Genomic DNA, 86779 nt, shown 5'->3' on the forward strand with positions numbered 1-86779 from the left:
TTTTGGGGGGGGGGGGGGGGGCCGGCCCCCCCCCCCCCCCGGGGGGGGGGGGCCCCCCCCCCCCCCCCCCCCGAACAGGGGGTTATGGCAGGGCGTAGGCGATCACGTAGTCGCCACGGTCGGTGGACTGGCGTGCGCCGCCGGCGGTGATGACGATGTATTGCTTGCCGGTTTTCGGCGACACGTAAGTCATCGGGCCACCTTGGCTGCCCACGGGCAGGCGGGCTTTCCAGACTTCATCACCGTTGCCGCTGTTGAAGGCGCGCAGGTAGAAGTCCTGGGTGCCGGCGATGAAGATCAGGCCGCCCTGGGTCGACAAGGTGCCGCCGAGGGTCGGCAGACCGATCTTGATCGGCAGGTGCATGCGGATTCCCAGCGGACCGGTGTCCTCAACAGTGCCGACCGGCACTTGCCAGGCGACCTTTTGCGTCTTCATGTCGATCGCGGTCAGGGTGCCGAACGGCGGCGCCTGGCACGGAATGCCGGCCACCGACAGGAAGCGGTTCTTGTTCACGGCATACGGCGTGCCCTTGAGCGGCACGGCGCCCATGCCGGTGTTCAGCGCTTCGCCACCGGACGCGGCCTGGGCCTTGTTCTGCGACGGCACCATCTGGATCCACAGGCCCAGGCGCATGTCATTGACGAAGATAAAACCGTGTACTGGGTCGGTGGAAATGCTGCCCCAGTTCATGCCACCCAGGGAGCCTGGGAAACTCAGGGATTTATCGGTGCCCGGCGCGGTGTACAGGCCGTCGTAGCGCATGCCCTTGAAGTCGATGCGGCACAGCAATTGGTCAAACGGCGTGGCGCCCCACATGTCCGATTCAGTCAGGGTTTGCGCGCCGATCTGCGGCATGCCGACTGATTTTGGCTGGGTCGGCGAGTAGGGTTCGTTAGGGATGTTGGCGGCCTTGACTGGGACTTCCTGCACGTCAGTCAGCGGTTTGCCGGTAGCGCGGTCGAGCACGTAGATCTGCCCGGCCTTGGTGCCGATCACTACCGCAGGCACGGCTTTGTCGCTGCCCGGTGGCGTGAAGTCGATCAGGCTTGGCTGCATCGGCAGGTCGAAGTCCCAGAGGTCATTGTGGACGGTCTGGTATACCCACTTCTCTGCGCCAGTGGAGGCGTCCAGCGCCAGCACCGAAGCGCCGTATTTGTGGTTGAGCTGGGTGCGTTCCACGCCATAGATATCGGTGGACGAGCTGCCCATCGGCAGGAAAACCGTGTTCATCAGCGGGTCGTAGGACATCGGCGCCCAGCTGTTCGGGGTGCTGCGCACATAGGTGCTGCCGTCGGCCGGGGCTTTTTTGTCTTCCGGGTTGCCCGGGTCGAACGCCCAGCGCATCTGGCCGGTGATCACGTCGAAGCCACGGATCACGCCGCCGGGCATGTCGGTTTGCACGTTGTCGGCCACGCGGCCGCCCACCACTACGGTGGTGCCGGCGATCAGCGGTGCCGAGGACAGTTGGTAGTAGCTGTCCGGCACGTTACCCAGGCCGGCTTTCAAATCCACTTGGCCGTGGGTGCCGAAGTCCTCGCAGAACTTGCCGGTGTCGGCGTCCACGGCGATCAGGCGTGCATCGATGGTATTGGTCAGCAAGCGACGCTGGCACTGCGCGCCGGCGGGAACGCTGGCGGCAATGATCGGCGAGCTGTTGGGCTGGGTCGGCTGGGCAATCGGCGCGGTGGCGTCGAAATACGCCATGCCACGGCAGCGCTGCCACACCGCCGATTTGGCGTTGACTTCATTCTTCCACAGCTCTTTGCCGGTGTCGGCGTCAAGGGCGATCAGGTTGTTGTGTGGTGTGCAGATGAACACCTTGTTACCGATCTGCAGGGGCGTCAGCTGGTCTTCGGCACCGTTGCCGTCGCTGATGGCCACGTCGCCGGTGTGATAGGTCCAGGCCACTTTGAGCTTATTGACCGTGTCACGGTTGATCTGGTCCAACGCGGCGAAACGGCTGCCGCCTTCGGTGTTGCCGTAGTGCGCCCAGTCTTTCTGTGCGTCGGCTGCAGCCACCGGGGTGATGCCAGGGCCGGCGCCGGTCGGCGCCACGCTTGGGTGGGCGACGAACATATTGCCTGCCGCGACTGCTACGCCCACCGCCAGTACGCCAGCCACCGCATAGGCGCCGCGTGCAGGCCGGTTGACGAGCAGCGGGTACACCAGCGCCACCACCATGCCAATGGCCGCAAACATGAATACGCGGGAGAACAATGGCCAGAATGCCAGGCCCACATCCGCCACGGCCCAAATGGCCGTGCCGATCAGGAAGGCTGCGAACAACCACGCACCGGCCGGCTTGCGGCCGGCGATCAACAGCCCGGCGATCGCCATGATTGCGCCGCCGATCAGGAAGTACCAGGAACCTCCCAGACTGACCAGTTTGACGCCGCCAATGGCCAGCGCGAGGCCGAGCAGGGCGATGATCACGCCCAGGCCCAGCAGTAAGAATCTAGAGGCGCCAGCGGCGCGCGTTGCTCGTTTCATGTCGAAAGGACTCGAATGTGAGAGGGCAAAGACGCGATTTTAGCAAGATAAGTAACTGGTTAGTACATTAGAGTCCTGCAATAGACTATTACAGGTGCTGCGATGATGGCGTGTGGCTAAATGTCGCCTAGGGTCTGATGTGATACTTAAAGGCGCACGCGACTTGTAGTGAGCGGGCTTGCCCCGCTCACCACAGCAAGCCCGCTCGCCATAAATTGTTGCTCTGCGCACTAGCGGGTTTGTTAGAACTTGAACCGGCCCACCAACCCCTTGAGCTGACCCGAAATATCCGTCAACCGACCTGACCCGGTCTGCGCCGAGTGGGCAAAGCCTTCGACCAGTTGCGCGTCGGCATGGATTTGCGCGATGTGGCGGTTGATCTCCTCGGCCACTTGGTGCTGTTCCTCGGCGGCGGTGGCGATCTGGGTGTTCTGGTCGCGGATCGAGTCCACCGAGCCGCGGATCTTGTCGAAGCTGTCGCGGGCCTGCTGGATACGTTCCACGCTGGTGTGGGACACCAGGAGACTGCCTTGCATCTGCTGCGTCACTTCCTGGGTGCGACGAGCGAGGTTGCCGAGCAGGCTGTCGATCTCGCCGGTGGAGTCTGCGGTACGGCGGGCGAGGGCGCGGACTTCGTCGGCGACCACGGCGAAACCTCGGCCTTGGTCCCCAGCGCGCGCCGCCTCGATCGCCGCGTTCAGCGCCAGCAGGTTGGTCTGTTCGGCAATCGAACGGATGGTGTCGAGGATGGTGTTGATGTTTTTGCTGTCCTGCTCCAGCAACTGCATGGTCTGGGTCGACTTCTGCAGGTCTTCGCTGAGCTTGAGCACGCTGCCGGTGGCTTCACTGATATGGTGCTGGCCGTCGTGCACGTCGCGGTAGCCTTCGTCGGCACTGGTGGCGGCGGCGCTGCAAGAACGGGCGACTTCGTTGGCGGTGGCCACCATTTCGTTGAACGCGGTGCTTACCAGCTCCACGGCTTCGCGTTGTCGGCCGGCGGCCTGGTTCATGTTGTTGGCGACTTGGCTGGTGTCGGCGGCGGCGGTCTGCAGGTCCGACGAGGCGTTGCCGATACGCTGCACCAACTGGGCGATCATGCTCAGGAACTGGTTGAACCAGCCGGCCAGGCTGGCGGTTTCGTCCTTGCCTTGTACCTTGAGCTGACGGGTCAGGTCGCCTTCACCTTCGGCGATCTCTTGCAGGCCGTCGGCCACGCCGCGAATCGGCCGTACGATGACGCTGGCAAAGCTGGCGCCGACCACCGCGAACACCAACGCCAATACGGCGGCAATGGCCGCGATCAACCAGGTCAGGCGGGTGGCGCCGGCCATGACTTCGTCACGCTTGATCAGGCCGATAAAACGCCAGCCCAGGTCTTTGGAGCTGACCATATTGGCCATGTAGGCCACGCCATCGATCTCGATCTGGGTCACGCCGTCGCCGCGCTTGGCCAGTTCGGCGTAGTTCGGGCCGAGGTCGGCCAGGGGTTTGAAGTTGTGCTTGGCATCGCTGGGGTCCACCAGCACGTTGCCGTTGGCTTCCACTAGCATCAGGTAGCCGCTGTCACCGAGCTTGATGTTGCGCACCAGTTCGGTGAGCTGCTTGAGCGACACGTCCAGGCCGACCACACCGAGGATATTGCCGGTGGCATCCGCGACGGTGTGCACGGTGCCGATCAGTGTCACGTCGTCCGGCGCCCAATAATAGGCACCGGTGCGCACGGTCTTGCCCGGCGCGGCGATGGCTGCCTGGTACCAGGGCCGTACGCGTGGGTCGTAATTGTTGAGTTTGGTGTCGTCGGGCCAACTGGCGTAGCCGCCGTCTTTCAAGCCCAGGGACAGGTAGGCGGTGCTCGGATGGCTCTTGGCGAACTGGTCGAAAATTTCCAGCAGTTCTTTATTGGTGGGAGTGAGGGGGATTTGGGCTGCGTCGGCGCCGGCGTAGCTCTTGAGGTCTTTGGCCGCGACAACGCGCGGGTCCTTGGCCACATAGTCGACGTTCTGGCTGATGCCCTCGAAGAACTGCTTCATGCCATTGTCGATCTGGCGGATCTCACGGCCGCTGCTGTCGAGGAAATTGGCCTGGGCCCCCTCGCGCAGATTCAGCACAACCAGTACTGCGACCAAAATAACCGGGACGCACGCGATGGCGGCAAACGCCCAGGTCAGCTTTTGCTTGATATTCATGACTTCACCCGCGGGTATTTATAATTTTTGGCAAGGAGAAAACAGTGGCGTCGAGCGTCGCATGTGTTGTTTTGAGGTGGGTGTGGCCCATGCGTACTCCCTGTGTATCGACTGCGGGAGCACGCACTTGAGGGCCAAAGGAGGGTTTAACCGATACGCTCGCCACCCAGCGCATCACGCTGCATCGACTGCAGGTTTTTTTCGATGGTTTCGCAGATGGTTTCCATCTGGATCTGGTGTTCGCTGGAGTTGAACGGGCTTTGCAAATCGGTGCCAATGCGCTCGATGGCCAGTAGCATGAAACCCACCACCGTCGAGGCCAGCGGGGTGAACCAGCCCAGGGACTCCACCAGGCCCACCGGCACGATCAGGCAAAACAGCGAGATAAACAGGCGCGGGAAATACACGTAGGGGTAGGGCAGTGGAGTGTTGGCGATCCTCTCCATGCCGCCCTGGGCGTTGGACAAGTCGACCAGGGTCGACTCCAGCCGCGCCAGGCGGATGCTGTCGAGGTGGCCGGCCTTGTATTCCTTGGCCAACAGCGCGGCAGAGCCGGTGAGGATGTCGTTGGCGAAGTTGTTGGTCGCGCCATTGCGCGCGAACTCTTCGCTGGGAATGAAGGCGCGGACTTCTTCAGGGCATGGCTCGCCCTTGAGGTGGGCGGCCAAGCAGTTCACGTACGCCACATGGCGGCGCAACAGGGTGGCCTTGACCGGGTTGACTTCGCCATCAGGGTCGTCCAGCAGCGTCAATACCTGACGGGCAAAACTGCGCGAGTTATTGACCATCGCACCCCACAGCGTGCGTGCTTCCCACCACCGATTGTAGGCGCTGCTGTTACGGAAACTGATCAGCACCACCAGCGCCGAACCCAGCAGGGTCAGGGGCATCAGCGGTAAATTGATCTTGGCGGTGAGAAACAGCATGAAGTCCACGGTAACGGCGACGTCCCACAGCAACAGCCAGAACAGCGCCCAGCCCACGTAGCCCATGGTCTTGATAATCAGGCGGTACTTTTTGAGGATGGCAGCTTTCAAACGAAGACCTCGAGGCGAGCGGTAAGCAACAGTGCCTTAGCTCGGACGCCGTTTGGTGGGTAAGGTTCGCCCCGCAGACTGAAACGTTTAAGTCAACTTGGCTGGATTTGGCTTGCACCGCCTGGCTTTCGAGTGCGCTGGCGATATGTAAGTAAATGTCACAAGAGTTTTGCTGGTCACCCAGTTGCTACGGGCCATTGGAACAATTTTGGTAGCGATGGGGTCCCGTACTCTAATCACGATAGATTGCGCTTCGAGGCAAAACGCCATTAGTGGCTTTTATTCTGACGTGAGTTGTTGTGAGACCTGGTTGCATAAAGAGTGCAATTGATATCAATGAATTCAGGTTGTTTGATCAGGGCTCTTTCTCATGTGTGGTCGTTCGTTGAAGTTGGCGCTGGAGCATTCGGCACGCGTAGCCGAATGCCATGTGGAATTTGAGGCGTGCATTCGCACGCATTACACACTGCTGCTGAAGCCCTATTCGAAAAGACCGTTTTTCTACAAGACGGCGTTGAAGTTCAATCGTTTGATGGTGTCTTTTGCACTATTAAGTGCCTATTTTTCCAGGCCGGTGCCGTTACTTTCCGAAGTGAAAGCACTGTGTGTGGCGCGCGGGTTTTGCTCGAGGAACGGCCTGGAGTCGATTTTCCTGCTGTTCAGGGCCTTGGGGTTCATGAAAGTGGCGGGACACCCGGAGGATAGCCGTTTCCGCGTTTTCAGCCCGTCGTCCCAGGCGTGCCAGGAAGTGCGGGCGATGCTCACTTCCGTCGTGGAGCCGCTGGGCACGCTCTATCCGGAAAATACGATGATTCGGCATTTGGATGGGGTGGATGATCGTGCTTTTCTGGCTGTTTATTTCAAAGGTTTTACGAAGATCCTTGAGGGTAACTCGACCCTGGATCAGTTGTTGCCGGATTGTTATTGGTTGGTCAATCGAGATGCCGGTCACTTGTTGATGTTGGCTATCTATAACGACGCGTGTGCGTTGGATAACACCGGCGCGAGTTTCCGGTCTTCTTCCTATCTTTCACTTGCCGAAAAATTATCGGTCTCCAAGACGCATGTTATTCGCTTGGTTCGGGAGGGGGTCGACAGGGGATATTTCAAAATTCATTCCAAGACACAGCTGGAAGTGCTGCCGCCGTTTGTCGTGTTGGTCAGACGCTTCATGGCCTATTCATTTGCGATCAGCCTGCACAGTCTCCAATCGGGTCATACCGACAGTCATTAGGCAACTCATGTACAGGGAATGAACGAATGCCGGCGAATTTGAAGCTTCGGCCACGGATGCAAAGGCTATTATCACCGGCGATCTTGCAGGCTGAAATCATCGGGATTATCGCCTGGTTGGGCGTGTTGCTGATGGATCCGTTGATGAAGTTTGGGCTGGACAAACTGATGGTCACGCTGGGCCTGCTGGTGGTCTGCCAGCTTCACCGCACGGTGACCCACTTCTACCTGTGGCGACTGCTTGGCGTGGCCTACATGGTGTTGCTGGCTGTTGGATTCGCCTATGTGTTGCACACCAACTTCGAACTGCAGGTATTTGCCTTGCCGCTGGCGTTGACGCTGGTGCTCAGCAGCGCAGTACTCTTTATCACGCCCCAGGATTTCCTGATATGTGCAGCGTTGGTCTGGTGGGTGATGTGGCCAAATATCCAGATAGGTATTTACGCTGACGTCGAGGTTTACCTGTTCATATTTTGCCTGTCTTCGGTGTCTATTGGCTTCATCCTGAATTTCTCTTACTTGAAGAACTTGCGCTCCGTGCTGCTGGTTGAAAGTGAGTTCCGCGAACTGGCACACACTGACCACCTGACGTCCCTATTGAACCGGCGCGCCTTTATGGAAAGTTTCGCCAAACTGATTGCAGCCGGTCATACCGGCTATTTCATGATGTTGGATATCGACAGTTTCAAGTTGAAGAATGACCAGTTCGGGCATGACGTTGGCGACAGGATTCTCTGCGCGATGGCCGCGTGCCTGAAATCCACCCGAGGCAGCCACAGTTTCGGCAGGATCGGCGGCGAGGAGTTCGGCGTATTACTGGTCTGTGATGACCCCCACACGGCGACCGATTATGCGCTACGCCTGCTGCATGCCATTCGCTGCAGTGTCGCGCCGCCCCATGACTACACCTGCAGTGCGGGCATGACGCGCTTTACGGCGGGTGCCGAGCTGTCTGCGGTACTCAAATGCGCCGATCGCAATCTCTATGAATCCAAGCGCAACGGCAAGGATTGCGTGCATCTGGATGGCAAACCTGTGCGGCCGCGCTTGCCTGCGGCGGTTGAATAAGCGAGGACGTATGAAGATCGAATTGGAAGACGTGGACTCACCCGAAGGTTGTCTGCTACGGCTGGGTGACTTGAGCATGATGTTCAACACGCGTCTGGAGGCGCAGCGATTTGTCGACCAACTGCAAGGGCGTATTGGTGCAATCAAATTGGGTGGTATGCCGAGCCGGCACGTCGAGCAAGGCGAAGGCGATCCGCTAGCCTGAACCTGGTTCAGTGCTGGGCGAGGATGCACCCGAGTAAACCGGGAAAGCGTTCCTCAAGCAATTCGCCGCGCAATGAATTCATATGCGTGGTGCCCACACTGCGGGTCTGCACCAACCCGGCATCGCGCAACACGCGAAAATGATGGGACATGCTCGACTTCGGCCGGCCGCCGTCCAACTCACCGCAGGTGGCTTCGGGCACGCCTGCCAGGCAACGCACGATTTCCAGGCGCACTGGATCACTCAGGGCGTACAGCAGGCGCTCGAGAGTCAGGTCTTGAAGAGGGGGGTGTTTGAAGGCTCGCATGAAACGAATCATAACAGGGGGCTATCGTTGAATACCATAGTTCGATTACCATCGAACTATCGAATCAACCACCCACTGGCTGGAGTCAACATGTCCGCATTGTTCGAACCGTTCACACTCAAAGACGTCACCCTGCGCAATCGCATCGCCATTCCGCCGATGTGTCAGTACATGGCCGAGGATGGCATCGTCAACGATTGGCACCTGGTGCACTTGGCCAGCATGGCCCGTGGCGGGGCTGGCCTGGTAGTGGTCGAAGCCACCGCCGTGGCGCCGGAAGGGCGTATCACTCCAGGCTGCGCCGGGCTCTGGAGCGATGCCCACGCCGAGGCGTTTGTGCCGATGGTCCAGGCGATCAAGGCTGCCGGTTCGGTGCCGGGCATCCAGATCGGCCACGCCGGCCGCAAGGCCAGCGCCAACCGTCCGTGGGAAGGTGACGACCATATGGCCCCGTCCGATGCACGCCGTTGGGAAACCATCGCACCGTCGGCCATCGCCTTCGGTGCCAACCTGCCGCAAGTACCGCGCGCCATGACCCTGGACGACATCGCACGTGTGCGCCAGGACTTCGTCGACGCTGCGCGCCGCGCGCGTGATGCCGGTTTCGAGTGGATCGAACTGCACTTCGCCCACGGCTACCTGGGCCAGAGCTTCTTTTCGGAGCACTCCAACCAGCGCACCGACGCCTACGGCGGCAGCTTCGACAACCGCAGCCGATTCCTCCTGGAAACCCTGGCCGCCGTGCGTGAAGTCTGGCCGGAAAACCTGCCGCTCACCGCGCGTTTCGGCGTGATCGAGTATGACGGCCGCGACGAGCAGACCCTCACCGAATCCATCGAACTGGCCCGTCGTTTCAAGGCCGGTGGCCTGGACCTGCTAAGCGTCAGCGTCGGCTTCACCATCCCAGAGACCACTATCCCATGGGGCCCGGCGTTCATGGGCCCGATCGCTGAGCGCGTGCGTCGTGAAGCCGGCATTCCGGTGACATCGGCCTGGGGTTTCGGCACGCCGCAACTGGCGGAAGGCGCCTTGCAAGCCGGGCATCTGGACCTGGTTTCGGTGGGGCGTGCGCACTTGGCTGACCCGCACTGGGCGTACTTCGCGGCCAAGGAGCTGGGCGTCGAGAAGTCGTCGTGGACCTTGCCTGCACCTTATGCGCATTGGTTGGAACGTTATCGCTAAGGCGGTCATGGCGTGACAAAAGCCACTCGTGAGAGTGGCTTTTTTTTTGCGCTGTTTTTGCTGTGCGTTGATACAACGCGGTCACTCGATAAGTGGTTAATGAGAATAGATGCCAAACGGTAATGATTTGACCTATCATGCGCGCCACAATAATTGGCAGTTATGCCGTCCTGTCTGGCTCTTTCACTAGGTTTATCCTTCATGCGTCGTACCCTGCTTTCCGTGTGTGTGCTTCAGGCGTTTTCCCCATTGAGCTGGGCGGAGGTCGAAACGGTTGAAAAAGCCGCGATCGAGCTGCAAACCACCAGCATCACTGGCGCAGCCGACTACGAAACCGCTCAGGGCCCGGTGCAGGGCTACCACGCCACCCGCTCGGCGAGTGCGACGCGTACCGATACCTCGATCCATGAAACTCCGCAGTCCATCAGCGTGGTGTCCAAGGCGGTGGTCGAGGATATCGGCGCCACCCGCTTGCAGGACGCGCTGGACTACGCCGGCGGCGTCGGCCGTGCCAACAACTTCGGCGGGCAAGGGCTCACCACCTTCACCGTGCGCGGCTTTACTACCGGCGAGTTCTACCGCAACGGTTTCCCGATCAACCGCGGCTACCCGAACATGCCCGATGCCAACACCATCGAGCGCCTGGAAGTGCTGCGCGGCCCGGCGACCATGCTCTACGGGCGGGGTGATCCGGGCGGCACTTTCAACGTGGTGACCAAGCAGCCGCTGGCCGAACGCACCGTGACTCTTGGCAGCCAGTTGAACGACCAAGGTATGAAACGCGGCACACTGGATGCTTCCGGCCCGTTGGATGAAGAAGGCCGTCTGGCCTACCGCTTGAACGTGGTAGGCGAGGGCGGCGAGACCTTCCGTGATCAGGTGGAAACCGAACGCTACGGCGTGACCCCGGTGATCACCTGGCAGGCCACCGACGACACCAAGGTGATCTTCGAAGGTGACTTCATGCGCAACAATCACCCGTTGGACCGTGGCTTGACGCGCTTCGCCACGCAGAAAGGCACGGCGTCCCGCGATACCTTCTGGGGTGATAAAGACGTTGGCAAATTGCACAACGACAACAGCATGGCTCAGTTGCGTTTCGAGCATCTGCTCAATGACAACTGGACCCTGGGCGGCGGTTTTCAATGGCTCGACGGTACGTTGCAGGGCAACGCGATTGAAGCCAACAGCCTGGCTGCCGACGGGCACACGCTCAACCGCAACTTCAACTACCGCAAGCTGGAGTGGACCGACAAGGACACCCAGCTCAACCTCACCGGGCATTTTTCCACGGGTGGGTTCGAGCACACCTTGCTCACAGGCGTCGAGTTTGAGGATTACGACTACAAGTCAATTATCCAGCGTTCGTCCGCTGCCTACACCAGTGATATTTTCAACCCGGTCTATGGCAAGCCACGGCCTGCACTCACCAGCACGCCTACTCATGACAAGGAAAACCTCAAGACCTACGCCGCCTTCGTTCAGGATCAGGTTGCCCTGACTGAACGTCTAAAAGTCCTGGCTGGCGCTCGTTTCGAGCGTTTTGAGCACCAGTATGAGAGCTACGTGCCGGGCACAAAAAACTGGGAAGCCAGCGATAACGCTGTAACACCACGGGTGGGTGTGATCTACGACCTTACCGACTCACTGGCCGTCTACGCCGATGCTGCGCGTTCATTCAAGCCCAATACGGGCGCCGCCCGCACGGGTGAAGGCTTTGAACCGGAGAAAGGCAAGTCTTATGAAATGGGCATCAAGTGGGAAGCGCTGGATCACCAGTTGAGTGTCGACGCTGCGATTTATCAGATCGACAAAAAGAACGTGCTGACCACTGATCCTGCGGACCCCACCGCCACCTTCAGGGTCGCAGCGGGGCAGGTGCGCAGCCGTGGTCTTGACTTGAACGTCGCCGGCAACCTTACGCCAGAGTGGCGCGTGATCGGTGGTTACGCCTACGTGGACGCCGAAGTGACCAAGGACAACACACTCCGTGTCGGTACGCACCTGGCCAACATCCCGCGCAACAGCTTCAGTCTGCTGAACGTCTACGAATTCCAGGACGGCAGCCTTAAAGGGCTTGGGCTGGGCGCGGGGGCGAAATATGTTGATGAGCGTGTCGGCCAGACCTCCAACACCCCGTTTACCATGGACGCCTACACCGTGGTCGACCTGCTTGGCTACTACAAGGTCAACGACAAAGTGCGGCTCAACCTGGATGTGAAGAACCTGTTCAATCGTGACTTTGAAGAGGGCGCGTTCGGCAACTTCTACGCCTACCCAGGCGCGCCACGCACAGTGCAGGTGGGCATCGCTTACACCCTGTGAATCAATAACACGATGGCCTGGCACACCGCATATCCCTGTGGGAGCGGGCAAGCCCGCTCCCACATTTGGATTGATTTAAACCTGATAGAGCGTGGTTGATGGCTTGCCCATTACAGCGGCGTCAACACATTCATCACCGTATCCAACGCCACCCGCGTGTCATCCAGCTGCACCAGTGACGCATGCCGCGCCCCAAGCGCATCACGGTTCTGGATCGCGGTAAGGATCGCCTTGTGCCGGGGCAGGCTCAGGCCCTGGATATCCGGGCGGCGGTTGGTGATGTTGATCGACTCGCGCAACGGCAGCGACAGCATGTTGCACATGTAGGCCAGCAGGTCGTTGCGGGTGGCGTCGGCAATCGCGCGGTGGAAGTCCAGGTCGGCTTGCAGCAACTGTTCGTGGGTCTGCGCGGTTTCCATGCCCAGGTAAGCTTGCTCGATGGTGGCGATGTCTTCGTCGGTGGCGGTGGTCGCAGCCATGGCGGCGATTTCCGGTTCGAGAATGCGCCGCACGCCGGCCAAGGTGTTGAAGAATTCGCTGTGCGGCGTGGACTGCATCAACCAGGACAACACGTCCGGGTCGAGCAGGTGCCATTTCAAGCGCGGCCGCACCACCGCGCCCACCCGGGGCTTGGAATACACCAGGCCCTTGGCGCTGAGCACGCGGGTAGCCTCACGCAACACCGAGCGGCTGACCTTGTACTCTTCGCAGAGCGTGGCCTCCATGGGCAACCGTTCTTCAGGCTTGAAGCGACCGGAAACGATGTGCATGCCCAAATCCTGAACGATCTGGGCATGCTGGCTCTTGCGCGGCTTGGGCGGCTGGTGATCCATGACGACAGGGAGGCTCTGGCTTAAAGACGCGGCATCATAGCATCCCAATTAGTGGGAATGCCTTGGGACTTCCGCCCCACGGCAACCCACCAGGAAGTCAAAATCACAGCCCTGATCGGCCTGCAGCACATGGTCGATATACAGCTGGCGATAGCCGCCGACGATCAGCTTCTCGGGTGGTGCCAGGTCGGCCATGCGTGCCGCCAGCTCTGCGTCGGGGATGTCCAGGTGCAGGCGGCCGTTGGCGCAGTCCAGTTCGATCCAGTCACCTTCCTTCACTGTGGCCAACGGACCGCCGGCCGCAGCCTCCGGCGCCACATGCAACACTACCGTGCCGTAGGCCGTGCCGCTCATGCGCGCGTCGGAGATCCGCACCATATCCGTTACGCCTTGGGCCAGCAGCTTGGCGGGCAAGCCCATGTTGCCGACTTCGGCCATGCCTGGGTAACCCTTGGGGCCGCAGTTTTTCATGACCAGGATCGAGTTGGCGTCGACGTCCAGTTCCGGGTCGTTGATGCGTGCCTTGTACATGTCGAAGTTCTCGAACACCACGGCGCGGCCTCGGTGCTGCATCAGTTCAGGGCTGGCGGCGGACGGCTTGAGGACTGCACCGAGCGGTGCCAGGTTGCCGCGCAGCACGCAGATGCCGCCGTCGGCGCGGATCGGGTTATCGAGGGTGCGGATCACCTCGTCCTGGCCGTAGATCGGCGAGTCCTGGGTGTTCTCGCCCAGGGATTTACCGTTGACGGTCAGTGCGTTCGGATGGGGGATCAGGTTGGCTTCACCGAGGCGGCGGAGTACGGCAGGCAGGCCGCCGGCATAGTAGAACTCTTCCATCAGGAAGCGCCCCGACGGTTGCAAATCAACGATGGTCGGCATGCCACGGCCGATGCGGGTCCAGTCATCCAGGTCGAGTTCGACGCCTATGCGTCCGGCGATGGCCTTCAAATGGATCACCGCGTTGGTCGAACCGCCAATGGCGGCATTCACGCGGATCGCGTTTTCAAACGCTTCTTTAGTGAGGATCTTCGACAGCTTCAAATCTTCGCGCACCATCTCCACCGCGCGCATGCCGGACATATGCGCCAGCACATAACGTCGTGCATCCACCGCCGGAATCGCTGCGTTGTGGGGCAGGGAAGTGCCCAGTGCCTCGGCCATGCAGGCCATGGTCGACGCAGTGCCCATGGTGTTGCAGGTGCCCGCCGAGCGCGACATGCCGCCCTCGGCCGCGAGGAAATCGTCCAGGGTAATGGTGCCGGCCTTGACCTGTTCGCTGAGCTGCCACACCACGGTGCCCGAGCCGATGTCCTGGCCTTTGTGCTTGCCGTTGAGCATCGGCCCGCCGGTGACCACGATAGCCGGCACGTCGCAACTGGCGGCGCCCATCAGCAGGGCCGGGGTGGTTTTGTCGCAGCCGGTCAACAGCACCACGCCGTCAATCGGGTTGCCGCGAATCGCTTCCTCCACGTCCATGCTCGCCAGGTTGCGCGTGAGCATGGCGGTGGGGCGCAGGTTCGATTCGCCATTGGAGAACACCGGAAATTCCACCGGGAAACCACCGGCCTCGATCACGCCGCGTTTGACGTGCTCGGCAATCTGGCGGAAATGCGCGTTGCACGGCGTCAGCTCCGACCAGGTGTTGCAGATGCCGATGATCGGTTTGCCATGGAACTGATGGTCGGCAATGCCCTGGTTCTTCATCCAGCTGCGGTACATAAAGCCGTTCTTGTCGGCAGTACCAAACCACTGGGCGGAGCGTAGGCCGGGCTTTTTATCAGACATGATCGATTCTCTTATTGTATGACTATATGTTCTATGCGTGCTTAAACATAAGCGCAAAAACGCTGCTTTGGAAGAGTTGTTTTGCAAATAGTCATACTATATAGTCGACTTCAACTGAGGCATGACCCTGGCGGATTTTCGCGAGAGGCGTCCCCCGAGCTTCTATAAAAACAACAATCGGAGATCGACCCCATGAGCCAGGAGCTGCGGCTTATTCGGCGCATCACGCTGAAACTGATTCCCTTCCTGATCCTGCTGTACCTGATCGCCTATGTGGACCGTTCCGCCGTGGGTTTCGCCAAGTTGCACATGGGCGCCGACGTCGGCATTGGCGACGCCGCCTACGGCTTGGGCGCAGGGTTGTTCTTCATTGGCTACTTTCTCTTCGAGATCCCTAGCAACCTGATGCTTGATCGCTTTGGCGCGCGGCGCTGGTTTGCGCGGATCATGATCACCTGGGGCACCATCACCATCGGCATGGCCTTCGTGCAGGGGCCGCACAGCTTCTACGTGATGCGCTTTTTGCTCGGCGCGGCGGAGGCGGGGTTCTTTCCGGGCGTTCTCTACTACATCACCCAGTGGTTCCCGGTGCGCCATCGCGGCAAGATCCTCGGGCTGTTCATCCTGTCCCAACCTATCGCGATGATGATCACTGGCCCGGTGTCCGGCGGTTTGCTGGGCATGGACGGCATTCTTGGCCTGCATGGCTGGCAGTGGCTGTTTATCGTGATCGGCACCCCGGCGATCCTGCTCACCTGGCCGGTGCTGCGCTACCTGCCGGACGGCCCCAAGCAGGTCAACTGGATGAGCGAGGACGAGAAAACCTGGCTGACCGGCGAGCTCGCCAAAGACCTGCAAGCCTACGGCCAGACCCGCCACGGCAACCCGCTGCATGCCTTGAAAGACAAGCGCGTGCTGCTACTGGCGCTGTTCTACCTGCCGGTGACCTTGAGCATCTACGGCCTGGGCCTGTGGCTGCCGACCCTGATCAAGCAATTCGGCGGCAGCGACCTTACCACTGGTTTCATCTCTGCCGTGCCGTACATCTTCGGCATCATCGGCCTGCTGATCATCCCACGCAGTTCCGACCGTTTGAATGACCGCTACGGCCATCTCGCCGTGCTCTACGTGCTGGGCGCCATCGGCCTGTTCTGCAGCGCCTGGCTCAGCGTGCCGGTGCTGCAAATGGCCGCGCTGTGCCTGGCGGCGTTCGCGATGTTTTCCTGCACGGCGGTGTTCTGGACTTTACCGGGACGGTTCTTTGCCGGTGCCAGTGCGGCGGCAGGTATCGCGTTGATCAACTCGGTGGGCAACCTCGGCGGCTATATCGGCCCGTTCGTGATCGGCGCACTCAAGGAATACACCGGCAACCTGGCGTCGGGCTTGTACTTTTTGTCCGCAGTGATGGTGTTTGGCTTGCTGCTGACGGGTGTGGTCTACCGCCAGCTGGAGCGCAAGCACGTGCTGCCTGCCGACCAATTTGCCGCCAGTGCCCGTGGCGCTACACGTACTTGATTCAGGAGAAATGGCATGCGTTTAGTTCAGTTTGAATTGCGTAACGGTGAGCGCCGCGTCGGCGTGGTAGAAGGCAGCAAAGTGCGTGAGGTCAACAGCGCCCGCACTGTGCGCGAACTTGCCCTGGCTGCGATAGAAGCCGGTGTCGGCCTGGCGCAACAGGTGGACAGCCTGGGCCTGGGCGACAGCTACGACTACGCCACCTTGCTGGCCGACCTGAAAATACTGCCGCCACTGGACCACCCGGACCCGGCTCACATGCTGATCAGCGGCACTGGCCTGACCCACCTGGGCAGCGCCTCGGCGCGGGACAAGATGCACCAGGCCGGGGATGACACTGCGTTGACCGACACCATGCGCATCTTCAAATGGGGCGTGGAGGGCGGCAAGCCAGAGTCCGGCCAGGCGGGCGTACAACCGGAGTGGTTCTACAAGGGCGACGGCAGCATTGTGGTGCGCCCCGGCGCTGCCTTCCCGTCGCCTCCCTTCGCGGAAGATGCCGGCGAAGAACCGGAAATCGGCGGCCTCTACGTCATCGGCCCGGACAGCAAGCCCTATCGCGTTGGTTTCGCGGTGGGCAACGAGTTCTCCGATCACGTCATGGAACGCAAGAACTACCTGTACCTGGCCCATTCCAAGTTGCGCAGTTGCAGCTATGGCCCTGAGTTGCGTGTGGGCGAGTTGCCCCAACACTTGGCGGGCACCAGCCGCATTCTGCGCGATGGCGAAGTGATCTGGCAGAACGAATTCCTCAGCGGCGAAGCCAACATGTGCCACAGCTTGGAAAACCTCGAATACCACCACTTCAAGTACCGCCAGTTCCTCACGCCGGGCGATGTGCACGTCCACTTCTTCGGCACCGCGACCCTGTCATTCGCTGACGGTATCCGCACCCAGCCGGGCGATGTGTTCGAGATCAGCCAGGCCGAGTTCGGCGCGCCGCTGGTCAACCGTGTCGGCAGCAGCGATGCGGCCTTCGAACCCGGCAACGTCATCACCCTATAAAGGAGAACCCTATGACCTCGTTCCTCGGCCACAACTACATCGGCGGCCAACGCAGCGCCAACGGCAGCATCACCTTGCAAAGCGTCGACGCCACCACTGGCGAAGCCTTGCCCCAGGTGTTCTACCAGGCCACGCCACAGGAAGTCGATGCCGCCGCCAAGGCTGCCGCGCAGGCTTATCCAGAGTACCGTGCGTTGAGTGCGGCACGTCGTGCGCAGTTCCTGGATGCGATAGCCGATGAACTGGACGCGTTGGGGGATGAGTTTGTCGAGCTGGTCTGCCGCGAAACCGCCTTGCCCGCCGCGCGTATCAAGGGTGAGCGCGGGCGTACCAGTGGCCAGATGCGCCTGTTCGCCAACGTGTTGCGTCGCGGTGATTTCTACGGCGCGCGCATCGACAAAGCGCTGCCTGATCGCCAGCCCCTGCCGCGCCCGGATTTGCGTCAATACCGCATCGGCCTGGGGCCGGTGGCCGTGTTTGGTGCGAGCAACTTTCCCTTGGCGTTCTCCACGGCGGGCGGCGACACCGCCGCCGCGCTGGCGGCAGGCTGCCCGGTGGTGTTCAAAGCCCACAGCGGGCACATGGCGACGGCCGAGTGTGTTGCCGATGCAATCATCCGGGCGGCCGAAACTACCGAGATGCCCGCCGGTGTGTTCAATATGATCTTCGGTGGCGGCGTCGGCGAAGCGCTGGTCAAGCATCCGGCGATCCAGGCGGTGGGCTTTACCGGTTCGCTCAAAGGCGGCCGTGCGTTGTGCGACATGGCGGCAGCGCGCCCGCAGCCGATCCCGGTGTTTGCCGAGATGTCGAGCATCAACCCGGTGATCGTGCTGCCTCAGGCATTAACTGCACGGGCCGAAAGCGTGGCACGCGACCTGACTGCCTCGGTAGTCCAAGGCTGCGGCCAGTTCTGCACCAACCCCGGCCTGGTGATTGGCATCGCCTCGCCTGAATTCACCGCGTTCACCCAACAAGTCGCACAACTGATCGGCGACCAACCGGCACAGACCATGCTCAACGCCGGCACCCTGGGCAGCTATGGCAAGGGCCTGGAAAAACTTCTGGCACATCCGGGCATCCAGCACCTGGCGGGCCGCCAACAGGCCGGCAACCAAGCGCAACCGCAGTTGTTCACGGCCGATGCAAATCTGTTGATCGACGGCGATGAAGTGCTGCAGGAAGAAGTCTTCGGTCCTACCACCGTGTTTGTCGAAGTCGCCGACCAGGCCCAGCTCAGCACGGCTTTGCAGGGGCTGCACGGTCAACTCACCGCCACGATCATTGGCGAGCCGGCTGACCTGCAACAGTTCGCCGAACTCACGCCGCTGCTGGAACAGAAGGTCGGCCGCATCCTGCTCAACGGATACCCGACCGGCGTGGAGGTCTGCGATTCGATGGTGCACGGGGGGCCGTACCCCGCGACGTCGGACGCCCGTGGCACCTCGGTCGGCACCTTGGCCATCGACCGTTTCCTGCGCCCCGTGTGCTTCCAGAATTACCCTGATAGCCTGCTGCCTGAAGCGTTGAAAAACGCCAACCCGTTGCGTATCCAGCGGCTGGTGGATGGCACGCCATCTCGCGACCCGCTGTAACGCGCACCTGAGAACAACAACAATCCAGGAGGCATCATGTCGTGTATCGCCGTTACCCCGCACCGTGCGCAGTTGGGCGAAGGTCCGTTCTGGGACGCGCCCACTCAGGCGCTGTACTGGGTCAATATCGCCGGTAAACAGGCGCTGCGCCTGATGGACGGGCAATTGCAGGTGTGGCAGTTGCCCGAGCATGTCTCGGCCTTCATCCCGTGTGAAAGCGGCGATGCGTTGGTGACCTTGAGCAGCGGCGTGTATCGCCTTGACCTGGCCACCGAAGCCCTGACCCTGCTGTGCGTCGCGGACCCGCAACCGGGCAACCGTGGCAATGAAGCGCGCTGCGATGCCCAGGGCCGCCTCTGGCTGGGGACCATGCAGAACAATATCGGCGAGCGGGGCGAAGACCTGCCCGTCACCCGGCGTTCCGGCGGCCTGTTCCGTATCGATGCCGATGCGCTGGTGACGCCGTTGCTCAGTGGCCTGGGCATTCCCAATACCTTGCTGTGGAGCGACGACGGCCGCCACGTGCAGTTTGGCGACAGCCTGGATGGCACGCTGTACCGGTATGGAATTCAAGCGGACGGCCAACTCGATCCCGCGCAACGCTGGTTCGGCCCCCACGAACGCGGCGGGCCGGATGGCTCGGCCATGGACGTCGACGGCTATCTCTGGAACGCCCGCTGGGACGGCAGTTGCCTGTTGCGCCTCACGCCCGACGGCGAAGTGGACCGCATCATCGAGCTGCCCGTCAGCCGTCCCACCAGTTGCGTGTTTGGTGGGCCGAACCTCACCACCCTCTATATCACCAGTGCCGCCAGCCCTTTGGATCACCCCCTGGATGGTGCGGTATTGGCCATCGAGGTCGACGTGCCAGGCAAGCCCTGTCACCGCTTTGCCGGATAAGTCCCCCTTTAAAAACAACAACAAGGAGTCACCCGTATGAATCGTCGTCGTGGTTTGCGTTCCCTGTGCTGCGCCGCTGTGGCGGTCTCGGCCATGAGCTTGAGCGGGCTGTTGCTGGCCGCTGAAGAAGTGAAGATCGGTTTCCTGGTCAAGCAGGCCGAGGAGCCGTGGTTCCAGACCGAGTGGGCCTTTGCCGAGAAAGCCGGCAAGGAACATGGCTTCACCGTGATCAAGATCGCCGTGCCCGACGGTGAGAAAACCCTCTCGGCCATCGACAGCCTGGCCGCCAACGGCGCCAAGGGCTTTGTGATCTGCCCGCCGGACGTGTCCCTCGGCCCGGCCATCGTCGCCAAAGCCAAGGCCAACGGTTTGAAAGTCATCGCGGTGGATGACCGTTTCGTCGATGCCAAAGGCAACTTCATGGAAGACGTACCGTACCTGGGCATGGCCGCCTTTGAAGTGGGCCAGAAGCAGGGCGCCGCCATGGCCGCTGAAGCGAAAAAACGCGGCTGGGACTGGAAGGACACCTATGCGGTGATCAATACCTTCAACGAGCTCGACACCGGTAAGAAACGTACCGATGGCTCGGTCAAATCCCTGGAAGAAGCCGGCATTCCCAAGGATCACATCTTGTTTACGGCGGCCAAGACCCTGGATGTCCCAGGCTCCATGGACGCGACGAACTCGGCCCTGGTGAAACTGCCCAGCGGCGCGAAAAACCTGATCATCGGCGGCATGAACGACAACACCGTGCTCGGCGGCGTGCGCGCGACTGAAAGCGCCGGCTTCAAGGCGGCCAACGTGATTGGCATCGGCATCAATGGCACCGACGCCATCGGCGAACTGAAAAAACCGAGCAGCGGCTTCTTCGGCTCGATGCTGCCGAGCCCGCACATTGAGGGCTACAACACCGCGCTGATGATGTACGAGTGGGTCACTAAAGGCACTGAACCGGCGAAGTACACGGCCATGGACGAGGTCACCCTGATCACCCGTGACAACTTCCAGGCTGAACTGACCAAGATCGGGCTGTGGCAATGACCGCTGCCGCCTTGCGATTTGACGGTATCGGCAAAACCTTTCCCGGGGTCAAAGCGCTGGATGGCATCAGCTTCAGCGCCCACCCAGGCCAGGTGCACGCGCTGATGGGCGAAAACGGCGCGGGCAAGTCGACGCTGCTGAAGATCCTCGGCGGCGCCTACATTCCCAACAGCGGCACGCTGCAGATCGGCGAGCAGGTCATGGCCTTCAAAAACGCTGCTGACAGCATTGCCAGCGGCGTGGCGGTGATCCATCAGGAATTGCACCTGGTGCCGGAAATGAGCGTGGCCGAAAACCTGTTCCTCGGGCACTTGCCGGCGCGTTTTGGCGTGGTCAACCGAGGGCTCCTGCGCAAGCAGGCCCTCGCTTGCCTCAAGGGGTTGGCGGATGAAATCGATCCGGCCGAAAAGCTCGGGCGCCTGTCCCTGGGCCAGCGCCAACTGGTGGAAATCGCCAAGGCGCTGTCCCGTGGCGCCCATGTGATTGCGTTTGATGAGCCCACCAGCAGCTTGTCGGCGCGGGAAATCGACCGCTTGATGGCGATCATCACGCGCCTGCGGGATGAGGGCAAAGTGGTGCTCTACGTGTCGCATCGTATGGAGGAAGTGTTCCGTATCTGCAACGCGGTGACGGTGTTCAAGGACGGCCGTTATGTGTGCACCTTCGACGACATGAGTGCGCTGACCCATGATCAATTGGTGACCTGCATGGTCGGTCGCGATATCCAGGACATCTACGACTACCGCCCGCGTGAGCACGGCGAGGTAGCGCTCAAGGTCGACAGCCTGCTGGGGCCCGGCCTGCGCGAGCCGATCAGCTTCAACGTGCGCAAGGGCGAGATTCTCGGCCTGTTCGGGCTGGTGGGGGCAGGGCGCACGGAGCTGTTCCGTCTGCTCAGCGGCCTGGAGCGTGCCAGCGCCGGGCAACTGCACCTTTGCGGCGAGCCGCTGCATCTGCAGTCACCACGGGATGCGATCGCCGCTGGCGTGCTGTTGTGCCCGGAAGACCGCAAGAAGGAGGGCATCATTCCGCTGTCCAGCGTCGCCGAGAACATCAATATCAGCGCGCGGGGCGCCCATTCCATGTTTGGGTGGCTGCTGCGCGACGGCTGGGAGAAGGGCAACGCCGACCAGCAGATCAAGGCCATGAAGGTCAAGACGCCCACCGCTGCGCAGAAAATCATGTACCTCTCCGGCGGCAACCAGCAAAAAGCCATTCTCGGCCGCTGGCTGTCGATGCCGATGAAAGTGTTGCTGTTGGACGAGCCCACCCGTGGCATCGATATCGGCGCCAAGGCCGAGATCTATCAGATCATCCATAACCTCGCTGCACAGGGCATTGCGGTGATCGTGGTGTCCAGCGACCTCATGGAAGTGATGGGCATCGCCGACCGCATCCTGGTGCTGTGCGAAGGCGCGCTGCGCGGCGAACAAACCCGCAAACACGCGACTGAATCCAACCTGCTGCAATTGGCCTTGCCGCGCAGCCTGGCGAACTGAGAGACGATTATGACCACTCAACACAACGTGCTGCCCACCGCGCGCAAGCCCCTGGACCTGCGCGCATTGCTGGACAACTGGGCGATGCTGCTGGCCGCCGTGAGTATCTTTTTGCTGTGCGCCTTGCTGATCGACAACTTCCTTTCACCGTTGAACATGCGCGGGCTTGGCCTGGCGATTTCGACCGTGGGCATTGCTGCGTGCACCATGCTGTTCTGCCTGGCGTCGGGGCACTTCGACCTGTCGGTGGGCTCGGTCATCGCCTGCGCCGGGGTGGTGGCGGCGATTGTGATGCGCGACACCGACAGCGTCATGCTCGGCATTGGCGCAGCGTTGCTGATGGGCCTGATGGTGGGGCTGATCAACGGCATCGTGATCGCCAAGCTGCGGGTCAATGCGCTGATTACCACGCTGGCGACCATGCAGATCGTGCGTGGCCTGGCGTACATCTTTGCCAACGGCAAGGCGGTGGGCGTGTCCCAGGATCAGTTCTTTGTCTTCGGTAACGGCCAGTTGTTTGGCGTGCCGGTGCCGATCCTGATCACCATTTTGTGCTTCCTGTTCTTCGGCTGGCTGCTCAACTACACCACCTACGGGCGCAACACCATGGCCATTGGCGGCAACCCGGAAGCGGCGTTGCTGGCGGGCGTGAATGTGGACCGCACCAAGATTCTGATCTTTGCCGTGCACGGGGTGATCGGGGCGTTGGCCGGGGTGATCTTGGCGTCGCGCATGACCTCCGGCCAGCCGATGATTGGCCAGGGCTTTGAGCTGACGGTGATTTCGGCGTGCGTGCTGGGCGGGGTTTCGTTGAGTGGCGGAGTAGGGATGATCCGCCATGTGATCGCCGGAGTGCTGATTTTGGCGATCATCGAGAATGCGATGAACCTGAAGAACATCGACACCTTCTATCAGTACGTGATCCGGGGGTCGATCCTGCTGCTGGCTGTAGTCATCGACCGCATGAAACAACGCTGAGCCCAAGCCTTGTGGAGATTCAAAAGTGGGAGGGGGCAAGCCCCCTCCCACATTTTCAGTCCGCGGAGAATTTGAAGACGGTGTTCTGGGTGTAGGTCTGCCCTGGATTCAGGCGGGTAGACGCGAACTTCGGCTGATTAGGCGCATCCGGAAAATGCTGGGTCTCCAGGGTGAAACCGCTCCAGTGCAGATAGGTCTTCCCAGCCTTGCCCTTCACCGACCCATCCAGGAAGTTGCTGGTATAAAACTGCACCCCAGGCTCCGTGGTAAACAGCTGCAAGCGCCGCCCCGATTCAGGATCATGCACCTCAGCCGCAAGCTGCTTCACATCACCTTTGTTATCCAGCGCCCAGTTGAAATCAAATCCACCTTGCTTCGGCTCGGCAAACTTGAGCTGCGGGTGATCGTCCTTGATGTGCTGGCCGATGGGCGTCGGTTTCAGGAAGTCCATCGGCGTGCCCTTGACGGGCGCCAGTTCCCCGGTAGGGATCAAGGTGGCATTCACCGGTGTGTAATGGCTGGCGTGCAACGTGGCAACCTGCTTGAGGATGTCGCCATTGCCCGCGCCGGCCAGGTTGAAGTAGCTGTGATTGGTGAGGTTGAGCACCGTGGGTTTGTCGGTGGTGGCCTTGTAGTCGATGTGCAGTTCATTGTTGTCGTTGAGGCGGTAGGTGACCTCGGTTTTCAGGTTGCCGGGGAAGCCCATTTCACCGTCCTTGGACAGGTAGGTGAGGGTCACGCCCACCGAGTCCTTGGCCTTGACGGGCGTGGCTTTCCACACGTGTTTGTCGAAGCCCTGGGCGCCGCCGTGCAGCGAATTGGGGCCGTCGTTGAGCGGCACCTGGTAGCGTTTGCCGTCGAGCTCAAAGGCGCCGCCGGCCAGGCGATTGCCGAAGCGCCCGATGGTCGCGCCGAAGAATGCAGTGCCGCTTTGATAGCCCTGCACGTCGTCGAAGCCCAGCACCACGTCTTCGACCTTGCCGTGTTTGTCCGGCACCTTGAGCGACTGCAGCACGCCGCCATAGGTGATTACCGTGGCTTGCATGCCGTGGCTGTTGCGCAGGATGTACTGTTCGACGGCAGTGCCGTCATTGGTTTTACCGAAGGGCTTGTGCTCACTGGTGAGGCCTGCGGCCTGGGTGCCGCCGCTGGCGATCAGCATGGACATCGCCAGGCCCGACAGCAGGTATCGAGGGTGCTTCATGATCGAACTTCCTTTTGTTGTTTTGAGTGGAATAGTTCTACTAATGTGCGATATTTTGTCGATATAGCAGCGAATTTATAGCCTTTAACGCCATTTTTGCAAAATAAAATAAGACTAATTAAATGAGGCAAGCTTTTATGACCAGTCAGCACGCTGTTTACCCCGACCTCGAAGGCAAGACGGTCCTGATCTCTGGAGGCGCCTCAGGCATTGGCGAATTCATGGTGCGCGCCTTCGCTGCGCAAGGTGCCAAGGTCGGCTTTGTCGACCGCGCGCAAAGCCAGGGCGAACGCCTGGCGGCGTTGCTGAGTTCGCGAGGGCACACGGTGGAATTCGTGAACTGCGACATCACCGACGAGATCGCCTACAAGGCCGCCATCACACGCTTCGAACACTCCCTGGGACCGATCACGGTGCTGGTGAACAACGCCGCCAATGACGTACGCCACAGCTTGGAAGAAGTCGACTCGGAAATGTTCGACCGGCTCATCTCCGTCAACCTCAAGCACGCCTTCTTCGCCGCCAAGGCCGTGGTGCCGATGATGAAAAACGCGGGCGGCGGGGCGATCATCAACCTCGGCTCCGTCGGCTGGATGATGGCTTCCGCCGGCTACCCGGTGTATGCCGCCAGCAAGGCCGCCGCCCACGGCATGACTCGCGCCCTGGCGCGGGAGCTGGGGCCGAGCCGGATCCGTGTGAATACGCTGGTGCCGGGTTGGGTGATGACGGAAAAACAACTGGCGATGTGGGTCGACGATGCGGCCAAGGAGCTGATCAGCCGCAGCCAGTGTTTGCCGGGCAGCGTGCTGCCGGAACACATCGCCAATATGGCGTTGTTTCTCGCCTCCGATGCCTCGGCGATGTGTTCGGCGCAGAACTTTATTGTGGATGGCGGTTGGGTTTAACCGCGTCGCACCCTCCATCCGAATGTCGACTTCAATGGACTGCTCTTGCGCAGGAGCAGTCTGTCAACACGCGTGTGCATAAACTCCTCCCCCTCCCGCCAATATGCGTTAGCCGACGAATGGTCAAGCGCGCCAGTGAGCATTCGGGTGCCCTTCGGACCGGTCAGTCGAGCTGTCGGCCAACAGCTTGAAATCAAGACAATTTTGCCGATGAAGGCGCTTCGATCTGGTAGTGGATGTTAACTGACAGTGTAGTTCTACTTAAATCTAAGCGTATTTTTAACGGTCTATATCGTTCGTATTGGTAGTTTAGGTTAACTATATGCGTTCTTGAACCTAGACATCGCCAAGGCGTCGGGCGTATGGTTTTGATCATTGGATCCGAAAGATCGCTGCTCCATACCTAAGCCGCATCAGGCCCCGTTTCATAAGGAGATGAACTATGCGCGAAAGGTATTCATCGGGCTCCAGCTGGGAGGAAGTGTTCGGGTTTTCCCGGGCGGTTCAAGTGGATGACACCCTATACATATCCAAGACGGGCGCACTCGGGCCCGACGGAATCATCGTCGCGTCCAATGTCGCCGGGCAGACTCGCGTCATCCTGGAAAAGATCAGCCGCATCCTGCAGGACGCCGGTTTCGCCCTCGCAGACGTGGTGCAAAGCCGCATGTACCTGACGCAATTGACGGAGTGGCGGCAGGCGGCCGAGGTCCATGGCGCCTTCTTTCGTGATATCCGGCCGGCGTTCACGCTGTTGCATGTGCTGCCTTTCCCCGAGCCGCAAATGCTGGTGGGCATTGAAGTGGTTGCCCAACGGAATCGTTGACGGAGAGCGTTGATATGAGCCTATCCGACACGCGATCCGTCACGGCTTTTGTGGCTGTCGCCGCAGGGCTGTCCATCGCCAACAATTACGTGTTGCAGCCTGTGCTGCCGGCCATCGCGGTCTCGTTGAACATCCCCGTGTCGGCCACCGGTTTGATCGCCGGCAGTACCCAGGTTGGATACATGCTTGGGATCATGCTGCTGGTGCCCCTTGGCGATTCGCGGAACAAGCGCAGCGTAGTCAGCCTTCAATTTCTGGTGTTGGGCTTGGCATTGTTGCTGGCGGCTTGCGGCACGCACCTGTTGTACATGATCGGCCTCGGTGCCGTGATTGGCGCCATGGCCACCAATGCGGTGCAGCTCAACGCCCTAGGCTTTCAGATTGACCCGAAGGGCAGCACGGTCGGGCTGGTGGGTGCCGGTATCGCCGCCGGTATTCTGCTGGCGCGGTTCATGGGCGGTGTTCTGGCTGATCAATTCGGCTGGCGCGGGATGCTCGTGGTGGTGGGGCTGCTGATGCTGTTGCTGGCCTTGGCCAGTCGAGCCGTGTTGCCCTATATCGAAACCCGGCGCAGTGCCAGTTATCGGCAATTGCTCCTCGGCCTTGCGCCTCTGTTCATGCGCCACGAGGCATTACGCCGGGCTACGTTATTGGGAGGCTGTTGGTTTTTGATTTTCAGCTTGTTGTGGGTCGCATTGATGCTCCACGTCAGTAGCGCACCGATGTCGTTGAGCCCTTCACAGGCAGGCATGCTCGGCCTGGCCGGGCTGGCAGGATTATTGATGGCACGGCCGGCCGGAAAATGGGCAGACAGGTGGGGAAGCCGACAGGTGATTGGCGCCGGCTTCGGCATGACCGGACTGGGCGCGCTTGTGTTGCTGGTGTTTCCCTATTCTCTGCTCGCGATTATCGCGGGAGTGGTGCTGTTTGACTTGGGTTGCTTCAGCGCCCAAGTCGCCAATCAAACGACCGTGCTGAAAATAGACCCACTCCAGCGCAATAGCCTGTTTGCACTTTATATGTTTTTTTATTATGGCTGCGGCGCCATAGGGTCGATAGCTGCGCCGGTCATTCATGCTTATTTTGGCTGGGCCGGTATTTGTTGGACGAGTCTTTTACTTGCGTTGACGGGCGGCGTTGCCAACTACTTGATGCGTTCGCCTGACGCGCGCGCAGTTGTCGAACTTTCGATTGCCGATAGTGTTGATAAGTAAACTGCGCACGCATCACTAAGTTTTATTGATGGATGGACTGCTGTACTGCCAATAACTGTGTGGCGGGTGGGTTTAAACCGTGCCTGGATGCCGAAGGCATGCCTGATGTTCGGCGTCTTGTGTGGCTCTTTCAATCGTTGTACTGCATGGGTACTTCACTATGTTTTTCATACAACTGGCCGTTATATTACTTGCTTGTCACCTATTTGGTTGGCTGGCTGAGCGCCTTGGACAATGTCGCGTGGTGGGCGAGATCACCGCGGGTATCGTGCTCGGGCCGACGGTGTTCGGGCGTCTGGAATCATCCCTTGGTCAGTCCGTGGGCCTGTTTGAAACCCAGCACATCGGGTGGTTGGCGCATGTTGCCGACCTGGGGCTGATCTTCCTGATGTTCCAAGTCGGTGTGCACATCAATCAACGGCACCCCGAAGCATCGGCACAGGGGCGTTTCGCCGCCTTGGCGATTGCCCTGCTCGGGCTGGTTTTGCCCTTTGCCCTGGGCGTAGGCGTGGCACTGGTTGCCCATGAACACTTGGCGCCGACCTATTCGAAATGGGGGTTCGCCTGGTTCTGCGGTGTTGCGTTGGCGGTGTCTGCGGTGCCGGTCATGACGCGGATCGTCCAGAGCCTCGCCTTGCAGGAAACGCTGGTGGCCCACGTCACATTGCGTGCGGCTGTGATCACCGACGTAGTGGGCTGGGTGATATTGGGCGCGATAGTGTTTTGCTCCCGAGTGGATGGCAATCCCCTCGATGCTCGCTATTTCGCTGCGCAACTGCTGGTGGCATTCGTCGGTTTCTATGGCCTGACACGCTACCTGGTCATCCCCTTTATCCGCCGCGCCCAGGCGCGGGACGAGCACGCGGCGATCATGCCCATGGTGATCAGCTACGTATTGCTGTGTGCCTGGGTCACTGACTGGTTGGGCCTGCACTGTGCAATCGGAGCGCTGCTCGCCGGCTTGATGATGAAGCAGGTGCCTGAATTCACTCACTATTGGCGCAACCAGGTGGAAGGGTTTCTGAACTTTGTCCTGTTGCCGGTATTTTTCGCCTACGCCGGGATCAAAACCTCGTTCGCCAGCCTTGGCAGTCAGGAAAACCTGATCTGGCTCGGCGTATTCCTGGTGTGTGCATTTGTTGGCAAGTTCGGTGGCGCCTATCTGGGGGCGCGTGTCAGCGGTCTGCAACGGACCGATTCGGCCATTGTCGGTGCCCTGATGAATACCCGTGGGTTGATGGAGCTGATCATCCTGGCGATTGGCCTGGAACTCAAACTGATCTCGATCGATGCCTACACCATCCTGGTGTTCATGGCGCTGATTATTACTGCAACGACGACACCCTTGGTCCGGCGTCTGTTACGTCCGGATCCCCATGTATTTCTTTCGAAAGAAATGCTGCAAACGCGAAGTTCTCACTGACCTGTAATACCCGTTGTTTCCTTTGATAAAAGCGAGGTTTCCATGAGCGTACATACCCGGCAAGAAGTTATCGCGATTCTGAAGAAAATTGTTTCCGAAAAGTTGGACCTGGATATCCCGGAGTCGCATATAAAAGAGGAGGCGGGGTTCTCCTCGGAAGTGGGCGTGGACTCGATTGGTTTTATCGAACTGCGTTTTCAATGCGAAGAAGAATTCAAGATTAAGATCAGTGAAGAAGAGTTCGGGCCCGACAACTTCTTTAATTGCAAGACACTGTCTGACTTTATTGTCAACAAGCTTGAGGCTCATTGAAATGAATAGCCTTGTGTCAATCGAACGAAGCAGGGAGTTCTTTCCTGCCGATAAACTGTTGAATATTTCGGCCACCTCATCCGTAGGCGATCATTGCACAGCGACTGACACTTACACGGACTATCTGAGGTTCTGGCAAACCAGTCCGCTGCAGCCTGGACACGTCGTGGTCATCGCCTTGCCGAACACGATCGATGTACTGCACATGTTTTTCGCTGTGCTCAACAGCGGCCTGGTACCGGCGTTGATTGCGCCGACTACCCCGGCTGAGCGGTTTGGGCAGATCATCGAGGATTTCCAGGCCGCGGCGTTGGTGAAGTCGAGTCTGCGCATTGATGGTATTCCCCATGGGCCAGGCGCACGGGCTGAACTCATCGGTCGCTGGAGTGTGCTGATTTTCGATGCGCCGCGTATGCCGTCGACGCGACCTGGTGAGGTCATCATCACCACATCAGGCACTTCAGCGTCGTTCAGCAGCGGTTGCGTGCACCGGTTCGAATCGTTGCAAGCCAATGGCCTGCGACATGCCCACAGCATCGGGCTGCGTAAAGAGGATCGGGTGCTGGTCAATCTGCCGTTGTATTACTCGACGGCACTGGTGGCCCAAGCCATTGCGACCCTGACGCTGGACGCCCAGTTGGTCATCAGCGGTCCGCCCTTTTTACTGCCGCAATACACCCGCGATATCGCCGCGCATCGCATCACGGTCAGTTCGCTGACACCGGTGCTGTTGCGTCAGATCAATGCCTGCGAACCGTCCGGGTTACCGCCTGGGTTGCGCGTATTGAGCGTGGGGGGCGACCACGTACCGGCGGAGCAGGTGCAGCGTTGCCTGCAAGCAAACCCGCAATTGGAGCTGTATCTGACGTACGGCATCACCGAAGCCGGGCCCCGCGTGTCGACGTTGGCCGCCCACCGCGTCGACCCTGCCCGGTATGCCTCGGTGGGGCTACCGTTGGCGGGCACCCAAGTGAGGCTCGACTGGCTGTCCGAGAGCCCTTGGCAAGGGGAGTTGCTGGTGTCATCCAATACGTTGCTGCTCAGCAAAATCGGGCGCAGCGCGAAGTCGCCTCTGGTCGATATCGACGGGACGACATGGTTGCGCACCGGCGATATTTTTACCCAGGACGCGCAGGGGTATCTGTTTTTCAAAGGGCGTAAATCGGACTTCCTGGTGATCAACGATGAGAAGGTCAACCTTGGGGCGATCAAGCACATCTGCCGCACGCTGCCAGGGGTCATCAGTTGCCGAACGCTGGTCAAGCCGACACATCAGGCGCTGGCGGGATTCGAGCTGGAAGTGACGCTCGATCAGTCCATCGTGCCGTCCTGCGACGGCCCTTCGTTCAAGCAACACATATTGAAACTGCTCAAGCGCTACGAGCGCCCCGGCCGCATTGACCTGGTCTTTCAGGACGCCGGCTCCATCGTCAATTACAAGTAGGTGACTGCTATGAATGAACAGCTTACGGCTGCGGCCCGCGAAGTGATCAGTCGCTACGCGTTGTCCTCACTGGAGGATGTCATGGCGTTGATTCCCCGGTACATGTGTCATGTGCTGCAGGAGTCCGACCAGTTCGAGACCTACCCGCCCAATGTGGTCAAGTTGAAGTTCGACCCGAGCCAATGGGAGGCCTGCATCCAGCGCTATGAGCACTATCGGGACGTGGTGATTCCCGCGATCAGCCCGCTGGACTACCTCAACGCCATGCTCGACGAGGGGCCGCGGTTGCCGTGTTTCTGCTCGGAAATGGCCAACGTGGCGGGCGTGCTCGTCAGCCAGTTGCTCGGCCAGAAGGTCTACGCGGTGAGGAACATCTTCGTCAACTATCTGTACCTGCCACAGCGCTGGCATTGCATCAACGCGCTGATACAGGACAACCGTATCCGCTACTTCGATGCCTCGGCCTATGCCCAGGTACTGGACAAGAAGCGCCGCAAGATCGTCGAACCATCGCAGTTGCCGGGATTCAATGCCGCCGATATCGACGAAACCTTCATCCACAGCGACCGCTGGCTGCAAAGCGAGCCGTTTGCCCGGCGCATCGAGCTGGTCTCGGGCGAGTTGCTTGATAACTACTATCCCTCGCCAGTGAACGACAAGCCGGTTGACGAATTTCAACGGGTCTACGGCTGAGGCGACTCCCGATTTTTCTGCTGGAGGCACTATGAACAAGGTTGTAGTGACAGGTCTCGGATGGACCACCGCGTTAGGGTCTCAATTGCAGACCGTATGGGAGCGGCTGGTAGAAGGTCAGACAGGCATACGTGATCTGCCCGTCGAATATCCGCTCAAGAACACACTGGCAGGCTTCCTGCCGGACAGCGACATCGCCGAGCCGAAGGCACGGCTGCTGGATCTGACGCAACGCACGGTCAAGGCGGCATTGGACGATGCCCGAGTGGCCGTCAGCGGGCAAAACCCCCGGCAGTTTCTAATTGCCGGCACCAGCCTTGGGTATCGCCTGGACAGCCTGGCGTTTCATGAAGATCCGCTGCATGAATGGGTGGTGACCACCGCGCAGCAACTCGGTTTGCAGCCGTTGGCGCTGTCCACCGCGTGCTCGTCGGGCTCGGATGCGCTGATGCTGGGGGCTTACCTGATCCGAGCCGGGTTGGCCGACACCTGTGTCTGTGGCGGTGCGGATATCCTCGGCCGCTCCAAACGCCTGGCTCATACCGCGTTAGGCACCATGTCGGCGACTCGACTGCGGGCGTTCGACCAGCGTCACGACGGCACGCTGCTGGGGGAGGGCGCGGGGTTCCTGGTGCTGGAGCGTCAAGGGCAGGAGGCGCGCAAGCCCTATGCCTATCTGCTGGGCTGTGGCTCGGCCAATGATGCCGCCGGGCTGACTGCGCCGGACGAGCAAGGCACGGGTATTCGCCTGGCCTTGGACCGGTCTCTGGAGGAGGCGGGGATTCACCGTAACCAGATCGGCCTGGTCAATGCCCATGGCTCCGCAACCCTGACCAATGACCGGGTGGAAAGCGCAGCCTATGCCGATTACTTCAGCGGCTACCAGCCCATCGTCTTTGCCACGAAAGGCGCCTTTGGCCACACATTGGGCGCAACCGGGGCGTTGGAGGCGATTGCCTTGGTCAAGAGCCTGCAGACCGGAGTCGTGCCGCCCATTCACGGGCTTGAGACGCCGATCGCGAACCTGGATTTCCGCTTGCCCGTCGGCACGGCATTGCAGGCCCAGGCGCAGATCGGCCTGAGCCTCACCATCGGCTTTGGCGGGTTCAATACCAGCCTTGTGTTCCAACGCTACAGCTAAGTCACTTCAAGGAGGGTCTCATGAAAATCCTGGATCGTGCTCATGCCAGCAACTTCACCTACAACGACCTTGATGAAGGCTTGCGCAAAGGCCTCAAAAGCGCTGACCCGTCGGTCTACAGCGTGCTGTCCAGCGTCAGCGAGTTGTACCTCAAATACCACGAACGCCTCGACCCGGTGCGTGCTCAGGTCGGGTTCATTTATTACGGCAACGCTTACCCCAAGACCACTACCGGCAGGATCGTCGAAGGCCTGGCCAGCAAGGACCGTGTTTCGCCCTCGGACTTTATCAACGCCAATGCCGGAGCGGCGACCTCCATCTGTTGCACACGCTATGGCTTCCAGGGACCGACGCTGGTCCTGACCATGCCTGGACGTGACGTTCAAGCCATTGCCCGAGGCTTGGCCGACTATTGGCTAGCCACGGGCCAGGCCGACTATCTGTTTCTGGTCGAGGCCCAGACCGACAGCGTCGAGGTGCTTCACGTCAGCACCGAACTCCTACAGCGCGCAAGTGCGCACTTTCACTGAATCAATACCCACCGATCGAGGTTGTCATGGAAAACACTTACGACGTAGCCATCATTGGCAGTGGCATTGCCGGAACCATGTTGGGCGCTATCCTGGCCAAGGAAGGTGTGAGCGTGGTCATCATCGACGCTGGCACCCATCCGCGTTTTGCAGTGGGCGAATCGATGGTGCCCGAGAGCGCTGTGCTGTTGAAAATCCTGGCCAACCGTTACGCCATACCGGAGTTGGCCTACCCCGGCGAACTCAATTCGCTGATCAAGCATGTGGGTTCCTCATCGGCCGGGATCAAGTTGGCGTTCAGTTTTGCCTGGAACGGCAAACACCAGGAACATAACCCGCTGGATGTGGTGTCCACTCCGGTTATCGCCCCCGAGGCCCATCTGTTCCGACAGGATGTGGACGCCTATTACCTGGCCCTGGCCGCCAGGCTCGGCGCGACCATCAAGCAACAAGCGCGGATTCAGGATATTGAAGAAACCGCCGACGGCATGATCCTGAACCTGGGCCGCGAACAGCTCAGCGCACGCTACGTGGTAGACGCGGCGGGTTACCGTTCGCCCATCGCCGACAAGTACCAGCTACGCCAGGGCGCCCGGGAAATGCAGGCGCGTACCCGGTCGATCTTCACGCACATGACCGGGGTAAAGCTCTACGAAGAGGTCATCGCGTCGACCCAGGCTTCCGGTTCGCCTACACCCCTGGCGCAAAGCACGTTGCACCATATGTTCAAGGGCGGGTGGCTGTGGATCATCCCGTTCAACAATCATCCTCACTCCACCAACCCGCTATGCAGTATCGGGCTGCAGTTGGATATCGACGAGCATGGTCCTGCGGGTGATCCAGAGGTGGAGTTCAAGCAGTTTCTTGACGATCACCCTTCCGTTGCCCGGCATTTCGAGGGCGCGGCCAGGGTGCGCGAATGGACCGTAGCCCCGCGACTCAACTACACCAGCCGCGAAAGCGTAGGGGACCGTTATTGCTTGCTTGGGCATGCAGTGGGTTTTGTCGACCCCTTGTTTTCTCGTGGCCTGGTCAATACCTTCGAGTCGATTGCGCGGGTGGCACCGAAGATCCTCAAGGCGGTCCAGACTGACGTCTGGCGCAAAGAAGACTTTCTCTCTTATCAGGATTACAGCCTGGAAGTGGTGAAAGTGAACGACCGCCTGGTGGCCAACTCCTTTACCGCGTTCGACAGCTTCCCACTCTGGAATGCGTGGTTCAGGGTGTGGATCAGTGGCAGTTACATTGGCGTGCTGCGGTTTCGCAAGATTCTCTCCGACTACCTCAAGACCGGCGATAACGAGGCGTTGGAACAGGCGTTCGAGACGGCAACCTATGCCGGGCACCTGTCGATCGAGAGCCCGTATTACGAAGCGCTGTTTGAGGCCGCTTGCACCGCCATGGAAGCCTACCGTGCCGGCCAGCAGAGCGAAGCGCAGACCATCGAGGTATTGCAGCGCTTGTTCGAAGAGCAGCGCGAGCATTTGCCGATCGATTTCGCCGATTTCTCCAACCGCTTCATCTCCCGCGCGAGCCAGGAGTTTGCCGATTCGTTGCTCAAGTGGGCCAATGACGCACCGGGCGGGCTCAAGGCACGGTTTGACCGCGGCAATGCACCGGTCAAGTTCGACTTCCTCGACAGCTACCGTTACGGCGACCGCCTGCAGCTGGCTGCCGAGGCCGATGCAGCGCTGCAAGCCTATCGGGCCCGCTGAGTTCCCCCACTGCGTGCGGCTCCGGTGAAGGCTGGAGTCGCTTTGACTGTCGTCTACGAGAGGGCAAGGGTATGCAAGATACAACCCAGGCATTGGCGCAGCGACGCACCCAGGCAGTCGCCCGGGGCGTCAACCAGGCCCATGCCGTGTACGTGGAGCGTGCCGACAATGCGCTGCTATGGGATGTCGAAGGGCGGCGCTACGTGGATTTCTGCGGCGGGATTGCAGCGCTCAATACCGGTCACCTGCACCCGCAGGTGGTTGACGCGGTGCAGGCGCAATTGCAGCAGTTTTCCCATACGTGTTTTGCGGCGGTGCCCTATGAGAGCTATATCGCGGTCTGTGAAGCGATCAACGCGAGGGTGCCGGGCGATTTTGCCAAGAAGACGCTGCTGCTGACCACGGGCTCTGAGGCGGTAGAAAGTGCATTGAAAATCGCCCGCGTACACACAGGTCGCACGGGTGTGATTGTGTTCACCGGCGCCTATCACGGCCGAACGCTGATGACCCTGGCGATGACCGCCAAGGTCAACCCCTATGCCCAGGGCATGGGACTGATGCCCGGTGGTGTCTATCGGGCGATGTTCCCGGATGCGGACGCCGGCGTTTCGGTGGTCGAGGCGATGAACAGCATTTACCGGATCTTCAGCAGCGACGCTGCACCGGAAGATATCGCTGCCATCGTTATTGAGCCGGTCCAGGGTGAAGGGGGGTTTGTCGCAGCTCCTGTGGCGTTCATGGTGGCGCTACGCGCCTTGTGCGACCAGCATGGCATTGTGCTGGTCGCGGATGAAATACAGTGTGGCGCGGGGCGTACCGGCAGTTTTTTCGCGATGGAGCAAATGGGCGTCCATGCCGACTTGATTGTGTTCGGCAAGTCGATTGCCGGCGGGCTGCCGTTATCCGGCGTGACCGGCAAGGCTGAAATCATGGACGCGCCCCTGCCCGGCGGCCTCGGTGGCACCTACGCCGGGAACCCGCTGGCCTGCTCGGCTGCATTGGCCGTCCTGCGGGTATTCGATGAGCAAGGGTTGCTCAACGTCGCCCGCGAACTGGGCGAGGATCTGCGCGACAACCTCAAGGAAATCACCGGCGCCCTTGGTATCCATTGCCGTATCCGCGGCCTGGGGGCGATGGTTGCCCTGGAGCTGTTTGACGATGCGGCGCACCGTGTACCTTCTGCGCGCCTGGCCCGGCAACTGATCCAATGTGCGCGCGAGCGAGGCTTGCTCCTGCTGGCGTGCGGGCAATACGGCAATGTCATCCGTTTTCTCATGCCACTGACCATTCCCCGGCCCGTGTTGCTCGAAGGTCTGGAGATACTGGCGGCATGCTTGACGACAATCGACAACCACACCGTGGTTGGCCAACTCTGAAAAGGTGGACAGGGACATGCAGACGCTTGAAAAACAGATGGACACGCGCGCGTTGCGTAACGCCTACGGCAAGTACGCCACGGGGGTCACCGTTGTCACAACCCTGGATGATCGAGGCGCGCCTGCCGGGCTGACGGTCAGCAGCTTCAATTCGGTGTCATTGGAGCCGGCCCTGGTCTTGTGGAGCCTGCGCAAGGAATCTTACACCGCCCGTGCATTCCAGGCGGCGGATGGCTTCGCGATCAATGTACTGGCCCATGAGCAACAACTGCTGAGCGACCGTTTTGCCACGCCGACCGCTGACAAGTTCAGCCAGGTGCCCTACGCAATCAGCGAAAACCAACTGCCGTTGATCGATGGCGCGATTGCTCAGTTCGAATGCATCAAGCGCAATGAGTTCGACGGTGGCGATCATTGGATTTTCATCGGTGAAGTCATCAGCTTCACACTCAATGAAGGCAACCCGCTGATCTTTCATGCAGGCAAGTACGCCACGGCGGTCTAGCCCGTCGCGCGGCGATCGGCAATGGCCATAAGCTTGTCGACGTCGCCGTGCGTGCGCTCATGATACGGCGCGCCTGCATCATAGGCGCGTCGAACATCGTCCCGCTGGGCCATGTGCTGCAGGTACTGCACGGTGTGAGGTAGCGCGTCCAGGCTGATGTGCAGCACCTTGTGCAGCCGCAGCCAGGGATAAATCGCCATGTCGGCGATGGAAAATTCGCCGCAGATAAACGCGCGCCCGGCGATGGCTTGCTCGAAGACCTGGAACAGCGTGCGGGTCTGGTTCAGATAGCGGTTGGCCGAGTATGCCTCGGGTTGGGAAGCCTGATGGTGGAAGTGATAATTCTGGCCGGCCATCGGTCCCAGGCTGCTGACTTGCCAGATCAGCCATTGCACCACCTGCCAGCGCTGCTCGGGCGACGTCCCGCGAAAACGGGCGTGCTTGTCCGCCAGGTAGAGCAGCACCGCCGCCGACTCCACCACCACTTGCTGGGTATCGTGGTCGAGCAGCACCGGAATCTTCGCGTGCGGGTTCAGCTGCAGATACGCGGGAAGGTGCTGCTCATCGCGGGCGAGGTTGATGTGGCAGATGTCGTAATTGACCGCCAGGGCCTCAAGCATCAGCAGGATTTTATAACCGTTGGCGGTAGGTGAAAAAAATACGGTGTACATAGGGGGGCGTTCATGTGGGCGCAGGGCGAGGAGCCGGTGGGGACCGGCTCGCGTGGCGTTTGAGCCGGTTTATTGGATGGGGTATCGCTTGAAGGCCGGGAGTTCCTCCAGGCGCTTGGCGTGACGCTGCAGATACGGGAAGGACTCGGCGTTGACCACTGAGGCGACCGTGAACTGGCTGAACGACCACGCCACCGCAGCGGTAATGGCGCCTTGAGTCAGCGTTTCGTCGGACGCGTGGGCCAGGCGTTTTTCCAGGGTCGAGTAGGCTGCCAGCAATTGGCCGGTTACCCGGTCAAGCCAGGGCTCGTGGAGCTTTTCGGCGGGGCGCAGATTATGCTCGTACACAATCTGTACGGTTTTTTCACAGGCGGCCAGTGCGAGCCCGATCAATTGCAGGTCCTGGGCGCGCTCGCTGGCGCGATCGGGCAAAAGCTTCCTGTCGGCCGGCGCCAGCGCTTCGAAGTATTCGAGGATCAGGCTTGAGTCCATCAACACGGTTGAATCGTCCAGCACCAGGGAGGGCGCCTTGACGACCGGATTGATTTGGGCAAATTGCTCGTAGGTGCTGAATACCGAGAGCGGCTGATGCTCAAAGTCGACGCCATACAGGTCCAGGGAGATTGCGACGCGGCGCACGTAGGGCGAGTCCAGCATGCCAACCAGTTTCATGAAGCCTCCATTTACGTCAGGGTAATTTTCAAAGTGCAGTGGGGATGCTTGAGGTATTTGTAGAGATCCAGAAGCAACCCGCGCACGCGAGGACTGGCCTCGTCGGCGGCCAGGAACAGCGCGATTTCCCCGTCGCCCTCCAGCAGAATCAGGCCCGGCGCAAGACAGGTGAAATCCCCGGGTTCCAGGCAGACATCGGTACCTTGGGACGTCATCCAATGACGCCCTTTCAGCGCGACGACATAGGCTTGCTGTTCCAACCAGAAAGAGAGTAGTTGATCCTTGGTCACCAGCCATTTCACGGAATGTCGGCCCAAGGCCATTTTCGCCAGCAACACCTGCGGAGCCTGAGTGATTCGGGCGGTCGAGACGCTCTGTTCCATGATCGTGGTTTTCATCGAAGACGCTCCGCGGTTCGCGAGGTGACGGTGGAACGAAAAGACGCCTGCATCTGGCAGGATTGTTAATTTGAGGTTACTTTATCCTGAGTATAGCCCTCAAAGTATCGATAATTTTTACCACAATAGGTTAGTTTAGCTTACATGAGTGCATTCCCCCCGTTGACCTGCCTGCGCAGTTTTGAAGCCACTTCCAGGTTGGGGAGCGTCACCCTGGCAGCCAAGGAATTGCACGTTACCCATTCAGCCATCAGCCAGCAGATCAAGGTGCTGGAAGAGATTGTCGGCTTGACCCTGTTCGTGCGTGAAGGGCGGGGCTTGCGTGTCAGCGAGGATGGGCGGCTGTACGCGTTGCAGATCCGCAAAGCCTTGGGCGATATCGCCGAGGCCACGCGATTGATCCAGGCACAGCCCAAGATGGGGGAGTTGGTGGTGGCGGTATTGCCGTCGTTTGGCCGGTCCTGGCTGTTACCGCGCCTACCACGTTTTCAGCAGCTTTACCCTCATATCAGCATTCGTCTGCAAGCCAGCCTGACCATCTCCAACTTGCATCAGGAATCGGTGGATATCGGTATCCGTATGGGCAAGGGGGATTGGGAAGGGGTCGAGCAGAAGCTGTTGTTCCACGATGAAGTCGTCGTCGTCGCCGCCCCCCACTTCAATAGCGGGCGCCTGCCGCAAACACCGCAAGAGGTCATCGACAGCGAGATCATCTACAACACTGAATCATGGTTGCCCTGGTGCGAGGCCGCGGGCGTTGAAATGGGCAAAGAACGCAAGGGGTTGTGCAGCAACGACTCCAATCTGGTCTTGGAGGCGGTTCGCCTGGGGCAGGGCATCACGCTGGAGCGGCGCAGTCTGGTACATGACGCTATCGAGCGCGGAGAGCTGGTCCAGTTGTGCGATGTGAGTGCGCCCTATGCCTATCCGTATTGGCTGGTGTGGCCACCCAGGGAAAGTTCGGAAGACAAGCAGCGCGAATTCTCCCATTGGCTGTCCGGGGAAGTGGAGCGTTATCTTGACCAACTGAGAAAAAACGCCTGAAGGAGGCCCCGCCCGAATGGATCTGTTTTTGCAACAACGCCTGGTAGTGGTCGCGGGCGGTAGCTCAGGCATTGGCCTGGCCTGCGCCCAGGCTTTCGCCGCCGAAGGCGCGCGGGTGGCAATTGTTTCGAGGTCACATCAGCGGCTTGAGCAGGCGCAACGCGTGTGCGAGGAAGCGGGCCTGCAGGTGCATCCTTTTGCCGGCGACCTGTCAGACGCCGATCAGGCTCAAGCGGTCATTGACGCAATCAGCGCGCGCCATGGCGCCATCAACGTGCTGGTCAACAGTGCCGGTGCCGCTGCGAGACACCCGGTGAGTCAACTTACTCCGGCCCATTACTTGGAGGCGTTCAGCGCCAAGTTCTGCCCTTACATCAACACCCAGCATGCGGTGCTTGCCCATTTTCTTGGCCAGGCGCAGCCGTCGCTGCGGGCGGTGGTCAATATCGTCGGCATCGGTGGCCGGGTGGCAATGCCCGAGCATGTCGCCGGCGGTGCAGCCAATGCAGCGTTGATCCTCACGTCACAGGGGTTGGCGCAGGCTTATGGCTGCCAAGGCATCCGTATCAACGTGATCAACCCTGGGTTTACCCTGACGCCCCGTACCCAGGCGACCCTGGAACGTATGGCGCAACGCAGCGGCGAAAGCCTTGAGCAGACCCTGGCGCGACAGCAGGCATCGATCCCGATGGGCAGGTTTGCCCGCGCGGGGGAAGTGGCCGATCTGGCGTTGTTCCTGGCTAGTCCAAGAGCATCCTATTTGTCGGGGGCGGTCATCAATATGGACGGTGGGGCCTATCCCGGGGCGTAGACCCTACCCGGCGCAAAGGCCGAAGGTTGTCCGGCGGCGCGCAGCAGGCCATTGATCAGGTACTGCTGATCATGCGACTGGTGTGCCGATTGCGTCCAGACCAGCCTGTATTCGTAGGGGGAGGTGAGTTGATGGCGGTCGCCGAACACGGCTACCAGGCGCCCGTCGGCCAATTCGTCTTGCAGCAGCGCAGAACTGCCGATCATTACCCCGCCGTTCTGCGCCACTTCATGCATGGCATAGCCCACACCGCTGAAGGAAAGCGCTGCCGTCGTCTGCGTATCGCACTTGGCAATCGCCGTGAACCAGTCGTCCCAAGTGGCATTGCCCAAGCGATCGTCGTGGTACCAGGGTGACTGGACCAGCCGCGCACCCACCAGGTCCAGCGGTTCGTCGACAGGCCCAAGGCTGTTCAGGTAGGCAGGGCTGCAAACGGGGAAGTAGCGGTCCTGCAGCAGCAACGCCGAATGGCTCAACACAAGTTCGCGCGGGCAGTAGCGAATCGCCAGATCGGCATCGCCATGGTCGAGGTTGCGCACTTCGGAACTCGGGTCGATCGTCAATGCAAGGTTACCGCCAGCATACGCGGTGATGGCCGGCAACCGCTTGCTCAACCAGTGACTGGTGATGGATACCGTGCAAGTCAACACGATGCTGGCACCGGTCTGCGGGCGCATGTCCTGAGTGGCCTTGAGCAGCAGCGAGAAGGCCTTGGACACGTCACGGGCCAGGCGCTGCCCCGACTCATTGAGGGTTACGCCGTTAGCGGTGCGATGAAAGAGGCTCAGCCCCAGGTCATCCTCCAATTGGCGGATCTGCCGGCTCACTGCGCCCACGGTCACGCACAACTCTTGGGCGGCTTCGGTGAGCGTGCGGCAGCGTGAGGCGGCTTCGAACGCACGCAAGGCGCTGAGGGAAGGGAGGCGGTGAGGTTTTTCCAGGTTGAGTTTCATGCAAGCACCTTAGCAAAAAATCGATTACTTGCCAGAGGTGATGCGCATAGCCTTGAACCTATGTTTTTCAATGCCGTGGCTCAAGGTCTATGACGATGCTCGACACACGCAAATCCCTCGATGTCTTTTCCGTGTCCACGATGATGGTCCTGTGCCTGTTATGGGGAGGGCAGCAGGTATTGATCAAACTGGCCGCGCCGCAGCTCGATCCGCTGATGCAATTGACAATTCGATATGCCATTTCCGCGCTGATCCTGGGGGGTTACCTGTGGTATCGCCAGGGTGCCGGGATGTTCAGCGATAACACCGTCGGCGCGGGTATCGTGGTCGGAATCCTGGTAGCCCTGGAATCGATCTTCATCGCTGAAGGCTTGCGCTACAGCAGTGCCAGTCATATCACCGTGTTTCTGTACACCGGCCCCTTGTTTGCGAGTTTCGGCCTGCATTTCCTGCGCGAGGAGGAACGTCTCAGTGGCAGCCAATGGTGTTTTGTGGTGCTGGCGTTCCTTGGCATCGTCATTACCTTCATGGGGCGGGGCGACGGTGCCCAAGGCAACACGCTGCTGGGGGATGGGCTCGGGCTGCTGTCCGGAGCCGCCTGGGGGGCCACCACCATTGCAGTGCGTACGTCGACGCTCGCCAGTGCGCGACCGGAGAAAACCCTGTTTTACCAGGTGAGTATCGCGACGCTGTTGATCTTTCCGCTGACCTTTTTCATGGGCCACTCCACCTTTGAAATCGACGGTGCGGTGGTCGCGAACCTGACCTTCCAGACCCTGGTTCTGGTCCTGGGGACCTTCCTGGGCTGGTATTGGCTGCTGACCAAATACCTTGCGTCACGCCTGTCCGTGCTGCAGCTGTTGACGCCGGTGGCAGGCGTGGCACTGGGGGTGGTGGTCCTCAACGATGCGTTGGACCTGTGGTTCGTGTGCGGAGCCCTGCTGGTCCTGATTGGCATCCTGGGTGTGAGCGTGCTGGAGGTCCTGAGCGTGCGCCGCGCAGGAGCGACTTCGCGCCTGGTATCCGAGGCGTGATGCCGCTGTTTCCAACGGTCAAGGGTCAAGTCGCTATGGATATGAATGACTGCAAGACAGTGTTGTCCACCCGCATCGGCATTGTCGGCTCGGGCCACTTGGGGGTCGCCCTGGCCCAAGGGCTGATTGCCGCCGGCTTACCCAGGGCCAACCTGTTGCTCAGCAATCGGCATTCCAGCGCTGCGCGGGGCAGGCTCAAGAAGGCCGGGCTGGAAGACCGATATGCCGACAACCGGCGAGTCGTCGATGAGTCGCAGTTGATCCTGCTGACCGTAAGGCCTCAGGACTACCGGGCGTTGAGCGGGCTGCAGCTCAAGAGCGGCACTGTGCTGGTCTCGTTTATCGCTGGTTTGCCGGTTGAGCGCATCAAGTCCCTGTTCCAGCCGCCTCCCCAGATCGTCCGTGTCATGGTCAGCGCACCGGATACGATTGCTGGCGCCTGTGCCATCGGCGCGCGTTATGGCGCCGATTCGGCCCTGGTTGATGGGTTGCTGCGCCGGCTGGGAATCGAACTGATCAACCTGCCATCGGAAGCTGAATTCGACGCCTTTACCGTCTATGGCCCCTGCCTGCCGATTGTTTTGACCTACTGCGAGAGCCTGGCCGTCAAGGTGTCCCAGGAAGCCATTGCCAGGGGCGCCACAGCGTGCAACCTGCCGCCCTGGGGCAAGGTGATTGCGTGGGCCAACGCCGTAAGGCCCCGGGGGCTGGATGACCGTGCCCGGCGCGACTACCTGCACAGCGCCACCACGCCAGGTGGCGTGACGGAAGCATTGCTGGACGCCGTAGGCGAAGGCTTGACGTTGTCCGACTGTTTCCGCGCCGGTATTGCGCGCAGCCAACGGCTTGCGGGCTGAGGCTTATTTCCCCACGTGAGATCAATCGAGGATCGACAATGAAACACACGGCAGAGGAAAGTGCATTGGTGACCGCATCCCACCGGCTCAATGGTGAAAAGGAGGTGCTGCGGGCCTTCTACGATGAATGGGCGCAAGGCTACGTAGACACCGCTTTTGGTGAGAAGTATGTCGGTCACTGGGTTTGTGCAAAATTGCTGGATGTGGTGGCCCACGCGTTGGTCAAATCGGGGCGGCCACACAGTGCGCGGATTCTCGATGCCGGGTGTGGTACCGGGTTGGTGGGAGAGCAACTGGCCGGGATCGGCTACGGCGAGATCGATGGCGTCGACCTGTCCGCCGGCATGGTCGAGCAGGCACGCAAGACCAACGCATACAGTCAGCTTACGGCTGATGTCGACTTGAACGTGCGCAACCCTGCCATCGCGGATGATCGCTATGACCTGGTGGTCTGTTGCGGCGTGTTCATCGACGGACATGTGACCGTCACCGCACTGGACGAACTGCTGCGTGTCGCGCGCAGTCCTGGCTACCTGATTGTCAGTACGCGCCAGAGTTACCTGGACCATGAACCTTTTGTCGAGTACGTCGAGCGTTTGGCCGAGGACGGCAAGGTGCGTGTGGTCATGCGTATCGAGCGCGGTAACTATATCAACGTCGACACCGCCGATTATTGGGTCCTCGAAAAAACCACCTGAACGCCGGCGTCGGCCAGGATGTCTTCGAGGCGCTCGTTCATGCCGGGCTCCGGCTGCGCTGGCGGCTGGCCCCAGGCGGATGGCCGGTAATACGCTTGAACGCACGACTGAACGCTGCCTGGGAGGTATAGCCCAGGCGCAGCGCCACTTCTTCGATAGGCAATCGCTCCAGGGTCAGCCATTGGCTGGCCAGGCGCATGCGCAACTCCGTCACGTAGCGCAGGGGCGGGATGCCCAGGGTGGCCTGGAAGCGCTCGGCGAACACCGAACGGGAAGCATGACAATGCGCCGCCAATTCGGCCACGCTCCAATCGCGACCCGGGTCCTGATGCAGGACGAGCAGGGCACCGGCCAGTCGCGTGTCGCGCAGCGCCGCCACCAATCCTGATGCATTACCGCAGGCACATTCCACCCAGCCCCGCACGATCATGGCGGCGACCACATCGGCCAGGCGCGCGAGGATGCCGGAGTAGCCGATGCGGGCAGCAGACACTTCACGCTCCATCACCGCCAGGATCGGCATCAGGCCGGGGTACCGCTGGCCCTGGGCATCGATCAGCATCAAGGCCGGCATCAGACTGCCGAGCCCCTGGAGACTGCCGAGTTCGAACGCCATGCAGGCGCTGAACAGCAAGGTGCAGGGGGGCGTATCGGGGGACGCATCCACGGCGCAGACGGTATCGCCCAACGCGGTCGCGCCAAAGCCATCGATGTCCTGCACAGGCCTGTCCGCATCGGAGGACAGCGCATGGGCGCCGCCGTGGGAGATGAACACCGCATTGCCCGCCGATAACTCAAACAGGCCGCCGTCGTCGGTTCGCAGGGTGGCCGTCCCTGCGGCCAGGAAGTGGAAGTAGGCGTGTCCGGGTTTGGCCTCAAAGCCCATGCCGAAGCTCGGTCCGGCCTGGATGCGTCGGTACTGCACCCCGCTCAGGCGCATGCCGCGCAGCAGCTCGTCGATAAGGCCGGAGGACTGATTGAAAGGGGCGACTGTTGTCATGTTCGGGGTTTTGGTCAAAAACTCAAGGGTCTGCATCATAGATCATCCGGATGGGCGAACCTAGACTGGCCGTCGCGCTAATTTCCCGAGGATGTCGTGTGATGAATGATTGTGTAGCCCAAGCCGCTCACTCTGCCCAAGTTGAGCCCGATGCGCCCGCCTGGATGGCGGTGTTTTCCCTGGCCATGGGGGTATTCGGCTTGTTGACGGCGGAATACCTGCCGGCAAGCTTGTTGACGCCAATGGCGATGGACCTGGGAGTGTCCGAGGCGCTGGCCGGCCAAGCCGTGACGGTGACGGCAGTGGTGGCGTTGTTTGCCGGGCTGCTGGTGCCCGGCCTCACGCGTGGGATCGACCGACGCGTGGTGCTACTGGGTTTCTCCCTGCTGATGATTGCGTCAAACCTGTTGGTGGCGTTCTCTTCAAGCCTGGCGGTATTACTGCTGATGCGTATCCTGCTGGGCGTTGCCCTGGGCGGTTTCTGGAGCATGGCCGCCGCCGTGGCGATGCGCCTGGTGCCAGCGGCGCTGCTGCCCCGCGCGCTGTCGATCATCTTCAGTGGTATTGCGGTGGGCACGGTGGTCGCTGTGCCGCTGGGCAGCTACCTCGGTGGTCTGTATGGCTGGCGCAGTGCGTTCGTTGCCGCCGCCGCCGTCGGTGCAGTGACGCTGGCGTTCCAACTGTTCACGCTGCCCCGCCTGGCGCCCTCGGGGACTGCACGCTTGCGCACGGTACTGGATGTGCTGCTGCGTCCAGGCATCGCCATCGGCATGTTTGGCTGCGTGCTGGTTCACACCGGGCACTTTGCGCTGTTCACCTACATCCGACCCTTTCTGGAAAGCACCACGGGGGTGGGGACAGAAGGGTTGGCGTTGATGCTGCTGGGGTTCGGCGCAGCCAACTTCGTCGGCACGCTGCTGGCCGGTTGGATGCTGGTGCGTTATCCACGTGGCACCTTGGTACTGATGCCGGTATTAGTGGGCGTCGCGGCGCTGGCCCTGGTGTTGCTGCCAGTCTCTCTCCCAGGCCAGGCGTTGCTGCTGGCGCTGTGGGGCATGGCCTTTGGCGGGGTGCCCGTGGCATGGTCGAACTGGGTGGCCCGCGCCGTGCCGGACCAGGCTGAGAGTGCCGGTGGCATGGTCGTGGCTTCGGTGCAGTCCGCCATTGCAGCGGGCGCGGCCGGAGGAGGCGCGATGTTCAGTCTCAGTGGCATCAGCGGGGTGTTTCTGGGCGCGGGTGTACTGATGCTGTTGGCTGCCTTGTTGATTGCGCTGCGGGTACAGGTGCCACGCACCGAGGCAGGCATGGGCGTGGCGCTGCACCTGTGAGCTAGGTGTCCAGGTGGGGCAGCAACTGGCTGACCAAACCAATCCCCAACAAGCAGCACGACGAGGATGCGCTGCTGGCGGCCCAGATCGCCGAGGAAACCGGCGCCCGGCCTATCCGCAGCGGACGGGTGGGCGAGGGCGGCGGGATTGAGGTTGACGGCCTGGGCACCGGTATCATCACCGAAAGCAGCTGGATCAACTGCAGCGGGGGGCGGTGGCATTCACTGTGTGACGAGCCATCAACCTTTGGTTTAGTCTGGAGCGCTTCGCCGATCGCAAACGCCTCTGGAGCCGTCAGCATGACCGATTACGTACCCCCGAAAGTGTGGACCTGGGACACCGAAAATGGCGGCACCTTCGCCAGCATCAACCGCCCGATTGCCGGCGCGACCCATGACAAGGAACTGCCGGTAGGCAAGCACCCGCTGCAGCTGTATTCCCTGGCCACGCCTAATGGCCAGAAAGTCACGATCCTGCTGGAGGAGTTGCTGGCGTTGGGTCACAGCGGTGCGGAATATGACGCCTGGCTGATCAAGATCGGCGACGGCGACCAGTTCGGCAGCGGCTTTGTGGGGGTGAATCCGAACTCCAAGATCCCGGCGCTGTTGGATCGCAGCGGCGCCACGCCGATTCGCGTATTCGAGTCGGGGGCGATCCTGCAGTACCTGGCCGAGAAGTTCGGTGCGTTCTTCCCCACCGAGCCTGCGGCCCGTGCCGAATGCCTGTCGTGGCTGTTCTGGCAGATGGGCAGCGCGCCGTATCTGGGCGGTGGTTTCGGGCATTTTTATGCCTATGCGCCGAGCAAGATGGAGTACGCGATCAACCGCTTCGCCATGGAAACCAAGCGTCAGCTAGACGTGCTCGACCAGCGCCTGGCAGTAAGCGAATACATCGCCGGTGATGAGTACACCATCGCCGATATTGCGATTTGGCCGTGGTATGGCGGGCTGGTCAAAGGCCGTTTGTATGGCGCGGCGGAGTTCCTGTCGGTGCATGAGTACAAGCACGTGTTGCGCTGGGCAGACGCGATCGAAGCGCGGCCGGCGGTGCAGCGCGGCCGGCGGGTGAATCGGGTGTCCGGTGAGCCCCATGAGCAATTGGCCGAGCGGCATAACGCCAGCGACCTGGACTAAAGGCCTGACGCGGTAAGAAATGTGGGAGCGGGCTTGCTCGCGAATGCGCAGTGTCAGTCAACAGGTTCATTGGCTGATCCACCGCAATCGCGAGCAAGCCCGCTCCCACATTTGGATTTGTGTATTTCACTCTACTTGTAGCGCTGCTCAAACACCGCCACCTGCTCCGGCTTGATCAGTTCAAACGGCACCCACACATCCGGCTCAATTGCCTCGCCCTTGATCATCCGCACCGCTGCCTGCACTGCCTGGGTCGCCTGGGCTTTCGGGTCCTGGAATACCGACGCCGTCAGCAACCCCCGCTTGATCGCTGCCAGCCCATCGGGCAAGCCATCGATACCCACAATCGCCACTTCACCCTTGGTTTTTCCCGCCTGCTGCAAAGCCATGGCCGCGCCAATCGCCATTTCATCGTTGTTGGCCACGATGGCATCGAACTGCGTGCCCGCCAGCAGCCAGTTGCTGGTCAGGTCCATGCCCTTGCTGCGTTGCCATTCGGCGCTTTGCTGCTCGACCACCTTGATACCGGGAAAGTCCTTGAGCACCTGTTTGGCGCCCTCGGTGCGGTCATGGGTGGCGTTCTGCGCAAGGTCGCCCATGATGATCGCCACATTGCCCTTGCCGCCGAGTTTTTCCGCCAGGTAGCGCATCTGCAACTGCCCGGCCTCGATGTCGTTGGAGGCCACGGTGACCACGCCCTTGGGCAGGGTGCGTTCGTCCGGGTGACGGTTGACGTACACCAGCGGCGTCTTGGCCGCCACGGCAGCACGGGTCATGTTGGCGGTGGCGGCGGTGTCCACCGGCAGTACGATCACCGCGTCGACCTTCTGGTTGAGGAAGCCCTCGACCTGATTAAGCTGGCGCACCACGTCGCCCTGGGCGTCTTCGAACTGGATCTGCACATCCTGCTGCTTGGCGGCCGCTTCCAGGCCGGTGCGCACGTAGGTCATGAAGTTGTCGTCGACCCGGGCAATGCTCACGCCGATGCGATAAGCCGCGAAGGTCCATTGGCTGAACAGCAGCAACAAGGTGGCAGCAAACAACGAATAGCGATTCATAAGGGTGATCCTTTTATTGTTATAGGGTGAACGCCTGGCGGAAACGCTCCAGGGCCAGCTCGCTGTCGCCGCTGGCCCAGCCTTCCAGGCCGACCACGCCGCTGTAGCCTATGGCGTGCAAGGCTTTGGCAATGGCCGGGTAGTGGATTTCACCGGTGCCAGGCTCCTTGCGACCTGGTACATCGGCCACTTGGATTTCACCGATGGCGCTGCCGGCGCGCTGGATCAGTTCGATCAAATTTCCTTCGCCGATCTGCGCGTGGTACAGGTCCAAATTCATCTTCAGGTACGGGCTGCCCACGGCCTCGATCAGCGCCAGGGTATCGTCGGCGCGGGCGAAGGGGGTGCCAGGGTGGTCAACTGCTGTGTTGAGGTTTTCCAGCAGGAACACACGGCCGGTGTCTTCCCCCAAGCGGGCGATTTTTTCCAGGGTCTTGCATGCGCTCAGCCACATGCGTCCGGTGGTCTGGCTCACCGGTTGTACGGGCAGGCCGCCGTCACCCAGGCCGGTGCCGTGCAGGTTGAGGCTGGGGCAATTCAGTCGTTCGGCGACCCCTAAGGATTCGCGGGCGCTGTCGAGCAGTTGGCGGATACCGCCGGGGTCGGTGAGGGTGCCGCTGATGTAGCCGGTCATGGAGGTGAAGTCGGCGCCGGTAGCGACCAGGGCGGCGATGTCCTTGTCTGTCCAGTTCCAGATTTCGGCACTGAAGCCCAGCGCATGAATGCGCTGTACGCGCTCGACAAAGGGCAGGTCGAGAAACACCATCTCCGCGCTGACAGCCAGCTTGAAGGGGCTCATACGGCCACCGCCTTGCCGGTTTCGAATGACTCGATGCAGGCGCGGGCAATTGCCAATGCCGCACGCGCGTCTTCGCCGCTGGCCAGGGGCTTGGCGCCGCTGCGCAGGCAGTCGACGAAGTGGTTGAGCTCGGCGATATAGGCGTCGCGCAACAGGTCGGTGTCCAGGCGCTGGGTGTCGGCCTGGATGCCCTGGGCCAGGTAGCGCACCAGGTCGGAATCGTTGAGGCTGCCCATGCTCAGCATGCCGGCGCTGCCGAACACTTCGCCGCGCACGTCGTAGCCATACACAGCCTGGAAGTTGGCCTCGGCGGTGGCGATGGCGCCGTTGTCGAAGCGGATCGCGACCACGGCGGTGTCGAGGAAGCCTTTGCTTTTGTATTCGGGCGCGATCAATGCGTCGGCCATCACGTAGACCTGCACCGCCTCCGCGCCAGGGTTGAGGTAGCGCAGGGTGTCGAAGTCGTGGATCAGGGTTTCCAGGAAGATCACCCATTGCGGCGACTTGGCCGGGTTGTTCAGTGCCGGGTCGCGGGTCAGCGAGCGCAGCAACTGCGGGGTGCCGATGCGGCCAGCGGCGACGTCGAGGTGCGCGGTGCGAAAGCTCTTGGCGAAACGCCGGTTGAACCCGACTTGCAGCGGCACTCGCGCATCGGCCGCAGCAGCGATAGCGCGGTCGGCTTCATCGAGGGTGATGGCCATGGGTTTTTCGCAGAAGATGCCCTTGCCGGCGCGGGCGGCGCTGATCACCAGCTCTGCGTGGCTGCGGGCGGGGGCGGCGATCAGCACGCCGTCGATGTCCGGGTCGTCGAGCAACTGCTGCGGGTCGGTGTAGACCTTGCTCACGCCCAGTTCAGCGGCGAGGCGGGCGGCCTGGCCTGGCGTCGGGTCGGCAATCGCTGCCAGGCTGGCACCGGGGATATGCCGCGCGGCGGTCAGGCCGTGGAAGCTGCCCATGCGGCCGGCACCGATCAAGCCCAGGCGGATGTTCTGTGTACTCATGAAATAACCCCTTGTTGTTATTGGCCTCAGGACGCTCCTGATGGCAAAGGGGTCAGAGCAAGGCTTGTGCCATTTTTTAACATGTTGATAAATAACGATTAATAATTATCTATAAACAAAAATTGTTCATTTTTATGACATGCCTATACTGACATGTCAAAAACATGAACATGGATACCGCCCAATGAGCATGGCGTTCAGCGTGCAAGACCTCGACTACCTCACGGCCCTGGGGCCTGCCGCGCTGAATGATGGCCCGGTTGCCGCACTGGAACAGGCCTGGCGCGACTGCCTGGCCGGCCAGGTCGAACGCCCGACGCACGTGCGCCAAGTGATCTGGGATTCTTGGCGGCGCAGCGTCCAGGCCGGTATCGACCCGGCCGACAATACGTACCGCTTCGTTGCCGCCGACACGCTGGCCGCCACCCAGGCCACCCACCGCGTGCTGATCGAGGCGGCTGCGCAGGTCATGCATGGCTTGCTGGCCTACAACCCGCGCGGCCATATCAACCTCACCGATGCCGACGGTACTACCCTGTATTTCTGTGGGCTGGACATCACCCCCGTGGGCAGTCGCCTGCTGGAATCGGTGCAAGGCACCAACTGCACCGGCCTGGCGCTGGCCGAGGATCACCTGGTGTACGTGCTGGCTGAGGAGAACTTCGGCATCGGCCTGCGCCAGCGCCGTATGCATTGCGCCGCCGCGCCGATCAAGAATGCCCAGGGCCAGACCGTGGCGATGCTGACGCTGACCGCCGAGCCCGGCTGGTTTCACTTCCATACCCTCGGCACGGTGCAGGCCGCAGCCGACGCGGTATCGCGGCAGATGGCCCTGCAAGGGCTGTTGGAAGAACAGCAGACTGTCCTCGAAGTGCTCAACGAAGGCCTGGTGGTGCTGGACGAACGCGGCTGCATCAAGGCGCTCAACCGCTATGCCCGGCAGCTGTTTGGCGTCGGGCTGGAGCTGATCGGGCAGCCGTTCCAGCAACTGGGCCGTAGCGAACTGAGTGACGCCCTTGGCGCACCGGTACGCGACCTCGACTGCACCTTCTTCCTGCACAACCGCAGCCAACTCGCCTGCCTGGTCTCGGTGTGCCCGCTGGAGCAGGGCGGTGTGATCGTGTCACTGCGCGAGAACCGCCGCATTCGCGAAATCACCCGACGCATCATCGGCACCCGGGCCAGCTACACCTTCGACACCATCCAGGGCAGCTCGCGAGCGATCCAGGACGCGCTGCACCTTGGGCGCATCGCCAGCCGCAGCGATTCCACCACCCTGATCCTTGGCGAAAGCGGCACCGGCAAGGAGCTGTTCGCCCAGGCCATCCACAATGGCAGCGAGCGCTGCAACGGCCCGTTTGTGGCGGTCAACTGCGGCGCGATTCCACGAGACCTGGTGCAAAGCGAGCTGTTCGGCCACGTCGAAGGCGCGTTCACCGGTGCCAGCCGTGGCGGCTCGGCGGGCAAGTTCGAACTGGCGGATGGCGGCACCATCTTTCTCGATGAGATTGGCGACATGTCCTTCGATGCCCAGGTCAGCCTGCTGCGGGTGTTGCAGGAGGGTGAAATCACCCGAGTGGGCGCGAAAAGCTCACGGCAAGTGAACGTGCGCATCATCGCCGCCACCCACCGCAACCTCAGCCAGGCGGTCGCGGAAGGCGCGTTTCGTGAAGACCTCTACTACCGCCTCAACGTGCTGAACCTGACCGTGCCACCGCTGCGCATGCGCCGTGAAGACATTGCGCTGCTGGCGCGGCATTTTCTCGCCCGCTGCGCGCGCTCGTTGCGTAAATCGGTGCAGGGCTTTTCGCCGGAGGCGATGGCGCTGCTGTCGGCCTACGGCTGGCCGGGCAACGTGCGCGAGCTGGAAAACAGCATCGAACGGGCGACCAACCTGGCGATGGGAGAGCTGATCGAACCGGTGGATCTGCCGCTGGAAAGCCGCCAACGCACCCCGCTGCGCGCCCACGAAGCGCCGCCCGCCCAGGACCTTAGCAGCCACGAAATGCACGCCATCGTCGCCGCGCTCAACAGCACCGGCGGTAACATCCGTCTGGCTGCGCGGCAGCTCAACGTGTCGCGGGGTGGACTGTACAACAAGATGAGTCGGTTCGGCTTGAGTATTGCGGATTTTCGCAAGCCTTTGTAGGCGCGATGTTTCAGTTACCCATGTTCTCCGACGTCACAATCTGCGGTGGCACATACACCCGCTGCCGCACCGGATCGAACCCCTCTGCACTCTGCAACTCCACCATCAACCGCACCAACGCCGTCGCCGTCTGCCCCGGCTGCGAATCCATCACCACATCGATCAACCCCTGGCCCAGTGCCTGACGTGACAGCGCGGTCGACTCCTGCAGGATGCAACACAACGCCGGCCGCTTGGGCAACTGCGCCAAGGCGCTGATGATGCCGTCGCCGCCGCCGCCCACCACGCATAATCCGCGCAGGTCGCTGTGGCGGCTGATCAGGTCGAGGGTGGCTTCTTCGGTGATGTCGCAGTTGTCCAGGTTGATCAACGGTTCCAACGGTTTGAGCCCTGGCGCGTGCTCGGCCAGGTAGCTGTACAAGCCTTCGACCCGTGCCTGGTGGCCGAGGAAACGGTGGCCGCCGAGCAGGATGCCCACGCTGCCTTTGCGAGCGCCGCAGGTGCGGGCGAGCAGCCAGCCCATGGTGCGGCCGACCACATGGTTGTCCTGGCCGACGTAGGGTTCTTCGGCCTGTTCGTGGATATCCGAGAGCAGGGCAACCACGGGCACACCGGCTTCGCGGATCTGCTTGAGGCAGGCGTTGATCAGCGGATGGGCAAAGCTGACCACCGCGAGGCCATCGCATTGCACGGCCAGTTGTTCGATCTGCGCGACAATGGCGCTGGGCGTGCGATCGGCGATGTACTCGAACTGGCACGTCAGGTTGGCAGCGCCATGCTGTTCGGCGGCGGCGTTGATGGCTTGCGCCAGGCTGGCATAGAACGCCTGGGCGGTGGCCAGCAACAGGATGCCGAAACGATAGGTCGGCCGGCGTTCGCGAATGCGCTGGCCGATCAACCGCGCCGCGAAATACCCCACGGCTTCGGCCGCCTGGAACACCTGCTCGGCGGTCTCGGGATTGACCGGCGCACGTGCGTTCAACACACGGTCGACGGTGGCCACGCTGAGCCCCGCCTGGGCGGCGACGGTGGCGATGGTTGGGCGTTTATTGTTGTTCATGACAGGCCCCTTTGAGCGTCTTGATAGAAAACTATCAAGCCCCGCTGGGCCTGGATGATAGCTTGATAGGGAATGGATTCAAGGCATTGAGGGTGAAAGATTCGTTCTCTAAGGTGGGTTTCACACAGCACCTGAAACCACCCGCTTGCGGAGAACAATAACAATGCCTGAACACACCGCTCACACCGCCCGGCGCGATTACAGCCTCACCGGCCCCGAAGCCGCCCGCGCGGCTGAAAAGGGCCTGGTCTCGGCCAGTTGGTACCAGTCGCCCATCTCGCGCAAACGCATGAAAGAACTGATGCAGCGCCGCGACGGCCCGGCCTTGCTCGACACCGCCCTCTGGGTGATCGCACTGTTGGTCACCGGCTTTGGCGGCTACTGGTTCTGGGGCACCTGGGCCTGTGTGCCGTTCTTCCTCGCCTATGGCGTGCTCTACGGGACCGCGTCCAATCCGCGTTGGCACGAAACAGGTCATGGCACCGCGTTCAAGACCCGCTGGATGAACGACGGGCTGTATCAGGTCGCCAGCTTCATGTGCATCTTCGAACCCCACGTATGGCGCTGGAGCCATGCCCGTCACCACACCGACACCATCGTGGTCGGCCGCGACCCGGAGATCGTCGAGCCGCGTCCGCCAAGCTTTTTGATGATGTTCTTGAGCCTGTTCAACCTGCCCCTGGCCTGGAAAACCTTCAGCGGTGTGGCGCGGCATGCCATTGGCAAGATGAGCGCCCAGGAAGCCGACTTCATCCCCGAATCCGAATGGCCCAAGGTGTTTCGCGCGGCACGGATCTGGGTCGGTATTTATGCGGTGGTGATTGGCACCGCGTTGTACCTGCACAGCTGGCTGCCGCTGATGCTGATTGGTCTGCCGAGCCTCTACGGTGCCTGGCTCGGCTATATCTTCGGCCTTACCCAGCACGTCGGCCTGGCGGAAGACGTGCTGGACCACCGCAGCAACTGCCGCACCATCTACATGAACCGCGTGCTGCGCTTTATCTACATGGACATGAACTACCACCTCGAACACCACATGTACCCGATGGTGCCTTACCACGCCCTCGCGCAACTGCACGAAGAGATCCGCAGCGACTGCCCGCCGCCGTACGCCAACCTGTTCGAGGCGTACAAGGAAATCTTGCCGACGATCTGGAAGCAGCGCAGCGATCCGACCTACTTCATCCAGCGCCCGATCCACACTAAAGCCGAACCGGCTGCCCATGCCCCGCTGCATGCAGAAACAGCTGCTGGCTGAATTCCCCCCTAGAACAAGAGAAAACACCATGAACGATCAATGGATCGACGTCTGCGCCGTGGGCGAAATAGACGAGGAAGACGTACTGCGCTTCGACCACGGCCCGCACACCTACGCGGTGTATCGCTCGGCCGAGAATGAATTCTTCGCCACTGCCGGCCTGTGCACGCACGAGAAAATCCACCTGGCCGACGGCCTGGTGATGGACCATGTGATCGAGTGCCCCAAGCACAACGGGCGTTTCGATTATCGTACGGGCAAGGCCCTCGGCGCGCCGGTGTGCGTCAACCTCAAGACCTACCCGGTGCGGGTCGAAGCGGGGCGAGTATTGCTCGCCGTCACGGCGTGATGATGAACGCCCCCCTGATCATCGTCGGCGCCGGCCATGCCGGTGGCCGCGCGGCGCTGACCCTGCGCGAAGAAGGTTATGCCGGGCGCCTGATCCTGATCGGCGACGAACCGCACTTGCCCTACGAGCGGCCGCCGCTGTCCAAGGGCGTGTTGCAGGGCACGGCGGACCTGGCTGGCTGCAGCCTGTGCGACAGCGCGCGGCTTGCCGAGCTGGGCATCGAGCATATCGCCGGTAACCCGGTGACGCAGTTGCAGCCGCAGCAGCATCGCCTGCAACTCGCCGACGGCCAGTGGCTGCCGTACGCGGGCCTGTTGCTGGCCACTGGCGGCCGGGCGCGCCGCTTGCCCCAGGAGCAGGCCCATGTGCTTTACCTGCGCACCCATGATGAGGCGCTGGCCCTGCGCAGTGCGCTGAAGGCAGGTACGCGGCTGGTGGTGGTCGGTGGTGGCTTTATCGGCCTGGAAGTGGCAGCGACGGCACGTGGCCTGGGCTGCAAGGTGACACTGCTCGAAGCCGGCCCGCGCCTGGCGGGGCGGGTGTTGCCACCGGTCATCAGCGAGGCGCTGCTGGCGCTGCATCGTCAGCACGGGGTCGACGTGCGCTTGAATGTGGCCTTGGAATCCATCCAGGCCGATGCCGTGTGGCTGGTCGACGGGCAACGCTTGCCCTGCGACTTGGTGGTGGTTGGCATCGGCATGCAACCCAATACCGAATTGGCCGCAGCGGCGGGGTTGGAAGTGGGGCAGGGCATTCGCGTCGATAGCCACCTGCGCACCAGCGCGCCGGGCATTTATGCCGCCGGTGACGTGTGCGAGTTTCGCCTGGGTGGCGAATACCAGCGCCAGGAAACCTGGCGCAATGCCGAAGCCCAGGGCCGGCATGCGGCGCTGAATCTGCTGGGGCGCGAAGTGCCGTTCGAGGCGCTGCCCGGTTTCTGGTCCGATCAGTTCGACTGGGGTTTGCAGACCGTGGGCGTAATCACACCGACAGTGGTCAACCGCCCATTACCGAGCGGTGGCCTGTTGCTGTTCTACCTCGATGCCGATCATCGTCTACGAGGCGCCTGTGGTTGGGCGCCGGGCAACAGCGTGGCCAAGGACATCAAGCTTTGCGAGCGCCTGATCAGCGCCCGGATCCCCCTTGATCCCGCCAGCCTGGCCAACCCCGAGCTGTCCCTCAAACCCCTGCTGCGAGGCTGATATGCGCCAATTCCTGGTGTTCCAATCCCTGTGGGCGATGCAAACCGAACCTGGCGCCCTTGACGCCCAACTCGACCGCATCCAGGCCGCCGGTTTTGACGGCATTACCGATCATTACTGGCAGCCTGCCGACGTCGCGCGTTTGCACGCGGCGGCTAGCTCAAGAGGCTTGCAGATCGAGGGCCAGTTGTTCCCGCAATCGGTGGATGACCTGGCCGCGGCGCTGGATGTGATCAGCCGCTATGGCTGCCACCACCTCACCCTGCAAGCCGACGTGCGCCCGCGTACCCAATCCGAGGCGGCCCGATTGGTCGAAGGCTGGCAACGCCTGGCCGAGCAGGTGGACTTTCCGGTGTTGCTGGAAACCCACCGTTATCGCCTCACCAACGACCTGTTGTTCACCCTCGACCTGCTGGCGCAAATGCCGGATTTGAAGCTGCTGGCCGACCTGTCCCACTACGTGGTCGGGCGTGAACTGCCCGAGCCCGGCGCGCCTGAAGACGACGACCATATCCGCACGATTTTGCGCCACAGCTGGGGGTTCCACGGCCGTGTCGCCAGCAGCGAACAGGTGCAGGTTTCCCTGGACTTCCCCCAACACCAAGCCTGGGTACAGCGTTTTACCCAGTGGTGGCGCTACGGGATCGAAGACTGGCTGGCCCGGCCCGACATGTCACAGAGCCTGTCCTTTACCTGCGAACTGGGGCCGCCGCCCTATGCGATTACCGGTGCGGACGGCCGCGAAATCAGCGATCGCTGGGCCGAAGCGCTGAAGATGCAGGCGCTGATTCGCGACGTGTGGGAGAGCTGTCAGGCATGATCTGCTAATCTGCGCGGGTTGAATTTCGCCCTTTAGCCTGGACTTTCTCCATGACACCATCCTCCGTTCAGCCGCCCCTTGAGCCGCAGTCCGTCTGCCATCCCATCACCAGCAGCGCGATTTTCATGGTTGCCACCGTTGCCCCCGGCAGTGAAGAGACGGTGCGTGGCTGGTGCGCGGACATCGCCGGCTTGGTGCGTTCGGTGGGCAAGCGCGTGCCGGCGGGCAATCTGACCTGCGTCTGCGGGTTTGGCTCGGACGCGTGGGACCGGCTGTTCGGCGCACCGCGCCCGGCGGCGCTGCATCCGTTTCGTGAATTCGGCGTAGAAGGGCGCAAAGCCGTGTCTACACCGGGGGATATCCTGCTGCATATCCGCGCCGAACAGATGGACTTGTGTTTCGAATTGGCCACCCACGTGATGGCGGCCCTGGGCGACAGCGTCAAGGTGGTGGATGAGGTCCAGGGTTTCCGCTATTTCGACATGCGCAGCATCATCGGCTTTGTCGACGGCACCGAGAACCCGGTGGGGCGCAAGGCCGAAGGGTTCACCATTGTCGGTGATGAGGACAGCGAATTTCGCGGCGGCAGCTACGTGCTGGTGCAGAAGTACCTGCACGACATGACAGCCTGGAACGGCCTGACGGTGGAGGCCCAGGAGAAGGTGATCGGGCGGACCAAGCTGTCGGATATTGAATTGGACGAAGAGACCAAACCGAGCAATTCCCACAGTGCGCTGACAGTCATCACCGACAAGAACGGCGATGAAGTAAAGATCCTGCGCGACAACATGCCTTTCGGCCGCCCCGGTGCCGGTGAGTTCGGCACCTACTTTATCGGCTATGCGCGTTCGCCGGAGCCTCTGGAATTGATGCTGAAAAACATGTTCGTCGGCCGTCCGGTCGGCAACTATGACCGCCTGCTGGATTTCAGCACGGCGGTCACCGGCGGCCTGTTTTTCGTGCCTTCGGCCGATCTGCTGGAAGAGCTGGCCGAGCGTGAGCCACAGGCTTAAGCCAGCAACCCGGTACTGACCGCCACAATCAGGAAGATCCCCAGCAACGCGCGATAGATCACGAACGGCCAGGTGGAGAACCGCTCCAGGAACTTCATCAGGCCCCAGATCGCAAAAAACGCCGAGATGCTCGCGACCACCAGGCCGAACAGCAAATGCGGCCAGGCATGGGCGGGCATGTCGGCGTGCAGCAGCACCCACAGTTCCTTCAAGCCGGCGAGGGCGATGGCGGGCAAGCCGAGCAGGAAGGAGAACCGCGCGGCTTCCTCACGCTTGAAGTTGAGGAACAGCGCGGCGGTCAACGTAGAACCGGAACGCGAAACCCCTGGAATCAGCGCACCAATCTGCGCAATGCCCACGATCAACGCATCCCGCAGGCGCATCTTGCTCACCTCGCGGGTGTGCCGCGCGCGCACTTCGGCCACCGCCAGCAGCACGGCCATGACCACGCAGGAAATACCGATCACCATCAACCCGCGCAACGGCGAGTTGCAGGCGTTCAGGGTCGAAGACAGCGCCAGGCCAGCGATGCCGATGGGGATGGTCGCCAGCACAATCGCCACCGCCAGCTTGAACCAGCGATCGTTGTAGTCACCTCTGCGCACGGCGTCGATGCTGCCGGTGGTCACCTGGCGCACATCTCGCCAGAAGTAACTGACCACTGCCGCCAGCGCCGCCAACTGCATCGCCGCGGAGAATGCTGAACCGGGGTCCTGCCAGCCGAGTAGGGCGGGTACTACGCGCATATGGGCGGTGGACGACACCGGCAGTAGCTCGGTAATACCCTGGATCACGCCCAGGATGAAGACTTGCAGGTAGTCCAGGGAGGCAAAACCCACGTCCAGGCCAGCGGTACAGGCGTTTGTCAAAATACGTGTCCTTGAAAGAGAGCGGCAATTTCGCGGAGTTTATTCGAAATGTTTCAGGGTTTTGGCAGAGGCAACACCTATTTGCAATCGGTTCAGCAAGTAGAAAGGTTGGCCGCTCTCTTGGCCTGCCCACCGGTTTTGTGAACAATGGCGCCCTGTGTTTTTTCACCGAGAGTCTCATGCCCGAAGTCACCGTCGAATTGATCCAGACCGGCCCGGAGCACGCCGAGCTGATCCGCAATCTTTACCAGTACTACGCCTATGAATCCTCTGACTGGGAACAGGAAGATGTCGAGGCCGATGGGCGTTTCTACATCCATGACGAACACCTGGTCCGCTACTGGCAGGACACGCAATGGAGCGCCAACCTGCTGTTGGTGGATGGCTATATCGCTGGCTTCCTGTTGATCGAAGGCAGCGAGCTGCCAGGCATTGACGCCCTGGAGTTGGCCGACTTGTTCGTCCTCAAACGCTACCGCCGCAAAGGCATTGGCCGCGCCATTGCCAGCCAGGTGCTGTGCAGTGGCGAGGCCGATTGGCTGGTGCGCTTCTATGACCAGGACGAAGTGTCCCAAGCGTTCTGGCGCACGGTGCTGGATAACCTGCCGCGTCCGGTGCAAACGATTGAGCTGGAGGATGAGCCGCAACTGGTGAGTTACCTGATTACGCGGGCGGCACTGCATTAAACGCCTGCTGCATCACCTGCGGCGGCTGCCCGAACGCCCTTAAAAATGCCTGGCGCATGCGCTCGCGATCACCAAACCCGGTTTCGCGGGCGACCACCTCGACCGGGTGGCGACTGGTTTCCATCATCGCCCGTGCCGCTTCTACCCGCAGCGACTCGATGGCCTTGGCCGGTGTCTGTCCGGTCTCTTCCCGGAATACCCGACTGAACTGGCGCGGGCTGAGGCGGGCGACATCGGCCAGGGCGTCTACCGACAAGTCGTGGGTCAGGTTCTCACGGGCATAGGCCAGGGCCAGTTGCACGCGGTCCGACTTGGGGTCCAGCTCCAGCAGCGCCGACAACTGCGACTGTTCACTGCCCCGGCGTTGGGCGATCACCAGTTTGCGCGCAATGCGCCGGGCCAGATCACTGCCCAGGTCGTTTTCCACCATCGCCAAAGCCAGGTCCACCCCGGCACTCATGCCGGCACCGGTCCACACCTGGCCGTCCACCACGAACAGCTTGTCTTCTTCCAAATGAATGTCCGGATAGCGCTTGCGAAAGGCTGGCGCGTGAATCCAGTGGGTGGTGGTGCGCTTACCTGCCAGCAAGCCCGCTTCGGCCAGCACGAAGATGCCCATGCACAACGAGGCGACGCGTCGCGACTGGGCGGAGGCGGCCTTGACCAGTTCCAGCAGGTTGGCCTCCGGCAGGCGGAACTCCAGGTAGCCGCTGACGATGAGGGTGTCGTAACCCTCCGGCCGGATCGGCGTGGTGTTCACCGAAAAGCCCTGGGACGTCATCACCGCGCCGCCGCTCTCCGACACCAGGTGAAACTCATAGGCCGGTTCGCCGCGCAGCAGGTTCGCGCACTCGAACACCGAGCCCAGGCTGAGGCTCAGGGACTGGAAGTTCGGGTAAACCATCAGCGCAACGCTGTGCATCGCATGTCTCCGGGTGGGGGGAGCAGGGATTGTCGGCGGCTGCCGGGAAAACGGCAACCGACTTTGGCGGATGTCCGAAATCCTTGCGGATCTGACATTGTGCGGGTCTGGCCAGGCTCCTAACATTCCCTCAACGAACTAGACGACTGGTCTAATCCGATGAGCAACGAAACTAAAACTGTACGCCAGAGCATTCTTGATACGGCGCAATTGATTGTTGGCCGCAAAGGATTTTCTGCGGTGGGCCTGAACGAAATACTGCAAGCCGCCGACGTACCCAAAGGTTCGTTTTATCACTACTTCACCTCCAAAGATGCGTTCGGCGTTGTATTGCTCGACCACTACTTCGACAACTATGTGCACGGCATGCAGCAACTGTTCGACCTGCCGGGTTTAACCCAGCACGCCAAGTTGATGGCTTATTGGCAATGCTGGATCGACAACCAGACCGGCTGCACCGACGCGGGCAAATGCCTTGCCGTCAAACTCGGTGCGGAGGTGTCAGACCTTTCAGAGCCGATGCGCCTGGCCCTGCAACGTGGCACTGCACGCACCATCGGGTTGCTGGCCGAGGCCTTGCAGCAGGGCGTCGAAGACGGCTCGGTAGCGATTACGCAACACCCGGACAGCCTGGCCCGGCGCCTGTATGCGTTGTGGTTGGGCACCAGCGTCATGAGCAAGATCACCCGTACTACGGCGCCTTTTGATGAGGCGTTGGGGTTGACCCGACAGTTGTTGGGTCAGCCGGAAGAAACTGACATTCACACCTATCGAGGCACTGGAAAATGAAAGTATTAATGGTACTGACCTCTCACGACCAGCTTGGCGATACCGGCCGCAAGACCGGCTTCTGGCTCGAAGAGTTTGCCGCACCCTACTACGCGTTCAAGGACGCCGGCGCCGAGATCGTGCTGGCTTCACCGGCCGGCGGCCAGCCGCCGCTGGACCCGGTGAGTGACCAACCGGACTTCCAGACCGAACAGACTCAGCGCTTTGCCGCCGATCCTGCCGCCCAGCAAACCCTGGCGACCACGGTGAAACTGGACTCGGTCAACGCCGACGATTTCGACACTGTGTTCTACCCAGGCGGCCACGGCCCGCTGTGGGACCTGGCCGAATCGCCGGTGTCGATCGCGCTGATCGAGTCCTTCGAGCGTGCTGGTAAGCCCATCGGCTTTGTCTGCCACGCACCGGGCGCGCTGCGTCACGTCAAGGCGGTAAATGGTGAACCGTTGGTCAAGGGGCGTCGCGTCACCGGGTTCTCCAACTCGGAAGAGGCGGCGGTGGAGCTGACCGATGTGGTGCCGTTTCTGGTGGAAGATGAATTCAAGAAGTTGGGCGGCCTTTACGAGAAAGGCGCTGACTGGCAGTCCTTTGTCATTACCGATGGCTTGTTGGTTACCGGGCAAAATCCTGGCAGTTCCAGTGATGTCGCTAAAGCCCTGCTGAAACTGACCGCTTAATTAAATAAACCGCTGAGTTCATTGGCGACTTTTATAAGTCGCCAATGCTTTAGCACGTCCAGAATTTGGAAATGATTAGATGACTGACAATGTTTTAAGTACCCCGATAAAGCTGGGTCACCATACGCTGAACAACCGTATTGTCTTGCCGCCATTGACGCGCCAGCGCAGCGCCCAACCGGGTGATATCGCGACCGACTTGATGGCCGAGTATTACCGCCAGCGGGCCAGTGCCGGTTTCATGGTCAGCGAAGGCACGCAGATAGAGCCACGTGGCCAGGGCTACGCCTGGACACCGGGCATCTACACCCCGGCGCAGATCGACGGTTGGCGCAAGGTCACCGACGCGGTGCATGCCGAGGGCGGGGTGATCTTTGCCCAGTTGTGGCATGTCGGTCGGGTGTCGCATAACGCCTTGCAGCCAGAAGGGGCGGCGCCAATCGCACCGTCTGCCCTCCAGGCCCTGCAAGCCAAAGCCTTTATCGAAACGGCGCCGGGCGAGGGCGAGTTGAAACAGCCGCCTGTGCCACGTGCATTGACCACGCAGGAGGTCAAGGAACTGGTCGGGCACTACGCCCAGGCTGCACGCAATGCGCTGGATGCCGGGTTTGACGGGGTGGAGATCCATTCGGCCAATGGCTACCTGGTGAACCAGTTCATCTCGGCCCATGCCAATCAACGTGACGATGAGTACGGTGGTTCGTTGGAAAATCGCCTGCGCTTTCTGCGTGAGATTGTTGAGGCGGTGAGCGCCGTGGTCGGGCCGGAACGCCTGGGCGTGCGCTTCTCGCCGTTGTTCAGCGGCACCGATCAGGACCGCGTGTACATCGGCCTAGTGGAAGACGACCCGCACCACACCTACATCGAAGCCATCAAGGTGCTGGAAGCGTCGGGCATCGCCTACGTCTCTATCGCTGAAGCCGACTGGGACAACGCCCCCGACCTGCCTGAAACCTTCCGCCGTGCAGTGCGCCAGACGTTCAGCGGACGGATCATCTACGCCGGCCGCTACACCGCTGAACGCGGTGCGCGGTGGGTAGAGGCGGGGCTGGCGGATTTGATCGCGTTCGGGCGGCCGTTCATCGCCAACCCGGATCTGCCGCAGCGGCTGTTCAAGGGGTGGCCGTTGAATCCGCTGCGGGTGGAGGGCATGTACGGCGGTGGTGCAGAGGGTTATATCGATTACCCGGTTTACGCCGAATAATCAGGCAACCCGCAACACAATCTTGCCAATATGATCCCCACCTTCCATCCGCGCATGCGCCTGATCGGCCTGGGTGTAATCGAACACCTGGTCGATCATCGGCAGGCAGCGCCCGGCTGACAGCACTGGCCATACATGCTCGCGCAGTTGGTCGGCGATTGCGGCTTTTTCGTCCTTGGTCCGTGCGCGCAGCAGCGAACCGGTGACGATTGCGCGTTTGCCTAGAATGGTCAGCAAGTCCACCTCATTGGCCTTGGCACCGCCGAGGAACCCCAGCATTACCAGACGGCCGTCCATCGCCAGCGCCTTGAGGTTGTTGTTGAGGTAGGAGGCCCCCATGATGTCGAGGATCACATTCACGCCTTGATCAGCGATCACCTGGGCGAAATCCTGTTCGCGATAGTTGATCGCTTCTGCCCCCAGGGCACGAATGGCCGCACATTTTTCTTCGCTGCCGGCGGTGGCAAACGCCTGGATGCCGAACTCGCGGCACAGCATCAGCGCGGTGGTGCCGATACCACTGGTGCCGCCGTGGATCAGCACCCGCTGGCCGTTGTGGGCGCCGCCGATGCCGAACAGGTTGGCCCACACGGTAAAGAAGGTTTCCGGGATGGCCGCCGCTTGAATCCAGTCCATTCCTTCGGGAACCGGCAACGCCTGGCTGGCGGGCACTGCGCAGTATTGGGCGTAACCACCGCCATTGGTGAGGGCGCAAACCTTGTCACCGACGGCGTACTCGGTCACGCCATCGCCCAGCGCTACCACTTCACCTGCCACTTCCAGGCCGGGGAGTGGGCTCATGCCGGGTTTCATCGGGTACTTGCCGGCGCGTTGCAAGGCATCTGGGCGGTTGACGCCGGCGGCGTGCACGCGGATCAGGATTTCACCGGCTACCGGCGAGGGCAGTGGCACCTGGCGCGGTTTGAGCACCTCGGGGCCGCCAGGGGTGGTGATTTCAATCAGGGTCATGTCGGTAGGCAGGGGCATTTTGCGGGTCCTGTTGCGGTGAGCGTATGAAGTGGGACCACGCTGCGCGACGGTTGATTCAAATGAAACCGTGCAGCAGGGTCATCTTGGATATTTTCCATGGTCGACAGGATAGCAAGGTCGCATGATGCAATAATGCTGCGATTCGGCAACACATCAATGCATATATGCAGCAGTGGAGGACCCAATGAACTGGGACGATGCACGGGTGTTCCTGGCGGTGTGCCGGGAGTCCACATTGCGCGGCGCCGCACGGTTGTTGGGCGTGGATCAGGCCACGGTAGGCCGGCGGGTCAACGCACTGGAAAAGTCCTTGGGCGCCACCTTGTTCCTGCGCACGTCCGAGGGCTACGCGCTGACGGCCGTGGGCGAGGCTGCATTGCTGTCGGTGGAGAAAATGGAGCGTTCAGCCCTCGACCTTGAGCGCCAGGTTCAAGGCCTGGATGATCGTTTAACGGGCACCGTGCGCGTCAGCACCACCGATTCCCTGGCCATCGACTTCCTGATTCCGTCCATCGCTCGCCTGCACGACAAACACCCCGACGTGCGCGTGCAACTGGACGCTTCCACCCAAATGCTCAGCCTGGCCAAGCGTGAGGCCGACATCGCTGTGCGCAACCAGCGTCCGGATAACCCCGACCTGATCGCCCGTCGCATCGCCCGTTGGCCGTTGGGCCTGTTTGCCTCCCAGGACTACATTGACCGCCACGGCGTGCCCGAACCGGGCAGCCTGTTCGAGGGGCATGACCTGGTGGTCTACCAGCCGCATCTACAAAGCATGAAAGAGCTGACCCTGGTTTCCGAGCCTCTGGGCCGAGGGCGCATTGTTGCTGCCTTGAGTTCCAGTTTGCTGGTGCGCCGCTCGATCGCTGCCGGCATCGGCATAGGCGAAATCCCGGTGTGCACGGGTGAGCGTGACGGGCTGGTGCGCCTGTGGCCCGAGCGCACTCGGCCACTGCCGTACGACGTGTGGCTGGTGACCCACGCCGACCTGCGCCACACCGCACGGGTGCGGGTGGTGATCGATGAAATCGTCGCGGCGTTTGCCGGCGTCGGGGAGTGAGGTCAGCACAGACTTGCAAGCGTGAGGGCGCCTCGGCCGACACAATCGACGTTTATGTCGACCTACCGAGAGTACGCATGAACGAATCAAAATGTCAGGACTTGGGGCTGCTGTTTCTGCGGGTCAGCGGAGCGCTGTTCCTGTTGTGGGTACATGGTTTGCCCAAGCTGCTGAGTTACAACGAGCAATTGAAGCTGATCGAAGATCCGTTTCATCTGGGCGCTTCGGCCACGCTAATGTTGGCGATATTTGCTGAAGTGCTGTGCCCGCTGCTGATCATTGCCGGCGTGCTGGTGCGTCTGGCGTGCCTGCCGATCCTGTGTGTGCTGCTGATTGCCTTGCTGGTGGTGCACCCGGAGTGGACGCTGTTCGAGGCGCAGTTCGGTTGGCTGCTGTTGATCATTTTCACCACGGTGCTGATCAGCGGGCCAGGGCATCTGGTACTGCCTCAGCGTTTCTCTTGAGCAAAAAAAGGCCGGGCAAGCCCGGCCAAATAAGGAGAGGAGGGTTTAGGTGTTTCAGCGGTTCAGGAACGCCAGCAGGTCTTCATTCAACTGCTGCGCATGGGTCACGGCAAACCCGTGGGGGGCGTCCTTGTAGACTTTCAACTCGGCACCCTTGATCGAGGCAGCGGCCACTTTGCCGGTTGTCTCGAACGGTACTATCTGATCGCCATCGCCGTGGATCACCAGGGTCGGCACGTCGATCTTGGCCATGTCCGGGCGGAAGTCGGTTTCGGAGAATACGGTGACGCAGTCGACGGTCGATTTGAGGGACGCCAGCAACGCTACCTGCAAGGTTTGGGTCAACACACCTTCTGAGACAACCTGGCCTTTGTTGGTGCCATAGAACGGTGCGTTGAAATCACTGATGAATTGCGCACGGTCCTTCAGCAGCCCGGCCTTGATGCCGGCGAACACTTCAGCCGGCACGCCTTGCGGGTAGTCCGGTTTCTGACCAAACAGCGGCGTCACCGCGCCCAGCAACACCAGGCCGGCCACGCGCGCGCTGCCATGGCGTGCGATGTAGCGCGCCACGTCGCCGCCACCCATGGAGAAGCCCACCAGGGTCACGTCCTTGAGGTCCAGGTGCTCGATCAACTGGGCGATATCGTCGGCGAAGGTGTCGTAGTCGTTGCCGGTCCACGGCTGGTCCGACCGGCCAAAACCACGGCGGTCGAATGCGATGGTGCGAAAGCCGCGGCTGCTCAGGTATTCCATCTGGTATTCCCACATATCGGCATCCAGCGGCCAGCCATGGCTGAACAACACGGGCTTACCGCTGCCCCAGTCCTTGAAGTAGATCTGGGTACCGTCTTTGGCAACGAATGTGCTCATGGAAAACTCCTTGGAGGGTGGGAAGAGAATGCTAGTTCACTATTGCGCTAAACCGGACGAAGGGCTTGTACGCCTGTGCTCGGTTGAACGGTTGAGCGTCTATGCTGGTCGATTGACTTCCAACGTCAGATCACACAGGTGAACGAAATGGCCAAGACTTACAGCTACGCCGCCCAGAACGCCAAGGACTCCCTCAAGCCCTACACCTTCGAGCGACGTGCGCCGGGGGCGGATGACGTGCAGATCGACATTCTCTATTGCGGCGTCTGCCACTCCGACTTGCACACCGTGCGCAACGAATGGAATAACACCCTTTATCCTTCCGTGCCCGGCCATGAAATTGTCGGTCGCGTGACTGCAGTGGGGGGCAACGTCAAGACGTTCAAGGTCGGTGACCTGGCCGGCGTCGGCTGCATGGTCGACAGTTGCCAGCACTGCGCGTCCTGCGCCGAAGGCGAGGAGCAATATTGCGAGAACGGCTTTACCGGCACCTACAACGGCCCGGTATTCGGCGGTGAGAACACCTTCGGCGGCTACTCCGACAGCATCGTGGTCAAGGAGAAGTTCGTGCTGCGCATTTCCCACGACGCGTCCAACCTGGCCGCCGTAGCGCCGTTGCTGTGCGCGGGCATTACCACCTATTCGCCGTTGCATCACTGGAAGGTGGGCCCCGGCAAGAAGGTCGGCGTGGTCGGCCTGGGCGGCCTGGGCCACATGGCGGTGAAGATCGCCCATGCCATGGGCGCCCATGTGACGCTGTTCACCACCTCACCCAACAAGCGTGAAGACGGTTTGCGCCTGGGTGCCGATCAAGTGGTGGTATCAAAGAATGCTGACGAGATGGCCAAGGTCGCCAACAGCCTGGACTTCATCCTCAACACCGTTGCTGCACCGCACAACCTCGATGCGTTCCTCAACCTGCTCAAGCGTGACGGCACCATGACCCTGGTCGGCGCGCCCGACAGCCCGCACCCGTCGCCGACGGTGTTCAACCTGATCTTCAAGCGCCGCAGCCTGGCCGGCTCGCTGATTGGCGGCATCCAGGAAACCCAGGACATGCTGGATTTCTGTGCCAAGCACGGGATTGTCTCGGACATCGAAATGATCGATATCCAAGGCATCAATGAGGCCTATGAGCGGATGCTCAAGGGCGATGTGAAGTATCGGTTTGTGATCGATATGGACAGCCTGAAAAAAGAAAGCCACGCCGCCTGACCCCCTTGTGCAGGAGCCGGTAAGCCGGTTCCTATGGGGTTTTGATGTTCAGACTGAGAGGTGCTCGTAAAAAATCGTTGCACTTACCACCGTGCCCATCAGCGTTGATCATCGGATAGGCATTGGCGTCTGAATATTGTGTAAAAGGCCATTATTGAAGCTCACGAATGATCCGGCAAAAGACCGGGTCATCCAGGTACGCCACGTTCAGGCGGGTCCAGGGCGAGGTATCTTTTGGCTGGGTCGAGAAGATCGAGCCGGGTGCGAGCATCACGCCCTGGGCCAGGCAGTGCCGGGTGAGCACATGCGCGTCCTCGATATGCGGGAAGCGTGCCCACAGGTACAGGCTCTGCTCCGGGCGGCAAAACACCTCGGCGCCGAGGTCGTCGAGCAGGTCGAGGCCGCGCGCGGTGGCGTGGCGCAGGCGGTCTTGCAGGCGCGACAGGTGCCGTAAAAACTGCCCTTCGCCGAGGATCACGTCGATAGTGCGCTCACTGTATTCGGCGCCGCTGTTGTGCAGGATCATCTTGATGTCCGCCAGTTCTTCCACGCGTTGTTTGCTGCCGGCGATAAACCCCACACGCAACGCCGCCGACACCGATTTGGAAAAACTGCCGACATACAGCGTGCGGTTGAGCTGGTCGAGGGAGGACAACTTGATCGCGGAGCTGGGCTTGAAGTCGGCCATTGCATCGTTTTCCACCAGTAGCAGGTCATAGGTCTCGGCGATTCGCAGCAGTTGGTGCGCCTTAGACGGAGACAGGTCCGAGCCGGTGGGGTTGTGGCCGATGGACTGCAGGAAGAACAGGCGCGGTCGATGGGCCTTGATCAACTGCTCCAGCACCTGCAGGTTCGGCCCGTCGGGCTCGCGGGGCACACCGAACATGCGCGCGCCTTGCAATTGCAACTTGCCGAACAGCGGGTAGTAACCGGGGTCTTCCACCAGGACCGGGTCGCCGGGGTTGAGGTAACGACGGATGATCAGGTCCATCGCGTGGTTGGCGCCCAGGGTGGTCACCAGTTGGCGCGGTGAGACGGGCAGCGCGTAGTCCGCCAGTTTTTGCACCAGCCGTGTGCGCAGTCCGGCATTACCCAGGCGTGTGCCATAGCGAAACAGCGTGGTCACGCCTGCCCGCACGACCTGGCGGTGGAACTTGTCCAGGCGCATGTCCATCAGCCATTCAACTGGCGGAAAGCCTTCACCCAGGTGCGAGTGGCCAGGGTCGCGCACGAACTGCTGGCGCATCATCCAGATGGTGTCCAGCGCCCGGTTGTAGGGTTGGCTGTCTTCCTCTTCGCTGGTGTGGGCCACGCGCTTGATCACGAAAAAGCCCTGGCCGTGGCGCGCCTCCACCAGCCCCTCGGCGGCCAGGTGTTCATAGGCGGTGATCACCGTGTTCTTCGAATGCCCATGCAGGCGCATGTATTCGCGCAGAGACGGCAGCTTCTCGCCGGCCTTGAGGGCGCCGTCGGTGATTTGCTGGGCGATGGCGCTGGCCACCTGTTGCGCGAGGGTCGTGCGCGACATGCTGCAATTCCTTGTGGATGCTTCTTATGGGTACAGTGTCTGAACTGTCCGGCAAAACTGTACCTTCTTTCAAGGCTACAGATGGGGCAATTTGACGGCATCCAATAACAAATGACTCCTTGAGGAGCCCTGCATGTCGATCGATTCCCGCTTGCCCAATTTCCGCTGCCTCACCCCCAGTCAGCGCCTTGAGCACCTGCAACCCTTGCTCGGCCTGAGCAACGAAGACCTGGCGCTGCTGCGCGATGCCGGTGCGCTGCCGCTGGAAATCGCCGACGGTATGATCGAGAACGTCATCGGCAAATTCGAGTTGCCGTACGCCGTCGCCAGCAACTTCCGTATCAACGGTCGCGACGTGGTGATCCCGCTGGTGGTAGAGGAGCCGTCGGTGGTCGCCGCCGCATCGTTCATGGCCAAGTTGACCCGCCCGGCCGGTGGTTTCCAGACCTCCAGCAGCGCGCCGTTGATGCGTGCGCAGGTGCAGATCATCGGCATACGCGACCCGTTTAATGCGCGCTTGAGCCTGCTGCGCAACAAAGACGAAATCATCGCCCTGGCCAATAGCAAGGATCAGTTACTGAACACGTTGGGAGGGGGTTGCCGGGACATCGAAGTGCACATCTTCGCTGACAGTCCGCGCGGGCCGATGCTGGTGGCGCACCTGATCGTCGACGTGCGCGACGCCATGGGCGCCAATACCGTCAACACCATGGCCGAGGCCGTGGCGCCGCTGATGGAGCGCCTCACCGGCGGTAAAGTGCGCCTGCGCATCCTGTCCAACCTGGCCGACCTGCGCCTTTGTCGCGCGCAGTTGCGCATCGCCCCGGAACACTTGGCCACCGCCGAATACAGCGGTGAAGAGGTGATCGAAGGCGTGATTGATGCCTACACCTTTGCTGCCATCGACCCGTATCGCGCCGCCACCCACAACAAGGGCATCATGAATGGCATCGACCCGTTGGTGGTTGCCACCGGCAATGACTGGCGCGCGGTGGAAGCCGGTGCGCATGCCTACGCCTGCCGCAGCGGTCACTACGGTTCGCTGACCACCTGGGAGAAAGACAGCCAGGGCCACCTGGTCGGTACTCTGGAAATGCCCATGCCCCTGGGCCTGGTCGGCGGCGCCACCAAGACTCATCCGCTGGCGCAACTGTCGCTGCGTATTCTAGGGGTGAAAACTGCCCAGGAGCTCGGTGAAATCGCCGTCGCCGTTGGCCTGGCACAGAACCTGGGTGCCTTGCGTGCCCTGGCCACCGAAGGTATCCAGCGTGGGCATATGGCGCTGCATGCACGCAACGTGGCGCTGTCCGCCGGAGCCAGGGGCGACGAAGTGCAGTGGCTGGTTGAGCGCATGGTCGCGACCCACGACGTGCGTGCCGACAGTGCCCGCGCGCTGCTGCTCGACAAGCGCGGGCAGTGAGCATGGACAGCGTTCGGCTGGTGGAGGTGGGCGCGCGCGACGGCTTGCAGAATGAAGCGCGTAGCCTGTCGGTAGACACTCGAATCGCCCTGGTGGAGCGCTTGGCCGATGCCGGTTTGCGCACCCTCGAGGCGGGGGCCTTTGTGTCGCCGCGGTGGGTGCCGCAAATGGCCAATTCCGATGCCGTGCTGCGCGGCCTCGGCCAGCGCACCGGGGTGACCTACACCGCGTTGGTGCCCAACCTGCAAGGCCTGGACATGGCCCTGGCCGCCGGTTGCCGTGAGGTGGCGGTGTTCGCCGCGGCGTCCGAGGCGTTTTCGCAGAAGAACATCAACTGTTCGATCGCTCAGAGCCTGGAGCGCTTCGAGCCGGTGCTCGCCAAAGCCCTGGAGGCGGGCGTTGCAGTGCGCGGCTACGTTTCCTGCGTGCTGGGCTGCCCGTTTACCGGCGCGGTCCCCGTCGAACAAGTGGTCGCCGTCAGCAAGGCCCTGTACACCATGGGCTGCTATGAAATCAGCCTGGGCGACACCATTGGCACCGGCACGCCAGGGGCAACCGCGCGGTTGATCGAGGCCTGCGCCGACGCAGTGCCGCTCAGCGCATTGGCCGGGCACTTCCATGACACCTATGGCATGGCCGTGGCCAATGTGCAGGCCGCTTGGCAGGCCGGCGTTCGAGTGTTCGACAGCTCTGTCTCCGGCCTGGGTGGTTGCCCTTACTCACCGGGCGCCACTGGCAACGTAGCGACTGAAGAGCTGGTGTACCTGTTTGAAGGCCAAGGCATCGCCACGGGCGTCGACCTTGCACAATTGATCGAGGTAGGCGTCTTTATTGATAGTCAGCTGCACCGCAGCGGCGCGTCGCGGGTCGCCAAGGCACTGCGCGCACGCATCCAATAACAATACGTGGAGCACCCATGAACCCTCTCGCAACCACCTTGGCCGGCTTCGGCCCGCTCAAGGGCGTGACCATTCTCGACCTCACCCGCGTGGTGGCCGGGCCTTATTGCGCCATGCTGCTGGCGGACATGGGCGCCAGCGTGATCAAGATCGAGCACCCCGCTGATCCCGATCTGACCCGCGAATTCCCGCCCATGAGCCGCAGCGTCAGTGCGCCGGTCAGCGGCTTTTTCGCGCAGTTCAATCGCAACAAACAGGCGGTGTGCCTGGACCTCAAGCACCCGGACGGCAAGGCAACCTTCCTGGACATGGTGCGCAAGGCCGATATCGTTATCGAGAACTTCCGACCCGGCACCATGGACAAGCTGGGCCTGGGCTACGCGGTTCTCAAGGCGGTCAACCCGGCGCTGGTGTTTACCGCCATCAGTGGCTTCGGCCAGCATGGGCCCAACTCATCACGCCCGGCGTTTGACAGCAGCGCCCAGGCCTGTGGTGGCCTGTGGTCGATGAACGGCACCGTTGAAGAGCCGATGCGCGTCGGTACGGTGCTGGGGGATTTGTCGGCGGCGCTGTACGCCGCCATCGGAACCCTTGGGGCCCTGCGTGAGGCCGAGCGCAGCGGTCAGGGCCAACGGGTGGACGTGTCCCAGCAGGATTCGATCATCTCCCTGACCGAAAACGCCGTGGTCACCTACACTGAAACCGGCGAAGTGGTCGGGCCTACTGGCAACGGCCATCCCTTCGTCAAGCCTTACGGTCGTTATGCGTGCAAGGACGGCTTCGTCTTCTTCGGTGCCTACACCGACAAGTTCTGGCGCGAGGCCTGCCATGCGTTTGGTGATGCGGCCCTGGCCAGTGACCCGGAAATCGACACCATGGCCAAGCGTTTCGACCACGCCACCTACCTGCGGCGGGTCAAGCCCATCGTCGAAGGTTGGTGCGCCGCTTACACCAAGGCCGAGCTGGAGGCCCTGACCGGCGACCGCTTCCCGTTGTCACCGATCAAGAGCATGGATGAAGTGGTGGCCGATCCCCATGTGCGTGAGCGCGACATGGTCATCAGCGTCGAATGCCAAGGCGCGCATTTCGAGGTGTTCGGTAACCCGGTGAAGCTTTCCGGTGGCACCTTGGAGAAAGGTGCCAGCGCCCCTGGCGTCGGCCAGCACAACCAACAGATTTACCGTGAATGGCTGGGCCTGGATCAGGCGCAATACGACGACTTGGTCGCGCGAGGTGTGATTTGAGCCTGCTTACCGCCGAGATCAAGGCGTGTATCGGCCTGGCATTGCCGCCCGTGCGCTTTGAAATCAGCCGCCAGGATATCCGTAAATACGCGGTCGCCACCGGCCAGCGCCAGGCACGGTTCCTGGCAGGGGATGAGGCGCCGCTGATGTTTCTGTTCAGTGTGCTGATGCCGGTGTTGCCCCTGGACCAATTGCGTGAGGACGGCCATTTCCCGGATAACGCGCTGCTGCCGGAACTGCCACTCAAACGTATTCTGGCCGGGGGCAGCCGCTATCAAGTGTACCGGCGTATTTATCCGGGTGATGTGCTGGTTTGCCGCCAGACATTGGTGGATATCCATGAAAAACAAGGCAGTGACGGACCGTTGATTTTCCTGGTGTTCGAAAACCGCTTCGAAAGCGAGGCGGGCGAGCCGCTGGTGATCGAACACCTGACCCGGATAGCGAGGTAACCATGCCCCTGATCGAAATCGGCCAGGCTTTGCCCGAACGCCAATACTCACCGGGCACGGTGCAGTTGTTCCTGTACAACGCGGCGATCTGGAATGCACACCGCATTCACTACGACCTGGACTACGCCCAGAAAAGCGAGGGCCACCCGGCGTTGTTGGTGGACGGCCCGTTGCAGGGTGACTGGTTGACGCAGTTGCTCTACGACTGGATGGAGGACGCGGACGAACTGGTGGCGTTCGAGTACAGCAACCGTCGCGCCGCCTATGTAGGTGATGTGTTTACCGCCAAGGGTGAGATCCATACGGTGGAGGGCAACTGCATCACGTTGCTGTTGCAGCTAGTCAATCAACAGGGCCAGGCGACCACGGTGGGTCGCGCCACGGTTCGCAAGACCTGAAGCTTCACCCCCCTTATAAAAACAACAAGCCCGAAAGGGCCGGAGGGCACCATGCAGCAACCCCTTTTACCGTCGGACAAGCAACACCTGTATGAAGTCTGGGGCGACACCATTGACGCGCGTCACCTGGCGCTGTCCATCGGCATTGGCGCAGTGGTCAGCCTCGGCGCGTATTTTGCGGCGCAACACCTGTTGCACTACGTGGTGGAGTCGGCGCAGATGGCGCGTGCCTACGCCATGTTGATCGGCATTCTCGGCTGTCTCGCCGGCGGCGCGATCAGTGCCAGGTTGTTTGCGCCCAAGCGCGATGTGCAGGAAAACGTCGCCGACCAGAGCTTTCGCGAGCAAGTGGTGGCCGATCTGCTCAAGGAGTACGGCAGCCTGGGACGCCTGGAAGATCTGTCCGCCGAGGTGATCGCGGAACTGCGTGAATTGGAGCTGTATGAGTTGTTCCGCGAAGCCCAGGCCCGCGAAGAAAATGTGCCCGTCACGTCGGCGCCCGTACTTACGGCCAGCCTCAGCGGAGGGCGCGGGTGATGGACATCTTGTTGCATGAAATCATGATGGCCTTCGCCCTCGGGCTGCTCGGCGCGGTGGTGTTTGCCGCCATCGGCCTGGTCTCCGGTACTGACGAAACCACCACCCTGGCGCCCCTGACCATGCTGGTGGTGCTCCTCGGTGCGCCTCCAGCCGGGGTGCTGACGTTCTTTCTCGCTGGAGCAGTCGCCAAGCACATGACCCATGCCGTGCCCACCGCGTTGCTGGGGATTCCCGGCGACACTTCGGCCACGGCGTTGCTTGCCGATGCGAACTACCTGCGCAAGCTCGGCGTGCCGCATATAGCCCTGCGCAAGATGATCTCCGGCGGAGCGGTGGCGGCCTTGATTGCGGTGCCGCTGTCGGTGCTGTTCGCCGTGTTGCTGGCGCCGTTTGGCGGGGTGATCAAGCAGTTCGCGCCTTGGGTGTTCCTGTGCGCCGCATTCACCATCGCCTACTTCTCGGCGGGCCGTTGGGCCGCAGTGCTGGCTCTGGTGCCGTTTGTGGTGGTGATCGTGGCGCTGCAATCACTGACGGGGCAATACGGGGTCAAGCTGTCGGTGAGCTACTTCCTGGGTATTGCCGTGGCACCGCTGATTGCCTCGCTGTTTTCGCTATTGGCTCCCAGCGAGCGCCAGCGCATGCGGCGCGATCAGTACCGGGTGTTTTCCCTGGCACCGGACGTGAAGGGCTGGAGTGGCTATTTCCCCAACCCGTTCAAGGTCATCAACCCGCGCCAGGTGCGTGTGACGGCCATGGCCGCCAGCGTGTCCAGCGCCACCTTCGTGTTCAGCCCGGTGGCGATGACGGTGATCATGGGCGAAGTGATTGGTTCGCGGATCAAGCATGCCTATGACCGCCTGACCACGGTGATCACCGCGCGTAACGGAGTGACCGAGTCGACCTACATCGCTGAAACCCTGATCCCGCTGATGGCATTCGGTTTGCCCCTGAGCCCGGTGGCAGCGGGCCCCGCTGCGCCGTTGTTCAACGCGCCACCACGGTTTTTCGTCGACAACGCCACCGGTGAAATCAACAACCTGCATAACCTGCTCAACACCTGGGAATTCCTTGGCTACGGCATGCTTGCGGTGATCGTGGCGATCCTGGTGGCTTACCCCTTCACCATGAACTTCGCCCACGGCGCGGCGGCTTATGTGGTGCGCAAGATCAGTCATGAAGCGGTGATTGCGACCTTTATCGGCCTGGTGCTGGTGATCGGTATCTGGGAAGGCGGGCTGCTCGGGCTAATGGTGATCATCACCGTGGGCTTGCTCGGCGGGTTCCTGGCGCGCTTCCTGGGGTTCAACATCGGCGTGCAATTCATGGGCTACTACACGGCGGTCCTGACGGTGCCTGCAATCATCGCGCTGACCGGCCACTAAATCCGCAACACCTCACCTCAACACTCTAGCCAGCAGATACCGGTTATCTGCGACGGGAGGCGTTTGCCTCCCAGAAAGGAATAATAAAAATGAAGATCCTTTTGCGCTCCAACCCTGTTGTGTTCACTTGCCTTGTCTTCAGCGCCGCCAGCAGTTACGCCGATGGCTTCCTGGAAGACGGCAAAGCCTCGCTGAACCTGCGTAATTTTTACCTGAACCGCAACTTTGTCGATGGCAACTACCCCCAGGCCAAGGCTGAGGAGTGGACCCAGAGCTTTATCCTTGACGCGCGCTCCGGCTACACCGCAGGCGTGGTCGGCTTTGGCGTGGACGTGCTGGGGCTGTATTCGCTGAAGCTCGATGGCGGCAAAGGCACCGCCAATACCCAATTGCTGCCGGTGCATGACGATGGGCGCCCGGCGGACGATTTCGGCCGGCTCGGCGTGGCGTTCAAGGCCAAGCTGTCGAACACCGAACTCAAGGTCGGGGAATGGGCGCCGACTTTGCCGGTGCTGCGTTCTGACGATGGCCGTTCGCTGACCCAGACCTTTCGCGGCGCGCAGTTGACCTCGAAAGAATTCAGCGGCGTGAGCCTTTACGGCGGCCAATTCCGCGCCAACAGCCCACGTAACGATGCCAGCATGGAAGACATGTTCATGGCCGGTCGCCCGGATGCCACCTCCGACCGTTTCAATTTTGGCGGGGCCGAGTACCTGTTCAACGACAAAAAAACCCAGGTCGGCGCCTGGTATTCAGAACTGGCCGACATCTACCAGCAACGCTACTTCAACTTGACCCACAGCCAACCCGTAGGCGGCTGGGTGTTGGGCGCCAACCTGGGGTTCTTCTCCGGTGCGGAGAACGGCAAGGCATTGGCCGGCAACCTGGAGAACCGCGCTTTATCGGCCATGCTTTCAGCCAAAACCGGCGCTCATACGGTCTATGTCGGGTTGCAACGGATGTCCGGCGACAACGGCTGGATGCGCGTCAATGGCACCGCCGGCACCAGCCTGGCCAACGACAGCTATAACTCCAGCTACGACGCCGCCAAAGAGCGCTCCTGGCAACTGCGCTACGACTACGACTTCGCCGCCCAAGGCTTGCCTGGCCTGACGCTGATGACGCGCTATATCCGCGGCAGCAATGCCCACGTCGGCGCACGTACCGACGGTGAAGAATGGGGGCGCGAATCAGAGTTGGCCTATGTGGTGCAGAGCGGACCGGTCAAAAACCTCAATGTGCGCTGGCGCAATTCGACCTTGCGTCGGGACTTCAGCACCAATGAGTTCGATGAAAACCGCTTGATCATCAGTTACCCGCTGTCGTTGCTGTAGTCAGGGCCGCTGCGGTTTCACCGATGTCCCGAACGTGTTGCCCATACGCACGCTGGTCGCCGCCGGGGTGGATAAACCCACCGCGTTCGGCGGCCGTTTTTCCACGGGGATGTTCTGGGCTTCGCGGTTTTTCTTCGCCGCCTTGGTCGCATTCGTATCGTTGCCCATCTGCTGGCTGAGGCAGCCATAGTCGGGCGCCTTGTAGCCATCCACGCTGACTTCGGCGCACGTGCCGGCAGCGCTCTCGGCGTGGGCGAGCACGGGCATGGCAGCGCACAGCAACAGGCTGGCGAGGGTCGGTAACAGCTTCATCGGGCCTCCTGGCAGGCCCTGAGGAGTGGGCCGGTAAGGGTTGAAAGTGTAGTGCAGCGGGCTTCTCATCACCGTGATGTTTTTTTTGCTATCACCGTAACATCAGGTTCATAAACTGGCCTCAGGATGACGGTTTTCTAGGGCGCGTCGGCCGTGCAGCGATGCAGAGCAGGGGGTGAACAGGGAGCCTGGAGGCGCGTCATGTGCGCCCTGGTCTTGCTGTTGCTGTTGGCCGGCGGTCGTACGGCGCAGGCAGAGTCACTGCTGCTGTCGTTGAACCTGCCGGCGCAAGACCTGGAACATGCACTGCAAGCCTACAGCCGCGCCACCGGGATGGCGGTGCTGGTGGACCGCGAGTTGACGCGGGGCCGGCGCTCCATCGGGGTACGCGGACGCTTTACGGCGCAAGAAGCACTGGCGATGTTGCTGACAGGGAGTGGCCTGATGGCACGTTATGCACGCAGCGATGCGTTTACCTTGCAGACCCCGCAGGTCAGCCAGCCACCGCCCACAAAAGGGGCGGCGACACGCAGCGCCGCGCGGATCAACAACAGCTACGCGACGGCATTGCAGCAAGCCATCGAGACCAGCCTGTGCCGCTCGCCGCTGACCCGGCCCGGCAGTTTTCGGGCATTGGTGCAGGTGTGGGTCAACCCGGACGGGGTGATTGAACACAGCCGGTTGGTCAGCTCTACCGGCGATGAACAACGCGATGAAGCACTGGTGCGCAACCTGAGCGCAGCCCGGGTCCAACGCCCGGCGCCGAGTTCACTGCGCCAACCGGTGACTTTACTTCTGATGCCTGACACAACAGGAACACGCATGGAATGCACAGCAGCGAAAGGAACCTGGGGCGGATGAAAAATACCGGGCACAGTACGATGGTCAGCTTGTTCCTGGCCTCCTACGAAGACTTCAAGGTGCGTTTGCGCAAGCGCCTGGGCTCGGAAGACCTGGCCAACGACGTGCTGCACGAAACCTACCTGCGGGTCGACCGCATGGACGTGCCGCCCAACCTGCAACAGCCCAACGCCTACCTGTACCGCATGGCCCTGAACATCGCCGCTGACCGCCGCCAGGCCGATGCGCGCCTGCTCACCGGCAGCGAAGTGGAAGAACTGCTGCAAAGCGCCGACGAAGCCCAGGACCCGTCGCGGGTGGTGGGCGGCCAGAAAGAGATCCAATCCCTGGTCAAGGCGCTTTACGAACTGCCCGCACGCCGTCGCAAAATCCTCATCGCCGCGCGCCTGGAAGAGGCGCCGCACCTTGAGATTTCCCAGCGTTTCGGCATCTCCACGCGCATGGTCGAGAAGGAAATCAAGGCCGCCCTGGGCCACTGTGCCAAGCGCCTCGAAAGAAAAGTGATTCAGCGGTTCGGTCCCGGGGCCGGAAAACCGTCTTAGTGTCGAGTCCCTGATAAATCCGTGAGTACGTGCGCGCTTGAATATTTTCAGCTTCCCCAACGCCCGGCCATCCGCCGCCAGCCCCCTGCACGATGAAGCCCGCGACTGGCTGCTCCTGCTGACCTCGGGCCGTGCCACCGTGGCCGATGCCAAGGCGCTCAAGGCCTGGTGCGCGCAGAGCCCGGAGCATGCCCAGGCATTCGAGCAGGCCAAGGTGCTGTGGCAAAACCTCACACCGGCCCTCGACCAGGTGGCGCAACCGCGCAGCTTTGGTCGACGGGCGTTCCTGGGCGGCGCGATTGCCGCTTCGGCCGCGGTGGTGATGGTGCGCGTCGGCGTGCCGGGTGGCTTTGCCGGGCTTACCGCGGACTATCACACTGAAGTCGGTGAGCAGCGCCAGGTGCTGTTAAGCGAGGGGATCAGCTTGGAGCTCAACACCCAGACCCGCATCAGCCGGGTGGGGCAGGGCATTGAACTGCTTGAAGGCGAAGTCGAAGTGGTCGCCCACGTTGCCCAACCGCTCAAGGTCCAGGCCGGTGACGGCTGGGTCAGCGCGGCGCAGGCGCGGTTCAACGTGCGGCATACCGATCACACCGTGTGTGTCACCTGTATCGAAGGGTCGCTGTCGGTGGACGCTGCCGGCAACAGCATGAGCCTGGGCAGTGGCCGGCAATTGACCTACAGCACTGCCGGTTTCAGTGAGGTGACGACAGTCGACACCCAGGCAGTCGTGGCCTGGCGTGAACAGGTGCTGGTGTTCAACAACGCCACATTGGCGACGGTGGTGGATGAGATCAACCGGTACCGACCTGGGATGCTTGTGCTGCTTAACAAGCAACTGGGACAGCGCCGGGTGCAGGCACGGTTCAGTCTGCAGCAGCTGGCGGGCGTGGCATTGTTGATTCGCGATGCATACGGGGCGAAGTGCACGGAGTTGCCGGGTGGGGTGGTGTTGTTGAGTTAATTCATCGACCTCAACGGCCCCACCACCTGCCGATATTTTTCCACGCCCTGAGGCGTCTGCCGCACCAGACTGATTTCCAGTCCCAGCGGATCCTCCCGACGATTTCCGCTCAATTGTCGCCATCCCTTGTCTGCGTCCCACACTCGCACCTGCAGGTCACTCACACCGGTCAACACCACCACCCCATCCTTGGCCGCCGGCAGCGGGTATCGGTCCCGCGTCGGGGCGGCGGCGCGGTACAACGAGTTGCCCTTGAGCCACCAGCGCACGCGTTGCAGCCCATCCCCGGCCATCGGAGCGCTGCGGATCACGTCCAGCCTGAAGCCCTTGCTGTCGGAGCTGCGCACGATCACGGCGGCCAGCCCTTCGGTTTTGGGCGCCTCGTCTTGCGACATATCGGTGGCGACCAGCTCAACACTGGCGCGCAAGCTGATGTCGCGCTGCATCTGGTTCAGTGCCCGCAGCAGCACCTCCGTCTGCTCACTGCTCGCCTGCAAATGCTGATCAGCGCGCGTCACGCTGTCCAGCCCGCGCCAGGCGATCAGACTGACCACCGCCATGAGCATGATCGCCACCATCACTTCGATCAGGGTGAAGCCTTGCTGGGAGGTGTTCATGGTTGACTCACTACGCGCATCAAGCCGGCGGTGTTGCGTTGCAGGCTGAGGCTGTGTTGCCCGTCGGACAGCACCACCCGCAGCGGTGGGTTGATCCATTCGGCATTGAGCACCAGGGTTTGCCGGGGTTCGATGTTGATCTGCATGGGCGTGCTTTCCCAGAGGCGCGGCCGCAGTTGGGTGTCGCCCTGGAAAGACTCCACGCTCCTCCCATCATCGCTGCGGCGGTTGAAACCAAAGCCCTTGGCATCCGCACGCCAGGTGATGGGACGGCCGTCGGCGTGGGCTTCGGCCTGGGCGACTTGCAGCAACTGGCTCAGGCGCTCGGCGTCTTTGCGCAGCAGGTGCAGCGGGTCGGGTTTGATCGTGAGGCTGATGGCGGCGCTGGCGATGCCGATGATCACCAGCACCACCATCAGCTCAATCAGGGTGAAACCTTGCTGTTTCATCGCGGGCTTCCTGGAGAACTGGGGAGTCTGTGAAATAAAAGCGTGCGAATTGATCTGTAGGCTGGTGCGACGGACAAACAGGAGGTCCTCCCCATGGCATTTGCCCATCGTTTCACCCTGGCCCACGGCGTGCAGGCGCTGGGTGTGCTGGCCGCCCTGGCGGGCGTGGCGGTATGGACGCCGCTGCTGCTCACCAGCGCCGAATCCCACACGCCCCAAGCCACGCCCCAGGCACTCGCGGCGCGCAGCGATAACCCGGCGCTGCAATGGTTTTCCAATGCGCCGACGGCGCTGCAGGTGAAGGTCACGGGTGTGCTGGCGGGCGCCCGTGGTGCGGTGGCGATCCTCAGTCTCAACGACGGACCGCCGCGCAGCTTTCTATTGGGCGAGCGGCTCAGCCCCAGCGTGCGGTTGACGGCCATCGAAGGCGATGGAGTCGAGATCGAGCGCGGTGGCGAGAAGCTGCGCGTCAACCTCGACAAGTTGCCGGACGGCCCTGCGCTGCCGCTGCTCACTCGGCCATGACCTGGGTGTCCAGCCGCGCCAGGGGTGGCGCTTCGCGGCTGGCGTCGAGCACCTGCAGGTTGACCTGAAACAGGCGGCCATCGGCGTTGATGGTCTGCTCGCAACGCAGTTTCAGGCGGCCTTGATCGCACTCGAAGGTCTTCTTGCCGCTGCGCAAGTGGCCTTCCAGGCGCAGTTCCGCCAGGCGACTCTGCGCCGCCAGCAACGCGATCGATTTATCCCGCAGCAAGCCGTTGCTCTGGGTCATCAGCCCGGCCACGCGCACGGCGGCGGCCATGGCCACGGCGATGATCGCCAGCGCCACCAGCACCTCGATCAGGGTAAAACCTTGCTCCTTGCGACGGCCGTACATGGTGCTCTCAAAGCCGGGAAACAGGCCCGCAGACTAGCGCCGGCAGTTGACCGATTGGCGACCGAAACTCCCGAGGATTTTCAATACGACTGACATGTGTTCTTGCAACACTGCGCCACGAATTGCACTCAAGCCAAGGAATGTCGAGATGGATATCGCGCGCCTAACGTCCCCATTGCCAGGCCCTCGCGGGCAGCGTGGCTTCACCTTGATCGAGATCATGGTGGTGGTGGTCATCCTCGGGATCCTGGCCGCCATGGTGGTGCCCAAGGTGCTGGACCGGCCGGACCAGGCAAGGGCCACGGCGGCCAAGCAGGACATCGGTGGGTTGATGCAGGCGCTGAAACTCTATCGGCTCGACCACGGTACCTACCCGAACATGAACCAAGGTCTGAAAGTGCTGGTGGAGCGCCCGGCGGACGCGAAGAACAGCAACTGGCGCGCCTACCTGGAACGGTTGCCCAACGACCCGTGGGGCAACCCTTATCACTACCTTAACCCAGGCGCCAACGGTGAGGTCGATGTGTTCTCCCTCGGTGCCGACGGCCAGCCGGATGGCGAGGGTGTGAATGCCGATATCGGCTCCTGGCAGCTGTAAGGCCCATTATGAAACGGTATTCGCCCCCAGCGGCGAAGCAGCGCGGCATGGCGATTATCAGCGCCTTGCTGATCGCTGCGGTGGTCGCCGTGTTGGCCGGCGCCATGCTCACGCGCCAGACCGTGTTCACCCGCGGCCTGGAAGCCGAGCAGCTGCGCATCCAGGGCCAGTGGTTGTTGCAGGGTGGCCTTGAGCGCAGCCGACAGATGCTCTGGGACGCACGCCAGAAGGACGTGCTGACCCGCCTGGACCAGCCTTGGGCCCGCGCTCAAAGGGGCGAATTTGAGGGCCGGATCGAGGACGAGCAGGGCAAGTTCAACCTGCGCAACCTGGTCAATCGCCAGCAGGTGGATGCCGAACAGTTACAGAGTTTCGAGCGGCTGTGCCGGCTGATCGGCGTCGATCCGGCCGTGAGTCGGCGCATAAGCCAGCGGGTGATTGCCTCTTATGAACCGCCTGCCAAATACCCGATGCTACGCAGCCTGGATGACCTGAGTGGGATTGAAGGCCTCAACCCCGTCATGTTGCAGCGCATGCAGGCCTACATCAGCGTGTTGCCCGGCCAGACCTGGATCAACGGCAACACCGCCAGCGCCGAAGTGCTCAGCGCGGTGGTGCCGCAGCTCAGCCTGTCCCAGGCCCACGGGCTGGTGGCCGAGCGCGACAGTGGGCAGTGGTTCATCAACCGTGGGGATTTTGTCAATCGCCTGCGGCTGCCCCAAGTGGCGGTGGACACAGTCCAGGTGGGCATCACCAGTGAATGGTTTCGCGTGCAGGGCCAGGCCCGGCGCGAGCAGCGGCGGGTGACGATCGACGCGTTGTTGCATCGCCCGGAAGACCGGCAGCCGCGCGTCATCTGGTCGCGGGTGGGCGTATGAAACGCCTGCGCATCGGCTTGCCGCCCCTGGATCAATTGACCGCTGACAGCAGGGTCAGATTTGCCTGGTTGGAGCGTGGCGCAGTGATTGAAGAGGGGTATGAAAGCCTGACGCAATTGGCTACATCCCGCCAGGCAATCGACTGTTTCCTGCATCCGCGCGACAGCCTGCTTACCAGCCTGGAGCTGCCACCACTACCCGCCGCGAAAACGGCGGCGGCGGTGGCCTGCGCGGCGCAGGCGCTGATCCTCGGCCCGGTCGAACAGATGCAGGTGGCCCACGGCCCGCGCGAAAACGACGGGCGCGTGCACGTCGCGTGGGTGCCCAAGGCCGGGTTGGCGCGGCTCGCGCAACTGCCAATCAAACTACGCGGTCTGTACCCGGCGCCTTATGCCTTGCCGGTGAGTGCTGCTGCGTTGGATGACGGCTATCTGTTGACACGTGACAGCCTGCAACAAGGCGCGGTGCACCCACTCGGCTTGCAGGCGCTGGATGTGCAACTGGTAGACGCGGCGCAGCGTTGGAGTGGGCCTGTACCCACTTGGGGCTTGCACGGCGGTCTCATCCAGCCTTCGACCGTTGGATGGGGCCGGGCGCTGGCCTGTGTCGCGCTCGCCACCGCCATCTGGACCCTCGGCCTCAACCTGTACGCCGCACGTCAGGTAGAGGACGGCCAACGCCTTAAAGCCTTGATGAGCCAACAGGTGCGTCAAGCGTTTCCTGAGTTGCCAGTGGTGCTCAACCCCCTGCAGCAAGCTCGACAGCAATTGGCCGCCCGCCGGACCGGTGCGGCCGCCGACCCCGGCCAACGCTTTACCAGCCTGCTGCAATTGGCCGGCAGCAACCTGCCGTTCATGGTCGGCAGCGTCGACAACCTGAGCTTTGAGCAGGGGCGTCTGCATGTGGCATTGCTCGCTGACAGTCGTAACCCGGTCGCCGAGGGTGAATGGCAGGCGACGCTGGCCCAGGCCGGGTTTACCGCCAGCCGCGATGAGCATGCCTGGACGATTGCCCCGGCCCAGGCCGCAGAGAAGCCAGGAGCCGGCGATGAATAAAGTACAGCGAGTGCGCAGCCAGGCCCAGGTGTTCTGGAACGGCCTGGCCCTGCGCGAAAAACGCTTGCTCGGTGGTGCCGGGCTGGTGCTGGCGAGCTTGCTGACCTGGCTGGTGCTGGTGCAGCCCGCGCTGAAGAAGATCGATTACTGGCAGGCCGAAACCCCCAAGCTGCGCGCCCAGGCCGCAGCCTTGCAGGTGTTGTTGCAGGATGTCGCCGCGCCCCGTCAGGGTGACGAAACCACCCTGCGCCAGGCCTTGGATGGCGCGGGTCTGCAAGGCCATTACCAGTTGCAGGCGCTGGAACCCACGGGGTGGCGGCTGACCTTCGACAACGCGCCGGCCGATGCCGTGGTGGGTTGGTTGCTGGGCAATACCCGTTCGTTTTCCCTGGAGGTGTCTGAGGCGCGATTGCAGCGCACCCTCGACACCGTCGACAACTCGGCCGGCACTGTGTCCGGGACCGTTCGCATGGATCAGGCGCTTGGCGCTAAGGAAGCTTCATGAAGTGGTCAGTTCCCCCGTTTCGTCTGGTCGCGCCGCTGCTGGTGCTGGCCCTGAGTGCGTGCAGCAGCCAGCAGGCGCCCAAGCCGTTGCTGGTGGACAGCGAGCTCGGCCAACCGCTGACCGAGACGCGTAGCAACGGCGAGACCTTGCAAGATCGTCTGCGCGAACCTGTCCCCAAAGCTCCCGTACAACACCGGGTCACCAACAGCGCACGCGGCCATGCCCCGGCGGTGGTCAAGGCACGCAACCCGTTGGGTGACCAGCCAGTCCAGCTCAACTTCGTCGACGCCGATATCCAGGCGGTGGTACGCGCACTGTCCCGCGCCACCGGCCAGCAATTCCTGGTGGACCCGCGTGTGAAGGGCAACCTCACCCTGGTCAGCGAAGGCCAGGTGCCGGCGCATCAGGCCTACGACATGCTGCTGGCGGCGCTGCGCATGCAGGGCTTCAGCGTGGTCGACGTCGGCGGTGTGGCCCAGGTGGTGCCCGAAGCCGATGCCAAATTGCTCGGTGGGCCGATCTACAGCGCCGGCAGCAGCGGCATGCAGACCCGCACGTTCCGCCTGCAATATGAGAACGCGGTGAACCTGATCCCGGTGCTGCGCCCCATCGTGTCGCCGAACAACCCGATCAACGCCTACCCCGGCAACAACAGCATCGTGATCACCGACTACGCGGAAAACCTGGCGCGGGTGGCGCAGATCATCAACGGCATCGACACGCCCAGCGCCATCGACACCGACGTGGTGATGGTGCAGAACGGCATCGCCGTGGACATCGCCGCCATGGTCTCCGAACTGCTGGAAACCCAGGGCGCCGACCAGACCCAGAAGATCAACGTGATCGGCGACCCGCGCTCCAACTCGATCATCATCCGCTCCGGCAGCCCGGAGCGTACCGAGCTGGCGCGCAACCTGATCTACAAACTCGACAACGCCCAGAGCAACCCCAGCAACATGCACGTGGTGTACCTGCGCAACGCCCAGGCGGGCAAATTGGCGCAATCGCTGCGTGGGTTGTTGACCGGCGAAAGCGATTCCGGCGTCAGCGACGACGCGCGTGGCAAGCTCAGCGCCATGGGCGGCAATGGCAAGAACAGCCAAGGCGCGGGCAACGCGCAAAACAGCAGCGGCACACCCACCGGGAGTGGTGTGCAATCCGGTTACGGTCAATCCACGGGTTCAACCGACACCGCCAGTGGTACCTCCAAAGATCAGGACACCGCGTTCAGCGCCGGGGGTGTGACCATCCAGGCCGACGCCACCACCAACACCTTGCTGATCTCTGCACCGGACCCGCTGTACCGCAACCTGCGTGAAGTCATCGACATGCTCGACCAGCGCCGCGCCCAGGTGGTGATCGAAAGCCTGATCGTGGAAGTCGGCGAAGACGATGCCACTGAGTTTGGCGTGCAGTGGCAGGCCGGCAATCTCGGTGGCAAGGGTGGGTTTGGTGGCGTGAATCTCGGCGGCAGCGGCGTAAATGGCAAGCCGGGTAGCCCCACCAGTATCGACGTGTTGCCCAAGGGGCTGAACGTGGGCCTGGTCAACGGAACCGTGGATATTCCTGGTATCGGCAAGGTGCTCGACCTCAAGGTGTTGGCGCGTGCGCTGAAGAGCAAGGGTGGCACCAACGTGTTGTCGACGCCGAACCTGCTGACGCTGGACAACGAAGCGGCGAGTATTTTTGTGGGGCAGACGATTCCGTTTGTCACCGGCAGTTATGTGACTGGCGGCGGGGGCACCAGCAACAACCCGTTCCAGACGGTGCAGCGTGAGGAGGTGGGGTTGAAGCTGAATGTGCGACCACAGATTTCCGAGGGCGGTACGGTGAAGCTGGATATCTACCAGGAGGTCAGTACGGTGGATACGCGGGCGTCGGTGGAGGCAGGGACGGTGACCAACAAGCGGGCGATCGATACCAGTATTTTGCTGGATGACGGGCAGATCATGGTGCTCGGCGGGTTGCTGCAGGATGGGTATAGCCAGAGTAATGATGCGGTGCCGTGGTTGTCGGATATTCCAGGGTTGGGGGCGTTGTTCAGGAATGAAAAGCGCAGTGTGAACAAGACCAATCTGATGGTGTTTTTGCGGCCTTATATTATTCGGGACAGTGGGGCGGGGCGCAGTATTACGTTGAATCGGTATGAGTTTATGCGGCGGGCGCAAGGGGGGTTGCAGCCGGAGCATAGTTGGGCGATGCCGGATGTGCAGGCGCCGCAGTTGCCTTCGGTGGAGAAGGCGATTCCTCGGGGGCGGCCTTGAAGGTCTTGACCGTGTACATATCCGTTGCTGCGGTAACGGCGGCTTATGGTTCCGCTCTTACAGCGGGTCACTTTTGGAAGGACCCAAAAGTAACCAAAAGGTCCTCGCCCCACCACTCGGCACCTCGCCTAGGCTC

85 protein-coding genes and 3 pseudogenes are annotated in these 86779 nt (G+C 61.6%); 62 read left to right on the forward strand and 26 right to left on the reverse strand.

Going from position 1 to position 86779, the window contains the following annotated elements:
• Positions 1 to 82: 82 nt before the first annotated feature.
• The 4 genes and pseudogenes from WH299_RS18600 to WH299_RS18610 form a co-directional block, all read right to left on the reverse strand.
• The gene (locus tag WH299_RS18600) at positions 83 to 2491 is read right to left on the reverse strand and encodes a glucose/quinate/shikimate family membrane-bound PQQ-dependent dehydrogenase (RefSeq protein ID WP_339550975.1); all 2409 of its coding nucleotides are present in this window, start codon (positions 2489 to 2491) and stop codon (positions 83 to 85) included.
• A gap of 242 nt (positions 2492 to 2733) precedes the next feature.
• A pseudogene (locus WH299_RS29710) lies at positions 2734 to 3270 on the reverse strand (methyl-accepting chemotaxis protein); the annotation flags it as partial.
• A 327-nt stretch (positions 3271 to 3597) separates the two neighbouring features.
• Positions 3598 to 4677, reverse strand: a pseudogene (locus WH299_RS29715) (cache domain-containing protein); the annotation flags it as partial.
• 146 nt (positions 4678 to 4823) lie between these two features.
• On the reverse strand, positions 4824 to 5714 hold the full coding sequence (locus WH299_RS18610; protein WP_122724442.1) for a bestrophin family protein: 891 nt from the start codon (positions 5712 to 5714) through the stop codon (positions 4824 to 4826).
• Positions 5715 to 6084: 370 nt separating this feature from the next.
• Here WH299_RS18610 and WH299_RS18615 point away from each other — a divergent pair, with 370 nt between their 5' ends.
• The 3 genes from WH299_RS18615 to WH299_RS18625 are packed head-to-tail and all read left to right on the forward strand — an operon-like array spanning position 6085 to position 8220.
• Positions 6085 to 6948, forward strand: coding sequence for a hypothetical protein (locus WH299_RS18615; RefSeq protein ID WP_339550977.1), 864 nt, complete (start codon positions 6085 to 6087; stop codon positions 6946 to 6948).
• A gap of 26 nt (positions 6949 to 6974) precedes the next feature.
• Entirely contained in the window at positions 6975 to 8015 is a 1041-nt protein-coding gene (locus tag WH299_RS18620) for a GGDEF domain-containing protein (RefSeq protein WP_339550978.1), read from the forward strand.
• A 10-nt stretch (positions 8016 to 8025) separates the two neighbouring features.
• Positions 8026 to 8220 carry a hypothetical protein gene (locus WH299_RS18625; protein ID WP_028619702.1) on the forward strand — a complete coding sequence of 65 codons (195 nt, stop codon included), beginning with the start codon at positions 8026 to 8028 and terminating at the stop codon, positions 8218 to 8220.
• A gap of 7 nt (positions 8221 to 8227) precedes the next feature.
• Here the strand turns inward: WH299_RS18625 and WH299_RS18630 are convergent, their stop codons facing one another.
• Positions 8228 to 8539, reverse strand: a complete 312-nt coding sequence (locus tag WH299_RS18630; protein WP_122724449.1) for an ArsR/SmtB family transcription factor — start codon at positions 8537 to 8539, stop codon at positions 8228 to 8230.
• Positions 8540 to 8617: 78 nt separating this feature from the next.
• Here WH299_RS18630 and WH299_RS18635 point away from each other — a divergent pair, with 78 nt between their 5' ends.
• Both WH299_RS18635 and WH299_RS18640 read left to right on the forward strand, forming a co-directional pair.
• The gene (locus WH299_RS18635) at positions 8618 to 9709 is read left to right on the forward strand and encodes an NADH:flavin oxidoreductase/NADH oxidase (RefSeq protein WP_323624681.1); all 1092 of its coding nucleotides are present in this window, start codon (positions 8618 to 8620) and stop codon (positions 9707 to 9709) included.
• A gap of 201 nt (positions 9710 to 9910) precedes the next feature.
• A complete protein-coding gene (locus tag WH299_RS18640) occupies positions 9911 to 12034 on the forward strand; it encodes a TonB-dependent siderophore receptor (protein WP_339550979.1) in 2124 nt (707 codons plus the stop codon).
• 110 nt (positions 12035 to 12144) lie between these two features.
• Here WH299_RS18640 and WH299_RS18645 read toward each other — a convergent pair whose 3' ends face one another.
• Together WH299_RS18645 and WH299_RS18650 are read right to left on the reverse strand one after the other, a co-directional pair.
• Positions 12145 to 12867: a FadR/GntR family transcriptional regulator gene (locus tag WH299_RS18645; protein ID WP_016978830.1), complete on the reverse strand. Its 723-nt coding sequence runs from the start codon at positions 12865 to 12867 to the stop codon at positions 12145 to 12147.
• A gap of 48 nt (positions 12868 to 12915) precedes the next feature.
• A complete protein-coding gene (locus WH299_RS18650; RefSeq protein ID WP_028619706.1) occupies positions 12916 to 14652 on the reverse strand; it encodes an IlvD/Edd family dehydratase in 1737 nt (578 codons plus the stop codon).
• Between the two features lie 192 nt (positions 14653 to 14844).
• On the opposite strand from WH299_RS18650, the gene WH299_RS18655 reads away from it, so the two are divergent.
• Genes WH299_RS18655 through araH form a run of 7 tightly spaced genes read left to right on the forward strand, consistent with a single transcriptional unit; the run spans position 14845 to position 23182 of the window.
• Positions 14845 to 16167, forward strand: a complete 1323-nt coding sequence (locus WH299_RS18655; RefSeq protein WP_122724455.1) for an MFS transporter — start codon at positions 14845 to 14847, stop codon at positions 16165 to 16167.
• A 15-nt stretch (positions 16168 to 16182) separates the two neighbouring features.
• Positions 16183 to 17172: an AraD1 family protein gene (gene araD1 / locus WH299_RS18660; RefSeq protein WP_339550980.1), complete on the forward strand. Its 990-nt coding sequence runs from the start codon at positions 16183 to 16185 to the stop codon at positions 17170 to 17172.
• Between the two features lie 11 nt (positions 17173 to 17183).
• The gene (locus WH299_RS18665) at positions 17184 to 18764 is read left to right on the forward strand and encodes an aldehyde dehydrogenase family protein (protein WP_122724460.1); all 1581 of its coding nucleotides are present in this window, start codon (positions 17184 to 17186) and stop codon (positions 18762 to 18764) included.
• A gap of 36 nt (positions 18765 to 18800) precedes the next feature.
• On the forward strand, positions 18801 to 19664 hold the full coding sequence (locus WH299_RS18670; protein ID WP_323624684.1) for an SMP-30/gluconolactonase/LRE family protein: 864 nt from the start codon (positions 18801 to 18803) through the stop codon (positions 19662 to 19664).
• Positions 19665 to 19700: 36 nt separating this feature from the next.
• Positions 19701 to 20705 (forward strand): substrate-binding domain-containing protein, encoded by a 1005-nt coding sequence (locus WH299_RS18675; RefSeq protein WP_123474111.1) that lies wholly within the window; start codon positions 19701 to 19703, stop codon positions 20703 to 20705.
• A complete protein-coding gene (araG, locus tag WH299_RS18680; protein WP_339550982.1) occupies positions 20702 to 22204 on the forward strand; it encodes an L-arabinose ABC transporter ATP-binding protein AraG in 1503 nt (500 codons plus the stop codon). Before WH299_RS18675 ends, araG begins: the two co-directional genes overlap by 4 nt.
• Positions 22205 to 22213: 9 nt before the next feature.
• Positions 22214 to 23182 carry an L-arabinose ABC transporter permease AraH gene (araH, locus tag WH299_RS18685; protein ID WP_068933932.1) on the forward strand — a complete coding sequence of 323 codons (969 nt, stop codon included), beginning with the start codon at positions 22214 to 22216 and terminating at the stop codon, positions 23180 to 23182.
• Between the two features lie 55 nt (positions 23183 to 23237).
• On the opposite strand, the gene WH299_RS18690 is transcribed toward araH, so the two are convergent.
• Positions 23238 to 24386 carry an aldose epimerase family protein gene (locus WH299_RS18690; RefSeq protein ID WP_122724468.1) on the reverse strand — a complete coding sequence of 383 codons (1149 nt, stop codon included), beginning with the start codon at positions 24384 to 24386 and terminating at the stop codon, positions 23238 to 23240.
• 137 nt (positions 24387 to 24523) lie between these two features.
• Here WH299_RS18690 and WH299_RS18695 point away from each other — a divergent pair, with 137 nt between their 5' ends.
• The 12 genes from WH299_RS18695 to WH299_RS18750 all read left to right on the forward strand — a co-directional run bounded on the left by WH299_RS18695 (position 24524) and on the right by WH299_RS18750 (position 36470).
• Positions 24524 to 25291, forward strand: coding sequence for an SDR family NAD(P)-dependent oxidoreductase (locus WH299_RS18695; RefSeq protein ID WP_122724470.1), 768 nt, complete (start codon positions 24524 to 24526; stop codon positions 25289 to 25291).
• Between the two features lie 442 nt (positions 25292 to 25733).
• Positions 25734 to 26117 (forward strand): RidA family protein, encoded by a 384-nt coding sequence (locus WH299_RS18700; RefSeq protein WP_122724472.1) that lies wholly within the window; start codon positions 25734 to 25736, stop codon positions 26115 to 26117.
• Between the two features lie 14 nt (positions 26118 to 26131).
• A complete protein-coding gene (locus WH299_RS18705) occupies positions 26132 to 27331 on the forward strand; it encodes an MFS transporter (protein WP_339550984.1) in 1200 nt (399 codons plus the stop codon).
• Positions 27332 to 27491: 160 nt separating this feature from the next.
• Positions 27492 to 28754, forward strand: a complete 1263-nt coding sequence (locus tag WH299_RS18710) for a cation:proton antiporter (protein WP_071489115.1) — start codon at positions 27492 to 27494, stop codon at positions 28752 to 28754.
• A gap of 42 nt (positions 28755 to 28796) precedes the next feature.
• A complete protein-coding gene (locus WH299_RS18715; protein ID WP_032864610.1) occupies positions 28797 to 29066 on the forward strand; it encodes an acyl carrier protein in 270 nt (89 codons plus the stop codon).
• Between the two features lies 1 nt (position 29067).
• Positions 29068 to 30510 carry a class I adenylate-forming enzyme family protein gene (locus tag WH299_RS18720; RefSeq protein WP_050587943.1) on the forward strand — a complete coding sequence of 481 codons (1443 nt, stop codon included), beginning with the start codon at positions 29068 to 29070 and terminating at the stop codon, positions 30508 to 30510.
• 9 nt (positions 30511 to 30519) lie between these two features.
• Positions 30520 to 31203 (forward strand): hypothetical protein, encoded by a 684-nt coding sequence (locus WH299_RS18725; RefSeq protein ID WP_122724481.1) that lies wholly within the window; start codon positions 30520 to 30522, stop codon positions 31201 to 31203.
• 31 nt (positions 31204 to 31234) lie between these two features.
• The gene (locus WH299_RS18730) at positions 31235 to 32344 is read left to right on the forward strand and encodes a beta-ketoacyl-[acyl-carrier-protein] synthase family protein (protein WP_339550985.1); all 1110 of its coding nucleotides are present in this window, start codon (positions 31235 to 31237) and stop codon (positions 32342 to 32344) included.
• A gap of 20 nt (positions 32345 to 32364) precedes the next feature.
• Positions 32365 to 32874, forward strand: coding sequence for a hypothetical protein (locus tag WH299_RS18735; RefSeq protein WP_339550986.1), 510 nt, complete (start codon positions 32365 to 32367; stop codon positions 32872 to 32874).
• 26 nt (positions 32875 to 32900) lie between these two features.
• Complete coding sequence (locus WH299_RS18740) at positions 32901 to 34589, forward strand: NAD(P)/FAD-dependent oxidoreductase (RefSeq protein ID WP_028619720.1); 1689 nt, start codon at positions 32901 to 32903, stop codon at positions 34587 to 34589.
• 71 nt (positions 34590 to 34660) lie between these two features.
• The gene (gene gabT / locus WH299_RS18745; RefSeq protein WP_122724489.1) at positions 34661 to 35965 is read left to right on the forward strand and encodes a 4-aminobutyrate--2-oxoglutarate transaminase; all 1305 of its coding nucleotides are present in this window, start codon (positions 34661 to 34663) and stop codon (positions 35963 to 35965) included.
• Positions 35966 to 35981: 16 nt separating this feature from the next.
• Positions 35982 to 36470, forward strand: coding sequence for a flavin reductase family protein (locus WH299_RS18750; RefSeq protein ID WP_028619721.1), 489 nt, complete (start codon positions 35982 to 35984; stop codon positions 36468 to 36470).
• Here the strand turns inward: WH299_RS18750 and WH299_RS18755 are convergent.
• From WH299_RS18755 to WH299_RS18765, 3 genes are all read right to left on the reverse strand, one after another.
• Positions 36467 to 37141, reverse strand: coding sequence for a glutathione S-transferase family protein (locus WH299_RS18755; protein ID WP_339550987.1), 675 nt, complete (start codon positions 37139 to 37141; stop codon positions 36467 to 36469). The two genes, WH299_RS18750 and WH299_RS18755, sit on opposite strands and share 4 nt — an antisense overlap.
• A gap of 69 nt (positions 37142 to 37210) precedes the next feature.
• Complete coding sequence (locus WH299_RS18760; RefSeq protein WP_123474106.1) at positions 37211 to 37813, reverse strand: glutathione S-transferase; 603 nt, start codon at positions 37811 to 37813, stop codon at positions 37211 to 37213.
• Between the two features lie 11 nt (positions 37814 to 37824).
• Positions 37825 to 38211, reverse strand: a complete 387-nt coding sequence (locus WH299_RS18765) for a hypothetical protein (RefSeq protein ID WP_122724498.1) — start codon at positions 38209 to 38211, stop codon at positions 37825 to 37827.
• Positions 38212 to 38355: 144 nt separating this feature from the next.
• On the opposite strand from WH299_RS18765, the gene WH299_RS18770 reads away from it, so the two are divergent.
• Together WH299_RS18770 and WH299_RS18775 are read left to right on the forward strand one after the other, a co-directional pair.
• Positions 38356 to 39255, forward strand: a complete 900-nt coding sequence (locus WH299_RS18770; RefSeq protein WP_122724500.1) for a LysR substrate-binding domain-containing protein — start codon at positions 38356 to 38358, stop codon at positions 39253 to 39255.
• A 16-nt stretch (positions 39256 to 39271) separates the two neighbouring features.
• A complete protein-coding gene (locus WH299_RS18775; protein WP_339550988.1) occupies positions 39272 to 40066 on the forward strand; it encodes an SDR family oxidoreductase in 795 nt (264 codons plus the stop codon).
• On the opposite strand, the gene WH299_RS18780 is transcribed toward WH299_RS18775, so the two are convergent.
• Complete coding sequence (locus WH299_RS18780; RefSeq protein ID WP_028619727.1) at positions 40051 to 41019, reverse strand: LysR family transcriptional regulator; 969 nt, start codon at positions 41017 to 41019, stop codon at positions 40051 to 40053. The genes WH299_RS18775 and WH299_RS18780 overlap by 16 nt on opposite strands.
• 95 nt (positions 41020 to 41114) lie before the next feature.
• Between WH299_RS18780 and WH299_RS18785 the strand changes: the two genes are divergently transcribed.
• Genes WH299_RS18785 through WH299_RS18795 form a run of 3 tightly spaced genes read left to right on the forward strand, consistent with a single transcriptional unit; the run spans position 41115 to position 43608 of the window.
• Complete coding sequence (locus WH299_RS18785; protein ID WP_339550989.1) at positions 41115 to 42053, forward strand: DMT family transporter; 939 nt, start codon at positions 41115 to 41117, stop codon at positions 42051 to 42053.
• Between the two features lie 35 nt (positions 42054 to 42088).
• On the forward strand, positions 42089 to 42910 hold the full coding sequence (locus WH299_RS18790) for a pyrroline-5-carboxylate reductase family protein (RefSeq protein WP_161634138.1): 822 nt from the start codon (positions 42089 to 42091) through the stop codon (positions 42908 to 42910).
• A gap of 38 nt (positions 42911 to 42948) precedes the next feature.
• Positions 42949 to 43608 (forward strand): class I SAM-dependent DNA methyltransferase, encoded by a 660-nt coding sequence (locus WH299_RS18795; RefSeq protein WP_339550990.1) that lies wholly within the window; start codon positions 42949 to 42951, stop codon positions 43606 to 43608.
• Positions 43609 to 43645: 37 nt separating this feature from the next.
• Here WH299_RS18795 and WH299_RS18800 read toward each other — a convergent pair whose 3' ends face one another.
• On the reverse strand, positions 43646 to 44644 hold the full coding sequence (locus tag WH299_RS18800; protein ID WP_236318357.1) for an AraC family transcriptional regulator: 999 nt from the start codon (positions 44642 to 44644) through the stop codon (positions 43646 to 43648).
• A gap of 65 nt (positions 44645 to 44709) precedes the next feature.
• Here WH299_RS18800 and WH299_RS18805 point away from each other — a divergent pair, with 65 nt between their 5' ends.
• The 3 genes and pseudogenes from WH299_RS18805 (at position 44710) to yghU (ending at position 47069) form a co-directional block, all read left to right on the forward strand.
• Entirely contained in the window at positions 44710 to 45936 is a 1227-nt protein-coding gene (locus WH299_RS18805) for an MFS transporter (protein WP_028619732.1), read from the forward strand.
• A 50-nt stretch (positions 45937 to 45986) separates the two neighbouring features.
• Positions 45987 to 46136, forward strand: a pseudogene (locus tag WH299_RS18810) (agmatine deiminase family protein); the annotation flags it as partial.
• 99 nt (positions 46137 to 46235) lie between these two features.
• Complete coding sequence (yghU, locus tag WH299_RS18815) at positions 46236 to 47069, forward strand: glutathione-dependent disulfide-bond oxidoreductase (protein WP_123474288.1); 834 nt, start codon at positions 46236 to 46238, stop codon at positions 47067 to 47069.
• A 131-nt stretch (positions 47070 to 47200) separates the two neighbouring features.
• Here yghU and WH299_RS18820 read toward each other — a convergent pair whose 3' ends face one another.
• Genes WH299_RS18820 through WH299_RS18830 form a run of 3 tightly spaced genes read right to left on the reverse strand, consistent with a single transcriptional unit; the run spans position 47201 to position 49927 of the window.
• Positions 47201 to 48127, reverse strand: coding sequence for a sugar ABC transporter substrate-binding protein (locus tag WH299_RS18820; RefSeq protein WP_123474102.1), 927 nt, complete (start codon positions 48125 to 48127; stop codon positions 47201 to 47203).
• 19 nt (positions 48128 to 48146) lie between these two features.
• Positions 48147 to 48926, reverse strand: coding sequence for a TIM barrel protein (locus tag WH299_RS18825; RefSeq protein WP_339550992.1), 780 nt, complete (start codon positions 48924 to 48926; stop codon positions 48147 to 48149).
• Entirely contained in the window at positions 48923 to 49927 is a 1005-nt protein-coding gene (locus WH299_RS18830; RefSeq protein ID WP_078049081.1) for a Gfo/Idh/MocA family oxidoreductase, read from the reverse strand. The genes WH299_RS18825 and WH299_RS18830 overlap by 4 nt, the downstream gene beginning before the upstream one ends.
• A gap of 184 nt (positions 49928 to 50111) precedes the next feature.
• On the opposite strand from WH299_RS18830, the gene WH299_RS18835 reads away from it, so the two are divergent.
• Positions 50112 to 52076, forward strand: a complete 1965-nt coding sequence (locus WH299_RS18835; RefSeq protein ID WP_339550994.1) for a sigma-54 interaction domain-containing protein — start codon at positions 50112 to 50114, stop codon at positions 52074 to 52076.
• A gap of 10 nt (positions 52077 to 52086) precedes the next feature.
• On the opposite strand, the gene WH299_RS18840 is transcribed toward WH299_RS18835, so the two are convergent.
• Complete coding sequence (locus WH299_RS18840; protein WP_339550995.1) at positions 52087 to 53136, reverse strand: LacI family DNA-binding transcriptional regulator; 1050 nt, start codon at positions 53134 to 53136, stop codon at positions 52087 to 52089.
• A 163-nt stretch (positions 53137 to 53299) separates the two neighbouring features.
• Between WH299_RS18840 and WH299_RS18845 the strand changes: the two genes are divergently transcribed.
• Genes WH299_RS18845 through WH299_RS18865 form a run of 5 tightly spaced genes read left to right on the forward strand, consistent with a single transcriptional unit; the run spans position 53300 to position 57778 of the window.
• A complete protein-coding gene (locus WH299_RS18845) occupies positions 53300 to 54394 on the forward strand; it encodes a fatty acid desaturase family protein (RefSeq protein ID WP_122724519.1) in 1095 nt (364 codons plus the stop codon).
• A 28-nt stretch (positions 54395 to 54422) separates the two neighbouring features.
• The gene (locus tag WH299_RS18850) at positions 54423 to 54743 is read left to right on the forward strand and encodes a MocE family 2Fe-2S type ferredoxin (RefSeq protein ID WP_058426960.1); all 321 of its coding nucleotides are present in this window, start codon (positions 54423 to 54425) and stop codon (positions 54741 to 54743) included.
• Positions 54744 to 54745: 2 nt separating this feature from the next.
• A complete protein-coding gene (locus WH299_RS18855; protein WP_339550997.1) occupies positions 54746 to 55945 on the forward strand; it encodes an NAD(P)/FAD-dependent oxidoreductase in 1200 nt (399 codons plus the stop codon).
• 1 nt (position 55946) lies between these two features.
• Positions 55947 to 56765: a sugar phosphate isomerase/epimerase family protein gene (locus tag WH299_RS18860; RefSeq protein WP_339550999.1), complete on the forward strand. Its 819-nt coding sequence runs from the start codon at positions 55947 to 55949 to the stop codon at positions 56763 to 56765.
• A gap of 50 nt (positions 56766 to 56815) precedes the next feature.
• Entirely contained in the window at positions 56816 to 57778 is a 963-nt protein-coding gene (locus WH299_RS18865; RefSeq protein ID WP_339551000.1) for a Dyp-type peroxidase, read from the forward strand.
• Here the strand turns inward: WH299_RS18865 and WH299_RS18870 are convergent.
• Positions 57775 to 58647 (reverse strand): undecaprenyl-diphosphate phosphatase, encoded by an 873-nt coding sequence (locus WH299_RS18870; protein ID WP_339551002.1) that lies wholly within the window; start codon positions 58645 to 58647, stop codon positions 57775 to 57777. The genes WH299_RS18865 and WH299_RS18870 overlap by 4 nt on opposite strands.
• 179 nt (positions 58648 to 58826) lie before the next feature.
• On the opposite strand from WH299_RS18870, the gene WH299_RS18875 reads away from it, so the two are divergent.
• Positions 58827 to 59333: a GNAT family N-acetyltransferase gene (locus WH299_RS18875; RefSeq protein WP_126571187.1), complete on the forward strand. Its 507-nt coding sequence runs from the start codon at positions 58827 to 58829 to the stop codon at positions 59331 to 59333.
• Here the strand turns inward: WH299_RS18875 and WH299_RS18880 are convergent.
• A complete protein-coding gene (locus tag WH299_RS18880) occupies positions 59311 to 60255 on the reverse strand; it encodes a GlxA family transcriptional regulator (RefSeq protein ID WP_123474095.1) in 945 nt (314 codons plus the stop codon). The genes WH299_RS18875 and WH299_RS18880 overlap by 23 nt on opposite strands.
• 159 nt (positions 60256 to 60414) lie before the next feature.
• Between WH299_RS18880 and WH299_RS18885 the strand changes: the two genes are divergently transcribed.
• The 3 genes from WH299_RS18885 to WH299_RS18895 all read left to right on the forward strand — a co-directional run bounded on the left by WH299_RS18885 (position 60415) and on the right by WH299_RS18895 (position 62922).
• The gene (locus WH299_RS18885; protein WP_028619748.1) at positions 60415 to 61044 is read left to right on the forward strand and encodes a TetR/AcrR family transcriptional regulator; all 630 of its coding nucleotides are present in this window, start codon (positions 60415 to 60417) and stop codon (positions 61042 to 61044) included.
• Positions 61041 to 61718, forward strand: coding sequence for a type 1 glutamine amidotransferase domain-containing protein (locus tag WH299_RS18890; protein WP_339551003.1), 678 nt, complete (start codon positions 61041 to 61043; stop codon positions 61716 to 61718). Before WH299_RS18885 ends, WH299_RS18890 begins: the two co-directional genes overlap by 4 nt.
• 79 nt (positions 61719 to 61797) lie before the next feature.
• Positions 61798 to 62922 carry an alkene reductase gene (locus tag WH299_RS18895; RefSeq protein WP_339551004.1) on the forward strand — a complete coding sequence of 375 codons (1125 nt, stop codon included), beginning with the start codon at positions 61798 to 61800 and terminating at the stop codon, positions 62920 to 62922.
• Here WH299_RS18895 and WH299_RS18900 read toward each other — a convergent pair whose 3' ends face one another.
• Positions 62923 to 63909, reverse strand: coding sequence for an NAD(P)H-quinone oxidoreductase (locus WH299_RS18900; protein ID WP_339551005.1), 987 nt, complete (start codon positions 63907 to 63909; stop codon positions 62923 to 62925).
• 187 nt (positions 63910 to 64096) lie between these two features.
• Here WH299_RS18900 and WH299_RS18905 point away from each other — a divergent pair, with 187 nt between their 5' ends.
• Complete coding sequence (locus WH299_RS18905; protein WP_339551007.1) at positions 64097 to 64972, forward strand: LysR family transcriptional regulator; 876 nt, start codon at positions 64097 to 64099, stop codon at positions 64970 to 64972.
• 77 nt (positions 64973 to 65049) lie between these two features.
• The gene (locus tag WH299_RS18910) at positions 65050 to 65436 is read left to right on the forward strand and encodes a DoxX family protein (protein WP_339551008.1); all 387 of its coding nucleotides are present in this window, start codon (positions 65050 to 65052) and stop codon (positions 65434 to 65436) included.
• Positions 65437 to 65490: 54 nt separating this feature from the next.
• Here the strand turns inward: WH299_RS18910 and WH299_RS18915 are convergent, their stop codons facing one another.
• Positions 65491 to 66309 carry an alpha/beta fold hydrolase gene (locus WH299_RS18915; RefSeq protein WP_122724535.1) on the reverse strand — a complete coding sequence of 273 codons (819 nt, stop codon included), beginning with the start codon at positions 66307 to 66309 and terminating at the stop codon, positions 65491 to 65493.
• A 147-nt stretch (positions 66310 to 66456) separates the two neighbouring features.
• On the opposite strand from WH299_RS18915, the gene WH299_RS18920 reads away from it, so the two are divergent.
• Positions 66457 to 67524, forward strand: coding sequence for an NAD(P)-dependent alcohol dehydrogenase (locus tag WH299_RS18920; protein ID WP_339498961.1), 1068 nt, complete (start codon positions 66457 to 66459; stop codon positions 67522 to 67524).
• A gap of 151 nt (positions 67525 to 67675) precedes the next feature.
• Here WH299_RS18920 and WH299_RS18925 read toward each other — a convergent pair whose 3' ends face one another.
• Entirely contained in the window at positions 67676 to 69052 is a 1377-nt protein-coding gene (locus WH299_RS18925; protein WP_339551010.1) for an aminotransferase-like domain-containing protein, read from the reverse strand.
• Between the two features lie 133 nt (positions 69053 to 69185).
• Between WH299_RS18925 and WH299_RS18930 the strand changes: the two genes are divergently transcribed.
• From WH299_RS18930 to WH299_RS18965, 8 genes are all read left to right on the forward strand, one after another.
• Complete coding sequence (locus tag WH299_RS18930; protein ID WP_123474087.1) at positions 69186 to 70472, forward strand: hydroxymethylglutaryl-CoA reductase, degradative; 1287 nt, start codon at positions 69186 to 69188, stop codon at positions 70470 to 70472.
• A gap of 2 nt (positions 70473 to 70474) precedes the next feature.
• On the forward strand, positions 70475 to 71371 hold the full coding sequence (locus tag WH299_RS18935) for a hydroxymethylglutaryl-CoA lyase (RefSeq protein WP_123474086.1): 897 nt from the start codon (positions 70475 to 70477) through the stop codon (positions 71369 to 71371).
• A gap of 17 nt (positions 71372 to 71388) precedes the next feature.
• Positions 71389 to 72615 carry a CaiB/BaiF CoA transferase family protein gene (locus WH299_RS18940; protein WP_126571192.1) on the forward strand — a complete coding sequence of 409 codons (1227 nt, stop codon included), beginning with the start codon at positions 71389 to 71391 and terminating at the stop codon, positions 72613 to 72615.
• A complete protein-coding gene (locus WH299_RS18945; protein WP_123474084.1) occupies positions 72612 to 73067 on the forward strand; it encodes an FAS1-like dehydratase domain-containing protein in 456 nt (151 codons plus the stop codon). The genes WH299_RS18940 and WH299_RS18945 overlap by 4 nt, the downstream gene beginning before the upstream one ends.
• Before the next feature lie 2 nt (positions 73068 to 73069).
• On the forward strand, positions 73070 to 73465 hold the full coding sequence (locus WH299_RS18950; protein ID WP_123474083.1) for a hypothetical protein: 396 nt from the start codon (positions 73070 to 73072) through the stop codon (positions 73463 to 73465).
• Between the two features lie 51 nt (positions 73466 to 73516).
• On the forward strand, positions 73517 to 74002 hold the full coding sequence (locus WH299_RS18955) for a hypothetical protein (RefSeq protein WP_126571193.1): 486 nt from the start codon (positions 73517 to 73519) through the stop codon (positions 74000 to 74002).
• On the forward strand, positions 74002 to 75387 hold the full coding sequence (locus tag WH299_RS18960; RefSeq protein WP_177002930.1) for a tripartite tricarboxylate transporter permease: 1386 nt from the start codon (positions 74002 to 74004) through the stop codon (positions 75385 to 75387). Before WH299_RS18955 ends, WH299_RS18960 begins: the two co-directional genes overlap by 1 nt.
• Positions 75388 to 75476: 89 nt before the next feature.
• Positions 75477 to 76721 (forward strand): OprD family porin, encoded by a 1245-nt coding sequence (locus WH299_RS18965; RefSeq protein ID WP_126571194.1) that lies wholly within the window; start codon positions 75477 to 75479, stop codon positions 76719 to 76721.
• Here the strand turns inward: WH299_RS18965 and WH299_RS18970 are convergent, their stop codons facing one another.
• Positions 76722 to 77033, reverse strand: coding sequence for a hypothetical protein (locus WH299_RS18970; RefSeq protein ID WP_016980119.1), 312 nt, complete (start codon positions 77031 to 77033; stop codon positions 76722 to 76724).
• Between the two features lie 201 nt (positions 77034 to 77234).
• Here WH299_RS18970 and WH299_RS18975 point away from each other — a divergent pair, with 201 nt between their 5' ends.
• From WH299_RS18975 to WH299_RS18985, 3 genes are read left to right on the forward strand one after another with little or no spacing between them, the layout of a single operon-like run.
• Positions 77235 to 77894, forward strand: a complete 660-nt coding sequence (locus WH299_RS18975; RefSeq protein ID WP_178083564.1) for a secretin and TonB N-terminal domain-containing protein — start codon at positions 77235 to 77237, stop codon at positions 77892 to 77894.
• Complete coding sequence (locus WH299_RS18980) at positions 77891 to 78436, forward strand: RNA polymerase sigma factor (RefSeq protein WP_016980117.1); 546 nt, start codon at positions 77891 to 77893, stop codon at positions 78434 to 78436. Before WH299_RS18975 ends, WH299_RS18980 begins: the two co-directional genes overlap by 4 nt.
• A 37-nt stretch (positions 78437 to 78473) precedes the next feature.
• Positions 78474 to 79400, forward strand: coding sequence for a FecR family protein (locus tag WH299_RS18985; protein WP_123474080.1), 927 nt, complete (start codon positions 78474 to 78476; stop codon positions 79398 to 79400).
• Here WH299_RS18985 and WH299_RS18990 read toward each other — a convergent pair.
• Together WH299_RS18990 and WH299_RS18995 are read right to left on the reverse strand one after the other, a co-directional pair.
• Positions 79397 to 80017 carry a type II secretion system protein GspJ gene (locus WH299_RS18990; protein ID WP_339551012.1) on the reverse strand — a complete coding sequence of 207 codons (621 nt, stop codon included), beginning with the start codon at positions 80015 to 80017 and terminating at the stop codon, positions 79397 to 79399. The two genes, WH299_RS18985 and WH299_RS18990, sit on opposite strands and share 4 nt — an antisense overlap.
• Positions 80014 to 80466 (reverse strand): GspH/FimT family pseudopilin, encoded by a 453-nt coding sequence (locus WH299_RS18995; protein WP_339551013.1) that lies wholly within the window; start codon positions 80464 to 80466, stop codon positions 80014 to 80016. The genes WH299_RS18990 and WH299_RS18995 overlap by 4 nt, the downstream gene beginning before the upstream one ends.
• A 93-nt stretch (positions 80467 to 80559) precedes the next feature.
• Between WH299_RS18995 and WH299_RS19000 the strand changes: the two genes are divergently transcribed.
• Positions 80560 to 80991: a type II secretion system protein N gene (locus WH299_RS19000; RefSeq protein WP_126571198.1), complete on the forward strand. Its 432-nt coding sequence runs from the start codon at positions 80560 to 80562 to the stop codon at positions 80989 to 80991.
• Here the strand turns inward: WH299_RS19000 and gspI are convergent.
• A complete protein-coding gene (gene gspI, locus WH299_RS19005) occupies positions 80978 to 81343 on the reverse strand; it encodes a type II secretion system minor pseudopilin GspI (RefSeq protein WP_068933882.1) in 366 nt (121 codons plus the stop codon). The genes WH299_RS19000 and gspI overlap by 14 nt on opposite strands.
• A gap of 148 nt (positions 81344 to 81491) precedes the next feature.
• Between gspI and gspG the strand changes: the two genes are divergently transcribed.
• The 5 genes from gspG to gspD are packed head-to-tail and all read left to right on the forward strand — an operon-like array spanning position 81492 to position 86643.
• Positions 81492 to 81941 (forward strand): type II secretion system major pseudopilin GspG, encoded by a 450-nt coding sequence (gspG, locus tag WH299_RS19010; RefSeq protein ID WP_028619764.1) that lies wholly within the window; start codon positions 81492 to 81494, stop codon positions 81939 to 81941.
• A gap of 8 nt (positions 81942 to 81949) precedes the next feature.
• Entirely contained in the window at positions 81950 to 82819 is an 870-nt protein-coding gene (gene gspK, locus WH299_RS19015) for a type II secretion system minor pseudopilin GspK (RefSeq protein WP_158628960.1), read from the forward strand.
• Complete coding sequence (gspL, locus tag WH299_RS19020) at positions 82816 to 83874, forward strand: type II secretion system protein GspL (RefSeq protein WP_339551016.1); 1059 nt, start codon at positions 82816 to 82818, stop codon at positions 83872 to 83874. Before gspK ends, gspL begins: the two co-directional genes overlap by 4 nt.
• Positions 83867 to 84379, forward strand: a complete 513-nt coding sequence (gene gspM, locus WH299_RS19025) for a type II secretion system protein GspM (RefSeq protein ID WP_122724557.1) — start codon at positions 83867 to 83869, stop codon at positions 84377 to 84379. Before gspL ends, gspM begins: the two co-directional genes overlap by 8 nt.
• Complete coding sequence (gene gspD / locus WH299_RS19030) at positions 84376 to 86643, forward strand: type II secretion system secretin GspD (protein ID WP_339551017.1); 2268 nt, start codon at positions 84376 to 84378, stop codon at positions 86641 to 86643. Before gspM ends, gspD begins: the two co-directional genes overlap by 4 nt.
• Positions 86644 to 86779: the final 136 nt, after the last annotated feature.

The organism is Pseudomonas sp. MYb541 (assembly GCF_037479595.1).
Taxonomy (GTDB): domain Bacteria; phylum Pseudomonadota; class Gammaproteobacteria; order Pseudomonadales; family Pseudomonadaceae; genus Aquipseudomonas; species Aquipseudomonas canadensis.

Coding starts and splice junctions, on each gene's coding strand:
- yghU (WP_123474288.1), top strand. CDS start 46,236: ATGACCGATTACGTACCCCCGAAAGTGTGGACCTGGGACACCGAAAAT.
- WH299_RS18910 (WP_339551008.1), top strand. CDS start 65,050: ATGAACGAATCAAAATGTCAGGACTTGGGGCTGCTGTTTCTGCGGGTC.
- WH299_RS18775 (WP_339550988.1), top strand. CDS start 39,272: ATGGATCTGTTTTTGCAACAACGCCTGGTAGTGGTCGCGGGCGGTAGC.
- WH299_RS18730 (WP_339550985.1), top strand. CDS start 31,235: ATGAACAAGGTTGTAGTGACAGGTCTCGGATGGACCACCGCGTTAGGG.
- WH299_RS18715 (WP_032864610.1), top strand. CDS start 28,797: ATGAGCGTACATACCCGGCAAGAAGTTATCGCGATTCTGAAGAAAATT.
- WH299_RS18710 (WP_071489115.1), top strand. CDS start 27,492: ATGTTTTTCATACAACTGGCCGTTATATTACTTGCTTGTCACCTATTT.
- WH299_RS18675 (WP_123474111.1), top strand. CDS start 19,701: ATGAATCGTCGTCGTGGTTTGCGTTCCCTGTGCTGCGCCGCTGTGGCG.
- WH299_RS18620 (WP_339550978.1), top strand. CDS start 6,975: ATGCCGGCGAATTTGAAGCTTCGGCCACGGATGCAAAGGCTATTATCA.
- WH299_RS18900 (WP_339551005.1), bottom strand. CDS start 63,909: ATGCCCCTGCCTACCGACATGACCCTGATTGAAATCACCACCCCTGGC.
- WH299_RS18935 (WP_123474086.1), top strand. CDS start 70,475: ATGGACAGCGTTCGGCTGGTGGAGGTGGGCGCGCGCGACGGCTTGCAG.
- WH299_RS18600 (WP_339550975.1), bottom strand. CDS start 2,491: ATGAAACGAGCAACGCGCGCCGCTGGCGCCTCTAGATTCTTACTGCTG.
- WH299_RS18780 (WP_028619727.1), bottom strand. CDS start 41,019: ATGAAACTCAACCTGGAAAAACCTCACCGCCTCCCTTCCCTCAGCGCC.
- WH299_RS18805 (WP_028619732.1), top strand. CDS start 44,710: ATGAATGATTGTGTAGCCCAAGCCGCTCACTCTGCCCAAGTTGAGCCC.
- WH299_RS18890 (WP_339551003.1), top strand. CDS start 61,041: ATGAAAGTATTAATGGTACTGACCTCTCACGACCAGCTTGGCGATACC.
- WH299_RS18920 (WP_339498961.1), top strand. CDS start 66,457: ATGGCCAAGACTTACAGCTACGCCGCCCAGAACGCCAAGGACTCCCTC.
- WH299_RS18940 (WP_126571192.1), top strand. CDS start 71,389: ATGAACCCTCTCGCAACCACCTTGGCCGGCTTCGGCCCGCTCAAGGGC.
- WH299_RS18635 (WP_323624681.1), top strand. CDS start 8,618: ATGTCCGCATTGTTCGAACCGTTCACACTCAAAGACGTCACCCTGCGC.
- WH299_RS18665 (WP_122724460.1), top strand. CDS start 17,184: ATGACCTCGTTCCTCGGCCACAACTACATCGGCGGCCAACGCAGCGCC.
- WH299_RS18615 (WP_339550977.1), top strand. CDS start 6,085: ATGTGTGGTCGTTCGTTGAAGTTGGCGCTGGAGCATTCGGCACGCGTA.
- WH299_RS18740 (WP_028619720.1), top strand. CDS start 32,901: ATGGAAAACACTTACGACGTAGCCATCATTGGCAGTGGCATTGCCGGA.
- WH299_RS18640 (WP_339550979.1), top strand. CDS start 9,911: ATGCGTCGTACCCTGCTTTCCGTGTGTGTGCTTCAGGCGTTTTCCCCA.
- WH299_RS18795 (WP_339550990.1), top strand. CDS start 42,949: ATGAAACACACGGCAGAGGAAAGTGCATTGGTGACCGCATCCCACCGG.
- WH299_RS18690 (WP_122724468.1), bottom strand. CDS start 24,386: ATGAAGCACCCTCGATACCTGCTGTCGGGCCTGGCGATGTCCATGCTG.
- WH299_RS18995 (WP_339551013.1), bottom strand. CDS start 80,466: ATGAAACAGCAAGGTTTCACCCTGATTGAGCTGATGGTGGTGCTGGTG.
- WH299_RS18790 (WP_161634138.1), top strand. CDS start 42,089: ATGGATATGAATGACTGCAAGACAGTGTTGTCCACCCGCATCGGCATT.
- WH299_RS18835 (WP_339550994.1), top strand. CDS start 50,112: ATGAGCATGGCGTTCAGCGTGCAAGACCTCGACTACCTCACGGCCCTG.
- WH299_RS18785 (WP_339550989.1), top strand. CDS start 41,115: ATGCTCGACACACGCAAATCCCTCGATGTCTTTTCCGTGTCCACGATG.
- WH299_RS18905 (WP_339551007.1), top strand. CDS start 64,097: ATGAACTGGGACGATGCACGGGTGTTCCTGGCGGTGTGCCGGGAGTCC.
- WH299_RS18755 (WP_339550987.1), bottom strand. CDS start 37,141: ATGTACACCGTATTTTTTTCACCTACCGCCAACGGTTATAAAATCCTG.
- WH299_RS18840 (WP_339550995.1), bottom strand. CDS start 53,136: ATGAACAACAATAAACGCCCAACCATCGCCACCGTCGCCGCCCAGGCG.
- WH299_RS18915 (WP_122724535.1), bottom strand. CDS start 66,309: ATGAGCACATTCGTTGCCAAAGACGGTACCCAGATCTACTTCAAGGAC.
- araD1 (WP_339550980.1), top strand. CDS start 16,183: ATGCGTTTAGTTCAGTTTGAATTGCGTAACGGTGAGCGCCGCGTCGGC.
- WH299_RS18850 (WP_058426960.1), top strand. CDS start 54,423: ATGAACGATCAATGGATCGACGTCTGCGCCGTGGGCGAAATAGACGAG.
- WH299_RS18800 (WP_236318357.1), bottom strand. CDS start 44,644: ATGCAGACCCTTGAGTTTTTGACCAAAACCCCGAACATGACAACAGTC.
- WH299_RS18760 (WP_123474106.1), bottom strand. CDS start 37,813: ATGAAACTGGTTGGCATGCTGGACTCGCCCTACGTGCGCCGCGTCGCA.
- WH299_RS18630 (WP_122724449.1), bottom strand. CDS start 8,539: ATGATTCGTTTCATGCGAGCCTTCAAACACCCCCCTCTTCAAGACCTG.
- gspL (WP_339551016.1), top strand. CDS start 82,816: ATGAAACGCCTGCGCATCGGCTTGCCGCCCCTGGATCAATTGACCGCT.
- WH299_RS19000 (WP_126571198.1), top strand. CDS start 80,560: ATGGCATTTGCCCATCGTTTCACCCTGGCCCACGGCGTGCAGGCGCTG.
- WH299_RS18720 (WP_050587943.1), top strand. CDS start 29,068: ATGAATAGCCTTGTGTCAATCGAACGAAGCAGGGAGTTCTTTCCTGCC.
- WH299_RS18645 (WP_016978830.1), bottom strand. CDS start 12,867: ATGGATCACCAGCCGCCCAAGCCGCGCAAGAGCCAGCATGCCCAGATC.
- WH299_RS18960 (WP_177002930.1), top strand. CDS start 74,002: ATGGACATCTTGTTGCATGAAATCATGATGGCCTTCGCCCTCGGGCTG.
- WH299_RS18865 (WP_339551000.1), top strand. CDS start 56,816: ATGACACCATCCTCCGTTCAGCCGCCCCTTGAGCCGCAGTCCGTCTGC.
- WH299_RS18695 (WP_122724470.1), top strand. CDS start 24,524: ATGACCAGTCAGCACGCTGTTTACCCCGACCTCGAAGGCAAGACGGTC.
- WH299_RS18725 (WP_122724481.1), top strand. CDS start 30,520: ATGAATGAACAGCTTACGGCTGCGGCCCGCGAAGTGATCAGTCGCTAC.
- WH299_RS18930 (WP_123474087.1), top strand. CDS start 69,186: ATGTCGATCGATTCCCGCTTGCCCAATTTCCGCTGCCTCACCCCCAGT.
- WH299_RS18975 (WP_178083564.1), top strand. CDS start 77,235: ATGTGCGCCCTGGTCTTGCTGTTGCTGTTGGCCGGCGGTCGTACGGCG.
- WH299_RS18855 (WP_339550997.1), top strand. CDS start 54,746: ATGAACGCCCCCCTGATCATCGTCGGCGCCGGCCATGCCGGTGGCCGC.
- WH299_RS18750 (WP_028619721.1), top strand. CDS start 35,982: ATGCAGACGCTTGAAAAACAGATGGACACGCGCGCGTTGCGTAACGCC.
- WH299_RS18880 (WP_123474095.1), bottom strand. CDS start 60,255: ATGCACAGCGTTGCGCTGATGGTTTACCCGAACTTCCAGTCCCTGAGC.
- WH299_RS18825 (WP_339550992.1), bottom strand. CDS start 48,926: ATGAGCCCCTTCAAGCTGGCTGTCAGCGCGGAGATGGTGTTTCTCGAC.
- WH299_RS18980 (WP_016980117.1), top strand. CDS start 77,891: ATGAAAAATACCGGGCACAGTACGATGGTCAGCTTGTTCCTGGCCTCC.
- araH (WP_068933932.1), top strand. CDS start 22,214: ATGACCACTCAACACAACGTGCTGCCCACCGCGCGCAAGCCCCTGGAC.
- WH299_RS18735 (WP_339550986.1), top strand. CDS start 32,365: ATGAAAATCCTGGATCGTGCTCATGCCAGCAACTTCACCTACAACGAC.
- WH299_RS18925 (WP_339551010.1), bottom strand. CDS start 69,052: ATGTCGCGCACGACCCTCGCGCAACAGGTGGCCAGCGCCATCGCCCAG.
- WH299_RS18700 (WP_122724472.1), top strand. CDS start 25,734: ATGCGCGAAAGGTATTCATCGGGCTCCAGCTGGGAGGAAGTGTTCGGG.
- WH299_RS18765 (WP_122724498.1), bottom strand. CDS start 38,211: ATGAAAACCACGATCATGGAACAGAGCGTCTCGACCGCCCGAATCACT.
- WH299_RS18820 (WP_123474102.1), bottom strand. CDS start 48,127: ATGAATCGCTATTCGTTGTTTGCTGCCACCTTGTTGCTGCTGTTCAGC.
- WH299_RS18885 (WP_028619748.1), top strand. CDS start 60,415: ATGAGCAACGAAACTAAAACTGTACGCCAGAGCATTCTTGATACGGCG.
- gspD (WP_339551017.1), top strand. CDS start 84,376: ATGAAGTGGTCAGTTCCCCCGTTTCGTCTGGTCGCGCCGCTGCTGGTG.
- WH299_RS18625 (WP_028619702.1), top strand. CDS start 8,026: ATGAAGATCGAATTGGAAGACGTGGACTCACCCGAAGGTTGTCTGCTA.
- WH299_RS18895 (WP_339551004.1), top strand. CDS start 61,798: ATGACTGACAATGTTTTAAGTACCCCGATAAAGCTGGGTCACCATACG.
- WH299_RS18875 (WP_126571187.1), top strand. CDS start 58,827: ATGCCCGAAGTCACCGTCGAATTGATCCAGACCGGCCCGGAGCACGCC.
- WH299_RS18655 (WP_122724455.1), top strand. CDS start 14,845: ATGAGCCAGGAGCTGCGGCTTATTCGGCGCATCACGCTGAAACTGATT.
- gspG (WP_028619764.1), top strand. CDS start 81,492: ATGGATATCGCGCGCCTAACGTCCCCATTGCCAGGCCCTCGCGGGCAG.
- WH299_RS18770 (WP_122724500.1), top strand. CDS start 38,356: ATGAGTGCATTCCCCCCGTTGACCTGCCTGCGCAGTTTTGAAGCCACT.
- WH299_RS18990 (WP_339551012.1), bottom strand. CDS start 80,017: ATGAACACCTCCCAGCAAGGCTTCACCCTGATCGAAGTGATGGTGGCG.
- WH299_RS18650 (WP_028619706.1), bottom strand. CDS start 14,652: ATGTCTGATAAAAAGCCCGGCCTACGCTCCGCCCAGTGGTTTGGTACT.
- araG (WP_339550982.1), top strand. CDS start 20,702: ATGACCGCTGCCGCCTTGCGATTTGACGGTATCGGCAAAACCTTTCCC.
- gabT (WP_122724489.1), top strand. CDS start 34,661: ATGCAAGATACAACCCAGGCATTGGCGCAGCGACGCACCCAGGCAGTC.
- WH299_RS18670 (WP_323624684.1), top strand. CDS start 18,801: ATGTCGTGTATCGCCGTTACCCCGCACCGTGCGCAGTTGGGCGAAGGT.
- WH299_RS18950 (WP_123474083.1), top strand. CDS start 73,070: ATGCCCCTGATCGAAATCGGCCAGGCTTTGCCCGAACGCCAATACTCA.
- WH299_RS18965 (WP_126571194.1), top strand. CDS start 75,477: ATGAAGATCCTTTTGCGCTCCAACCCTGTTGTGTTCACTTGCCTTGTC.
- WH299_RS18860 (WP_339550999.1), top strand. CDS start 55,947: ATGCGCCAATTCCTGGTGTTCCAATCCCTGTGGGCGATGCAAACCGAA.
- WH299_RS18845 (WP_122724519.1), top strand. CDS start 53,300: ATGCCTGAACACACCGCTCACACCGCCCGGCGCGATTACAGCCTCACC.
- gspI (WP_068933882.1), bottom strand. CDS start 81,343: ATGTACGGCCGTCGCAAGGAGCAAGGTTTTACCCTGATCGAGGTGCTG.
- gspK (WP_158628960.1), top strand. CDS start 81,950: ATGAAACGGTATTCGCCCCCAGCGGCGAAGCAGCGCGGCATGGCGATT.
- WH299_RS18955 (WP_126571193.1), top strand. CDS start 73,517: ATGCAGCAACCCCTTTTACCGTCGGACAAGCAACACCTGTATGAAGTC.
- WH299_RS18705 (WP_339550984.1), top strand. CDS start 26,132: ATGAGCCTATCCGACACGCGATCCGTCACGGCTTTTGTGGCTGTCGCC.
- WH299_RS18970 (WP_016980119.1), bottom strand. CDS start 77,033: ATGAAGCTGTTACCGACCCTCGCCAGCCTGTTGCTGTGCGCTGCCATG.
- gspM (WP_122724557.1), top strand. CDS start 83,867: ATGAATAAAGTACAGCGAGTGCGCAGCCAGGCCCAGGTGTTCTGGAAC.
- WH299_RS18830 (WP_078049081.1), bottom strand. CDS start 49,927: ATGAGTACACAGAACATCCGCCTGGGCTTGATCGGTGCCGGCCGCATG.